Below are 103,588 nucleotides of genomic sequence, written 5' to 3'. Positions count from 1 at the left end.
CACCCCCGGCTGCCGGAGGCGCGCTCGGACGTCCTGCTCGGCCTGGCCGCCGACGCCGTCGGGCTCGGTCGCACGGCGGAGGCGCGGTCGCTCACCGCGGCCGAGGCCGACGGCCCGGACCCGGGCTGGCGCGGGCGCATCCGCCGGGGTTGGCTGGCCGCGGAGGTCGAACTGGGCGCCGGGCGGGCCGGGGAGGCGCTGGACCCGGCCGGGGCCGCGCACGCCGCGGCGGTCGACTCCGGCTCCACCCGGCACCGGGTCAAGTCGGCGATGGTGCTCGGCGCGGCCCTGACCGCGGTCGGGGCGGGCGCGGAGGCGCTGCCGCTCGTCACCGGGGCGCTCGGGGACGCCGGGGAGGCCGGGCTGCTGCCGCTGCGCTGGCCGTGCCTGCTGCTGCTCGCGGCGCTCGACCCGGCGGGGGCGGCCCGGCACACTGAAGGCGCGGAGCGGGTCCTGCACTGTGTGTTACGACACGCCGACCCGCGCGGTCGGGAACTCGCGGTCGCCTCGCCATGGCTTCCGACCTCGGATTTTGTCGTTGGTCCGAACAGGTGACCACGACCGATCGGCAATCCGGTGAACTCGTTGACAGATTTACCACCGCATCGTGTCAAGGTTCGGCGCCAAGCGTCCGATAGGGGATATGGAACGTCACTCGGCTGCAGGAAGGAGTCCCCGTGACAACGGTCTTGATCTGCGACGACCGGCGCAGCGTGCGGGAGGGCTTGACCCGTGTCATGTCTGCTGTACCAGGGGTCAGTCGCATCGACTGTGTAGCGCACGGTGACGAGTTGCTCGCCCGCTTCTCCCGGCAGCCGGTGGATGTCGTGCTCGTCGGTACGCAGCGCGCGGTGCCCACCGGTGTGGAGGCCACCCGGCGACTCGTCTCGGCGAACCCCCAGGCCAACGTCATCGTCTTCGGTGCGCCGGACGACGCGGGCAGCATCGCCGCCGCGATCGCGGGCGGTGCCCGCGGCTACCTGCGCTGGGACGCCTCGCGGCCCGAGCTGGTCGCGGCGCTGGCGCACACCCTGGCCAGCACCTCGGTGCCCGCGCCCCGGCAGCCGTCGGACCCCGGGGTCCAGCTGACCGACCGCGAGCTGCAGGTGCTGCGCGGGATGAGCCAGGGCAAGAGCAACGGTCAGATCGGCCGCGAGCTGTACCTCTCCGAGGACACGGTGAAGACGCACGCGCGTCGGCTCTTCCGCAAGCTCGGCGTGCGCGACCGCGCGCAGGCCGTCGCGCACGGGTTCCGGCGCGGCCTGGTCTCCTAGGGGACGGTCCGCTGTCGGCGGCGAGCCGTGTGTGCCCGGGTGGGGAGGGGCGCGCACGGCTCGCCGTGCGTCCACCGGCCTGGTCGCGGGGAGGTGTGACCGGGCGGGTAGTGTGCGCTCTGTCACGCCGTCGTTCGACCCTCCGGGTGACCCCTGTCGACGAATGCCCACAAAGCGCTTCCGACCAGGACGGTACGGTGGACCACGGGTGCGGCCCGGCCGCATCCGCTCCTTCCGCCGTTGACCGAACCAGTAACACCAGGGCTGCATTCTGCGATGACCACATTGGGGGACGGACTGGACGCGTCGGTGAGCGCCGCTGTCGAGGGTGACCCTCGGGCCATCGAGCGGGTGCTCGCGTCCGTGCGCCCCCTGGTGGTGCGGTACTGCCGTGCCCGTGTCGGAAGGCAGGAACGCTCGTACGCCTCGGCGGACGACGTGGCCCAGGAGGTGTGTCTCGCGGTGTTGACGGCGCTGCCCGGCTACCGCGACCAAGGCCGCCCGTTCCTGGCGTTCGTCTACGGGATCGCCGCCCACAAGGTCGCCGACGCCCACCGGGCCTCTTCGCGTAACCGATCGGAGCCCGTCGCCGATGTTCCCGACGGGCCGGAAACCGAAGCCGGTCCGGAGCAGCGGGCGATGCAGGGAGAGCTCAGCAGGCGGATGAACGACCTCTTGCGGGTCCTGCCGGACAAGCAGCGCGAGATCGTGGTGCTGCGGGTGGTGGTGGGGCTGTCGGCTGAGGAGACGGCCGAGGCGGTCGGCTCGACACCCGGAGCGGTCCGGGTGGCCCAGCACCGTGCACTTGCCAGGTTGCGGAAGACTTTGTCCGCGGAGGAGGTGGTCTGAGATGCCCGACCAGGGTGATCGGAACGAGTTCGGGACGGCGGACGAGACCGCGTCCCGCGCGCAGCAGCCGGGGTCGAACGTGACCCCGGTGGTGTTCGGCGGCCCCGACCGCCGCACCGAGCGCTTCGAGGGGCTGGAGATGGCCGACCCGGACGACTTCACCGACGACGATGGCGCGGTCGACATCTCCCTGGTGCACGCCGACGACGCCTTCCTCGACTCCCTCGGCGCCGCCCTGCGCGACGAGCACACCACCCCCGCCCAGGACTTCCGCGACGACGAGCTCGCCGCCCTGCTGACCTCCTGGCGCGACGAGGTCGACGCCGCCCCGATGGGCGAGCTCGTCGACACCCAGCTCGCCCAGGCCACGGTGCTGCAGGCCCGCACCCGCGGGCGCCACCGCAGGCCCCGCCTGCTGGTCCCGTTCGCCGCGGCGGCCGCGGTCCTCGCCATCGCCTTCACCGGCGCGGGCCTCGCCGCCCGCGACGCCCACCCCGGCGACACGCTGTGGAGCCTGACCAAGGTCCTCTACGCCGACCACGCCCGCTCCGTCGAGGCGGCGGCCTCGGTCCGCGCCGACCTGGAGATCGCCCAGGCCGCGCTGAACCAGGGCAACGTCGCCGAGGCCAAGGGCAAGCTCGAAGAGGCCAAGCAGGAACTCCCCTCGGTCAGCAACGAGGACGGCCGCACCGACCTCGCCGCCCAGCACGCCGACCTGCTCTCCCTGCTGCGCGGCAACCCGGCCGACCCGGCCACGCCCCCGCCGCTGCCCAACCCGTCCACCGCCGCCCCGGTGGTCACGACGCCCCCGGCCACCAGCCACCCGCCGAAGCCGACCACGGTGACGCAGCCGAGCAACCCCCCGTCGTCGACCACCCCGCCGCCCCCCTCCAGCACCCCGGAGGACCCCCCGGTCAGCACCACGGTGCCCTCCCCGACCGGCGAGGTCCCGCGCGAGGAACCGGACGACACCCCCTCCGACACCGACACCCAGGGCGAAGCGACCACAAACGACGCGGGCGCGGGCGCTTAGGAACGCGAGTCACACGTGTGAGAGGCCCCACCGGGAATCCGGTGGGGCCTCTCACACATTCACGGTGAATAGAGCCGGTGGGAGGTGCTCGACCGGGCACACCACCCGGTCGAGCACCTCCCACCGGCGAACCTCAGTGGGCGTTCTCGCTGGAGGTGACCCCGTCGGCGAACCCCCGGCAGTACTCCCAGCTCACGTAGCACTCCGGGTCCGGGTCGAACGCGGGCTCGTGCGGTCGCATCCGCCCGTCGTCGAGCAACTGCTGCAGGCTCGACGCCAGCAGCTCCCAGTCGTGGTAGTGCGGCTCGTCGCACTCCCCGCAGTCGACCACGATGCCGCGCAGCCCGCGCGGCTCCAGCAGCGCCTGGTAGACGGCCAGGTCGGCCAGGTCGCCGACCAGGTCCTCCCGCTCCTCGGCGGTCATCGGCCGGTCGTCGTGGTCGTGGTGTTCGTCCAGGGCGCGCGCCGGGTCCTCCGGGTCGCCGTGGAACGGGTCGGGTGGCAGCCCATCCCCGGAGAACGGGTTGGGCGGAACTGCGTCATGCGGCACGAGCACGCACGGTACCCGCCGACTGGCCCAGTGTCCCCCGGATACCATGGGGTGACCGTGCCGCGGGGCGTGTTCTCGCGGGTGCACGGCCCCGCGGGTGCACGGCGGGGTGCGCTCCCCGGCCGCCGCCTGCACCACCTGTTCCGCCAGCCATGCAGGAAGGTCCGCGACCACCATGACCAGCGAACTCAACGCTGACGGAGTCCCGCCCAAGTTCGCCACCCTCGGCCTGACCTTCGACGACGTGCTGCTGCAGCCCGCGCAGTCCGACGTGATCCCGAGCAGTGTCGACACCTCCACCAGGGTCTCCCGCAACGTCACCCTGCGGATCCCGATCCTGTCCGCAGCCATGGACACCGTCACCGAGGCGCGGATGGCGATCGCCATGGCCCGCCAGGGCGGCATCGGCATCCTGCAGCGCAACCTGTCCATCGAGGAGCAGGCCCGGCAGGCGGAGACGGTCAAGCGCTCGGAGGCGGGCATGGTGACCGACCCGGTCACCTGCTCGCCGGAGGACACCCTGGCCGAGGTCGACGCCATGTGCGCCAGGTACCGGATCTCCGGGCTGCCGGTGACCGACGCCCAGGGCATCCTGGTGGGCATCATCACCAACCGGGACATGCGCTTCGAGGTCGACCACAGCCGCCGGGTCTCCGAGGTGATGACCCAGGGTCCGCTGATCACCGCCCAGGTGGGCGTGTCCGCCGAGGCGGCGCTGGGGCTGCTGCGCAGGCACAAGGTGGAGAAGCTGCCGATCGTCGACGGCGACGGCAAGCTGCGCGGGCTGATCACGGTCAAGGACTTCGTCAAGACCGAGCAGTTCCCCAACGCCACCAAGGACCCGGACGGCAGGCTCGTCTGCGGCGCCGCGTGCGGTGTCGGTGACGACGGCTACAAGCGGGCCATGACGCTGTTCGAGGCGGGCGTGGACGTGCTGATGGTCGACACCGCGCACGGGCACTCCCGCGCGGTCCTCGACATCGTGTCCCGGTTGAAGAAGGAGCTGGGCGACGCGGTCGACGTCGTCGGCGGCAACGTGGCCACCCGCGCGGGCGCGCAGGCCATGGTGGACGCGGGCGCGGACGGCGTGAAGGTCGGTGTCGGCCCGGGTTCCATCTGCACCACCCGCGTGGTCGCCGGGGTCGGCGTCCCGCAGATCACCGCCATCTACGAGGCGTCGCTGGCCTGCGCCCCGGCGGGCATCCCGGTCATCGGCGACGGCGGCATCCAGTACTCCGGCGACATCGCCAAGGCCATCGCGGCCGGGGCGAACGCGGTCATGCTGGGCAGCCTGCTGGCGGGCACCGCGGAGGCCCCCGGCGACCTGGTCCTGGTCAGCGGCAAGCAGTTCAAGACCTACCGCGGCATGGGCTCGCTGGGCGCCATGCAGTCGCGCGGCGAGGCCAAGTCCTACTCCAAGGACCGCTACTCCCAGGACGACGTGCTCTCTGACGACAAGCTGGTGCCCGAGGGCATCGAGGGCCGGGTGCCGTTCCGCGGCCCGCTGTCGTCGGTCATCTACCAGCTCGTCGGCGGCCTGCGCGCGGGCATGGGCTTCACCGGGTCGCGGACGATCGCCGACCTCCAGCAGGCCCAGCTTGTCCGGATCACGGCGGCGGGGCTCAAGGAGAGCCACCCGCACGACATCACCATGACCGTCGAGGCACCGAACTACACCACCCGCTGATTCGATTCCCGTCGACCCTCGGCGGCCCCGGAAAGGAACACCCCAGTGCGGGATCTAGTCGACATCGGCATGGGGCGCACCGCTCGACGCGCCTTCGGCCTCGACGACGTGGAGATCGTGCCGTCGCGGCGCACCCGGTCGTCCTCGGACGTGGCGACCACCTGGCAGATCGATGCCTACCGGTTCGACATCCCGCTGATCACCCACCCCACCGACGCGGTGGTGTCCCCGGCGGGCGCGGTCGCCGTGGGGAAGCTGGGCGGCCTCGGGGTGCTCAACGCCGAGGGCCTGTGGGCCCGGCACGCCGACCCGGAGAAGGCGCTGGCCCGGCTGGTCGAGGCCGCCGACGCGGGTGAGGAGCCGGCCGCGCTGGTGCGCATCCTCCAGGAGCTGCACGCCGCGCCGCTCCAGCCGGACCTCGTCGCCGAGGCGATCCGGCAGGTGCGCGAGTCCGGGGTGACGGTCTCGGCGCGGGTCAGCCCGCAGAACGCCGCGCTGCTGGCCCCCGGGCTCATCGCCGCCGGGGTGGAGATCCTGGTCGTGCAGGGCACCATCGTCTCCGCCGAGCACGTGGCGCGCGGGGCGGGCGAGCCGCTGAACCTCAAGAGCTTCATCGGCGGCCTGGACATCCCGGTCATCGCGGGCGGCGCGCACGACTACCGCACCGCGATGCACCTGATGCGCACCGGCGCGGCGGGCGTCATCGTCGGCTACGGCCACTGCGACGGCGTCACCTCCACCGACAGCTCGCTGGGCATCGGCGTCCCGATGGCCACCGCCATCGTCGACGCCGCCGCCGCCCGCCGCGACTACCTCGACGAGACCGGCGGCCGCTACGTGCACGTCATCGCCGACGGCGAGGTCAACACCAGCGGCGACATCGCCAAGTCCATCGCCTGCGGCGCCGACGCGGTGATGCTCGGCGCCCCGCTGGCCGCCGCCGACACGGCACCGGGCAAGGGCCTGTACTGGACCTCCGCGGCGGCGCACCCGTCGCTGCCGCGCAGCCGGGTCCTCCCGGTCGCCGACGAGGTGGGCATCGACCTGAACACCCTGCTGTTCGGCCCGTCCGGCGAGGCCGAGGGCCTGGTCAACCTGTTCGGCGCCCTGCGCCGCGCGATGGCCAAGACCGGCTACTCCGACCTCAAGGAGTTCCAGCGGGTGGGCCTCACCGTCCGCTCGTGAAGGTCGACCGGTCGCGCGGCGCGCGGGTGCCCCCGCGCTACTGGCTGCGCCGCAGGCGGTTGGTCGCCGAGCGCGACGGCTTCGCGCTCGGCGAGTTCGTCCGCGGCGACCTGGCCCGCCTGGGCCGGGAGACCGACCGCGCCTGGGAGACCGACGCGGGGGACCCGGCGTTCCGCGTGCCCGGCCCCGCCGGGCACGCGGCGGTGGTCGAGGTGGCCACCGGTGACCTGCTCGGCTTCGTCGGCTGGAACCAGGTCCACTGGGGGCCGACCTCGACCTGCGCGGCGTGGAACGTCGGCGTCTTCCTGCTGCCCGCCGCGCGCGGCCGCGGCGCCGGGACGGCCGCGCTGCGCATGCTGGTCCGGTGGTTGTTCACCGTCAGCCCCGTCCACCGCCTGCAGGCGGTCACCGACGTGGAGAACACCCGCACCCGGCGCGCGCTGGCGGCGGCCTGGTTCACCGAGGAGGGCGTCGTGCGCGGTGCCGCGCTGCGCGGCGGGGTGCGCCGCGACATGGTGATGTTCAGCCTGCTGCGATCGGACCACGGGTGAGCCGCGCCGTGCTCGCCGAGGCGGGCGGGATCGCCTTGGCCGAGGCGTTCCCGGAGGACGAGGCCGCCTTGGCCGCGGGCTGGGACGGCGCCTTCGACGTCGACCCCGACGACCGGCCGCAGGCGCCGCCGGTGGGCCTGGTGCGCGCCGCCGTGCTCGACGCCGCCACCGGTGAGCTGCTCGGGCAGGTCAGCTGGTACCAGGTCGGCTGGGGGCGGACGCGGGCGTGCGCGGCGTGGAACGTCGGGATCGCGCTGCTGCCCGCCGCCCGGGGGCGCCGGGCCGGGGTGGCGGCGCTGCGGCTGACCGCGCGGCACCTGTTCGCCACCACCGACCTCGACCGGGTGGAGGCGGCCACCGACGTCGACAACCTGGCGGCGCGGCGGGCGCTGGAGGGGGCGGGCTTCCGCGCGGAGGGCACGGTGCGGGGCGCGCAGCTACGCGGCGGGGTGCGCCGGGACGTGGCGCTCTACGGTCTGTTGCGTTTCGACGGGTAACGACCTGGGTGTTACTGCCGGTCACACAAAAGTGGTCCCAGCCTCTAGCCTTCCGTGTGACCAAACGCCTAACCTCGGGGCATGGCTGCGCAACTCACCGGTAACAAGACGGACTACGACGTCGTGGTCGTGGGGTCGGGGTTCGGGGGCAGTGTCGCCGCCCTCCGGCTGACCGAGAAGGGCTACCGGGTCGCCGTGGTCGAGGCGGGGCGCCGGTTCGCCGACGACGAGTTCGCCGAGACCTCCTGGGACCTGCGCCGCTACCTGTGGGCGCCCCAGTTCGGGTGCTACGGCATCCAGCGCATCCACATGCTCAAGGACGTCATGATCCTGGCGGGCGCCGGGGTCGGCGGTGGGTCGCTGGTCTACGCGAACACCCTCTACCGGCCGCTCAAGCCGTTCTACAACGACAAGCAGTGGGCGCACATCACCGACTGGGAGTCGGAGCTGGCGCCGCACTACGACCAGGCATCCCGGATGCTCGGCGTGGTCACCAACCCGACGACCACCCCGGCCGACGAGGTCATGCAGAAGGTCGCCGCCGACATGGGCGTGTCCGACACCTTCCACCCGACCCCGGTCGGCGTGTACTTCGACAAGCCGGGTGAGAAGGTCGCCGACCCGTACTTCGGCGGCGCGGGCCCCGAGCGCACCGGCTGCACCGAGTGCGGCTCGTGCATGACCGGCTGCCGCGTCGGCGCCAAGAACACCCTGGTCAAGAACTACCTGTACCTGGCGGAGCAGGGCGGGGCCAAGGTCATCCCGCTGACCACCGTGACCGCGCTGCGCGAGCGCGCCGACGGCACCTACGAGGTGGACCTGCGCAAGACCGGCACCCGGTCGAAGGCGTTCCGCACCTCCATCACCGCCGACAAGGTCATCCTCGCCGCGGGCACCTGGGGCACCCAGAACCTGCTGCACAAGATGAAGGACTCCGGCACCCTGCCGAAGCTGTCGGCCAAGCTGGGCGAGCTGACCCGCACCAACTCCGAGGCGATCATCGGTTCCGGCCGCACCTCGGTCGACCCGGAGCGCAACTACAGCGAGGGCGTGGCCATCACCTCCTCGATCCACCCGAACGAGAACACCCACATCGAGCCGTGCCGCTACGGCAAGGGCAGCAACGCCATGGGCCTGCTGCAAACCCTGGCCTCCGACGGCGACTCGTCCACGCCCCGGTTCGTGCAGGTGCTCAAGGGCCTGATCACCAAGCCGAGTTCGGTCCGGCTGCTGATCGGCCGCCGCTGGTCGGAGCGGACGATGATCCTGCTGGTGATGCAGTCGCTGGACAACTCGATCACCACCTTCACCAAGAAGGGCCTGTTCGGCAGGCGCAAGTACACCTCCAAGCAGGGCCACGGCGAGCCCAACCCGACGTTCATCAAGGCCGGGTACGACGCCAACCAGCACACCGCCAGGCACATCGGCGGCGTCGCGGGCGGCACCTGGAACGAGATGATGAACATCCCGCTCACCGCCCACTTCCTCGGCGGCGCCACCATCGCCGAGACCCCCGAGGACGGCGTGATCGACCCGTACCACCGGGTGCACAACTACCCGGGCATCTCCGTGGTCGACGGCGCCGCGATCACCGCCAACCTGGGCGTGAACCCGTCGCTGACGATCACCGCCCAGGCCGAGCGCGCGTTCTCGTTTTGGCCCAACAAGGGCGAGGTCGACACCCGGCCCGCGCAGGGCACGGGCTACCGGCGCATCGCCCCGGTCGCCCCGGTCCACCCCGCCGTCCCCGCCGACGCCCCGGGCGCCCTGCGCCTGCCGATCGTCGACATCCGCACCAACGGCAAGTCCACGCTGAAGGCCGCCCAGTCCTGATCCACCGCCTGAGAGTCAGCCTGCTCGACGCCGACCCGCCCATCTGGCGCCTGCTGGAGGTCCGGTCGTCGACGACCCTCGCCGAGCTGAGCGCGGTCATCCAGACCGCGTTCGGCTGGTCGGGGGAGCACCAGCACGTCTTCACCACCCCGCACGGCCTGGTCGCCGACCCCGGAGCGGACCTCCCCGCCGCCGACGAGCGCACGGTCACCCTCGCCGAGGCCATGACCCACGGCCACCTCCAGTACCGCTACGACCTCGGCGACGCCTGGGACCACCTGGTGCGCCTGGAGAAGGTCACCCCCTCCGACCCGCGCCTGCGCTACCCCCGCTGCACCGACGGCGCCCGGGCGGCCCCGCCGGAACACGTCGCGGGCGGCATCCACGGCTACACGGCGCTGCTCTCGGTCCTCCCCCACCCCGACCACCCGGACCACCCCCACCTCACCGAGTACCTCGACGCCGACTTCGACCCCAACCACTTCTCCGCCACCGAAACCGACGCCGAACTCCGCGACTGACGCCACTCCCGGTTCACCGCCGGGGAAGCACTCCGGCGTTCACGAGTGGTAGGCCCGCTTGTGCTCCCAGACGGCAGCCGCCACGCGCCCACCCTCCTCGGTGGGGAAGAACCACTGCCGCCCCAACCGCTCCGAGACCTCGGTGGTGCTCCCGAAGTCCAGTCGCACCGCGGGCCCCGCGGGCACCCGCACCACCCGCTCCCGCGGGTACAGCGGCACCTCGCGACTCTCCACCACCTCCACCTCGATGACGTTCGACACCGCGGTCAACGGCATCTGCACCCCATCGAGCGCCACCTGGTCCCAGGACAGCGCGAGCACCACCCGCTCGTCGTGTCGGGCGGTGAACCGCTTCCCCGGCATCTTCACCGAGGGCCGCCGCGTCAGCGGGGGCTCCTTCGGCTTCCCCGGCCTGCGCAGCAACTCCACCAGGTGCGACACCATCACGGCGGCGTAGGCCATCCCCACCACCCTGACCATGGTCCGGTCCGCGGGCAGTGCCGGAACGTCGATCACCAGCAGCGACAACCCGATGCCGATCTGGAGGACGAACATCACCACGCCCACGCCCCGGCCGCCCCGGCCGATGGGTCTCGCGTCCGATCCCGGGCGCGGTCGCCACATCCGGTACAGACCCCCTGCCAACGCCCCGAACCCCACCACGACGTACGGCAGGCCGTACTCGTAGTCCTCCGGGTCGGCGATCAGCACCAGTTCGAGCAGTGCCACCCCCGCCAGCGCCGCGATCCCGGCCCGCACCCGTGCGAACAATCCCACAGCCCCCCGTGTATTCGGCTGAAACCCGATTCCCTCACCCCGAGCCTATGAGAGAGTCCCGCTTCGCTGAGGCGCTTTCGGCTTGGAGAGGTGATGTGGTGGACCCGGGGGAGTTGCTCGACGGCATGGAGACTGGACTGGCGCAGGTGGTGCGCACCGCGGAGGCCGTGCGCAACGAGATGGCGGCGGTCACCGTCCACCTCAGCGAGGCGGGGATCTCCCTGACCGTCAACCACATGGGCAACCTCATCGCGCTCGACCTGACCAACACCGCCCGCGAGGACCCCGCCCTGGGCAAGCGCATCCTCCGACTGGTCCAAGAGGCGCAGGCCAAGCTCCCCGACGCCATGCGCGCGGGGGTGCCGTCCGCGCGGGGCACGCAGACCCTGGACGCCATCGTCAGCCAGACCAGGGCGATGTTCCCCGAACCCGCTGCGGACGAGTACGTCCCCGGCGGCGCCCGCACCCGCACCGCCGACGAACCCGACGACGACTACTACTCCCGCGGTGGGCTTTTCCGCTGACCCGAGCTGAGGGGGACACGTGCCAAACGACGGCTTCGAGGCGAGCCCGGACCAGATCAGCGCCCACGCGGCCCAGATCGACAAGACCACCGCCCTGCTCGACGCCACGGTGTCGGCTGCCCGGGCCCGCATGGGCAGCGAGGACTTCGGTCTGATCGGGACGCTGCTGTCCGCCGCGTGCAACTCGAGCATGGAGGACGCCACCGCCGCGCTCACCGAGGCGCTCGCCGCCGGTCAGCGGCACGCCGCCGCCGTGCGCGGGTGGGCGGAGACCAGTCGGGTCACCGAGGAGTCGGTGACCGCGCTGTTCCAGGGGGAGCGGTGACCAACCCGATCCTGTCCGCCGCGGCGGCGGAGACCACCGCGGGCAAGACCCCGGTCAAGCACTTCCTCGAAGGCGCGGGCCTGCTCCAGGACAGCGTCGGCGGTTTGGAGGCCATCTTCAGCGGCGACTTCTGGGGCGGTGCCGCCGACCTCGGCGTGATGGCCATGGACGTGAAGGCCTTCGCGGCCGACCCGTTGCAGGGTGTGCTCAGCATCGGGTTCGGCTGGCTCATCGAGTACATCGGGCCGATCAAGGACTGCCTGGACTGGTTGACCGGCAACCAGGACGCCCTCGACCTCACCGTACAGACCTGGCTGAAGATCGGCGAAGAGGTGCAGAAGACGGCCGAGGAGATGGTCGGCAGCGTCAACACCAACTGCGCGTCCTGGTCCGGCCCCGCCGTCGAGGGGTACCGGGCCTGGGCGCAGGACCAGGCGGACATCCACGTCGCCGTCTCGAACGCCGCGACGGGCGTGGCGAAGCTGGTCGACCTGAGCAAGTCCCTGCTGAACACGGTGCGCGGGATCATCCGCGGGATCATCGCCGACGTCCTCGCCAAGCTCGTGTCGATCCTCTACCGGTACGTTCCGCCCGCCTATCCGGTGGCACTCGCCGCGGAGGGCATTCCGCTCGTCCTGGAGAACGCGACCAAAGCCACCAAGGTGCTCCGCAAGGCCATCGATGCGTTCCAGCAGGCCGTGAAGCAGTTGGGAAAGCTCGGCGAACTGCTCTCCCAGGCGGCCCAGCAGCTCAAACGGGGGGTGGGCGCCGTCGACATCGGCATGCGCGGTGCTGCCCGACACGCTCGTGGGTTCCTCCAGGAGGAGGGGCTGACCATCGGGAAGTACGTCAGCCGGGAACTGCGCGGTGCGGTGGTCGACGAGACCGTCCGGGAGATGGGGGTCAAGTACCTGGGGCCACGCGTGGGGAAGTCGGTGCAGGTCACGGTGACCGGCAGTACGGACCCCGGCGACCAGCCCGACCTCGGGGAGTCCCGGGAGAAGCAGCGGGAAGGTCACCGGAAGACGCGGATCGAGGGCACTGCTTCCGGTGGGGTGCGGATCACCGGCGAGCTGTGACAGGCCCTGCTCGGGAGTTGTCCACAGGTTCGTCAGCGCTCTGTACTCGGTCGGGCACGCGTGGCAATGTCGAAGTTGTGAGCGATGAACCTGTTCTGATCGTCGGTGCCGGGCCGGTGGGGTTGACCGGTGCGCTGTTGCTCGCCCGGCACGGGGTGCCGAGCGTGGTGCTGGAGGCGTTGCCGGGGCGGGTGGCGGTGGGCAGCCGGGCGATCTGCGTGCAGCGGGACGTGCTGGACGTGCTGGAGCGGGCCGGGGTCGGGCGGGCGGTGGTGGACGCGGGTGTCACCTGGTACTCGGGGCGGATGTTCTTCCGGGAGCGGGAGGTGTTCGCGCAGACCTTCCCCGAGCCGCCGCCGGGGCAGTTCCCGCCGTTCGTCAACACGCCGCAGAACGTGGTGGAGCGGTTGCTGGTGGAGCGGGTCGCCGCGGAGCCGTTGGTGGACCTGCGGTACGGCAGCCAGGTCGTGGGGGTGTCGCAGGACGAGTCGACTGTCTCGGTTGAACTGTCCACGGGGGACAGTGTGGTCGGTTCGCACTGCATCGCCGCTGACGGGAGTCGGTCGGGGGTGCGGAAGGCGCTGGGGTTGCCGTTCGAGGGGAACTCCTTCGACGACCGGTTCCTGATCACCGACGTCCGGGCCAAGCTGGAGCAGTCGGTGCCCGAGCGCCGGTTCTACTTCGACCCGCCGTTCAACCCCGGGCGGCAGGTGTTGCTGCACCCGCAGCCGGATTCGGTGTGGCGCATCGACTGGCAGGTGCCGCACGACTTCGACCTGGCCGCCGAGACCGCGGACGGGCGCCTGGACGAGCGCATCCGGGCCGTCGTCGGCGAGGTGGACCACGAGCTGGTCTGGGCCTCCGCCTACCGGTTCCACCAGCGGCGCGTCCCCACCATGGTCGTCGGGCGGGTCCTCCTCGCCGGGGACTGCGCCCACCTGATGAGCCCCTTCGGCGCCCGCGGCATGAACTCCGGGCTGGCCGACGTGGAGAACGCCGCCTGGAAGGTCGCCGCCACCCGCGCGGGCTGGGGCGGCCCCGGCCTCCTCGCCACCTACGACACCGAGCGCGGCGCCGCCACCGACGAGAACCTCCGCGTCACCGCCACCACCATGCGCTTCCTCGTCCCCGCCGACGACGCCCAGCGCGCCCACCGCCACGACGTCCTCACCCGCGCCACCACCGACCCCGCCGCCCGGGCCGAGATCGACTCCGGCAAGTTCTCCGAACCCTTCTGGTACCTCGACTCGCCCCTCACCACCCCGGCCGCCCCGGCGGACCTGGCGAGCTTCCCCCGCACCCCCGACACCGCCCGGCCGCCACTGCCCGGCGTCCTCTGCCCGGACGCCGAACTCCCCGCCGCCACCCGCCTCCGCGACACCTTCGGCCCCCGCTGCACCGTCCTCGCCGCCCCCGGCGCCGCTCCACCCGTCCTGCCGGACGTCACCGTGGTCCCGGTCTCGGCGGAGGTCGCCGCGACCCTCCGCCTTCCCGAGGCCGGGGTGGCCCTGGTGCGCCCGGACGGCTTCCTGGCCGCTGTCCTGTCCTCAGTGGACTTGGGTGCCACCCTCCCGGCCGCCGTCCGCCGAGCCACCGGGTGGGGTTGAGCGAGGAACAACACGATCGCCGCGAACGCGGCTGAATGGCCGCGAGCCTGCCCCAGGAACGTCGGTTCGGCCCTGCGGGAACGCCGATGCGACCCTCGGCCGCGCTCTCAAAGCCCGGTCTTTGTGCGGTGGCGCCCGGCTGGGTGGATGTGCTTGGCCGGGGCCCCTACGGCGATCATGTGGCCCGGCGTGACAGGGTGGGGCTGAAGGGATGCCCCACCGCCCAGGCAGGCTTGCACATGATCGCCACCCCCACCCAAACACATCCACCCACCCGGGCAGTTGGGTAGCCGGGCAGGCGGTTTTCGGGGCGGTCGCCGCCAAGCGCATCCACGCACCCGGGCAGTCGCGTAGCCAGGCTGGCGGTTGCGGGGGTGGTCGCCGCTGAGCGCATCCACCCACCTGGGCAGGGGCGTAGCCGGGCCGCCGGTTTGAGGGTGGTCGGCTGGCCGAGCACATCCACCTGCCCGGGCGTTTGCTCGCAGGCCCGGCGGTGTGGTGGATGGCCGGTTGGCGCTGCGCCGGTGGGTTCAGAGTGGTTGGCGGCCGGGCCGGGGGGCGTCGACTGGCTTCGAGGACAGGTCCCTGGGGACACCGATCCAGCGCGTCCGGAACCGGGCCGCCCGCCGCATCCGCTGCGCGTCGCCCCGAGCAGTGGTGGGATCAACCCGGGAGGCACACATGTCGGGGATCAGCAGGCGGTTGTTGCTCCGCGCGGCCGGAGCGGGCGCCGTGGCGTGGGGTGCGGCGGCCTGCACCGGTTCGCCGGAAACCCGGCCCACGGCGAACCCGGCCACCACCACGCCCCCGACCGCGCCGCCCACCCGCCCGGCGCCCGTCCCGCCGGACTGGAACGCCCTCCGCGCCCGGCTCGACGGGGCCCTCAGCCTGCCCGCCGACCGCGGTTTCGCCACCGCGCACCGCCTCTACAGCCCCGACTTCGACAGCCGCACCCCCGCGGCCGTCGCCCGGGTCGCCACCGCCGAGCACGTGCGGGCCTGCGTGGACACCGCCCGCGATTCCCGCCTCCCGATCGCGGCCCGCAGCGGCGGCCACAGCTACGCCGGTTACTCCGCCCCCGACAACGGCCTCGTCGTCGACCTGCGCGGGATGGCCGCGGTGCGGGTCGCCCCGGACGGCACCGCCACCGTCGAGGCCGGGGCCCGGCTCATCGAGGTCTACCGGGCGCTCGCCGCGGCCGGGCGGTGCCTGCCCGCGGGGACCTGCCCCAGCGTCGGCATCGCGGGGTTGACCCTCGGTGGCGGCATCGGTGTGCTGACCCGCAAGTACGGCCTGACCTGCGACCGGTTGACCGCCGTCCGGATCGTCACCGCCGACGGGGCGCTGCGCACGGCCGCGCCGGACAGCGAGCCCGACCTGTTCTGGGCGCTGCGCGGTGGTGGCGGCGGGAACTTCGGCATCGCCACCGAGTTCACCTTCCGCACCGAGCCCGCCCCGCGGGTCACCACGTTCGCCACCGCGTTCCCGGCGGGCGCCGCGCCGGAGGTCTTCGCCGCCTGGCAGGAGTGGCTGCCCGGTTCGCCCGCCGAGCTGTGGTCGAGCGTGTCGCTCAGCGCGGGCCGCAGGGCGCACCTCAGCGGCTGCTTCATCGGCACCCCGGCCGGGCTCAAACCGCTGCTGGACGCCGTGATCGCCCGCACCGGCGCCAAGCCAACCAGCCGCCAGGTCGTGGAGCGGTCCTACCTGGACGCCATGCTGTTCTACGCGGGCTGCACCGAGTGCTCCCCGGACTCCGTGCGCCGCCAGACCTTCACCGCGTCCTCGCGCGTCCTGAGCACCCCGGTGGCGGACCCGACCGCCCTCGCCGCCCTGCTCGACGGCACGTCCGAACTCGACCTGCTCGTCGACTCCCTCGGCGGCGCGGTTGCCGACGTCGCCCCCGCCGACAGCGCCTTCCCGCACCGCACCGCCCTGGCGACCGTGCAGGTCTTCCAGAGCGGCCACAACCCCGGGGCCGTGACCGCGGTCCGCGACGGCCTGGCCGACCTGGGCGTCAAGGACGGCTACGTCAACTACATCGACCCCACCATGCCCGACTGGGCAGGCGCCTACTACGGCGCCAACCTGCCCCGCCTCACGACCGTCGCCGCCCGGTACGACCCCGACTCCGTCTTCGCCTTCCCCCAGGCGATCCGGGCCTGACCGGTGTGCGGTCAGGCCCGGGTGCCGGTCACAGCAGCAGGTCCGATAGGACCATCGTCTGCTCCTCGGTGAAGTCGTCCATCGCCGAGCGGATGCCCTCGCGGCCGGTGCCGGAGCCCTTCACGCCGCCGTAGGGCATCTGGTCGGCCCGGTAGGACGGGACGTCGCCGATGACGACGCCGCCGACCTCCAGTTCGGCGGCGGCGCGGAAGGCCAGTTGCACGTCGCGGGTGAACACGCCCGCCTGGAGGCCGTAGTCGGTGCTGTTGGCCTGCTCGAACGCCTCCTCGACCGAGTCGACCGTCGACACGACCAGGACCGGGCCGAAGACCTCCTCGCGGCAGACCTTGGCGTCGGCGGGGACGTCGGAGAGCACCGTGGGGGCGACGGTGGCGCCGTCGCGGGTGCCGCCGGTGAGGACCTTCGCGCCCGCGGCCTCGGCCTCGGCGATCCAGCCCGCGACCCGCTCGGCGTTGTCCTCGTCGATCAGCGGGCCCACCTCGACCTCCGGGTCGTGCGGGTCGCCGGTGCGCAGGGCCTCGACCGCGGCCACCAGCTTCGGCACGAATTCCCCGGCGACCGACCGGTGCACGATGACCCGCTGCACCGCGATGCACGACTGCCCGGCCTGGTAGTTGCCGAAGGTGGCGATCCGCGTCGCCGCCAGGTCCAGGTCGGTCCAGTCCGGGCAGACGATGGCGGCGCTGTTGCTGCCCAGTTCCATCACCACGTGCTTGCGCGGCGCCGAGTCCATGATCCCCCAGCCGACGCCGGTGGAGCCGGTGAACGAGATGACCGGCAGCCGGGGGTCCTCGATGAGCGTGGACATTGCCGACCCGCGCACCGGCAGCACCGAGAACGCGCCTTCCGGCAGGTCGGTCTCGGCCAGGATCTCCCCGAGCAGCAGCGCCGAGAGCGGGGTGGCCGACGCGGGCTTGACGATCACCGGGGCGCCGACCGCCAGCGCGGGCGCCACCTTGTGCGCGACCAGGTTCAGCGGGAAGTTGAACGGCGCCACCGCCAGCACCGGCCCGCGCGGGCGCCGCCGGATGACCCCGAGCCGACCCTCCCCGCCCGGGTCGGTGTCGAGCCGCTGGAGTTCGCCGACGTGCCTGCGCGCCTCCTCCGCGGCGAAGCGGAACGTGGAGACCGCGCGGTGCACCTCCACCTCCGCCCACCGCAGCGGTTTGCCGTTCTCGGCGGTGATGGTCTCGGCGATCTCCTCGATCCGCTCGGCCAGCGCGGCCGACACGTGGTCGAGCGCGGCGGCGCGCACGTGCGCGGGGGTCGAGCGGAACTCCTTGGCCACCGCCGTCGCCGCGGCGACCGCCCGCTCCACCTGATCGGGTGAGGGCACCGACACCGCGGCGACCTCGGTCCCGTCGTACGGGTGGCGCACCTCGAAGGTGTCCTCGCTGCTCTCCGCCTTGCCCGCGACCCAGAACGGGCGCGGCTTGGCCACGACGGCGTGTTCTTCGACGCTCATACCGACAACCGTAGGCCCGACCCCGCCGGGAAGCTCGCCAAGTTACGATGGCGGTGGCTGACCGACGGTGGTGACTAGGGTTCCGCCGCTCCCGGAGCGGGTGCGGGTCTGGTTCGAGCGTCACGGAAAACCGGTGTGGACGTGGGCACCGGCAGGCATCTCCGGGAGAGAAACCCAGGGAGGGACCGGTCGGCACACAGTGCTGGGCTGCTGTGTGCCGAGTGGGGTCCTGCTCGTGCGCCTGCTCCCGGGGAAAGCGGAGTCATCACATGTCAGACGAGAACAAGCCCGTCCTGGTCGTGGACTACGGCGCGCAGTACGCGCAGCTCATCGCCCGCCGGGTGCGCGAGGCGCAGGTCTACTCCGAGGTCGTGCCGCACACCACGCCGGTCGCGGAGATGCTGGCGAAGGACCCGGCGGCGATCGTGCTGTCCGGTGGCCCCTCCAGCGTCTACGCCGAGGGCGCGCCGCGGGTCGACCCGGCGCTGTTCGAGGCGGGCGTGCCGGTGTTCGGCATCTGCTACGGCTTCCAGGCCATGGCGGGCGCGCTCGGCGGCACCGTCGAGCACACCGGCACCCGCGAGTACGGCCGCACCGACCTCGGCGCCGAGGGCGGGGTGCTGCACGACGCCCTGCCCGCCCGGCACCCGGTGTGGATGAGCCACGGCGACTGCGTGACCAAGGCCCCCGAGGGCTTCACCGTCACCGCGTCCTCCGCCGGTGCCCCGGTCGCGGCGTTCGAGGACACCGCGCGCCGCTTCGCCGGGGTGCAGTACCACCCGGAGGTGGGCCACTCCCCGCACGGGCAGGAGGTGCTGCGCCGCTTCCTGCACGACGTCGCGGGCCTGGCGCCGCGCTGGACCACCGCCTCCATCGTCGACGAGCAGGTGGAGCGGATCCGCGCCCAGGTCGGTGACGGCCGGGCCATCTGCGGCCTGTCCGGCGGCGTGGACTCCGCGGTGGCCGCGGCCCTGGTGCACCGCGCCATCGGCGACCGGCTCACCTGCGTGTTCGTCGACCACGGTCTGCTGCGCGCGGGCGAGCGCGCCCAGGTGGAGCGCGACTACGTCTCCGCGACCGGCGTGCGCCTGGTGACCGTGGACGCCCGCGAGCGGTTCCTCGCGGCGCTGGCCGGGGTGACCGACCCGGAGCGCAAGCGCAAGATCATCGGTCGGGAGTTCATCCGCGTCTTCGAGCAGGCGGAGCTGGACCTGCAGGCCGAGGCGGGTGGCGACAAGTACCGCTACCTGGTCCAGGGCACCCTCTACCCGGACGTGGTGGAGTCCGGCGGCGGCACCGGCGCGGCGAACATCAAGAGCCACCACAACGTCGGCGGCCTGCCGGAAGACCTCGACTTCGAGCTGGTCGAACCGCTGCGCGCGCTGTTCAAGGACGAGGTGCGCCGCGTGGGCACCGAGCTGGGGCTGCCGGAGACGATCGTGCAGCGCCAGCCGTTCCCCGGCCCCGGCCTGGGCATCCGCATCATCGGCGAGGTCACCGCGGAGCGCCTGGAGGTCCTGCGCGCCGCCGACGCCATCGCCCGCGAGGAGCTGACCGCCGCCGGTCTCGACCGCGACATCTGGCAGTGCCCGGTGGTGCTGCTGGCCGACGTGCGCAGCGTCGGCGTGCAGGGCGACGGCCGCACCTACGGTCACCCGGTCGTGCTGCGCCCGGTGTCCAGCGAGGACGCGATGACCGCCGACTGGACCCGCCTGCCGTACGAGACCCTGGAGCGCATCTCCACCCGGATCACCAACGAGGTCCCGGACGTGAACCGCGTGGTCCTCGACGTGACGAGCAAGCCCCCGGGCACCATCGAGTGGGAGTAGCGCCACCGCCCGGCCGGTAGTGCCGGGACAGTGCTGAGACGGGGAAGGACCCGGCCGAATCTCCGGCCGGGTCCTTCCCCGTCGTGTGAGCGGTTCCCCCGTGAGCAGGGGAGTGCGGCTGTCGGCGCCCCTACGCCGACAGCCGCATCCCGGTCAGCACCCCCCGCGCCCCCGGCCCCTTCCGGAGGCCAGCAGTGCCACCCCCACCAGCACCGCCACCCCCGCGACGAACCAGCGCCCGTCCACCGCCGGGAACCAGCTCGCCCCGTCGGTGAGCACGAAGGCCGAGGCCCCCAGGGTCAGCAGACCCGCGATCAGCACCAGCACGTCCGGCCCCCGCCGGACCCCGTCGCGCTCAGCCACGCCGCACCTCCACGTTCCCGGGGCCGTTCACGCCCGCCACCAGATCGATCTTGAGCCCGCCCTCGCCGTCGGCGCCGAAGTCGGTCTTGTCGACGTTCGGGGAGGTCCCGTCCATGGCCGCGCCCAGGCAGGTCACCGTGCCGACCCCGGCCGAGCAGCGCACCGCCACGTCCGCGTTCGCGGGCACCCGGACCACGACGCTGCCCACGTCCGCGTGCACCTCGGTGGTGACCGACCCGGTGGCGGGCAGGGCGGTGAGGTCGATGTCGAGCGAGCCGATGTTGCGCCGGTACTCGGCCTGGACCTCCTCCAGCGTCGTCGGCTTGGCGTTGATCTCCCCGATGCCGTCGGCGCGGATGCCCTGCGGGAAGAACACCGTCAGCGCGATGCCGATCCCGGCCAGCGGCACTGCCAGCGCGATCAGGCCGCGCCCGCTGCGGGTGAACGAGCTGAACACCATGCCCAGCCCCAGCACCGCCAGCAGCAGGCCCACCACGTGGCGCGGGCTGAACCAGCCCGCGTCGCTCGGGCCGATCGCCGCCGCCACCCCCGCGGCCAGCACGACGACCGCCAGGGTGATCACACCCGCCTTCGACCGCCGCTCCCGCTGCACCGGGGCGTGCGGCTCCGGTGCGGCCGGGCTGGGCTCGGGCAGGTCCCACGCGAAGGGCGCGGCACCCAGCGGGTCCCAGGCGGGCGGACCGGTCGGCTGGACCGGCTCGTCGGCGGTCTGCTGCGCCGGAGCGGCCCCGAAGACCTGGTGGGACTCGGAGGACTCCGTGGTCTGCTCCGGCCGCGCGGTCGGCACCGCGCCCAGGTGCGACCGGTTGCGGTGCAGCAGGAACAGCATCCCCGCCACGACCGCGATACCGATGTAGGTGGTGGCGTCGTTGTCGATGAACCAGCTGAACGCCGGGATCAGCGCGATGCACAGGCCGATGGTGACGTGCTGCGAGGTGGAGCTGCGCCCCTTGCCCAGCAGCGATTCCGCCGGTGAGGTCTCGTCCCCCTCCTCGGGGAAGAACAGCCACCCCAGCAGGTAGAGCACCACGCCCGCGCCGCCGAAGATGGCCGCCACCACGAAGCCCACCCGCGCGATGACGGGGTCGATGCGGTAGCGCTCCCCGATCGCCGCCGCGACGCCCGCGACCTTGCGCCCCCGGCGGGGCCTCCTCGGTCGGGTCGCCCAGAAGTCCTTCAGCGTGTCCTCCACGCTGCTGTCCTGCTCTGTCGTTTTCCCACTCACGGTGAATACTCTGGTCGGCGGGGCCGCCGGGCACATCCGGGACCGACCCTGAACCCGCATCAGGGTCCGACCCCGATGTGGCGCCGGGGGCGGTGTGTGAGCATCCTCGGTGTGAGTACGCGGCTCGAGGAGCAGACGACACCGGAGGCGGAGATCGAGCGCTCGGCACCCGACGCGGTGGCGGTGGCGGACGAGGTCCGCTTCTACCGCCGCCGGGACGGCCGCGCCATCGCCGGGGTCGCCGGGGGGATCGCCGACCACCTCGGCGTGGGCGTGCTGTGGGTGCGCATCACCTTCGCGCTGCTCGCGGCGCTGGGCGGGGCGGGCATCGCCGCGTACGGGCTGCTGTGGGTGGCGGGCGCGCAGGCGCCGTCGGACCTGGAGGGGCCGACCGTGTCCCCCCGGGAGCGGCAGCAGGCGTTCGGCCTGGTCGCCGTGGGGGCGGGGCTGGCGGTCGGGGCAGGCACGCTGTCCGGGATGGTCAGCGGCTGGATCGCGGGCGGCATCGGGGTGGCGCTGGCGGGGGCCGTGCTGGTCTGGCGGGAGGCCGACCAGGCGCAGCGGCGCCGGGTCACCGGCGCGGTGCTCGGCGGGGGCCGGGCGGGCGGCGTCCGGGTGGCCGCGGGGGCGCTGCTGGTGGTCGCCGGGATCGTGATCTTCCTGCTGCGCAGCATCGGCCTGGACCAGTTCCAGTTCGCCCTGCTCGCGGTGCTGGCCGCGCTGGCGGGCGTGGCTGTGCTGACCGTGCCGTGGTGGCTGCGGCTGGTCCGCGACCTGGGGGAGGAGCGGCGCGCCCGCATCCGCACCGAGGAGCGCGCCGAGATCGCCGCGCACCTGCACGACTCGGTGTTGCAGACCCTGGCCCTCATCCAGAAGCAGTCCGAGGCCCCGCGCGAGGTGCTGCGCCTGGCCCGCGGCCAGGAGCGGCAGCTACGTAGTTGGCTCTACGGCCCCTCCGGGTACGGGCGCTCCCTGCACGAGGGCATGGACCACGGCACGCTGGCCGCGGCCTTCGAGCGCGCCGCCGGGGAGGTCGAGGACAGCTTCGCCATCAAGGTGCAGCACGTGGTGGTCGGCGACTGCGAACTCGACGAGCGGCTGGTCTCGACGGTGCTCGCCGCCCGCGAGGCGATGGTCAACGCCGCCAAGCACGCCGGGGTGGGCGAGGTGTCGGTCTACGCCGAGGTCGAACCGGAGAAGGTCACCGTCTTCGTCCGCGACCGCGGCCGGGGCTTCGACCCGGACGCGGTGCCGGAGGACCGGCACGGTCTCGCCGACTCGATCCGGGGCAGGATGGAGCGCAACGGCGGCGAGATCCGGTTGCGCACCGCACCCGGGGACGGCACCGAGGTCCAGTTGGACATGCCCCGCGCGAAAGTGAGCCCATGACCGAGCCAGAGCAGGCCGCCCCGGCCAAGCCCCCCGTCCGCGTCTACCTGGTCGACGACCACAGCATGTTCCGCGCGGGGGTCCGCGCCGAGCTGGACACCGTCACCGACGCCGTCGAGGTCGTCGGCGAGGCGGGCAGCGTCGGCGAGGCGGTCGCGGGCATCGCCCACCACCGCCCCGACGTGGTGCTGCTCGACGTGCACATGCCCGACGGCGGCGGCGCCGAGGTCCTGCGCCGCGCCCGCAAGGCCAACCCCGAGGTCGTCTTCCTGGCCCTGTCGGTCTCCGACGCCGCCGAGGACGTCATCGCGGTCATCCGCGCGGGCGCCCGCGGCTACGTCACCAAGACCATCTCCAGCACCGAACTCGCCACCGCCGTGCAGCGCGTCCGCGACGGCGACGCGGTGTTCTCCCCGCGGCTGGCCGGTTTTGTCCTCGACGCCTTCGCCGACCGCCCCGGCGCCGCCCCGATCAACGACCCGGAACTCGACCTGCTCACCCCCCGGGAGCGCGACGTGCTCCGGCTGCTGGCCCGCGGCTACGCCTACAAGGAGATCGCCTCCGAGCTGTTCATCTCGGTGAAGACGGTGGAGACCCACGTGTCGAGCGTGCTGCGCAAGACCCAGCTCTCCAACCGCTACGAGCTGTCCCGCTGGGCCTCAGACCGCCGCCTGGTCTAGGACGGGGGCCGGGGCGGGCACCGGGCGGGGCCGGAACCGGGTCATGGCCACGCCCGCGAGCACCACGACCATCCCCGCCACGACCCTGGCGTTCAGCGGCTCGTGCAGGAACAGCGCGCCCAGCAGCACCGACACCACCGGCAGCAGGTAGCCGACCGTCGTCGCCTGGGTGGCGCCCTCGTCGGCGATCAGGCGGTAGTTGATGGCGAACGCCACGCCGGTGCCGAGGACGCCCAGGACGCCGATCGCGACCAGGACGGTGGGGGTCAGCGAGATCGAGTCGGTGTCGCTGAACGGGAGGGTGAGCAGGCCCATGGCCGCCGCGGCGGTGAGCTGGGCGCCGGAGAGGGCGATCGGGGACGTGCCGCGGTTGGAGAGCTTGCGGGCCACGTAGGCGTAGGCGACGGCGTAGCTGGCCGCCCCGGCCAGGATCGCCACCGCGCCCCAGCTCGCCAGGCCCGTGGCCTGCCACGGCGCGAAGATGAGGACCGTCCCGGCGAAGCCCACCAGCAGCCCGCCCAGCCGCACCGGGGACAGGCCGCGGTCGGTGCCGATCACGATCCCGATCAGCAGCGCCCACAGCGGGGTCGTGGAGTTGATGACCCCCGCGACCCCGGAGTCGACGGTCAGCTCGCCGACGGCGAAGAGCAGGAACGGCAGGGCGCTGCCGAAGAACGCCGCCACCGCCAGGTGGCCCCAGGTCCGCGGCGACCCCGGCAGCCGGTGCCGACCCCACGCGCACAGCCCCAGCACCACCAGCGCCCCGAGCACGCAGCGCACCGCGCTGATCCACGCGGGTGGCAGGCCGCCCAGCGCCAGCTTGATCCACAGGAAGCTCGACCCCCACAGCAGGGCCAGCACCCCCATCCGCACCAGGGTCGCGCGTCCGCCGGTCACCGCTGCCTCCTCCGTGGTCTGCTCACCACGCTCCCGCAGCTCTTCCGACAGGACAAGCGAATTGTCGTGCACGAACCGTTAAGCTCCGCTACATGCTCGACGTGCGGCGGATGCAGGTGTTGCGGGCGGTGGTGACCAGCGGGTCGGTGACGGCGGCGGCCGCGAACCTGGGCTGCACGCCCTCCGCGGTCAGCCAGCAGGTCGCGGTGCTGGAGCGGCAGGCGGGCACGGCGCTGCTGGAGCGGGTCGGCCGCGGCGTGCGCCCCACCGCCGCCGGGCGGCTGCTCACCGAGCACGCCGCGATCATCGGCAGGCACCTGGCCGAGGCCGAGACCGCCCTGGCCGACCTGCGCGCGGGCCGCACCGGGCACCTGGCCATCCGCTGCTTCGCCACCGCGGGCGCCGCCCTGGTCCCGCCCGCACTCGCCGCCCTGCGCGCCGAACACCCCGGCGTCCGCGTCGACCTCAAGCTGATCGACCCGGAGGACCCGCTGCCCGAGGTGGCCGAGGGCCGCGCCGACCTGGCGATCATCATCCACCCGCGACCGGAACCACCGCGCGGCGTCGTGCTCACCCACCTGCTCGACGACCCGTACCGGGTGGTGCTGCCGCGCGGGCACCGGCTGGCGGCCAAGCGGTGCCTGGACCTGGCCGACCTCGCCGAGGAACCCTGGGTGGGCAACGAGTTCCCGTCCGGGCCGTGCCACCGGATCGTCCTCGACGCCTGCGCCGCGGCCGGGTTCTCCCCGGACGTCGTGGTGGAGAGCGAGGACTACGCCACGGCGCAGGGGTTCGTGGCGGCCGGGCTGGGGGTGTGCCTCATCCCGCGGATGGGGTTGGGCAACCGGCACGCGGGGGTGGTGGTGCGACCGGTGCGGCGACCGGAGCCGATCCGGGCGATCTTCGCGGCGGTGCGGGAGTCCGCTGAGCCGCAGCCCGCGCTGCGCGGTCTGCTGGACGCCCTGCGGGCTGCTGCCGCGTAGGGCTGTCGGTGCCCGGGGTCAGCCGAGGTCGAGGAGGGCGCCGAGGAGTTCTTCCGGCGTCTCGACCTGGGGCAGGTGGCCGGAGCGGGGGAGCAGGGTGAACGTCGACGTCGGGATGGCCGCGGCGTAGGCCTTGCCGTACTCGGGGCTGACGATCCCGTCGCTCTCGCCCCAGATGACGTGGACGGGGAAGTGGCCGAGGGCGGTGAGCCGGTCCAGCAGGGTGGGGTCGGACATGGTCGGGCCGGTGTAGGAGACCAGCGCCCGGATGTCCGGGCTCGGTCCGGTCCCGCTCGCCGCCGGGGGCGCGGGTGCTGCGCGCGGGTCGTGGAAGGACAGATCCCGCAGGTCGGCGGGTGTGAGACCGGCGACGCTGGTCACGGGGTGCCCCTCGACCTCGACCCCGATGCCGTCGACGATCACCGCGCCGCTGACCCGGGGGCTGCCCAGCAGCGCGATCTCGGCCGCCAGCCAGCCGCCGAAGGAGTTGCCGAGCACGGTGACGTCGCTGAGCCCGAGGTCGTCGAGCACGTCGACGTAGGCCGCCGCGAGGGCGCGGGTGGAGTCCACGCCCGGCACCCGCGGCGTGCCCGCGAAGCCGGGGTGGGTCGGGGTCAGCACGCGGGAGCGCGTGCGCTGCGCGAGCAGTTCGGCGAACCCGGTCATCGTCGCCGGGCCACCCCCGCCGTGCAGGAGGAGGAAGGAGCGGGTGCGGTCGCGGTCCTCGACGGTGACCGCACCCAGGCCGTCGGCGAGCGCTGCGCTGATGACGCGGGGGCTGCCCGCTGGAATGGAGATGCTCATGTAAGTAAGCTTATATAAGTCTGCTTAGTTTGCAAGGGGAGGAGTCCGCCGGTGGTGGGATACGCTGGATCGGTGCCACCGTCGCTTCAGGAGATCGGGCTCGCGGTGAAGCGGCTGCAGTGGCGGCACCACCGGGAAGCCAATCGCCGGTTGTCCGCGCACGCGGGGCTTTCCCTGGTGCAGTGGGACGTCCTGCGGCACCTGCGCGACCGGCCGGACGCCACCCTGCACGCGCTGGCGGAGCTGACCTTCCAGACCGACCAGTCGATGGGCGCCCTCGCCAAGCGGATGGTCGACCGGGGCCTGCTCAGGAGAGCGGACGGCCCCGGCCGGGCCACCCGGCACGAACTGACCGACGAGGGCGAGCGCGCCCGCGAGGCGGGGGCGGCCGTCGTCGAGGCGGTCCTCGCCGACTCCGTCGGCGCGCTCACCGAAGCCGAGCGGGTCGTCCTGCACGAACTCCTGATCAAGGCCGCCCACGCCGAGCCGCGCTGACCGCGGGCGGGGGTTCCCGCATCCGGCGCGGCTATCGCGAACACGGGCTTTCGAAACGCGGCCTAGCCTCGGCGGGAGCCCTGGTCGTAGTCGTCGATCTTGAAGGTGCCGCCGTCCTCGGAGACCTTGTAGACGTAGGGCTCCCGGGACACCCTGCCGTCCTTGGGGGTGAACTCGATCACCGCCGACACCTCGTCGTCGTCGGTCTGGACGCTTTCCAGGCGGACCGCGGTCATGCGGTCGTAGAACCTCTTGAACTTCTCGAAGCCGCCGGACTTCTTCTGCGCCTTCTCGCTCAGCAGGGCCCAGGCGCCTTCGGGGTTGCCGGGGAGGAAGGCGTAGTAGTTGCGCACGGCCGCCTCGTAGTCCCCGGCCGAGGGGGCTGCCTGCGTCGTCGTGGTGGCGGTGGTGGTCGTGGGCGCCGCGGTGGTGGTGGTCGTCTTCTTGGCGGCGGTGGTGACCGGCTGGGCGGTCGGCTTGGTGGTGGCGGGCGCCGAGGTCTCCGGGGCCACCTGCGGGCCGGGGGCGCCGGAGTTGTTCTTGCCGCCGTTGACCAGGCTCGCGCCGAGGATGCCCACCAGGATCGCCGCGATGATCGCCAGCACCGTCAGCACGATCGTCCTGGTGTCGCGCTTGGCCGGGGCGGTCGCCGGGGCGGGTTTGCGCTTGGGGGGTTGCCCCGCGGGTCTGCGGTTGCCCACGGCCGGGTTGCCCGCGGGCGGGCGGCCGTTGGTGCGCGGGGGCATCGGCATCGGCTGCGCGCCGCGCATCGGCTGCTGGTCCTGGTGGCGCTGCTGGTCCTGGTGGCGCAGTGCCGCCATCGAGCCCGAGGGCTTGGGCTCGGTGAACGGGTGCACGTCCAGCCGGGTGCCGGGGTGGCCCTGCGGCGGGGTGCCCGCGGCCAGGCCGCCCGGTGGGGTGCCCATCGGGGGCATCGGCGCGGCCTGGGTGGGGCGCGGGGCGGGCTTGGCGTACGGCTCGGTGCGCTGGTGGGCCAGTGCCGCCTGCGGCAGCGGCCTGCCCTCGGCCACCGCCGTCAGCGCCTCCTTGGCCGCGGTCATCGTCGGCCGCTCGGTCGGGTCCGCGCGCAGTAGCTGCATCAGCAGCGCGGTCAGCGGGCCTGCCTGCCGCGGCGGCATGACCTTGCCCGCGGCCACCGCGTACAGCAGCGCCAGGGTGTTCTCGCTCAGCCCGAACGGGGAGTGCCCCTCGACCGCGGTGTAGAGCGTCGAACCGAGGGAGAACACGTCCGCCGCCGACGTCGGCTGCTCGCCCTTGGCCACCTCGGGCGCCAGGTAGGCAGGCGTGCCCGCGAGCATCCCGGTCGCGGTGACCGTGACGTCGCCGGTGGCGCGGGAGATGCCGAAGTCGGTGATCTTGACCGTGTTGCCGTCCTCGCCGAGCAGCACGTTGGCGGGCTTGACGTCGCGGTGCACGATCCCGGCGGCGTGCGCGGCGACCAGCGCCGCGGCCACCTGCGCGCCGATCCGGGCGGCCTCGGCGGGCGGCAGCGTCTCCCGCTCGTTGAGCACCCCGGCCAGGCTCTTCGACGGCAGGTACTCCATGACCAGCCACGGCTCGTTGTCGTGCTCGACCACGTCGTAGACGGTGATGGCGTTCGGGTGCGCCAGCCGGGCGGCGATGCGGCCCTCGCGCATCGCGCGCAGCCGGGCCTCCTCGTTCAGCTCCTCGCTGACACCGGGCTGCGGCAGGAGCTGCTTGACCGCCACGGTGCGGTGCAGCCGCTGGTCGTGCGCCTGCCAGACCACGCCCATGGCGCCTGCGCCGATGCGCGCGCCGAGCTGGTACCGCCCGGCGACCAAGGTCTGCTCGCTGGTCATTGGGGCTCCTGGCTCACGGTGCGTCTGCCTGCGTCGGGGTCGCGGCGGTCGTCGTGGTGGTCTCGGCCTGCGTGGTCGTGGTCGGTTCCACCGTGGTCGTCGGCCTGCTGGGGGTCGTCGTGGTCGTGGTGGGCTCGGCGGTCGTGGTGGTCTCTGCGGTCGTCGTGGGCGCCGCGGTCGTGGTCCGCTGGACCGGCCGCGTGGTGCGCTCCGGCGGGGTGGTCGTGGTGACCGGGGCGAACACCGACGTCGACGCGGGCGGGTTGTCGACCTTGGCCGGGGTGTCCGGCTGGTCCACGGGCGCCCCCCGGGTCAGCACCAGCCAGGTGCCCACGGCCAGGATCGCCGCCACCCCGGCGCTGGCGAACACCAGCGGCTTGTGCGACTTGACCGGCGGCGGTGCCGTGGCGACCGTACCCGGCCTGCGCACCACCGACGTCGGGCCGGTCGAGGTGACCACCCTGGTCGCCTCGTCGGGCACCGCCGCCGCGGCCACGGCGACCGTGGGCGGCGGCACGTCCGGGTCCTCCCCGCGCGCCACCGCGGCGAGCAGGTCCCTGGCCTCGGCCGCGGACGGCCGGTCCTCGGTCTCCAGGGCCAGCAGCGAGACCAGCACGGCGGTCAGCGGTCCGGACTGCACCGGCGGGTTGATCTTGCCGGAGGCCACCGCGTGCAGCAGGCCCAGGGTGTTCTCGCTGAGCCCGAACGGCGGCTCGCCCTCGGCCGCGGCGTAGAGCGTCGACCCCAGGGAGAACACGTCGGAGGCGGCCGAGGGCTCGCGGCCGACGGCCACCTCGGGTGCCAGGTAGGCCGGGGTGCCCGCGATCAGCCCGGTCTTGGTGACCGTGACGTCGTCGGTGGCCCGGGAGATGCCGAAGTCGGTGATCTTCACCGAGCCGTCGTCGCCGAGCAGGATGTTGCCCGGCTTGATGTCGCGGTGCACGATCCCGGCCGCGTGCGCGGCGGCCAGCGCGGCGGCCACCTGCGCGCCGATCCTGGCCACCTCGGCCACCGGCAGCGGCCCGCGCTCGTTCAGCGCGATCGCCAGGCTGTCCGAGGGCAGGTACTCCATGATCAGGCAGGGGGCGCCGTCCTCGTCCACCACGTCGAACACCGCGATGGCGTTCGGGTGGTGCAGCCGGGCGGCGATGCGGCCCTCGCGCTTGCAGCGGGCCACCGCCTCGTCGGCCTCGTCCGGCGGCAGGCCGGGGGGCAGCAGCAGCTTCTTCACCGCGACCGTGCGGTTCAGCCGCTCGTCGAGCGCCTGCCACACCACACCCATGGCACCGGCACCGATGCGTCGTTCCAGCCGGTAGCGCCCGGCTACCAGCCGGCCCTCATCGCTCATCCCGACCGGAACCTCCCTAGCCCGCTGGGGATGGCGGGCGCTACGTCTCAGTCTCACGGCACGCGGTCGCCCGGCACGCGGGTGCACCACCGGCGCCGGGTGTCCGACCGCTCCAGGCTAGGCGCTCACGCACCGCGCATGAACGCAGTCCCGCGCGGGCGAGCCTGCTGGCCAACGGCTACATATTGTCACAATCGGCCGGTGTCCGAGACCAATCGCCCGGCTACTGCGGCTGCACTGCGAGCAGCTCGGCGCCGGAAATGCGCTGCGGAGCCGTTCCACTCACCGTCAGTAGCTGGCGCACCCGCAGGGCGGAGCCGTCGTCGAGGGTGAGCACCACCACGGCCAGGACCTCGCCACTCCCGGCCGCACCCGCCTCGACCGACACGACGCTGACCTCGCGGACCGCCCGGTACGCGGCGGTGAACTCCGCCCGGCTGGTGCCCAGCGCGGCACCCGCCACCAGGTCGAACGCGGCCGACGGGTCGTCGGGCACCAGCCGGTAGAACTCCAGCACCACGTCGCGCGGGGACACCACCGGCCGCGCCGCGGGCATGCTGTTCGCCGGGCTGGTCGAGCCCTGCGCGTCGGTGGTGCGGGCGACGACCCGGCGGTCGGGCGCGGCCGCGGTGGTCGGCGGGGCGATCCGGGCCCTGCGCCCGGTGTCGGTGTAGGCGGCGACGAACCGGTCCGGCAGCAGCGCCCGCTCGCCGGTGATCTGCAGGCTGGGGCGGTTGTCGGCGCTGTCGGTCGTGCGCTGCCTGGTGACCACGGCGGCGACCGCCACGGCCCCGCAGAGCGCGGCCACGGCCAACCCGAGGACCGCGGCCTGGGCCACCCTGGCGGCCCGGGAGGACCTGACCGGGGGCGCGCTCACCTCCGGGGCGATCTCGAAGGTGTCGGTGTCGCCGACGCGGACGCGGTCGAACCGCACCGTGGCCTGGTCGTCGGCGGGACCGGCCCCCGGGCCGCGCAGCGCGTCCGGGCCGTCGATCACCGACGGCCGGGGGCGCGCGTTCTCGCCCGCGGGCGGTGCGGCGGGTTCGGGGATGCGGATCCGGCGCCCGCCGATCAGCTCCGTGACGCGGACCGAACCGGTGCGCAGGCGGCGCCTGCCGGGCGTGCCGGTCTTCGGACGGTCCACTGCCGCTTTCCTCCGCTCGGGTGGCTTTCGGGAACTCGTACCGGAACTGGACGGCTTCCCACCACCCTTTCTCGGCTCTTCACCCGATCGAGAAAATAGCTAGCGATCGGATTCACCCTAAAAGAGCAATAGTTACGCAGGGTGACGCATTGATGACGTCGTTATGGTGGCGTTCGGACCAATCGGACCGGTCTCCGGGCTGCTCACGACACCGGCCGTTCCGCGATGATCTTCGGGTTCGAGCCCGCGCTGAACGTCAGCTCCCGCTCCATCTCGGTGACGCTGCCGTCCTTGCCCACCACCCGCAGCGACGCCCGGGTGGTGGACCGCACCGGGTCGATCTCGATGCTGGTCACCTCGATCCGCTCGACCGAGGCGTAGCGCTGCTCGATCGCCTCCGGCCCGGCCTGCCGCAGCGACCCCGAGGTCAGCGCGTAGGCGGCGGCGGCGTCCTCGACCACCTGCCGGAAGTACTGCTCGGTGCGGTCGCCCATGACCCCGGGGTCGGTCTGCGCGGACAGCAGCGCCGCACTGCTCACCGTGGTGCGCGACGGCTCCACCGGCCCGCTCGTGGGCCTGCTCGCGGTGGCGCTGGGCCGCGCGGTCACCGTCGGGTCCGCCGGGCCGGGGGGGTCCGCCGGGTCCGCGGGGTCCGCTTGGTCCCCGGCCGGGGCGGACGCCGTGGGGACCGCCGACCGGCTCCGCCTGCCCGTGGACGGGGTCGGCGAGGTCGTCGGGTTCTCCCGGACCGTGTCGGGCCCCCGGTCGGCCGTCGTGGGCGCGTCGGGTTGCAGCGGCTCACCGCTGGGCAGGCCGGGCAGGGCGTCCACCTGGCCGGGGTCGCGGGGGGCGCTCATCAGCACCACGGCAGCGAACGACAGGCCGACCACCACCAGGATGGCCGCGCTCACCGAGAACCAGGCCGCCCGCCGCCAGCTGCGCGGCGGGGTGACCGACGCCGGGATGGTGCCCAGGTCGAACTTGGCCAACCCGGTCGCCGGGCCGTCGCGGCGCGAGGCGGGTTCGGGCAGCAGCACGACCGGCAGCGGCAGCACCACCGTGTCGGCGTCGGCGCCGGTCCGGTCGACCCGGTCACCCGCCCGGTCGGCCCTGCTGTCCGCGCCGGGGGTCCAGACGGCCACGCCGTCGTCCCAGTCGTCCGCCCGGTCGGGCCAGCCGCCCACCTCGTCGGGCCAGTCGCCCGTCGGTCCGGCCCAGTCGCCGGGCCAGCCGTCGACCTCGTCGGCCCGGTCGTCCTCGGGCCACGCGGGCTCCGCCTCGGTCAGCCGGTGCCTGCCCCGTTCCCCCGTGCTCGCCATGCGCGCGGACTCCTCGGTCGGTGTCCGGCCAGGGCGACCCCGGCCGGCAGGAGCGCCAGCCTAAGTCGTTGCCGAGGGTTTTCCTCCGCACCCCGTTCTCGCTGGTCAGCTCACGCTTCCGAGTGAATTTCCCAGTCTGATCGGGACGCGGCGTGTCAGGAGTTGCTGCGGTAGCGCTCCATCGTGGTGGACAGCGACTTGCCCGCCACCGCCGCCGACGCCGCACCCAGGACGACCGCCAGCACGTCGGCGAACCCGTCGCCGCCGGAGAGCAGCCAGGCGAGCGCGGCACCCGCCGTGGTCACCCCGGCCACCGGCCAGCGCGACCGCACGTACTGCGACACCGCGGCGCCGCTGGCGCCCCGCTTGCCCGCGGCGGAGTTGAGCAGCGCCAGGTACCCGACGTTGCCCAGGACGGCCACGATGGCGACGATGACCACGATCAGCGCGATGAGACCCATGCGACCAGTCTGCCCCAGTCGCGCGGCACCGGAATGGGGGAAGCCCCCCATTCATCCCTGAAGTCGCCCCGGCCTCAGCGGCCGAGCTTGCCCCGGCCCAGGTCGAGCAGCGCCATCGCCAGCGTGCGACCGGCCGGGCCCAGCTCGCGGTAGCGGGCCAGCACGTCCATCTCGCGGTTGACCACGATCCGCGGCCCACCGGCGGCCATCCGGGCGGCGCCGATCGTGCGCGACACCTCGGCGCGGCGCTTGACCAGCCGCAGGATCTCCCGGTCCAGGTCGTCGATCTCGTCGCGCAGCGCGGCGACCTCCTCCGGCTGGGGGAGTTCCACCCGGCTCGCGGTGTCGGGCAGGTCGGACGGGGCGGGGGTGTTGTCGGTCATGGGGCTCATCGCCGTGCCTCCGGCATTCTCGGTGGAGTTCCGCCGACCCCGGGCGCAACGAAGCCCCGGGTCCGTGGACTCCGGGGCTTCCTGGTGGTCTGGGTTCCTACACCACCGCGGGAGCCGGAGTCCGGTTCCCGTAAAAAAAGTCGGCGTAGGTCAGCACGCGAACATCGTGGCACAGATCCGCCATTCGGTCGAGCGGCCTCCCACGGAGTAGGAACGCCCACCCACGGCGGTTCGTCGGTGCCCCCGAGTACCGTGATCGGCACGATGGAAGCTCTCTTCGACCTCCCCGCCACCCCCCGTCCGCCCGCGCGCGCGGGCGTGGACCCCGTGCACCCCGGGGACCCCGCGACCCTGCTGGAGGGCCTCAACGACCAGCAGCGCCGCGCCGTCGAGCACACCGGCAGCCCGCTGCTGGTGGTCGCCGGCGCGGGCTCGGGCAAGACCCGGGTGCTGACCCGCCGGATCGCCTACCTGCTCGGTGCCCGGCAGGTGCACCCCGGCCAGGTCCTGGCGATCACGTTCACCAACAAGGCCGCCGCGGAGATGAAGGAGCGGGTGGCCGAGCTGGTGGGCCGCCGCGCGAACGCCATGTGGGTGTCGACCTTCCACTCCATGTGCGTGCGGGTGCTGCGCCGCGAGGCGAAGACCCTGGGCATGACGTCGAGCTTCTCCATCTACGACTCCGACGACTCCAAGCGGCTGATCACCCTGGTGGCCCGCGACCTGGACCTGGACCCGAAGCGGTACGCGGCCCGGTCGCTTGCGGTGCACATCTCCAACCTCAAGAACGAGCTGGTCGACGCCGAGACGGCCGCGGGCAACGCCACCAACGACCTGGAGCGCCGGGTCGCCGAGGTCTACGTCGAGTACCAGCGCAGGCTGCGCGAGGCCAACGCGATGGACTTCGACGACCTGATCATGCGCACGGTCGAGCTGCTGAAGACCTTCCCGGACGTGGCCGAGTACTACCACCGCCGCTTCCGCCACGTGCTGGTGGACGAGTACCAGGACACGAACCACGCGCAGTACACGTTGGTGCGCGAGCTGGTCGGGAGTCAGCAGAGCACAGGGTCAGGGGAAAACGCGGTTCCGCCTGCGGAGCTGTGCGTGGTCGGTGACGCGGACCAGTCCATCTACGCCTTCCGCGGCGCGACCATCCGCAACATCGTGGAGTTCGAGCGCGACTACCCGCAGGCCACCACCGTCCTGCTGGAGCAGAACTACCGCTCCACCCAGAACATCCTCACCGCCGCCAACGCGGTCATCTCCCGCAACCCGGACCGCCGCGACAAGCGCCTGTGGACCGCGATGGGCGACGGCGAGAAGATCGTCGCCTACGTCGGCGACAACGAGCACGACGAGGCCAACTTCGTCGCGGGCGAGATCGACCGCCTGGTCGACGCGGGCGTCGCCAACAACTCCGACGTGGCGGTCTTCTACCGCACCAACAACCAGTCCCGGGTGTTCGAGGAGATCTTCATCCGGCTGGGCCTGCCGTACAAGGTCGTCGGCGGCGTCCGCTTCTACGAGCGCCGCGAGATCCGCGACGCGGTCGCCTACCTGCGGGTGCTGGCCAACCCGGAGGACACGGTGAGCCTGCGCCGCATCCTCAACGTGCCCAAGCGCGGCATCGGCGAGCGCGCCGAGGCCTGCGTCGCCATGCACGCCGAGCGCGAGCGCGTCTCGTTCAACACCGCCCTGCGCGCCGCCACCGAGGGCCGCGTGGCCATGCTCAACCCCCGCTCCCAGCGGGCCATCGCCGGTTTTGTCGAACTCCTCGACGGCCTCCGCCGCTTCGTCGACGACGGCCAGGACGTCGCCGAGGTCCTCGACGCGGTCCTGGAGCAGACCGGCTACCGGGCCGAGCTGGAGGCCAGCGACGACCCGCAGGACGCCTCCCGCCTGGAGAACCTGACGGAGCTGATCACGGTCGCCCGCGAGTTCACCGAACTCCCGGACGCCCCGGAGGACGACGCCCCGGAGGGCTCGGCCCCGATCGAGACCACCGGCCCCGCCGCGGGCACCCTCGCCGCCTTCCTGGAGCGGGTCTCCCTGGTCGCCGACGCCGACCAGGTCCCGGACGAGGACGACACCGGCGGCGTGGTCACCCTGATGACCCTGCACACCGCCAAGGGCCTGGAGTACCCGGTCGTGTTCAGCACCGGCTGGGAGGACGGCATCTTCCCGCACATGCGCGCCCTGAGCGACCCGGTCGAGCTGGCCGAGGAGCGCAGGCTCGCCTACGTGGGCATCACCCGGGCCCGCGAACGCCTGTACCTCTCCCGGGCCATCGTCCGCTCGGCGTGGGGCCAGCCCATGACCAACCCGGCCTCCCGCTTCTTCGACGAGATCCCCGCCGACCTCCTCGACTGGCGCCGCCTGGGCCCCGAGCGCTCCAGCCCCGTCCGCGCCACCACCTTCGGCTCGGGCGGTGGCGGCGGTGGGGGCACCGCCCGCTCCGCCTTCGGCTCCCGGGGCACCCGCGGCCAGGCCACCCGGGGCTGGCAGGACACCGCCGCCCTGGCCCTCGAGGTCGGCGACCGGGTCAACCACGACAAGTACGGCCTCGGGCGGGTCGTGGCCACCGACGGCCAAGGCCCCCGCACCACCGCGACGATCGACTTCGGCACCGCGGGCACCATCCGCCTGATGCTCATCGGCTCGGTCCCGATGGTGAAGCTCTAGCCACCCGCGCCCCGCCGCGCCCTCCGGAGGCGCGGCGGGCACCGCTCACACGACCGCTTGGTAGGCCCACACGCCGGCGTCGTGCACCAGCGGCAGCCCGGTCGGTGAGGTCCACGGCTGCTGCGCCCGGCCCGCGCAGCACCCGGATCCCGGCAGGTGCGGGCGGGAGGTCGTCCACCGGGCCGTCGGAGCCGCAGGGCGCAGTCCTCGACCAGGGCCATCGCGGCCACCGCCGTCACCGGCTCGGTCATCGACGAGATGCGGAAGAGGGTGTCGCGGGTCAGACCACCGGCCATCGGCACGTGCGTCTCGCCGCCGCGGTCAACCAGGGCGACCAGACCGGGCGCGGAGCCGCGCTCGACGTGGTCGGCGAGCCCGGCGCGACAGCGGTCGAGGCGGGTGGGGGAGAAGCCGGCCACGCCCCGTAACCTGGCCCTCGAATATCCGTTCGAAAAGTGTCGTACCCCTGCGGTTGACTGTCCCCATGATCAGGACAGGGGCGCCGGGCACTGCTCCGCGGGCGCGGGGCGCGGTGTTGCGGGTGCCGAGTGCCGCGTCAGAGGCGCACGCCGCGGGCGGCCAGCCAGGGCACCGGGTTGAGCTTGCGGCCGCTCTCGTCCCAGATCTCCAGGTGCAGGTGCGGGCCGGTGGACTGGCCGCGGTTGCCGATGTGGGCGATGAGCTGACCGGCCTTGACCTTCTGGCCCTCGCGGATCACGTAGTCGTTCACGTGCCCGTAGACCGAGATGGTGCCGTCGTCGTGCTGGACGCGGACCCAGAGGCCGAAGCCGCTGGCCGGACCGGCCTCGAGCACGACGCCGTCGGCCAGGGAGACGATCGGGGTGCCGATGCGGTTGGCGATGTCGACACCGTAGTGGGTGACGCCCCAGCGGGCGCCGAAGCCGGAGGTGAAGGTGCCCTCGGCGGGGCTGACGACCTTGGGCCGGGCGGCCTCTTCCTCGGCGGCCTTCTGCTGGGCGATGCGCTGGTCGCGGGCCTGGACCACGCGCTCGGTGCTGGCCATCTTCTGGGCTTCGACGACCGCGTCGGCGGACTCGTCGACCTGCAGCAGCTCGGGGGTGGCGGTGGAGGCGCCGCGGGCGTCGCCGCCCAACCCCATCGTGGAAGTCGTGTTTCGAACGCCCGCCAGCGGGACAATCTCATCGGAGGCGGTGCCCGCCGCAGCGGATTGGAGGGTCTGTCCGGCGGCAGCCGCGGCGAAGGCGCCGACGGCGACGGCCGCGACCACGACCCGGCCGCGCAGGGCCGAGGACGGCGGGGCGATGCGGTGAGCGCCGCGAGCTCGGGACGAGGGACGTTCGAGAGCTTCGTCGAGCGCGGTGAACTGCTGCTCACCGTTGGTGCGATGTCGAGACAAGACCTAGCCTTCCGCCTTCGGGGAGGCCGATTCGAACACCCGGCTCGCGGGGGCGGGCCGTGCGGTGCGGACACCGGGCGGGGGATCCCGGGCGGGTCGGCGGACTGGATGCCTTCCCTGTCCCATTCGTGATCGGACTGTGACAACGGACCCGGGGACAGTAACGGTGGCGCGGCGAGCCGGGCAACAGCAAGCGGCCTGTCGAATCGGCGCGGCTTTCCGTGAAAAGCTGGCGAGCAGCCATTACTACGCAAAGTTAAGTCGAGGTCACAGGCTCAATGTGACCGGCGTCTCGTTTATCGGCCCCCTCGGGTGGCAACCATCAGTCCAGACGCGCGTCCGGCAGCGTCGTCGATCACTCCTGTCCGGACGCCGTTGATCACGAAGTGGTCCCACGCCTTACCAACCCCTGGACGTCCGGTGCCCCCGCCGTCGCGGAGCGTGCGCGGCGTTGCGCCGAGTAGGCGTTCTCCGGCACCCGCGGCGCGGGTCGACTGCCCCGGGTGGCCCCCATTGCTACGTTGGCGACGATGAACTCGCGGACCCCAGCGCCCGGCACCGCGGCGCCAGACCGGCCGGACGGCGCGGTCGACCCGTCCAGGCTCCCCACCCCGGGCGACCGGGTGGGGTGGGCGGAGGCCCCCGCCCGGATCCGGGTGGCGCTCGGACTGGCCGCGGGCGCCGCCGCGCTCCAGGTCGTGGGCTGGGTGCTCGGCCCGGTGGCCGACGCGCCGCCCCCCGGCTTCACCGCGCTGCCGCTGCTGGTCCTGCTCGCCCTGCTGCCCCCGGTCCTGGCGGCCGTCGCCTTCGCCAGGGGTCGGGCGCTGTTCGGCGCGAGCGTGCTGGTCGGCGCCGCCGCGCTGCTGCCCGGCAGGCTGCTGCTCGACGCCCAGTTCCTCGTCGACCCGCTCTACGCCTCCCGGCCCGAGGTCACCGTGGTGCACAGCCTGCAACCGCTGAGTGCGGGCGCGGGCCTGTGGCCGCTGCTGCTCGGGCACGTCCTCGGGCTGGTGGCCGGTGCGCTGGCGTTCGGCCACCGGTCGGCCGAGGTCGGCACCCCCTACGCCGCCGAGTTCGAGGACCCCGCCACCGAGCGCGCCGAGGACCCGGGCGCGGAGCGCGTCGAGGCGCCGCACAGCAGGCCGATGGCCGCGCTGGTGCTCGGGGGGCTCGCGGGGGTCGCGCTGCTGGCCCGGCCCTACACCTCCGACAACCCCTTCCAGCTGGCCGACGGCGCCATGGGCGGCCGGGTGCTCCCCGGGGTCGGCCTGTTCGCGCTGGCGGTGCTGCTGCCCCTCGCGGCCGTGTTCGCCGCGACCAGCGGCTACCGCTCCGTGGTGGCCGGGGTGCCCACGGGCCTGCTGGCCGGTGTCGCGGCCGTCGCCGCGCCGAACGTCGCGGCGGGCCTGTTCGCCGACGGGCTGCACGTGGCGCCCGGACCGGTCGTCGCACTGCTCTTCGCGACCGCCACGCTGGTGGTCGCGTGGGGGGTCGCGGCCGGGAGGCGGCTGCCCGACAGCTCCGCGAAGACCTTCGACGCCCCGGCGACCGGCGGCCTCGGGCTGCACCGCGCCGCGGGGGCCGTCGGGCTGGTGACGGTCGCCTTCGCGCTGATCGCCTACCTCGGCCGCCAGTTGGTGCTCCCCCCGGAGCTGCCCGAGCCGGTGGAGTACTCCAACAGGCTGTTCCTGCCCGGCGCGCTGGGCCTGGCGGTGCTGTCCGCGGCGCTCCTCGTGCCCGCCCTCGCCGCCGCCGCGCGGCCCGCGTTCACCGTCGCCCTCGCGGTGGTCCCGCTGGCGGGCGTCGCCGCGCTGGACTCCGCGGTCACCGCGACCGAGGCGAGCCCGCTGATCAGCGCGGGCACCGGCGCGCTGGCGGCGGGTTCGGCGATCGCCGCCGCACTGGTCGCCGCCGTGCTCGCCGCGGTGGCGGGCAGCGCCGAGCGCGACGACGCCCAGGACGGCGGCGGGGCCGTCGACCCGGCCGGGCGCCAGGTCAATCCCGTGCTCGCCGCCCCGGCCGCCGCCGCGGCCCTGTTCGCCGTCGGCGCCTTCGGCCTGCCCGCCCTGCGCGCCCCCGACTTCGTCTCCCCCGGCATCTGGGCCGACTTCCGGCTCACCTCCTGGGGGCTGCTCACCGCCTTGGCCGCGGTCCTCGCGGCCACCGCGCTGGCCCTGTTCTCCCGGCCCGCCCGGGGCGCCGCGCTGCTGCTGGGCGCCGCGCTGCTCGTCGGCGTGCGGGCGCTGGAGTACCCGCTCACCGCCGCGCGCGCCGAGGGCGCCACCCCCGGCCCGGGCACCTGGCTCGCGCTGGCCGCCGCCGCGGCGCTGCTGGTGGCCGCCGCGGTCGCCGCGGCGGCCAAGCCCCACCGGCGGCGCCGGTGAGCAGGCTGCGGGTCGTCCTCGCCGAGCTGGGCTCCCCCGGGTCGGGTCCGGCCGGGGTGCACGCGGTGGCGCGGGAACTGCGCGACGCGGGCGTCGAGGTGATCCACACCGGACCGGTGGCCGACCCCGGCCTGGTCGTGGCCGCCGTCCTGCAGGAGGACGCCGACGCGGTCGCCGTCGCCGAGCGGGCCGACGAGGTGGCCGCGCTGCTCGCCGCGGCGGACGCGGACGACATCGCCGTGGTGACCCTGGAGACCGCGCTGAGCTGGGCCGAAGCCGAACTCGGGTGACCGGCGACACGCCTGGTGATTGAACTCACGACTACTCGTGACCTACCTCACCGGGTGTGCCGTGTCAACGGAAAACCGACCTCGCTAGGGTTCCGTGACGTCCGACAGCAGCACGTCGACACCGGAGTCAGGAGACTGTCGAGTGGACCTGTACGAGTACCAGGCGAAGGATCTCTTCGCCGCCCACGGGGTCCCGGTCCTTCCGGGCGACGTGGCGAGCACGCCCGAGGAAGCCCGCGCGATCGCGGAGAAGCTCGGGCAGACCGTTGTGATCAAGTCGCAGGTCAAGACCGGCGGTCGGGGCAAGGCGGGCGGTGTCAAGCTCGCCGACGACCCCGCCGACGCGCAGACCAAGGCCGAGGCGATCCTCGGCCTGGACATCAAGGGCCACATCACCCGCAAGGTGCTGGTGACCGTGGCGTCCGACATCGCGCAGGAGTACTACTTCTCCTTCCTGCTCGACCGGACCAACCGGACCTTCCTCGCCATGGCCTCGGCCGAGGGCGGCATGGAGATCGAGCAGCTCGCGGTCGAGCGCCCCGAGGCCCTGGCCAAGGTGCCGGTGGACGCGATCAAGGGCGTCGACCTGGCCAAGGCCAAGGAGATCGTGACCGCGGGCAAGTTCCCCGAGGCCATCGCCGACCAGGCCGCCGAGGTCGTCGTCAAGCTCTGGGAAGCCTTCGTCGGCGAGGACGCCACGCTGGTCGAGGTCAACCCGCTGGTGCGCGACCCCCAGGACAAGATCATCGCCCTGGACGGCAAGGTCACCCTGGACGAGAACGCCGGTTTCCGGCACCCCGCCCACGCGGACCTGGTCGACCAGGACGCGGAGGACCCGCTGGAGGCCGCGGCCAAGGCCAAGGACCTCAACTACGTCAAGCTCGACGGCGAGGTCGGCATCATCGGCAACGGCGCCGGTCTGGTCATGTCCACCCTGGACGTGGTGGCCTACGCGGGCGAGAAGCACAAGGGCGTCAAGCCCGCGAACTTCCTCGACATCGGCGGCGGCGCCTCGGCCGAGGTCATGGCCAACGGCCTGAGCATCATCCTGGGCGACACCGACGTGAAGTCGGTCTTCGTCAACGTCTTCGGCGGCATCACCTCCTGCGACGCGGTCGCCAACGGCATCGTCTCCGCCCTGGGCATCCTGGGCGACAAGGCCACCAAGCCGCTGGTCGTGCGCCTGGACGGCAACAACGTCGACGAGGGCAGGCGGATCCTGGCCGAGGCCAACCACCCGCTGGTGACCGTCGTGGACACGATGGACAACGCGGCCGACAAGGCCGCCGAGCTCGCGGCTGGGGCGTGACGACATGGCAATCTTCCTGACCAGTGAGTCCAAGGTCATCGTGCAGGGCATGACCGGCTCCGAGGGCACCAAGCACACCGGCCGGATGCTCAAGTCCGGCACCAACATCGTCGGCGGGGTGAACCCGCGCAAGGCGGGCACCAAGGTCGAGATCGAGGGCGCGAGCCTGCCGGTCTTCGCGTCCGTCGCCGAGGCGATGGAGGCCACCGGCGCCGACGTCACGGTGATCTTCGTGCCGCCGAAGTTCGCCAAGGACGCCGTCCTCGAGGCGATCGACGCGGGCATCGGCCTCGCCGTCGTCATCACCGAGGGCATCCCGGTGCACGACTCGGCGTACTTCTGGGCGCACGCGGTGGCCACCGGCAACAAGACCCGGATCATCGGCCCGAACTGCCCCGGCCTGATCAGCCCCGGGCAGTCGAACGCGGGCATCATCCCGGCCGACATCACCGGCCCCGGCAAGATCGGTCTGGTGTCGAAGTCGGGCACCCTGACCTACCAGATGATGTACGAGCTCAACGACATCGGCTTCTCCTCGGCCGTGGGCATCGGCGGCGACCCGATCATCGGGACCACGCACATCGACGCGCTCGCCGCGTTCGAGGCCGACCCGGAGACCGAGCTGATCGTGATGATCGGCGAGATCGGCGGCGACGCCGAGGAGCGGGCCGCGGCCTACATCAAGGAGAACGTCACCAAGCCGGTCGTCGGCTACGTGGCGGGCTTCACCGCCCCCGAGGGCAAGACCATGGGCCACGCGGGCGCCATCGTCTCCGGCTCCGCGGGCACCGCGCAGGCGAAGAAGGAGGCCCTCGAGGCCGCGGGCGTCAAGGTCGGCAAGACGCCGTCGGAGACCGCCGCGCTGGCGCGGGAGCTGTTCGCCGCCAAGTAGTACGCGGGACCACCACCGGGAGGGCCGGGCGCCGAGCGCGCCCGGCCCTCCCGCGTCCGCGATCACCGCACCCCCGACTGGTGTACCGTCCGGGCTCGTATCCGTTTCGCGGTCGGTGGAACCGGGGTGCCCCCGAGATCGTCCGACCGCCGGGCGGACCCAGCGGCGACCACGGTGTCGGCGGTGGGCAGAGCACCCGGAATGTCCCTGTCGCGTCGAGCGAGTCGAGGAGAGCACGCGATGAGTTACCCAGGCGGAGCACCGGGTGGTTACCCGGGACCGGGCCAGCAGCAGCCCGCCCCGAACTACGGCCCCCCGCCGTCGTCGTCGGGCGTCAAGCTCACCTTGGCGCAGATCCTCAGCCTGGTGGGCGCGGGGCTCGGCCTGCTGAACCTGTTCCTCGGCTTCGCCCCGGCCGTCGACCTGGGCCCGTCGTTCTTCGAGGGCTACGTCGGCTGGGTGCCCGCCCTGCTGCTCACCGGCGGCCTGCTCGGGCTCGCCGCCATCCTGCCCGGCGACAAGAAGGCGGGCCTGCTCCCGTCGGCCGTTGTCGTGCCGGTCACCTTCGCCTTCCTGTTCAGCGTCTTCGTCGGCGGCAGCCTCGGCGCGGGCGGCATCCTGATCCTCATCTTCGGCCTGCTGGAGATGATCGTGGTCGTGGTGGCGTACCTGTTCGAGCTGGGCGTCCTCAAGCCGCCGCAGCCGCGGCAGCAGGTGCCGTTCCACCCGCAGCAGGGCCAGTTCCCGCCGCAGCAGCAGCCCGGGGGCTTCAACCCGCCGTCGGGTCAGTTCCAGAGCCCGTACGGGCAGCCCGCCACCGGGCAGCAGACCACGTTCGCCCCGCAGCAGGGCCAGTTCGGGCAGCCGCAGCAGCCGCCGCCCGGCACCCCGCCGGGTGGTCACCCCACCCAGGGCTGAGACGACCCAGGAGCGGGCACCGGGATTCCCGGTGCCCGCTTTTCCGTTCACCCGCAAGCGCACCCCCCGGCCCGGCGCGCCTGACCCGCCGCCCCCGACCCGGGTGCGACAGTGGGGCGCATGGCGTTGCTGCACCCCGGCCCCCGTTCCGACAGGCGGACCGAGCAGGGCAGGCCCGCGCCCGCCCCCGCTCCGGCGCCGGTCAGGGTGCTCGCCGTGGCCGCGATCGGTCCGCTGCTCCTCGGCTACACCGCGGTGGCCGCGCTCCTGGCGGTCACCACCGCGACGGCGGCCGGGGCGCAGTTCAGCACCGCCGGTGTGCTCGCCGCCGCCGTCCCCGGGTGGCTGGCCGCGCACCAGGTCCCGGTGTCCATCCAGGGCAGCGAACTCGGCGCCCTGCCGCTGCTGCCCACGATCGGCGTGGCGCTGCTGGCGTGGCGCACCGCCGCGCGAGCCGTCACCCGCCTCGGCGTCGGCACCCCCCGGGTGGCGGTGCGGGTCGTCGGCACGATCGCGGGCGCGCACGCCGTGCTCGGCCTCGCGCTGGCGCTGCTCTCCGCCGGTGGTCCCGCCACCGTCGACCCGCTCGCGGGCCTGTACTACCCGGCGCTGCTGTCCGGGACCGCCGCCGCGGTCGGCGTGCTGCCCCGATCCGGTCTGCTGCGGACGATCCGCGAACGCGTCGACCCGTTCGCCCTGCGCGGGCTGAAGGCCGGGCTGCTCGGGGTGGGTGTCCTGTTCGCCGTGGGCACCGCGGTCGTCGTGGCCGCGCTGCTCGCCTCCTTCGGCACCGCCCGCGACCTGTTCGCCGCCGACGGGGTGGGCAGCGCGACGGGGATGCTGTTGCTGTCAGCCGGTTACCTGCCCAACGCCGCCGTCGCCGCCACCGGGTTCATCGCCGGACCGGGCTTCGCGCTCGGCCAGGTCGGCGTCGGCGTGGTCGGCGCCACCGGCGGGGCGGTCCCCGCGCTGCCGCTGCTCGCCGCGCTGCCGGAGCAGCACGCGCCCTGGTGGCCCGCGCTGTGCGTGCTGCCCGCCGCGGTCGGCTGCCTGGTCGGCTGGGCGCTGCGCACCGCCGCCCCCACCCCGACCGGCAGGCTGCGCGCGGTCGCGGTGGCCGCGGTGGTGGTGGCCATGGCGTTCGCCGTGTTCGCGGGCAGCGCGGGCGGTGCCCTCGGCAGCGGCCCGTTCCACCCGCTCGACCTGCGCGCCGCCTGGCTGTCCCTGGCGCTGGTGCTGTGGATCGGGGTCCCCGGGGCGGTCGTGGCGTGGACCGCGGGCCCGCGCCCCGTCCCTGTCCGGGACGAGGAGCCCCACCCCACCGACTCCGATGAGCCCGGTGGCGCAGGCGGTGCGGACGATGAGACCGAAGAGGACAGCAGCGCGGAGAACGACGACCGCGTGACCGACAACACCGCCCCCGACACCGGGACCGAGGCCGACGACGCGACCCCGGACACCGGCGCGAGCGGTGCCGAGGACAGCGGGGACCGGCCCGCCGACCGCGACTCGGGCCGCTGACCAAGGTCAAGTCCGCACCGCTTACGCTGGGGCCACCCCCAACCGGTTCCCGCCGCTGCCCCAGGAGTCCGTGCTGAGCGCCCAGTACCAGCCCGCCGCCCCGGCCAGGATCGTCGTCCTGGTGTCCGGCGCGGGCACCCTGCTGCAGGCCCTGCTCGACGAGGCCGGGCAACCGCACTTCCCGGCGCGGATCGTGGCCGTCGGCGCCGACCGGGCGAACATCGAGGGCATCGCCCGCGCCGAGCGGGCGGGCGTCCCCGCCTTCGCCGTGCGCGTGGCCGACCACCCCGACCGGGCCGCCTGGGACGAGGCGCTCACCGCGGCCGTCGCCGCGCACGAGCCCGACCTGGTGGTGTCCGCGGGGTTCATGAAGATCCTCGGACCGGCGTTCCTGGACCGCTTCGGCGGCCGGGTCATCAACACCCACCCCGCCCTGCTGCCGTCGTTCCCCGGCGCGCACGCCGTCGCCGACGCGCTCGCGCACGGCGTCCGCTACACCGGCAGCACGGTGCACCTGGTCGACGGCGGCGTCGACACCGGCCCGATCATCGCCCAGGAGCCGGTGCCGGTGCACGCGGGCGACGACGAGGCGGGGCTGCACGAACGGATCAAGGCGGTGGAGCGGCGACTGCTGGTCGAGGTGGTCGCAGGCATGGCCCGGCAGGGCTACACCGTGGACGGACGAAAGGTGAGCATCCCGTGACGGATACCGCGCAGCGCAGGCCGGTTCGCCGAGCCCTGGTCGGCGTGTCGGACAAGGCGGGCCTGCTCGAGCTGGCGTCGGGCCTGCACGCGGCCGGGGTGGAGATCGTGTCCACCGGCGGCACCGCGAGGGCGATCGCCGACGCGGGCGTGCCGGTCACCCCGGTCGAGCAGGTCACCGGCTTCCCCGAATCGCTCGACGGGCGGGTCAAGACCCTGCACCCGGGGGTGCACGCGGGGCTGCTGGCCGACACGCGCAACCCGGAGCACGTGGCGCAGCTCGGCGAACTGGACATCGCGCCGTTCGACCTGCTGGTGGTCAACCTCTACCCGTTCGTGAAGACGGTCGCCTCCGGCGCGTCGCCGGACGAGTGCGTCGAGCAGATCGACATCGGCGGACCGGCGATGGTCCGCGCCGCGGCGAAGAACCACGCCTCGGTGGCCGTGGTGGTCGACCCGGCCCGCTACGACTGGGTGCTCGCCGAGGTCGCCGCGGGCGGCTTCACCCTGCCCGACCGGCAGCGCCTGGCCGCCGCCGCCTACCGGCACACCGCCTCCTACGACGTGGCGGTCGCCACCTGGATCGGCGGCGAGCTGGCCCCCGACGACGAGGGCTCCGGCTTCCCCGGCTGGACCGGCGCCACCTGGGACCGCCGCGCGGTCCTGCGCTACGGCGAGAACCCGCACCAGAAGGCCGCCCTGTACGCCCGCGGCGACGGCGCCACCGGCCTGGCCACCGCCGAGCAACTGCACGGCAAGGAGATGTCCTACAACAACTACGTCGACGCCGACGCGGCCTGGCGCTCGGCGCACGACCACGCCTCGGCCTGCGTGGCGATCATCAAGCACGCCAACCCGTGCGGCATCGCGGTGTCCGACGTGGACATCGCAGAGGCGCACCGCAACGCGCACGCCTGCGACCCGCTGAGCGCCTTCGGCGGGGTCATCGCGGTCAACCGCGAGGTCAGCGTGGCCATGGCCGAGCAGGTCGCGGAGATCTTCACCGAGGTCATCGTGGCCCCGGCCTACGCCGACGGCGCGGTCGAGGTGCTGACCCGCAAGAAGAACATCCGCATCCTCCTCGCCGAGCCCCCGCAGCGCGGCGGCGTCGAGCTGCGCCCGATCTCCGGCGGCCTCCTGGTGCAGCAGGCCGACGCGATCGACGCCGAGGGCGACGACCCCGCCAAGTGGACACTGGCCACCGGCGCCCCCGCCGACGAGGCCACCCTGGCCGACCTGGCCTTCGCCTGGCGCTCCTGCCGGGCGGTCAAGTCGAACGCCATCGTCATCGCCAAGGGCGGCGCCACGGTCGGCTGCGGCATGGGCCAGGTCAACCGGGTCGACGCGGCCAAGCTCGCGGTGACCAGGGCGGGCGACCGCGTCCCCGGCTCGGTGGCCGCCTCCGACGCCTACTTCCCGTTCCCGGACGGCCTGGAAACCCTGGTGCAGGCCGGGGTCAAGGCCATCGTCCAACCGGGGGGGTCGGTCCGCGACGGCGAGGTCATCGCCGCCGCCGAGGCCGCGGGCGTCACCGTCTACCTGACCGGCACCCGCCACTTCGCCCACTAGGCAACGCCGACAGCGCCCGGTCCCCGACGGGGGCCGGGCGCTGTTCGCCGTCAGTCCTCGACCACCCGGCGCGCCTGCCTGCCGGTGGCGATCAGCTCCCCGCCCCGCGACCACACCTCGCTGGCGTCCACGCACCAGCCGCCCGCCGCGTGCTCGGTCCGGATCCGCAGCAGCGACCACTCCCGCGCGTCGAACCCCGGGGCGCCCTCGGCGAAGTGCACCGCCAGGTCCACCGTCGGCACCGGCACCGCGGAGGTCCGCACCGCGTACAGCCCGGGCGCCAGCGCGTCGAGCAGCAGCGCCGCCGCCGACTCCGGGCGCGCGGGCGGGTCGAACATCCTGGCCCACCCCACCAGTTCCGCCACCTCACCGCCGCCCAGCGGGACCGCGCCCACCGGTCGGACCTCCAGGTGCTCGGCGAACGGCACCAGGTGCCCGGGGAAGTCGAACCCCGGCACGTCGTCCGGGCCCGGCGCGCTCGGCGGGGGCGGCCCTGGCAGCACCGGGCCGGTGGTGCTGCGCCCGAACGTCGCGGTGGCCAGGACCGCCACCCGGTCCTCGGCGGTCAGCTCGGCGGTGGCGGTGGACGAACTGCGGCCCGCCTTGACCAACCGCGTCGCGACCCGGACGGTGTCGGTGCGCACCGAGCTGAGGTAGCTCACGTGCAGCGACCGGGCCGCCAGCCCCGGCACCCGCCGCCCGGCGTGGTCGAGCACCAGCCCGGCCAGCAGCCCGCCGTGCGCCCCGGTCCACGAGCGCCAGCTCGGCGCGATGGCATCCGCCTCGATCGTCTCGGACATGGCGCTCCTCGGTGGTGCAAAGCAACTGACTGGCAAACTAGCGCACCCGACCGCCCGCCGGAGCGTGACGTGACCGACCCGCCGGGACCGCCCGCCCGCGATCTTCACCGGGTTGGGGATCTCCGGTTGACAGGGTCGCTGAGCTGGGTACTGTATGCCCAAGTCGAACTTGTGTTCGATGGACTGTCGGGAGTGGAGACCCGGCGGTCCACCGCCGCCTTCCCCGCGGCGTCGCGCGTATTGAGCGGTACGCGTGCCGACGGGAGAGGTGTGGCGTGTGGTCGTGGGTTGCTTCCGACAGGGGGAGACTGCCGGGAGCAACCCACACCCCCGCCTCCACCACCGCACCTGTTTCCCCCGCCGCGCACTGCGCCCTTGCACCCCGCGCCTCCGCGCCCTGTCCTCCCGCGCGGAGTACCTCGCCGTGCGCCGCACTCCGCACCGCATTCCGTGCCCCTGCACTCCGCGCCTTTGCGCCGCGCGCCTCCGCGCTCTGTGCCTTCATGTGCTGCGCGTCGCCGAGTTCCGCGCCCCGCACCCCTGTGCGCCCTGCACTCCGTGCTTCCGTGCCCCGCGCCTTCGCGTGCTGTGCCTCGCTGTGTGCCGAACTCCGTGCCCCTGCGTCCCGCGCCCCCGTGTACCGGATCTCCGTGCCCTGTGCCTCGCCGTGCTCCTCTGCATCTCATGCCCCTGCATCCCGCGCCTCTGTGCCCCGCGCCCTCGCGTGCTGTGCCTCGCCGTGCGTCGTGTCTCGGTGTGCCGTGCCTCGCCATGGGGTGAGGCACGCTGCGCCTCGCCGCTCGCCCTGGCGTGCCCCGTCCTGGTGCGGCGTGCCTCGCCGTGGAGCCCGGTCCGGGGGCGGTCGGCGCCCCCGGTCGCGTGTGGCCGATCGGTCGTGCCCCGGTGCCCTCCGGTCGGGCGCGGCGGTGGTCGGCGTGTCCTCGCCTGAGTTCGCGTCCCGTGCCGCCGACCGGGACGCCGACCGGTTGGCCGCCGCCCTCGCCGCCTCCGCGCCCACCGCCGAGACGCTGCCGCTCCGGGCCGACCTCGCCGCCCTGTTCCCCTGGGGCGGTCTCCGGCGCGGTGGCACGGTCGTCGTGCACCGGTCCACCGCCCTGCTGCTCGCCCTGCTCGCCGAGGCCACCGGGGCGGGGTCCTGGGGCGCGGTCGTCGGCCTGCCGCGGTTGGGGGTGGTCGCCGCCGCCGAACTCGGCGTGCAGGTGGAGCGGTTGGCGCTGGTGCCCGCGCCGGGGGCGGAACTGGGTGCCGTGGTCGCCGCGCTGCTCGACGGGTTCGACGTGGTGGCGGTCGCCGCGCCGCGGGTTGCCGACGCGCTGGCGCGCAGGCTCTCCGCCCGTGCCCGCGGTCGGAAAGCCGTCCTGCTGTCCCTCGGTGCCTGGCCCGGCGCCGAGGTGGAACTGCGGTCCGAGGGGGACCGGTGGTGGGGGCTGGGCTCGGGGCACGGCCACCTGCGCGGGCGGACGACGCTCGTGCGCGCCGGGGGTCGGGGCGCCGCAACCCGTCCGGTCCAGCGCTTCATCACACTGCAAGGTGAATCGATCCCACCTGCCTTGACGCATTCGATCATCGAACATATGTTCGACACGTCCGCAACCGCCGAACCGGGGGGAGACCGGTGATCCGCCTGTTCGTCGTCTGGTGCCCGGACTGGCCCGTGGTCGCCGCGGGCCGGGTCGCCGGGCTGCCGGTCGACGCGCCCGCGGCCGTGGTGGTGGCCAACCGGGTCGTCGCGGCGAACGCGGCCGCCCGGGGTGCGGGCGTGGGGCGGGGCGTGCGCCGCCGGGAGGCGCAGGGGCGCTGCCCGGACCTGGTGGTGCTCCCGGACGACCCGGACCGCGACGCCCGGCTGTTCGAACCGGTGGCGGCGGCGGTGGAGCGGCTGGCCGTGGGGGTCGAGGTGGTGCGCCCCGGGGTGGTGGCCGTGCCCGCCCGTGGCCCGGCCGCGTACTTCGACTCCGAGGCCGACGTCGCCGAGCGGCTGATCGACCAGGTGGCCGCCGCGGCCGACGCGGAGTGCGTGGTGGGGGCGGCAGACGGGCTGTTCGCCGCCACCCTCGCCGCGCACCGCGGCCTGATCGTCCCTAGTGGACGGAGCGCGGACTTCCTCGCCCCGCTGGGGGTCCACGAGTTCCTGCCCGGCCGCGCCGAGCTGGTCGACCTGCTGCGCAGGCTCGGCCTGCGCACCCTCGGCGCCTTCGCCGCGCTGCCCGAGCGCGACGTCGCCTCCCGCTTCGGCGCCGACGCCGTGCTCGCGCACCGGCTGGCCCGCGGCGCGCAGGAGCGCCCGCCCGCGCGCCGCCGCCCGCCGGACGACCTCGCCGTCACCCACACCCCCGACGCCCCGGTCGACCGGGTGCAGGCCGCCGCCTTCGCCGCCCGCGGCCTCGCCGAGCGGCTGCACACCCGCCTGGCCGGGCACGGGCTGGCCTGCACCCGGCTGGCCGTCGAGGCCACCACCGCGCACGGCGAACACCTGCGCCGGGTCTGGCGCTGCGCCGAGCCGCTCACCCCGGCGGGCATCGCCGACCGGGTCCGCTGGCAGCTCGACGGCTGGCTGCTCGGCCCCGACCGCCCCACGGTCGGGATCACCCGGCTGCGCCTGGTGCCGGAGGACACCGTCGACGGCCGCGCCCTGCAACTGGAGCTGTGGCAGGGCGGGCAGGACGAACGGGCCGCCCGCGCGGCCAGGGCCATGACCCACGTGCAGGGCCTGCTCGGCCGGCAGGCGGTGCTCACCCCGGTCCTCGGCGGCGGGCGCGGCCCGGCCGACCGGGTCCGGCTGGTGCCCTGGGGCGACGAGCGCACCCCGGCCGCCCCGGCCGAACCGCCCTGGCCGGGGCGGCTGCCCGCGCCGTCGCCGTCGGTGGTGCCGGACCGGCCGCTGCCCGCCGCGGTGCTCGGCCCGGCGGGCGAGCAGGTCGGGGTGAGCGGCCGGTTCACGCTGACGGCCGAACCGGTGTCGGTCGCCGTCGAGGGCGGGCCCGCGCGCCCGGTGCTCGGCTGGGCGGGCCCGTGGCCCGCCGACGAGACCTGGTGGGACCCGGCGACCGCGCGCCGCCGGGCCCGGCTCCAGGTGCTCGTGGAATCCACTGAGGACGGTCAGACCGCGCTCCTGCTGGTGCGCGAGGACAGGAAGTGGACCGTGGAAGGGATGTACGACTGATGGCACACGACGACGACCCCGCAACCGTGCTCGACTGGTGGGACCTGGTCGACCTGGCCGCGTTGATCCCGGAACAGCGCTGTTCCCCGGAGGACGGCCCCGAGTGGCGATGAGCCGGCCGCGAGTGCCGGGGAAGCGGTAAGCGGTGGGCTGGAGCAACCCGCCGGTGCGCTGGTCGGAGTTGGAGCGAATCCTCTCCGGCCGCCCACCGGGGGTCGGCGACGGCGGCGACAGCCCGGCCTGGTCGCGCAGGCGCGACCGCTACACCGCCCCCGCGGGCGCGGGCGCGCTGAGCGCCACCGACCAGCCGGACGGCGACTCCCGGGTCCCCTACGCCGAACTGCACTGCCACTCCACCTTCAGCTTCCTCGACGGTGCCAGTTCCCCCGAGGAACTGGTCGAGGCGGCGGCCCTGCTGGGCCTGGACGCCGTGGCGATCACCGACCACGACGGCGTGTACGGGGTGGTCCGGTTCGCCGAGGCGGCCAGGGAACTGGGGGTGCGCACGGTGTTCGGCGCCGAGCTGAACCTGGGCCTGACCGCCCCGCGCAGCGGTGCCCCCGACCCGGGGGGCGAGCACCTGCTGCTCCTCGCCGACGGCCCGGACGGCTACCACGACCTGTGCCGGGTGCTCACCACCGCGCACCTCGACGGCGCGGAGAAGGGCAAACCCGCCTACGACCTGCGTGACGTCGTCGAGCAGACCCGCGAGCACTGCGTCGCGCTCACCGGCTGCCGCAAGGGCGCGGTCCGCCGGGCGCTGGCCGCCGGGGGACCCGCCGCCGCGTTCGCCGAACTGCGCGCCCTCGCGGCCTGCTACGGCGCGGACCGGGTGTTCGTCGAGCTGGTCGACCACGGCCTGCCGGAGGACTCGGTCCGCAACGACCTGCTGGCGGGGATGGCCGCCGAGCTGCGGCTGCCCACCGTGGCCACCAACGCCGTGCACTTCGACCACCCCGCCCGCGGGCGCCTGGCCGCCGTGGTGGCCGCCGTGCGCGCCCGCCGCGGCCTCGACGACCTGGCGGGCTGGCTGCCGCCCGCCCCGACCGCGCACCTGCGGTCCGGGGCCGAGATGCTGGCCCGCTTCGCCCGCCACCCCGGTGCCGTGCAGCGCGCCGCCGTGCTGGGCGTGCAGATGTCCTTCGACCTGGAGCTGGTCGCCCCGGCGCTGCCGCCGTTCGACGTGCCGCCGGGGCACACCGAGACCAGCTACCTGCGCGAGCTGACCCACCTCGGCGCCGCGGCGAAGTACGGCTCCGCAGCCGAGGCGCCACGCGCCCACGCCCAGGTGCAGCACGAGCTGCGGGTCATCGAGGAACTGGGCTTCCCCGGCTACTTCCTCATCGTGTGGGACATCGTGGAGTTCTGCCGCCGCGCCGACATCCACTGCCAGGGCCGGGGGTCGGCGGCGAACTCGGCGGTCTGCTTCGCCCTCGGTGTCACCAGGGTCGACGCGGTGCGCTGGGAGCTGCTGTTCGAGCGCTTCCTGGCCCCGGCCCGCGACGGCCCGCCGGACATCGACCTCGACATCGAGTCCGACCGGCGCGAGGAGGTCATCCAGTTCGTCTACCGCAAGTACGGCCGCAGGCACGCCGCGCAGGTGGCGAACGTGATCACCTACCGGGCGAAGTCTGCCGTGCGCGACGTGGCCGGGGCCCTCGGCTTCTCCCCGGGTCAGCAGGACGCCTGGAGCAAGCAGATCGACCGCTGGGGCCCGCTGTCCGACACCGCCCACGACAACCACCTCGACGTGCCGCCCGCGGTGCTGGAACTGGCGGGCCAGTTGGAGGGCTTCCCCCGGCACCTGGGCATCCACTCCGGCGGCATGGTCATCTGCGACCGCCCGGTCAGCGAGGTCTGCCCGGTCGAGCCCGCCCGGATGCCCGGCCGCACGGTCCTGCAGTGGGACAAGGACGACTGCGCAGCCGTCGGCCTGGTCAAGTTCGACCTCCTCGGCCTGGGGATGCTCTCCGCCCTGCACCACGCCGTGGACCTCGTCCGCGACCACCACGGCCTCCAGGTCGACCTCGGCGGCCTCGACCTGGGCGACCGGGCGGTCTACGACATGCTCTGCGCGGCGGACTCGGTCGGGGTGTTCCAGGTGGAGAGCCGGGCCCAGATGGCCACCCTGCCCCGGCTCAAGCCGAGGGAGTTCTACGACCTGGTGGTCGAGGTCGCCCTGATCCGCCCCGGCCCCATCCAGGGCGGCTCGGTGCACCCCTACATCCGCCGCAAGAACGGCCAGGAACCGCCCACCGTCGACCACCCCCTCCTGGAGAAGGCCCTGGCGAAGACCCTGGGCGTCCCCCTCTTCCAGGAACAGCTGATGCAGGTCGCCGTCGACGTCGCGGGCTTCACCCCGGTCGAGGCGGACGAACTGCGCCGCGCCATGGGTGCCAAGCGCTCCACCCACCGGATGGAGCGCCTGCGCGAGCGCTTCCACACCGGCGCCACCGCCAACGGCCTGCCCCCGGAACTGGCCGGGCGCATCTACGAGAAGCTGCTGGCCTTCGCCAACTTCGGTTTCCCGGAGAGCCACGCGCTCAGCTTCGCCCTGCTCGTCTTCACCAGCGCCTGGTTCAAGCTCTACTACCCGGCGGCCTTCTGCGCCGCCCTGCTGCGCGCCCAGCCCATGGGCTTCTACTCCCCGCAATCCCTGGTCGCCGACGCCCGCAGGCACGGCGTCGAAGTCCGCGGCCCGGACATCAACGCCAGCGCCGTCCACGCCACCCTCGAACCCGCCGCCAGTGGTGAGCCCGCTGCGGGCGAAGCCGCCAAAGCGCACCCCACCGCGCGCCACCGCCGCGACCGGGACAAGGCGCTGCGCACCGGCCTGGCCCCGGTCCGGTCCATCGGCCCCGACCTGGCGGGGGAGATCGTCCGGGTCCGCACCGCCGACGGCCCGTACCGCGACCTGGTCGACCTGGCCCGCCGCGTCCGGCTGAGCACGCCCCAGCTGGAGGCCCTGGCCACCTCCGGTGCCTTCGCCTGCTTCGGCCTGGGCCGCCGCGAAGCCCTCTGGGCCGCGGGCGCCGCCGCCGCGGACCGCCCCGGGCACCTGCCCGGCACCGCGGTCGGCGTCGCGCCGCCGCCGCTGCCCGGCATGGACGAGGTCGAGGTGGCCGTGGCCGACGTCTGGTCCACCGGGCTGTCCCCGGACAGCTTCCCCACCCAGTTCATCCGCGACCGCCTCACCAGGGCGGGCGCCATCCCGATCGCCCGACTGTCCACAACGGAGTCCGGGACCCGGGTGCTGATCGGCGGCGCGGTCACCCACCGGCAGCGACCGCAGACCGCGGGCGGCGTCACCTTCCTCAACGTCGAGGACGAGTCCGGCATGGCCAACGTCGTCTGCTCGCCCGGCCTGTGGACCCGCCACCGCCGGGTGGCCCGCACCAGCTCGGCGCTGCTGGTCCGCGGCACCCTGCAGAACACCGACGGCGTGGTCACCCTCGTCGCCGACCGCCTGGAGCACCTGCCGCTGCGCATCCCCGCCAGGTCGCGGGACTTCCGCTGAGCAAAACTGAGCACCCCCGGCCGCGGCCCGCCCCTACCCTCGGTCCCATGCCTGCCAAGGAGAAGGACGGACTGGCCGTCATCGTGGTCGGTCTCGACGGGAGCACCCCGGCGAAGAACGCCTCCGCCTGGGCGGCGGGCATGGCCCGGCGGGAGAAGGCGCAGTTGGTCCTCGTCTACGTCGAACCGCTGCTGGCCCCCGGCAGCTGGGCCGGGGTGGGCGCGGAGACCGCGGGGGAGACCACCGTCTCGATCATGGTGGAGATGCGCCTGGACGCCGCCCGCTACCTCGACCCGGTGGGTGTCAAGTGGAGCGTGGTGCACCACCGCGGCGACCCGGCCCGCGGGCTGGAGGCCATCGCCGCCGAATTCGAGGCCGACTGCGTGGTGGTGGGCCGGTCGCGGGCCGGGGGCGGCAAGCTCGGGTCGGTGCCGAAGACGCTGATCGCCGACGCCAAGCGCCCGGTGGTCGTCGTCCCCTGAGGCCGGGCGTGGCAGGGTGGCCCCGTGGAAACCGGCGAGGACTACAGCGACACCGACCTGCACGGCCAGCACTGGGAGCAGCGGCACTTCACCGCCTGCGACTTCACCGAGGCCGACCTGCGCGGCCTCACCACCGCGGGCTGCACGTTCACCGACTGCGACTTCACCCGCGCCGACCTCGGCGAGTCCGCGCACCGCAGCACCGCGTTCCGCTCCTGCAAGTTCGACCGCGCCACCCTCACCGACACCGAGTTCGTCGGCTGCACCCTGATCGGCTCCACGTTCGTCGACTGCCGGTTCCTCCCCATCACCCTGCGCGACTCCGACCTGACCCTGGTCAGCCTCACCGGGGCCGCGCTGCGCAAGAGCACCCTGACCGGCCTGCGCTTCCGCGAGGCCAACCTGATGGACGCCGACCTGCGCGACACCGACCTGCGCGAGGCCGACCTCACCGGCGCCCGCCTCACCGGAACCAAGCTCACCGGCGCCGACCTGCGCGGCGCCCGCGTCGACGCCAACGGCCTGGTCCAGGCCACCCTCCGCGGCGCCAGGGTCGACCTCGACACCGCCATCGCCTTCGCCGTCGCCCACGGCCTCGACATCGGCTGAACCGCGCCGGGGAAAGCCGACGGGCGCCCCACCCCGGTGTGGGGAGGGACGCCCGTCGGCGGGTGGGTCTCAGGGGCGGGTGGGCGCCTCGCGGTCGTTGACCTCGACCAGGTGACCGTTGTCGATCAGCTCGGCGACCGAGCGGGACAGCAGGTACGCCGTGCCGCCACCGGGCTGGTCGAACCACGGGATCGCCACCCCGGTCAGGGCCTCGGTGGGCTTGAGGACCCGGTAAGCGCGGTACGGCCTGCCCACCCAGTCCGGCACCAGCGAGCGCCGCTCGAACGGCGTGCCCGCGGCGTAGGTCAGGTTGCCACCGGGCTCGCCGTAGCGGTCGATCTCCGTGCCCGGGGCCAGTTCCAGCATCTGCTTGCCGCGGAACAGCGTCAGCGGCGGCTCACCCTGGCGGGGCTGGATCGGCCAGTCCTGCGGCCTGCGGTTCGGGCCGGTCTGGGCCTGCGCGGGCACCGGCTCCGGCCTGCGCGGCGGAACCGGCCGCGGGTCGTGCGGCACGAACTCCTCTTCGGCCGCGAAGGGGGCGGCCTCCGGTGCGCGCCGCTGCTGCGGGGGCTCCGACCGCTCCGGCGCGAACGCCCCGTCGCGGTCGTCCTCGTCGTCGTCGACCAGGTCGGTGAGGGAGGCGCGCATGGTGGACTCGCCGACCTCCCGCGGCGGCTCCGGCTCGGCGGGCTGCTCGGTGTCGGGCTGCTCGGTGTCGAGCAGCAGCTTGCCCAGCAGGAACGCCGACGCGTCGGCCACGTCCTCGAAGACCGCGGGCGCCACGAAGCTGTGGTTGTCGAACCACCCGACCCGCCAGCCCTCGGTGGTCTGCTCCATCGTCCACGCGGCCGACTCCGGGGCACCCAACCGGTACCGCTCAGCCGGAACGCCCAACGCCTCCAACCGCGACCGCAGCACCGCCACGGCCTCCGCCGCGCTCCCCGACGACGGCAGCGCCGCCGCGGGCGGACCGCTCGGCTCGGCCACCGCCGGACTCGGCTGGTCCGGGTGGGTGAACAACTCCACCGGCTCCTCGGTGAACGGCTGCCCGCCGAAGTTCGCCCCGTTCCCCTGCTGCGCCTCGAAACCGGGCTCGCCCCCGGGCTGGAACTGCTCCGGCTGCTGCGTGAAGCCAGGCCCGCTCCCGGGCTGGAACTGCCCCGGCTGGTGCGCGAGGCCGGGTTCGTCCCCGGGCTGGAACTGGGTGGGCTGCACGAAGCCGGATTCGCCCCCGGGCTGGAACTGGGCGGGCTGCTGTGCGAAACCAGGCTCACCATCGGGCTGGAACTGCCCGGGCTGCGGCTCGAAGCCGGGCTGGAACTGCTCCGGCTGCTGCAAGCCCGAGGCGCCTCCCGGCTGGAACGCCTCCGGCTGCGACTCGAAGCCGGAGGCGGACCGCCCGGCCTGGAACGCGCCCGCGTGCGCCTGCTCGGGCTGGAACCCGTCCCGCCCACCCTGGAACGCGGCGGCGTGCTGGAACCGGTCGCCCTGCGCGGGGATCCGCTCGTCGGCGAACCCGCCCGGCGCACCGGACTGGAACGACGGCTCGAACCGCTGCGCCTCACCGTGTTCGGGCCCGTCGCCGTGGAACGCGGCGGGCTGGAAGCGGTTGTCCTGGGCCGGGTCCTGCTCGTCCCCGTGCTGGAAACGCCCGTCCGCGTTGTCGCCGGACTGGAACGCGGGCTCGAACCGGTTGTCCTGACCCGGGTTCTGGTCGCTCTCCGGCTGGAAGCGCCCCTCCGCGGCGAACGCGGGCTGGAAGCGGTCTTCCCGCGCGGCCTGGTCGGGGTCGCCCGCCTGGAACCGGTCGTCCCGGGCTCCGCCCGGCCGCTGGTCCTCACCGGGCTGGAAAGCGGCCGCGGGCTGGAAGCGGTTGTCCTGCGGCGGGGCCTGGTCCGCGTTGCCGGGGGCGCCCGCCGAGAACCGGCCGCCCTCGTCCTCGCCGGTGCGGAAGGCAGCGGGTTGGAAGCGGTCGTCCTGCGGCTGGCTCCGGTCCGCGTTGCCGGTCGTGCCTGCGGAGAACCGGCCACCGCCGTCGTCGGGCCGGAACCGGTCATCCTGCTGCGAGGTCTGGCCCGTGTTGCCGGGGACGCCCGTCGAGAAGTGGCCGTTCCGGTCATCACCGGGCTGGAACCGGTCGTCCTGCTGCGGGGCCCGGTCTGCGTTGCCGTGAGCGCCTGCCGAGAACCGGCCGTCTTCGTCGCCGGGCTGGAACCGGTCGTCCTGCGGCGAGGACTGGTCCGTGTCGCCGTGGGCGCCTGCCGAGAAGTGGCCGTTCCGGTCGTCGCCGGGTTGGAAGCGGTCGTCCTGCGGCAAGCTCTGGTCCGCGTTGCCGGGGGCGCCCGCCGAGAATCGGCCGGCTTCGTCGTCGGGCTGGAAGGCGGGCTGGAACCGGTCGTCCTGCGGCGAGGACTGGTCCGTGTCGCCGGGGGCGCCCGCCGGGAACCGGCCGTCCCCGTCGCCGCGCTGGAAGCGGCTGTCCTGCGATGGGGCCGCGTCGCCGGGGGGCGAGAAGTGCCCTTCGTCGCCCGGCTGGAAGTGGTCGTCCTGGGTGGGGGGCTGCTCGGCGCCGGGGCGGAACTCGCCCGCCTGGAAGCGGTCGTCGTCCCGGTCGTCGTCGGTGCTGAACGCCACGGCGTGGCGGGAGCGGTCGTCCTGGGCGGGGGTCTGCTCGATTCCCGCGTGGAACTCCTCCGACCGCCCGCGGCCCGGCTGGAACTCGGCGCCGGGCTCGAACCCGCGGTCGCCGTCCCGGTCGTCCGCCTGGAAGCGGTCGTCCCGGGGCTGGTCGGCGTCGGACCGGAACCCGGCCGGTCGGTCACGCTCGTCGCCCGGCTCGTCGGTGTGGAACGCCGCGTGGTCACCATCGGGATGGGAGTCACCCGACCGGTGGCGTTCGCCCCCCGGGCCCTCGGTGTGGAAAGCGGGCTGGAAGCGGTCGTCCCGGGACCGGTCGGCGTCCGGCTGGAAGCCGTTCGACTGGTCGCGGTCACCGCCGGGGTGGAACGCGGTGGCGCGCTCGGGCATCGGCTCGGCCGCCGTCTCGGACTGAAAATCACCCGATCGGGTGGCCCGGTCACCCGGCCGGAACGCCTCGGCGGACTCCGCCCGGCCGTGGTCGTCCTCGGTGGCGAAACGGTCGTCCCGCGCGCCGGTCCCGTCCTGCTCTGCGTCGAACCGGGACTCCTCGGACCGGTCGTCCGCCTGGGAGTGGTTCCCCCCGGGGGCGTCCGCGTACTGCTCGACCGGCTGGAACCGCTCCGGCTGCTCGCCGCCGTGCCTGCCGCCGGTCTCCTCCGCGGCCTCCTCGCGCCGCGCGCGCCTGCCCTCGGACGGGCGGCTCGGCTCGAACAGCCCGCCCCCCGGCTCCTCCCAGCGGCCCGCCGCACCCGGCAGCCCACCCGGGCTGTCCGACTCGACCCGCTCCGCGGCGTCCTGCGACCCCGGCAGCCCACCGCCCGACCAGGGCTGCGGCTCCTCGGTCGCGGGCGCCCGGTCCCACGGCGCGGGCCCGGCGCCCACGGAGGTGTTGGCGAACGCGTCGAACGGGGTGGGGTTGGCCGATCCGCCGAACGGCACCGGCTCATCGGACCGCGACCGCCCCGCGGGCGCCTCGTCCGCGCTGTCGAACCGCGCGCTCTCGGCGGGCTCCTCGAACCGGGAGCGCCCCGCGGGCGCCTCGCGCCGGTCGGCCTCGTCGGGCGCGTCGAAGCGGGAGCGCCCCGCCGACGTCTCGTGCCGGTCGGCCTCGGCGGGGTCGTCGAACCGCGCGCTCTCCGCGGGTTCGTCGAAGTGGGACTGCCTCGCGGGCGCCTCGTGCCGGTCGGCTTCGCCCGCGGCGTCGAACCGGTCGGCCTCGGCGGGGTCGTCGAACCGGGACTGCGCTGCCGGTGCCTCGTCCCGGTCGGCCTCGCCGGACGCGTCGAACCGCGTGCCCTCGGCCGGAGCGTCCGACCGCGGACCTTCGGCAGCCTCACCGGGCGCGTCGAACCGCGCGCCCTCGGGCCGCGGGTCCTCTACGGGCCGGGCGGGCGGTGCCTCGCCGACCGGCGTCTCCGCCTTGGTCCCGTTCACCGGCCCCGGCGCACCGCCTGCCCCGGGTCGCACCGGCGGCCGGGGCGGGCGGACCGGGCCCCGGGTCAGGAAACCGGCGACCGCGCCCAGCGCCTGCTCGGGCACCTCGGGCACGGTGAACTCCGCGCGCCTGGCCTGCTCGACCAACTCGGGCTCGGGCGGCACGCCGTGGTTGCGGAAGTAGTAGTTGACCGCGGCGGGCCAGATCCAGGCGCCGTCGGTGTGGAAGGCGACCGGGACGGTCTGGCGGCCCTCCTCGTCGAGCAGGTCGGTGTCGAAGCCGCGGGCGGGCAGCGGCAGCGGCGCGCTGTCGAGGTAGCGCAGCAGGGCCTCGTGGTCGGCCTCGTCGACCGGCGGCCGGTTCACCGAGGGGCGCCCGTCCGGGCCGGGGGCGTCGAAGATGCGGGCGACCCGGAACGGCGGCTTGAGCGCGGCCATGCGCCGGACCAGCCACTCCGGCACGTTCTCCTCGTCGCGGGGGAAGGTGCGCAGGTCGTCGGCGTAGGCGGGCGGTGGCGGCGGGGTGAGCCACTGCGGTTCGTCGCGGTCGTACTCGAGGTTGTAGGCCGAGGGCTGGTCGAGCTGGTAGCGGGCGTTGTACCAGGTGCCGCGACCCTCGCGGTACATCCCGGCGCGCAGCCTGCCGAAGAGCGCGGCCGTCTCCTGGGCGACCTGGAACGGCTCCACGGTCTCGTCCTGGAACGTCACCCGCGCGGCCGTCTCGGTGTACCGGCCCAGGGCGCGGTACTCGACCCCGATGGACTTCCAGTTCTCGGGCGCCGCCCGCAGCAACGCCAGCCCGATCTGCTTGACCAGGGCGTCCTGTTCGGTCGGGTTCAGCTGCGTCGGTTGTGCCACGGTGACATCTTCTCCTGCCGGTTCGCACTCGGCATACGGTGGGATCTGGCCTCGGGTGCGTGCCTGCGACGATGACGCAGGGTGAGGGGGCGCTCCGGGTAAGCGCGGATCACGGGTCGGTTACGGCCTCGACGGTATCCCGAAACCGGGCCGCACCGCTTCCCCCGGGCGCCCGGTCCACACTCCTGTGACAAGTGCCGCACGCAGCTCACCTGACCGGGTGACAAGGTCCCCGTTTGTGTCACCGTCTCATCTGTGCCAGCCTTTGCGCTCATGTCCGACGGCGACCTCGCCCCCCACCTGTCCCGGCTCGGCCTGCCCGAGGACGAGATCCGCGGCTACGCGTACCTGCTGCGCACCGGTCCGTCGACCGTCGAGCAGATCGCGGCGGGGATGACCGAGCCGGAGGACCGCGTGCGCGCCGCCGTCCGCACCCTGCTCGACGCGGGCCTGGTCGGCCCCGGCGGCGACGACGGCAGCGTGATCACCCCGGTCCCGCCCGCGTCCGGCCTGCAGATCCTCAGCCGCCGCCGGGAGTCGGAGCTGGAGCAGGCCAGGGTGGCCACGCTCAACGCCTACGACACCTTCCGCCGCGCCATCTCCCCGCAGCGCACCGACGACCTGATCGAGGTCGTCACCGGCACCGCCATCGCCCAGCGCATCCAGCAGATGGAGCTGAGCGCGCGCACCGAGATCCGCAGGCTCGACTCGCCGCCGTACTTCACCGAGGGCCACGTCAACAACGCCGAGCTGGAGCAGCTCGGCCGCGGCGAGGTCACCTACCGGGTCGTCTACGCCCGCGCCTCCATCGAGGACCCCGGCCGCTACGCGCAGAACATCCAGCCGTGCGTGGCCGCGGGCGAGCAGGCCAGGGTGCTGCCGGAGGTCCCGGTGAAGCTGACCATCGTCGACCAGCAGTTCGCCACGGTGTCGCTGCCGGTCGCCGAGGCCGACGTGAACCGGCAGCTACTGGTGGTGCGGCCGAGCAGCCTGCTCTCCGCGCTGGTCGGGCTGTTCGAGGCGTCCTGGCGGCTGGCGGTGCCGCTGCACGCCGGGGCCCGCGCGTCCTCGCCGGTGCAGCCGATCGAGCAGCGTCTGCTGGGACTGCTCGCCGCGGGCGCCAACGACGACTCCATCGCCCGCCAGCTCGGCGTCAGCCGCCGCACCGTGTTCCGGCACCTGCAACGCCTGATGGACCACGCGGGCGCCACCTCCCGCTTCCAGCTCGCCGTGCACGCCGTGCGCCACCGGTGGATCTGACCCGCCGCGCCACCGCGCTGGGCTGCGCCGCGGCGGCCGTCGGCGGGGTCGCGCTGGCCGTGCAGAGCCGGGTCAACGGGGAACTGGGGCGCGAACTCGGCGACGGGGTCGCCGCCGCGCTGGTCTCCTTCACCGGTGGCCTGCTGGTCCTCGCCGCGGCCGTCGTCGCCACCGCGTCCGGGCGGGCCGCCGCGGGCCGGTTCCGGGAGGCGCTCCGCGGCGGGCGGCTGCGGGTGTGGCAGTGCTTCGGCGGTGCCGCGGGCGCGTCGTTCGTGGCCGCGCAGGGGGTGACCGCGGCCGGGCTGGGGATCGCGGTGTTCACCGTGGCCGGGGTCGCCGGGCAGGTGGTGAGCAGCCTGTTCGTCGACCGGGCGGGCTTCGGCCCGGGGGAGCCCAGGCGGATCACCGCGCCCAGGGCGGTGGGCGCGGGGCTGACGGTGGTGGCCGTGCTGGTCTCGGTGTCGGACCGCTTCGGCGCCCCGGGACAGCTGTGGTTGGCCCTGCTGCCCGCCTTCGCCGGGGCCGCGCTGAGCTGGGCGCAGGCGGCGAACGGGCTGGTCAGGCGCGAGTCGGGCAGCGTGGTGCTGGCGACGCTGGTCAACTTCTCCGTCGGCACCTGCGCGCTGGTCCTGGTGGGCGTCGTCGACGTGGCGCTGCGCGGGCTGCCGAACCCACCGCCGGGGCAGTGGTACCTCTACACCGGCGGCGCGCTCGGCGTGGTCGCTCTGTCCACATCGGTCTACGCGGTGCGCGCGATCGGGGTGCTCATGCTCGGGTTGTGCGCGGTGGCCGGTCAGCTCGTCGGCGCGGTGCTGCTGGACGTGTCCGCGGGCGGCATCGCCGCGGGCACGGTCGCGGGCGTGGCGCTCACCCTGGTCGCCGCCGGGGTGGCCGCCGTGCCGGGCGGGCGCGCGCGGGTGAGAGGATGATCTCGTGAGCGGAGCCCCTCAGCGCGGCGGCAAACACCCCGCCCTGATCCACCTGCCGTTCGGGCTGGTGCTGGCGGTCGTGCTGGTCGGCCTGGTCCGGATCGTCATGTACGCGTGGCGCGAGGGGACCGTCTGGATCGGACTGGCCCTGCTGCTCGCCGCGGGCCTGCGGGTGCTGCTGCGCGACGAGCAGGCCGGGCTGATCGCGGTGCGCAGCCGGGTGATCGACGCCTTCCTCTACGGCGGGTTCGGGACGATGGTGATCGCGGTGGCGATGACCATCGAGGGCGGCCCGCTCACCCGCTGAGCGCCCCGGCCACCTTCTCGATCAGCGCCGCCGACTCCCGCTCGTCCAGCGCGGCGCTCAGCAGCTCCACCACCGCCCGGTCGTAGTGCTTGACCTCCGCCGGGTCCTCCAGGTACACCGCCGCCGTCCGGCTCTCCAGCAGCACCACCGCGCGGCCCCGGTCGAACTGCAACCGCTGGAACGGCCCGGCCAGCGCCGGGTGCCCGTGCTCCAGGGCGGGCACCACCCGCACCGACACGTTGCCCTTGGCCCCCGCCTCCAGCAGGTACCGAAGCTGCCCGCGCATCACCTCCGCGCCGCCGACCACCGTGCGCAGCGCCGACTCGGTGACGATGGCGAAGAACCGCGGCGGCTTGTCCTTGCGCAGCACGGCCTGCCGGTGGATGCGGCTCGCGGTGTACTCCTCCACCCGCTGGTCGTCGAGCATGTAGACCTCGCGCAGCACCGACTGCGTGTACGGCACGGTCTGCAGCAGCGCGGGCACCACCGTGGGCGCCACGTCGACCAGCATCGCCGCCTTGCCCTCCAGCACCCGCAGCGTGGCGAACCGGCCGGACACCTGCTCCGGGCGCACCGGCGGCTCGGCGGCCACCCTGGCCAGCGCCACCAGCTCCTCGCGGCGGTTGTGCGGCACCCGGTAGGCGGCCAGCAGCGCGGCGACGTCCTCCAGCCGCTGCGGCCTGCGCCCGTTCTCCATCCGGCTCAGCTTCGAGGTGCTGATCCCCACCTGCGCGGTCACGGCGGCGAGGCTGAGCCCGGCCCGCTCGCGGTGCGCGCGCAGCTCCTCGCCCAGCAGTTCCAGCCGGACCGTCGAGTCCGGTTCCCGCAACCCCATCGGCTCCCGCCCTGTCGCCCACCCCTCGACGACCATGATCAGGGCCGGGCTCCCCGGGTTAGCGCAGGCCAGGGGCCTGTCGGCGCAGAACCACCCGATAGAGATCGAATCCGCGTGTCGAGACCCTGCTCACCGCGCGGGTCTGCGACCAGGGCGGGCTTGGTAGCCTCGCCCCCGCCGGGCGACGCTGCTGACAGGGCAGAACTGCCGCGTGGTCGACCCGACGACTCATCCGTCTGTTGCCCATCGGGAGGACTTGCCAAGTGGCACCCGTCAACGTCACCGTCACCGGCGCGGCCGGTCAGATCGGCTACGCCCTGCTGTTCCGCATCGCCTCCGGCGCCCTGCTCGGCCCCGACACCAAGGTCAACCTGCGGCTGCTGGAGATCCCGGCCGCGGTCAAGGCCGCCGAGGGCACCGCGATGGAGCTCGACGACTGCGCCTTCCCGCTGCTCGCGGGCATCGAGGTGACCGACGACGCCAAGAAGGCCTTCGACGGCGCCAACGTGGCCCTGCTCGTCGGCGCCCGCCCGCGCACCAAGGGCATGGAGCGCGGCGACCTGCTCGAGGCCAACGGCGGCATCTTCAAGCCCCAGGGCGAGGCGATCAACGCCGGTGCCGCGTCCGACATCAAGGTCCTGGTGGTGGGCAACCCCGCCAACACCAACGCCCTGATCGCCCAGCAGCACGCCCCGGACGTCCCCGCGGGCCGCTTCACCGCGATGACCCGGCTGGACCACAACCGCGCCCTGTCGCAGCTCGCCACCAAGCTCGGCGTCACCGTCGAGGACATCAAGAAGCTGACCATCTGGGGCAACCACTCCGCCACCCAGTACCCCGACGTGTTCCACGCCGAGGTCAACGGCAAGAACGCCGCCGAGCTGGTGAACGACGAGGCGTGGCTGGCCGACTCGTTCATCCCGACCGTGGCCAAGCGCGGCGCGGCGATCATCGAGGCCCGGGGCGCGTCCTCGGCCGCCTCGGCCGCCAACGCCGCCATCGACCACGTCCACGACTGGGTGCTGGGCACCCCGGCGGGCGACTGGACCTCGATGGCCATCCCGTCCGACGGCTCCTACGGCGTCCCCGAGGGCATCATCTCGTCCTTCCCGGTCACCTGCGCCGACGGCGAGTACTCGATCGTCCAGGGCCTGGAGGTCAACGAGTTCTCCCGCGCCCGCATCGACGCCTCGGTCGCCGAGCTGGTCGAGGAGCGCGACGCGGTCAAGGGCCTCGGCCTGATCTGACCCGCCCCAGCCGCACCTCAGCGCGGACCCCATCCGTCACCCGGATGGGGTCCGCGCTGCATTACGGGGGGTGAGCAAGTGGGGCAGGTTACTCGAAGAATCGGTATGGATTGCAACTGTATGCCCCGATAGCGTGAACGTTCCGGAAACGGAATCACGAAACCCGCTGCGGAGCGTTCTCTTGATTGAAGGTTCGCACAACCGACGCGAACGAACGGACTGGAGGCCAGCGAGATGAACAGGGACGCACAGCACTCCGAGCAGCTCATCTCCCTCTACGGCGGCACCACCCCCGTGCGGTCGCGGTGGAGCTACCGCGCCGACGAGCCGTTCACCGTCGCGACGGCCTTCCAGACCGACGCCGAACGCTGGGTCGAGTGGGTGTTCGCCAGGGACCTGCTGGTCGAGGGGATGCACGGCCCGGTCGGCGAGGGCGACGTCCGCCTCGCCCCGGAGTTCTCCGGCCCCCGCGACGCGCTGGTCATGGAGATCGAGTCCCCCGACGGCCACGCGCTGCTGGTGATGGACCTCGAAGCCGTGCAGGACTTCCTCGACGCCACCGCCGACCTGGTCCCGCTGGGCGCCGAGGGCGACTTCTTCGACGTCGACGCGCTGATCGCGGAGATCACCAACGTCTGACCCGCCCCGGCAGCCGCCCGCCACCGGTGGGCGGCTGCCGCGCAGGTGGCTACAGGCAGGCCTGGGTCAGCGCGTTGAACGCCGACACCTTCTCCCTGGTCCAGTCGGCCACCGTCGCCGGGTCGAGGTTGCGCACGTCCAGCTCCGACACCTTGTCCGACATGCCGCTCAGCGCGTCGCGCAGGGTGGTGTCGGCGGCCTTGTCGGCCAGCACCTGGAGCTCGTCGGCCCGCCGCTTGGCGTCGCTCGCGGTCTGCTCCACGTCCTGCGAGCTGGGGGTGAAGTTGGCCAGTTGCAGCGCTTCGATGCAGATGCTCGTCTTGTCGGTGGCCGCACTGGCGGCGTCGGTCGCCTCCCGCACGGAGTCGCAGGCGGAGAGCCCGCCGACCAGTGCCGCCGCGCACAGGACGGTCGCCAGCCGAGATCGCATCGTTCCCCCAGGGGTGAGCAGTGTGAGCCGCCAGGCTACCGGCTCGTGAAAGCGCTCCCGTCCGGTTCGCCCGATTCCGGCGCGGCGAGGCACAGCACGGTCTCGTCGGTCGGCATGACCTCCCGCTTCCACCCGGCGGTGGAGCGCCCCGGCGCGGTCCGCGCGGCCATCACCTCGGCCGAGCACACCCGCGCCACCTCCGGCAGCGCGGCGATGGCGGTCGCGGTCATGTCCTCGCTGCCCGCGGGGCGGAAAGTGCCCGCGTAGGCCTGCCACGAGTGCTCCCCCGAGCAGTCGACGGACGCGGCCCGGACGTCCACGTCGGCGATGTTCACCAGCCCACCGAAGCACCTGTCCACCAGGCAGAACCCCTCCCCGGCGCACTCCACCATCCCCTTGGGCACCCGCGGCGCCTCACTGGTCCGCGCGGTCTGCCCGCCCACCTGCGCCCCCTGGCCAGGGACGAGCGACCCGCGCCAGAAGAACCCGGCCGCGACCAGCACCGGCACGGCCACGACCGCCGCCACCGACAACCAGCGCCTGCGCGCGGGCGCCACGACCGGCGGCAGCGGCCGGACCGCCCGCAACCCCTCCAGCTCGTCCCGCAACTGCTCGGCCCCCGGCGTCCGCCGGTCCGCGTCGGCGTCGAGCGCGTTGAGCAGGGCGGCGTTCAACGCGGGCGGCGCCCCCTCGATCGGCGGAACGGGCGCCCGCAGCGCCGACACCAACCCGTCGAGGCTGTCCGCGGGCCACGGGATCTGCCGGGGCCGCCGCCCGGTCGCCAGGGTGTAGAGCGTCGCCCCGAGCGAGTAGACGTCCCCGGCCCGGCTCGGCGCGGCGTGCGCGAACACCTCCGGGGCGGCGTAGTGCGGGCTCAGCGCCCCGACGGTCACGGTCACCGAGTCGGCGTGCGCGTCCAGGACGGAGGCCAGCCCGAAGTCGGCCAACTTCACCGCCCCGAACGAGTTGACCAGGATGTTCGCGGGCTTGATGTCCCGGTGCAGGATCCCCACCGCGTGCGCGTGCGCCAACGCGTCGGCCAACCGGGCGCCGATCTCCACCACCCGCGCGTACGAGAGGGCACCCTGCCGCTCCAGCACGTCGGCCAGCGACCCCCCGGTGCACAGCTCCATCACGATGTACGGCCGCCCGTCGGCGGTCACCCCCGCGTCGTACACGTTGACCACGTTGGGGTGCCCGGAGAGCCGCGCGGCGGCCCTGGCCTCCCGAAGGAAGCGTTCCCGGTCCCGCTCGGTCCCCAGCACCCGGTTGTCGACCTTGACGGCCACGTCGCGTTCGAGCCGGTCCTGCCGGGCGAGGAAGACGGTCCCGAACCCGCCCTGCCCCAACGGCCGACCGAGGGTGAGCCCGGGGATGACGGGCGGAACCGTGTGCACCCCGGGAATCTATAAGCTCACCCCCGATGAACGACAAGACCACCATCGCCCGAGCCCCCGGCCACTGCGGCGAACTGGTCCTCCGCCGCGACGGTGCCCACCACGAGATCATCGCCAACGGCATGTTCCTCATGGACACCCGGGCAGGGGAATCCGAACGCCTCCTCATCACCGCGGCGGCCGACCGCATGCCCGGCCCCCACCTCCTCATCGGCGGCCTGGGCGTCGGCTTCTCCCTCCGAGCGGCCCTCACCCACCCCCGCGTCCACGAGGTGACGGTGGTCGAACGCGAGGAACAGGTCATCGCCTGGAACCGAACCCACCTGGGCAACCAAGACCTCCTGGACGACCCCCGAACCCACTGCGTCCCCGCCGACCTCACAACCTGGCTCCCCCAGTCCCCGCACACCTTCGACGCCCTGTGCCTGGACATCGACAACGGCCCCGACTGGACACTGGGGGAGGACAACGCGAGCCTGTACTCGGCGGAGGGCGTGCAGATGCTCCGCTCCCGCTTGACGCCCGGTGGGGTTCTGGCGGTGTGGAGCGCTGCTGCGAGTACCGCTTTCGTCGCGCGGCTGAGGACGGCGTTCCCGGTGGTGGAGGTGCTGGAGGTCCCGGTCCCGCGCGGAGAGCCGGACGTGGTCTTCCTGGCCAGCTAGTTGGTTGTCGCCCTGGCTTTGGTCGCCTTCTTGAAGGCCCGCACCTCCTGCAACGTCCCGGCGTCAACCACGTCGGCGACCGACCGCCTGCTGTTGGCCGCGCCGTAGTCGCCCGCGGCCTTGCGCCAGCCGTAGGGAGTGACACCGAGCTGCTTGCCGAGGAGGGCGAGGAAGATCTTCGCCTTCTGCTCCCCGTAGCCGGGCAGCGCCTTGAGCCGCTTGAGCACCTCGGCGCCGGTGGGCTTGTCCCTGGTCCAGATGGCAGTGACATCACCGTCGTACTCGGCCACGACGTACTGGCAGAGTGCTTGGACCCGCTTGGCCATGCTGTCGCCGTACCGGTGGATGACGGGCGGCGTGGTGGCAAGGGCGGCGAACGCGTCGGGGTCGTAGTCGGCGATCTCGTGCACGTCGAGCTTGCCGCCCAGGCGGGTGTGCAGCTTGTACGGCCCGTTGAACCACCTCCATGGCGATCTGCTGAGTGCCACAGGATGACGGATATACGCATATTCGGGGCGTCTTCGACGCTGTTGGCCAGACGTTTCGCCTGCATCCGCAAGACTCTGACCTGCGACTTGTAACGCTAGGCCACCTCTAGGCGTTACTCCGCTTACCCGTCCTCAAGCCCAAGGAACGAGATGGCAGTCGACGTACAGCGTGTAGCACGATTTCTTCGGATGAGCGATGCTCGTCAAAAGGTGTCCAAGGCGTTCCGAGGCGCGGGTTTTGAAATTGTATGGGTGACAGAAGAAGGTGAAGGTCAGCGATGGGGAATCTATCTGAAACTTCCGCCTTTCCTGAAGGAAATTTTTCACACCACTCGTGAAGTCTTAGTCTGGGTAGTAGAATCCAAGGAATTCCAAGCCCGAAGCGTAACGCAGGTTGTAGCAATTCTGGATAAAGAAAGACCACGTTTGTGTGAAGACTTTGCCTTTGTGGTGACTGCCGATCCTCAGACGGAATCATATGTAAATGAGACTGCCTCTACCCTTGATACAATAATGCTGGGCTTCTCTCTTGAGCAGATTTCGAGTTTCGCCAAGCTTGATGGAGCTGGTCTTGTTTCGCTTGTTCAAAGCCGGCTTTACCGAAGGGACCTATACGACCTTCCTACGGCTGTAACCCGATCCGAAGATTTCTTTGGACGCAAATCGGCGATCGTGGAGATTGCCAAACGGTTAAGTCTCGGCGGGCGGCATGTAGGCTTGTTCGGTTTGCGTAAGATTGGTAAGACTTCTCTCCTGTACCGGCTACGATCGGTTCTTCAAAGTTCATCAAATTATGTGGTGAACCTTGACTTGGAGCGCGTGGATGCAGTGAATCCAAGCTTGGGATACTTACTCTGGAGTTTGGGTGAATCGATGTGCGACTCCTATCCTGCGCACATGCGTAAGTTGAAGAACCTCGAACTCTTCGGCAAGTATAGGCTTTTTTCTCAAGTTCCGGCTGAGTTTAACATGGTGGAACTTTTCGACCATGATTTGAGGCAAGTTCTTACATCCAACAGTCGCAAGGTAATCTTCATGTTGGATGAAGTCGAGCTACTCTCCCCGGAAGCTCCGGGGTCGATGTGGGGAACCTCGTTTATCAAACTTTGGAGGCTCCTAAGGGGGCTTGATCAGCAGTTCCCAAACAGGTTAAGCTATTTCGTTACCGGTACAAATCCTAGCGTGTTCGAGCGCAACTCGATCGGCGGGTTCGAGAACCCTGCATTCAACTATATCGCGGTTGAGTACCTCAAGCCTCTGAACTTTGAGGAAGTAAGCGATCTGATTCGCATGCTTGGTATGCGGATGGGACTCAATTGGTCGAACAATGCTATCCAAAAGGTTTATGACGCCACGGGGGGACATCCTGCGTTAACGCGGGGCCTAGCTTCGATCGTCAACAAGTCCATCCCGGATCGCGATGGGCTTCACCTAGTGGATCTTCCGCAAGTACAAGCAGCTGTCAAAGCCATCTATGTCACACGAGCCTCATTGTTGAGCCAGCTCGTTGCAGTGATTGCTGAACAGTACACAGATGAGTACTTTCTGCTGGAACTGCTGGCGGATGGTCGAATTGGAGAATTTCGGGAGTTCGCTAAGGCATTTTCTGCTGATACGGCTCATCTTATCGGGTACGGCCTATGCGAAGATCCGGAGCGCTGTACCAGTCTGACTATCGAACTCTTGCAAACCTTTATTCAGCGACGCAAAATAACGCGAGACAAGTCGAGCATTGCTGAGAAGAGTGACTTGGGCCGAGGCGACGAGGTTGGGGCATATAGAATCGAATCCTCGATCGGTGTTCCAAGTGGCTTTGCCTCAGTTTATAAGGCGCGCGATACGGCCGATGGTAGGGATGTAGCTCTTAAGGTCTTCAAGCATGGTTTGTTGAGTTCGCTACAGAGAGAGATAGCCCCACTTCAAGAGATAAATCACCCGAACGTAGTCAAAATTGTGGACTTCGGTACGAGTGAGGATGGGTATGTCTATCTCGCAATGGAATACCTGGCTGGTCCCACGCTTCGGGAATTTTGCGGTAGGTCGTCAAGGGCTAATGAAAAGCTCGGCCGACGCTGGCTCGTAGAACTCCTATCGGCCTTGGTCAGTTTTCATCCTGATGAGAGCAAGGTTCAAAGCATTAGAGCGATGTCGGAATTGTCTCCCGAGCAGCTCACTGAACTCGAAGAAGCGCGACACGGCTTCGTCCACAGGGATATAAAGCCAGAAAACATCATCTTGTCGGACGATCGTGTGGTGCTCATCGATTTCAACATTTCGAGTAGAGCTTCGTCCGTGGTTATCACAGAAAGCGTCACCCCCGGCTATTCGCCTCCGGATGGCGTGGGGCCTGAATGGACAGTTGATGTAGATATATATCAGCTCGGAATTACGATGCTTCAAGTATTGCTTGGCGTGGAAAGCTTGCGTGAAATCCAGTTTGAGGACCTGCACACTCTAGCTAGAGAGCAACTCTCAACGGATCTGGCCAGGATTTTAACTAAAATGACAGCTGCGGGGCGGGCGCAGCGATATCGAAGTGCGACAGAAGTTCTTAGGGCGTTAGGGCATCGATCATTCGGTTCGGGAATTGTGTAGATTTTATCGAGAGTTGGTATTCCCTGGTAGTTTCTAGATCGCGCTCGAAGGTGTGCGGACTTTTGTATTTCTTGAAGCGCGTACGGCGGTCAACGACTCTGGGCTGGTAACGTACGCCACAGATCTATTTGATCGCGCCTAGCCGTAGTTTTCCGCCGCCTTTCGCCGCCTGTACGACTCTAAGTCTGTTTCCGAGAAAGAACCTTGCCTTCTGCTCTCCATAACCAGGGAGGGTCTTGAGATGTCTGAGGACCTCAGCGCCGATGGGCTTGTCTTGTGCCAGGCGGCTACGGGGTTGCCATCCCACTCTGCCGTAGTCTATTGACGTAGGGCTTGCACGCGCTTGGCTATGCTGCCGCCACAGCGATAGATGGCAGATGATGTAGTGGCGACGGTGGCGAATTTGTCGTGGTCGTATCGGGCGATCTCATGGACATCAAGCCTGTTTTGAAGGCGGGTATACAGCTTGTGCAGACTGTTGAAAATCACTTTCATTTGTATTTGTTAATCTAAAAGCATTCCGATCGGTAGGGCGAGGGGGTCGAGCTCTAGGAGGGCATCCGCTTCTGAGCTTTGGCCTATATAGAGGGTCATTGGTAGAGAATTTCACAACCCGCCTGACTTAGTCCATGCCACTATTTTCAACTTGAGTGCTGTCGCCGCAGCTTGGTGTAGCCCGATCAGGGCGGGAGGAGCCACAAATTCGCGGGATGGTGGAGGGTGGCTACAGGGCTTGCGGCTTCTCCTCGCCCTGGTAGTTCTTGGGAGGACGTTGCGATGGCACGACTGATGTCACCTGACCTGCGTTTGCGACTCTTGACCGGCGAATTTTAGGTGGGTGGTTCGCGGCGGTGGGTGGTGCGGGCTGGTGGAGGCTTATCGCTCGGTGGGAGGGTCGCCTAGGCGGGCGAAGCGGAGCAGGAGCTTGGCCGCGCGTGCCCTCCCGCCTATGGGCGGCAAGCTGGTGCCAGGCCCGTAGTGAATGGCCCGCGCCGCGCTTACGACGTGAGCATGTTCGAGGGCTTGGTACCTCGGTGCTGTAGTCCGAGGCATCGAGTAATCCGATGGGGGACAGCGGTTGCCGGGGTCGGCTGGTGGGCGCAGGCTGCTTCTCGACTGAGAGGAGTGGCCCGTGGCTACCTGTGACACGTGTGGGAACGACTACTGGATGGCGTTCGAGGTGCGGACCGTGGGTGGGCAGGTGCACACCTTCGACAGCTTCGAGTGCGCCGCGACCAAGCTGGCGCCCGTCTGCGAGCACTGCCGCTGCCGGATCCTCGGCCACGGCGTCGAGGTGGCGGGGCAGTTCTTCTGCTGCGCGCACTGCGCCCGGGAAGGAGCCGCCGAGCTGGGGAGCCAGATCCGGGACGCCGTGGGGGCGCGGCCGAGTTAGGTCAGAGGGTGGTGAAGTCCGCCATCATGCCCATGTCCTCGTGTTCGAGGTTGTGGCAGTGGAACACGAAGCGGCCCGGGTAGTCGGTGAACCGGATGGCGACCTCCATGGCCTGCGCGGGGTGGAGGTCGACCGTGTCCTTCCAGCCCGCGTCGTACGGGCCGGGGCCGCCGTTGCTGCGGCGGGTGACCTGGAAGTGGTTGAGGTGGACGTGGACCGGGTGGTGGACGTCGGAGGTGAAGCGCCACAGTTCCAGGTCGCCGAGGCGGGAGTGGGCCAGGACGGTTCCGGGGGTGTACGGCTCGCCGTTGATGCTCCAGCCGGGGTCGCCGTTCTTGCTCTGGAAGAGGAATTCCCTGGTGCGGACCGCTTGGCGGGGGTCGAGGTACTCCACTGACGACAGTTCGTCCGGGATGGCCGTGGTGTCCTGCGGGGTCCGGTCCGACACGTCGAAGCACATGACCTCCCCGGTGCGGTCGGTGGCGAGGGTGTTGACCAGGCGGACTCGGGTTCCGGGGGCGTAGCGGGCGAAGTCGAGGACGACGTCGAAGCGTTCGGCGGGGGCCACGTCGATCGACTCGTGGGTCAGGGGGCGGGACAGGAGGCCGCCGTCTGAGCCGATCTGGGTGAAGGCGGGGGCGCCGTCGGGGGGTGGGGGGTCCAGGCCGAGGCCGTAGCGGCGGCAGTTGGAGGCGTTGAGGATCCGGAAGCGGTAGCGCTGGCGGTCGACCGGGAGGGCGGGCCAGGGCGCTCCATTGACCAGGACGACGTCGCCGAGGACGCCGTTGAGGTGGTCCTCGGTGACTCCGGGGACCGTGAGGTTGGGGGCCAGCGACGGGTAGGCGAACTGGCCGTCGGCGGCGAAGGAGCGGTCGGTGATCATCAGGGGGATGTCGCGGTCGCCTTCGGGCAGTGGCAGCGCGTCGTCCTCGTCGTCGCGGACCAGGTGGAAGCCCGCGAGGCCGCGGTAGACCGTCGCGCCGGTGAAGCCCATCGAGTGGTCGTGGTACCAGAGGGTGGCGGCGCGCTGCTTGCCCGGGTAGACGTAGTCGCGGCTGCCGACGACCGGGTTCCCCGGCACCGACATGTCGTGCGACACCGACGAGCCGTCCCTGGGCAGGATCGTGTCGCCGGGGTAGCCGTCGCTGTCGGCGGGCATGTGGCCGCCGTGCAGGTGCACGACGACCGGGCGGGGCAGCTCGTTGCGGTGGGTCACCACCGCCCGCCGACCCGACCGGGTGATCAGGGTGGGGCCGGGGAACGAGCCGTTGTAGGTCCACGACGGGGTGCGCAGACCCGGCAGGTACTCGACGTCCGCGGCCTTCTGGGTGATCTCGTAGTAGTCCGTCGTGGTGTCCGAGCGGGTGGGGCGGAGCACCGGGGGGATCGGCAGCGCGCTCCGGAACGCCTGCGGCAGGCGCGCGCCGCTGCGCACCAGCACCCCGGGTTCGCCGCTGCCGTTGAGGACCCGGCCGAAGGAGAAGCCGGTGCCGATGCCGATCGAGGCGACGCCGCCCACCACCGCGAGACCGGACAGGCCGAGGAACCGCCTGCGGTCGACGGGGCTCACGCCGCCGCCGGTTTGCGCCACACCCACACCAGTTGAAACACGACCGCGACGGTGACCGCCACCCCCAGCGGCACGTGCAGCGCCATCGACCGCCACACCCCCGCCGCCATCTGGCCGATGTCGACGAGGAACAGCAGCGCCGCCGCCGCCAGCGGCCACACCGGTGCCGCGTTGAACCGCCGGTCGAAGTACGCCGCGCCCACGGTGCCCGCGCAGACCACACCGATCACCATGGCGTTGACGCTGTGCTGTTCCAGGAAGCCGTAGTCACCCGCGAGGTACTGCCCCGCCATGACCGCCTGGGCGAAAACCAGTACTGCGTGCACACTGATGGTGATCTTGAGCCACCACTTGGGCCACGCGCGCTGCACCGGACGGCCGATGGCCCGTTGCACCTTCGCGCGCACCTCGCCGCTGGGCGGTCCGACGCCGACCCGCACGGTGGTGTGCGGAATGCCCTGTGGGACACCGACTTCACCGGTGCCGAAAGAATCCGTCTGCCGCACCCGAAACCTCCCGAACGGACAAGACCTCGAGTAGACGGCCGCGCGCGCAGCCTAAAGATCACGCGCGTGATCGGTCAAGCGCCGCCGGTGCCGGGATCCGGCCTCAGCGAACGGGTTTCGTCACGCCGCGGACGAGTCGTAGTGCCAGGTCGGGGTGTTCGATGTGCCAGGCGTAGGAGTCCTGCGGGGGGTCGGCGTAGCAGGGCACCTCGTTCACGACGAATTCAGTTACACCCGGTTGGTCGAGGGTCGTTGCGGCGAAGGCGTACAGGTCGGTCAGGCGCGGGCAGATCACCCCGTGGTCGAGGAGTCGGGGCAGCACGCGTTCGGCCGCGATCAGCTCCGGCAGCGACATGTCCCGAACCGGGTAACGCTGGGGGAACACCCGGCAAAGGTTGAGGAAAAGCCCGACCGTGCCGAAGCGCGGGTCGCCGAGGAACCGCGTCACCGCGCCGATCCGGCCCATCGCCAGCCCGGGCGCGGCCACCAGCGCGTGCGCGTACAGCGCGCGCAGCAGCGACACGTTGATCATCAGCCGTTCGAGCGGCACCTCCCGGCGGGCGAGGTCCTGGTGGGCCAGGTAGCCCGCGACGATGCTCGCGTTGTGCGCCCGGTACCACGTCTCGGGTGATGGCTGCCGGGTGAACGCCACCCACAACTCCACCGCCCGCGACGACGCCTGCTCGCCGGGGCGCAGCACGTCGGCCTCCACCTTGTCGCGCAGCAGGCGCTCGTTCACCGCCCGCCACCACGGGCTGCCCGCCCCCGGCGGCTCCAGCACCCCGCGTTGCAGCTCCCACCTGAGGAAGCTCAGCTCCCCCCTGGCGAAGCGCCGCCGCCCCGGCGACCGGTAGAACTCGCCCGCCAGCCGAAACCGGGCTCCGACGTCATCCCGCACCGCCCCGACCCGCTCGGCGGCCAAGTCCTCCGCGCTCACCCACGCAGGCTAGCCGCGTTCGCACCATCCGGTCGGCGCGTGTGACGCAGCCAGGGGTGCTCAGGCCCAGGGGGTCAGCGGGATGTGCTCCAGGAACGGGACCACGCCGGTGCGCTGGAGGGCGATCGCGGACATCCACACCGCGACGATGGTCAGGACGGGACCGACGACGGCCATCTCGACCTTGCCGCCGGTGCGCATCCGCATGATCTTGGGCGGGGCGACCGGGTACCAGGTCTTCCAGGCGATCGGGACCGGCCACAGCATCGGGCAGCCCTGCTCGGTGATCGCGTCGCCGAAGTAGTGGGCGATGCAGCCGATCCCCACGGCGACGCCGCAGGCCGCCGCGTCGGCATCGGTCTGGTCTGTCCACTTCAGACAGGCGTAGGTGAGCAGCAGGGAGGTGCCGGTGATCCACAGGGCGTCGTGGCGGGGGGACCACTTGTGCAGGATGCCGCGCACCGCCAGGCCGCAGAAGAAGAACATCAGCAGCGGCAGCGCCCAGGAGCGGCTGGTCTGGACGGTGGCCGTGGTGACCACCGCGGCGAGCACGGCGAAGACCAGGGTGTGGGTCAGGCCGCGGTGCCCGCCGTCGCGGTTGGAGTCGCGCTTGGTGCGGGTGAGCCGGTAGACGCCGTGGCTGACGGCGTTGATCAGCTTGGAGGCCGCCGCGGTGACCGGGCCGAAGGTGCTCGACACCGTCGACTCCGGGTGGTCGAGGTCGGGCAGCAGCGCCGCGCCCGTGGCCAGCACCGCCCCCACCAGCCAGCCCTTGGCGGACAGGTTGCCCACCGCGCTGCCGGTGGCCAGGGCGGTGACCCCGGCCCACGCGGCCAGCCCGCTCATCGCGTGCGTCGGTCCGGTTGACACCTGCTGCATCCCCCTCGAAATGTCGGCACTCCATCCTAGGATCACCGACGTGCTCCGACCCGAGTTTCCGATCAAGACCCGCCGACTCGTCCTCCGCCCCTTCCTGGAATCCGACCTCGACGCGTTCGCCGACATCCAGGGCCGCGAGGACGTCGCCCGCCACCTCTACACGGGCCCGAGGACCCGCGACGAGGCCGAGGTCCTGCTGCGCGAGCGGATCGCGCAGACCGCCATCGACAAGCCCGGTGACTCCCTGCAACTCGCCGTCACCCTCGCCGACTCCGGCGCCCTGATCGGTGACGTGGTGCTGATCTGGCGCAGCGCCGAGCACTCCAGCGGTGAGATCGGCTACGTCTTCCACCCCGACCACCACGGCCACGGCTACGCGGGGGAGGCCGCGATCCAGGTGCTGCGCCTCGGCTTCGAGGGCCTGGGCCTGCACCGCGTCTACGCCCGGCTCGACGCGGACAACCGCCCCTCCGGCAGGCTGCTCGAACGCCTCGGCATGCGCTTCGAGGGCCGCTTCCGGGAGAGCGAGTTCGTCAAGGGCCGCTGGGTCGACGCGGCCGTGTACGCCATGCTCCGCGACGAGTGGCTGGACCTCACCGCCGACTAGGGGCTACTCCACCTCGCGGAAGCGCTCGTGCGCGGCCTGCCTGCTCACCCCCAGCGCGGTGCCCACCTCGGCCCAAGTGGCGCCGCGCCCGCGGGCGGCGGCCACGGCCCGCTCGGTGAGCGGCCGGGTCCACCGGTCGACCTCGGCGAGCAGCTTCAGCGCCACCTCCGGCCTGGTCGAGATCATGTCCACCACCTGGTCGCGCAGCACGTCGGACTTGACCAGCAGCCACGACGGCGGTTCGGATTCGGCGGCGCCGATGGCGTGGCGCCACCAGCGCTCGGTGGCCTCCGGGCCCTGCTCGCCGAGCCAGCCGCAGTCGCAGGCGGGCCGGTCCGCGGTGACCGAGCCGCGGTGGCCGGGGATCTCCAAGGTGTCCATGCTGTCAAGGTACCTTGACGGCCTACGATCCGTGTCCAGGTGACCGTGCACACATGCACGTGCCGCGCGCCGGGGTAGCAGTACGCTTGTACCGCTTAGTGCGCGAAGTCAGCAGGGCGAGAGGAGCACCGCGGCTCATGGCCAAGATCAAGGTCCAGGGGAAGGTCGTCGAACTCGACGGCGACGAGATGACCCGCATCATCTGGCAGTTCATCAAGGACAAGCTGATCCACCCCTACCTGGACGTCGACCTCGAGTACTACGACCTGGGCATCGAGCACCGCGACGCCACCGACGACCAGGTCACCATCGACTCCGCCAACGCCATCAAGAAGCACGGCGTCGGCGTCAAGTGCGCCACCATCACCCCGGACGAGGCGCGGGTCGAGGAGTTCGGCCTCAAGAAGATGTGGGTCTCGCCCAACGGCACGATCCGCAACATCCTCGGCGGCGTGGTGTTCCGCGAGCCGATCATCATCTCCAACATCCCGCGGCTGGTGCCGGGCTGGACCAAGCCGATCATCATCGGCCGCCACGCCCACGGCGACCAGTACAAGGCCACCAACTTCAAGGTCCCCGGCGCCGGTGAGCTGACCATCACCTTCACCCCGGAGGACGGCTCCGAGCCGATCCAGCACGTCGTGGCCAACTACGGCGCCGACGGCGGCGTGGCGATGGGCATGTACAACTTCACCAAGTCCATCGAGGACTTCGCCCGCGCCTCGCTGTCCTACGGCCTGCAGCGCGAGTACCCGGTCTACATGTCGACCAAGAACACCATCCTCAAGGCGTACGACGGTGCCTTCAAGGACATCTTCCAGCGCATCTACGAGGAGGAGTTCAAGGCCGACTTCGACGCCAAGGGCCTCACCTACGAGCACCGCCTGATCGACGACATGGTCGCCGCGGCGATGAAGTGGGAGGGCGGCTACGTCTGGGCCTGCAAGAACTACGACGGCGACGTGCAGTCCGACACCGTGGCGCAGGGCTTCGGCTCGCTGGGCCTGATGACCTCGGTGCTGTCCACCCCGGACGGCCGCACCGTCGAGGCCGAGGCCGCGCACGGCACGGTCACCCGGCACTACCGCCAGCACCAGGCGGGCAAGCCGACCTCGACCAACCCGATCGCGTCCATCTACGCCTGGACCCGGGGCCTGGCCCACCGCGGCAAGCTCGACAGCACCCCCGAGGTGATCGGCTTCGCCGAGTCGCTGGAGCAGGTCGTCGTCGAGACCGTCGAGAGCGGCAAGATGACCAAGGACCTGGCCCTGCTGATCGGCAAGGACCAGGCGTTCCAGACCACCGAGGAGTTCCTCGGCACCCTGGACGAGAACCTGCAGAAGAAGATGGCCTGACCGACCGGCCCGCTCGCTCGTGAGGCCCCCGCCGCACCGCGGCGGGGGCCTTCACGCTTCGTGACGCCGGGTTGGCCCCTGCGGGTGGTTCGGCGGACGGGGACTGGCGCGCGGCGGGGTCGGTGCGCGACCGTGGGCACGGACTTGCAGACCTGGTGTGGGGAGTGTGCGACGTGGTCCTGCCGAAGCGGACTTTGCTCATCGGCGGCGGAATCCTGGCCGTCATCGTCGTGTACTCGTCGAGCCAGGCACCGCCGGGCAGCACGGAGACGGGGCAGACCGACACGACCTGCCGGGTGGAGGTGACCGCCGACGTGCTCAACGTGCGGGTCGCCCCGGACGGCGGCGCCGAGGTGGTGGGCAAGTTCAAGCTGGGCGCCGAGTCCGACGCGGGCAAGACCGTGCAGAACGGCTTCCGGCAGCTCGGTGACAACCGGTGGGCCTCGTCGGAGTTCCTCAAGCCGATGGCGGGCCGCGACTGCGGCTGAGGGGCGCCATTAGGCTGTCGGCGTGACGACGGTCTCCACGGTCAATGTGAACGGGCTGCGCGCGGCGGCGAAGAAGGGCTTCACCGAGTGGCTCGACGCCACCGAAGCCGACGTCGTGTGCCTGCAGGAGGTGCGCGCGGACCCGGCCGACCTGCCGGAGGAGCTGGCCTCCCCACCGGGCTGGCACGCGGTGCACGCCGAGTCCCGGCTGCTGCGCGGGCGCAGCGGGGTGGCGATCTACTCCCGGGCGGAGCCCACGGCCACCAGGGTCGGCTTCGGGGTGCCGGAGTTCGAGGCGAGCGGCCGCTACGTCGAGGCGTGGTTCCCCGGCCTGGTGGTCGGCAGCCTGTACCTGCCCAGCGGCGAGGTCGGCACGCTGCGACAAGAGCAGAAGGAGCGCTTCATGGCGACCTTCCTGCCGTACTTGGTCGAGCTGCGCGACAAGGCCGCGGCAAGCGCTTGCGACGTGCTGATCTGCGGCGACTGGAACATCGCCCACCAGGAGATCGACCTCAAGGCCTGGAAGTCCAACCGCAAGAACTCCGGCTTCACCCCGGGCGAGCGGGCGTGGATGGGCCGGGTGTTCGACGAGGCGGGCTACCGCGACGTGCAGCGGCTGCTGCACCCGGACGGCCCCGGGCCGTACACGTGGTGGTCCTACCGGGGCAAGGCGTACGACAACGACTCCGGCTGGCGCATCGACTACCAGGTGGCCACCCCGGGCCTCGCCGTCCGCGCCAGGTCCGCCGAGGTGGAGCGCGCCGCCACCTACGACGAGCGCTGGTCCGACCACGCCCCGCTGACGGTGGTCTACAGCCGCTGAACCGTGACGCTGAGCGGTCGGCCGCACGCTGTGGGTGTGGTGACGGCCACCCCGGACCCACTACGCCATTAGGCGAGCGCTAGGGTCCGGAGACATCCGATAGTGATACCCACACCGCGCGGGGTTGACACACTCGGTAGTTTCTTCCTGGTCCGCAAGTGGGTTTAACCCAATCGAGGGACGGTTCGGCTTTGTCAGCATCACGGAAGACCCTGGGTGGCCGGGTGGCCTGCACCGCGGGCGTGACGTCGGCACTGATGGTGCTCGGCGCGAACGCCGCGGTCGCCGAGTCCGTGCCGGTGCAGAGTGCGGTCGGGATGCCGATCGGCACCGTGGGCATCGGCGCCGTGGTGGTAGGGGTCGGCGGGATCGTCGTCGGGCTGCTGCGCCGCAAGAAGGCCCCGGTGATCGCCGCCAACGCGCGCGTCGAGCAGGTCGTCGTGCCGCTGACCGTGCCCGTCCCGCGCGTCGCGGTCGAGCCCGCCGACCGCTAGACCGCGTTCGGTCCCGCGAGCGGGTACTGGGAGGATCCACGCGTGTCGACCGAGCAGAGCACCCCCGCGCAGAGCACCCCCGAGCGCAAGCCGCGCGTCCTGTCGGGCATCCAGCCGACAGCGGACTCGTTCCACCTCGGCAACTACCTCGGCGCGGTCCGGCAGTGGGTTTCCCTGCAGGACGAGCACGACGCCTTCTACTTCATCGCCGACCTGCACGCGATCACCGTGGAGCAGAACCCGAAGCAGCTGCGCAAGCGCACCCGGGTCTCCGCCGCGCAGGTCCTCGCGCTGGGGCTCGACCCCGAGCGCACCACGATGTTCGTGCAGAGCCAGGTCCCCGAGCACGCGGAGCTGGGCTGGGTGCTCCAGTGCCTCACCGGGTTCGGCGAGGCCGGGCGGATGACGCAGTTCAAGGACAAGTCGGCGAAGCAGGAGGCGGTCAGCGTCGGGCTGCTGACCTACCCGATCCTGCAGGCCGCCGACATCCTGCTCTACCGGCCGCAGTACGTGCCCGTCGGCGAGGACCAGCGCCAGCACCTGGAGCTGACCCGGGACCTGGCGCAGCGGTTCAACAGCCGCTTCGGCAAGACGTTCCTCCCGCCGGAGCCCTACATCCTCAAGGGCACGGCCAAGATCTACGACCTGCAGGAACCCGGCGCGAAGATGAGCAAGTCGGCGTCGGCGCCGTCGGGGATCATCGAGCTGCTCGACGACCCGAAGGTCTCGGCGAAGAAGATCCGGTCCGCGGTCACCGACACCGGGCGCGAGGTCGTCTACGACCCGGAGAACAAGCCGGGTGTGTCGAACCTGCTGTCGATCTTCTCCGCGCTGACCGGTCGCACGGTCGAGGACCTGCAGAACTCCTTCGAGGGCCGGGGTTACGGCGACCTGAAGAAGGAGTTGGGCGAGGTCGTCGCCGACTTCACCACGCCGGTCCGCGACCAGGTCCAGTCCTACCTGGACGATCCGGCCGAGCTGGACCGCATCCTGGCCAGGGGTGCCGACCGGGCCCGCGAGGTGGCCGCGGCGACGCTGAGCCGGGTGTACGACCGGGTGGGATTCCTCGCCCGACCGTGAAGCGGGCTCGTGTGAATTCATTTCGCGTTGCGGGTGGGCCATTCCGGCAATAGATTTCCGGTGGTGACCGAAAGCGCGGGGAAGACCGCCGACAAGCCGGAAACCAAGCTCGCCCGGCTGCGGGCCCGCCCCGGGATCGACCACCTGGTCCGGGCCTACAACGCCTTCACCGAGCGGTACGGCAACCACTTCGCCGCGTCGATCACCTACTTCAGCGTGCTGTCGCTGTTCCCGCTGCTGCTGGTCGGCTTCGCGGTGCTCGGCTTCGTGCTCGCCGGGGAGCCCTCCACGCTGGCGAGCTTCCAGGAGAGCATCTCCGAGGCGGCCCCGCCCAACCTCAAGGACCTGATCGACACCCTGGTCGACACCGCCATCGAGGAGCGCGGCAAGGTCGGCGTCATCGGCCTGGTCACCGCCGCGTACACCGGCCTCGGCTGGATGAGCAACCTCCGCGACGCGCTCACCGCCCAGTGGGGCCACAAGCTGGAGTCGCCGCCGTTCCTGCGCGGCCTCCTGGTCGACCTGCTGTCGCTGCTCGGCCTCGGCGCCGCGCTGGCCGTCTCGTTCGGCCTCAGCGCCGTCGGCAGCGGCCTGGCGGACACGCTGCTCGACCTGGTGGGGCTGAGCGGGTCGACCGTGGCGCGGGTGCTGCTGTTCGTCGTCACCACCGCGCTCTCGCTCGGCGCGAACTGGCTGGTGTTCCTCTGGGTGATCGCCCGGCTGCCGCGCAGGCAGGTGAGCGTGAAGAGCGCGGTGCGCGGCGCCGCCGCGGCGGCGGTCGGGTTCGAGGTCCTCAAGCTCGTCGGGACCCTCTACCTGAGCACCGTGCTCGGCGGCCCGCTCGGCGCGCTGGTCGGGCCGATCGTGGGTCTGCTGGTGTTCGCCAACCTGGTGTCGCGGTTCCTGCTGTTCATCACCGCGTGGACGGCCACGGCCAAGGAGAACGTCGTCCCCGAGCCGATCCAGCCGCCCGCGCCCGCGGTGATCCGCCCGGTGGTCGAGGTCGCGGGCCGCCCGAAGACCGGCCAGGCGCTCGGGCTGGTCGGTGTGGGGGCGGGTCTGGCCCTGCTCTGGCGCCGCCGGAAGTAGCCGCCCGCCCGGGTTCGCGCCGCCGCCCCCGGTCGGCGCGACCGGATTCCACTGTGGACGTCCTCAGTCGACTGTCACGTCGACGACCACCTGGTTGCGGCACAGCCGGGCGGCGGTGTCGAGGATGTCCGCCAGTTCCAGCCACGGGCAGCCCGACGGCCCCTCGGTGGTCGCCCGCACGACCAGTTCGCCGGTCTTGTCCCGCAGCCGCACCAGCGCGGTCACCAGGTCGGTCTGCTCCAGGGAGAGGTGGTCAGGCACGGCCGCACCGCCGCGCCCAGTTCTCGGCCATGCTGCGCAGCAGGTCGGTGTCCGACCAGTCCCCGTGGGTGGCCGGGATCGCGTCGACCAGCGGCTGCGGTCCCTCCAGCACCGGCGGCCGCAGCCGGTCCTCGATGATCAGGAACCGCCGCTGCTCCACGCAGGTCCCGCGCATGACCGCGACGTACCGGTCTCCCTTGGCCCAGCGGAACGTGTGGCCGAAGAGGTAGATCCGGGAGCACGCCCGGCTGCCGTCGTAAGGGTGTGTGAGGCCCTTGAAGCTCATGGCGCAACTGTGCCAACGGTGCACGCATTTCAGTTACGGATACGGGTGGAACCATTGTGGACTCATGGGCGACTGTTTCGGTACCCAGCCCATCCGACCGGAAGAACCGAGCGCGCTTTCCCGGCGAACCCGGCGTTCGGCGCCTCATTCTGTGAAACCGGCCCGAATCGCACCGCGCTCCGCACCTCCCGTGGGCAGTCGGAACCCGCCGGAGTATGCGCAATCCACGTCGGTTTGCGACCGGCGGGATCACTTTCTGCCGCGAAGGGGTGGAAAAGCCGGTCGCACACGCGGTCGACGAGAACGCGCCCGACCGGCGAATCCCCTCCGGAAGCAGACAAAGGCCGGATGCTGAGACGGTGTTGCCGGGTGTGGCCCGGTGTGGCCGGACCGATCAGCCCTCGACGACGGCGAACTTGATCCCCGCGGCGATCAGCCGGTCGGTGAGGGCGTCGCCCATGGCGACGGCCGTGGTCACCTGCCCCGAGGACGCGGGCAGTTCGTCGAAGGCCAGGCACAGGGCCGACTCGCCGAGCATCTTGGCCGTCTCGCCGTAGCCGGGGTCACCACCGGAGACCTCGGTGACCACGCGCTTGCCACCGCCGGTGCCGACGAAGCGGGCGCGGAACCACGACTTCTCCCGCTGCTCGGCGCTCGGCCCGTCACCCGCCGACATCCGGCCCAGGAGCCAGTTGCGCGCGGGCGGGACCTGGGCGAGGGCGAACAGCGCCCCCACCCCGACCGCCAGGCCGACCATCGCGGGCAGCCGCTTGAAACCCAGGTAGTGGGCGTAGGTGAAGTCCGGGCCGTAGCGCTCCAGCGCCCGGGCCGAGCGCAGGACGACCACCGGGTCCACCGTGGGCGCGGGCATCCCCCACAGCGCCAGGGAGCCCTCCCGGGTGGGGCGCATGGGCACGCCGCGCACCTTCCGCCCCTCGGGCCTGCCCTCGCGCCTGCGCCGCTCGCCCGCCGCCCGCGCCGCCGACCGCATCCGGCCGAAGGCGGTGATGGCGGTCTGGAACGTGCCACCGGAGACCGTGCCGCCAGCCTGGACGAAGCCCTCGACGCGCAGCGGCACGCCCTCGGGCAACTGCTTGACCGTGTAGTGCACCCCCAGGTCGTACGGGATCGAGTCGAAGCCGCAGCAGTGCACGATGCGGGCCCCGGTCTGCACCGCCCGCTCGTGGTGCAGCAGGTAGCTCTGGTCGACGAACTCCGGCTCGCCGGTCAGGTCGACGTAGTCGGTGCCCGCCTCCGCGCACGCCCCGACCAGCGGGTCGCCGTAGTGGATGTAGGGCCCGACGGTCGTGATGACCACGCGCGCCGACTCCGCAACCGCCCGCAGCGAGGCCGAGTCGGTGACGTCGGCCGGGAGCAGGTCCATCTCGGCCAGCACCGGGTCGATGGCGGCCAGCCGCAGCCGCACCTCGGCCAGCTTGGCCTGGTTGCGGCCCGCCAGCGCCCAGCGCAGCTTCGCGGGCGCGTGGCGCGCCAGGTACTCGGCGGTCAGGCCTCCGGTGAAGCCGGTGGCACCGAACAGGACGACGTCGTACTTGCGACCCTCGGGCATGGGCTGACATTACCCATGGGTAACCGACCTCGGCCACACCACCTCGCTGACCAGCACCAGCACCGCCGCCGCGCCCAGCACCACCGCGCCGACAGCCCACTCGGACGCGGCCAAGCCGACCACGGCACCCGCGAAGACCAGCGCCCGCAGGCCGAGCCGGGCGGACCGCGGTAATCGGTGGCGCGGCCGGGGCGCCAGGAACAACGCCCACACCGAGGCCCCGACCACCAGGACAACCGCCCCCAGCACCCACGACACCCGCGACCCCCACCAGGCGAGGGCCAGGAAAGCCAGCACCTCCACGAAGAAGGCCACGAGCAGTTGCAGCCCACGCACCGCGATCACCCCCCCTGAACCCCTGCGAATCCTTGTGCGATCCAGGGTAGGGAGGTCCGGCGATCGGCGCGAAAAGTTGTCCACAGGCCCGCTGACCTGGGCGGAAAGCGGACCGACTGGAGGATTCAGGCGGCCTTGCGCCGGGTGGCGGCGAAGCCGCGCCAGCCGAGAACGCCGATCGTCGTGCCGAACAGCAGGGACGCGGCGGTGAGCACGACGTGCACCACCAGGAACCCGGTCGGAGCGCCGGACGGGTCGAAGGACCGCTCGTCGGCCCAGATGTTGCCGAGGAAGGTGGGCCAGATGATCCAGGACCACACGCCGAAGGCCAGCAGGAACAGCGAGACACGGCGGCTCATCGTCACCGCGCCATCTTCACACCCCCGGTACCCAGCGCGGACGGCACCACCTGGCGGGCGGGGAGCGGGCCGGATCGTGCCCGGATCGTGACAGGCCTTAATCTGCTCGTGTGCGCTCCGCAGCCCGCAGGTCCGTGCCCGCTCTCCTCGTGACGCTCTGCACCCTGGTGCTGGCGGCGCTGATGGCGACGCCGGGGGCCTCCGCGTCCACCCGCGGCCCCCGGAAGGTCCAGCAGACCACCGAGGGCCAGGCCACCCCGACGGCGCAGACCAGCAGCGCCCAGTGCTCCAACCACGACCGGCCACCCGCGCCGATCGACACCTCCGAGGAACCCAAGCCCGGCCAGACCACCCCGCCGCCGCTGCCGGTGCCCGCCGAACCGGTGGGCGGCACGCGGATGGGCGAGTGCGGCCTGGTGTTCCCGACGGGTGCCAAGACGGCCATGCCGGGCAACGTCACCGCCGCGTCCTGGGTCCTCGCCGACCTCACCACCGGCGACGTCATCGCCGCCAAGGACCCGCACGCCCGCGAGCGGCCCGCATCGCTGATCAAGGCGCTGCTGGGGGTCGTGGTCATCCGCAACCTGCGGCTCGACGAGGTCGTCGTCGGCACCCAGGCCGACGCCGACCAGGAGGGCACCAAGGTCGGCATCGGCCCCGGCGGCCAGTACACGGTCCGCCAACTGCTGTTCGCCCTCCTCATGCGCTCCGGCAACGACGCGGCGCACGCCCTCGCGGTCAAGCTCGGCGGCGTCGACGAGGCGCTGGAGAAGATGAACTCCCTCGCCGAGGAGCTGGGCGCCCTCGACACCCGCGCGGCCACCCCCTCCGGCCTCGACGGCCCCGGGATGAGCACCTCCGCCTACGACCTGAGCCTGGTCTTCCGCGCGGCCATGAAGCACCGGGAGTTCGCCGAGGCGGTCGCCACCAGGACGATCGACTTCCCCGGCTACGGCAACAAGCCGGCCTTCAAGGTCAACAACGACAACCGCCTCCTGGGCAAGTACCAGGGCTTCCTCGGCGGCAAGACCGGCTTCACCGACGACGCCCGCCACACCTACCTCGGCGCCGCCGAGCGCGACGGCCACCGCCTCGCGGTCGTGCTGCTGCGCGGCGAGCTGAACCCGGACCCGCTCCCCAACCAGGCGAGCCAGCTCCTGGACTACGGCTTCGCCCTCTTGAAGGAGAAGTCCGAGCCGGTGGGCAAGCTCGTAGACAAGGCCCCGGAGGCCCAGCCGAAGCCGGAAGGCGGTCTGGAGACCGACAACCCGGCCGAATCCGACCCGGCGAACACCAACGCCTCCTCGGTGACCGCTGACGCCGACCGGTCGGCGTTCGGCAACTACGGCGTGCCGCTGGTGGCGCTGGCGGGCGTGGCCATCCTGGGCGCGGCGGTCATGTGGTTGCGCAACCAGCGCGCCAAGGCCGCCCGCAAGGCCCGCATGGCGGCCAACAACAGCTAGGCCGGGCTCGCCAGGCGGCGCGGCCGGGCTGCGGCGGCTACGCGGGCAGTCGGGACGCCGCCTCGACGGACGCGGTGCAGAGCGCCGGGTCCGGGTTCCCCGAGACCACGGCGCCCTCGGCGACGACGAGGTGGTCGCCGGTGGGGCGGGAGCGGAACGGGGTGCCGGTGAAGCGGACGCCCTGGGACCTGAGCAGGGGCCAGCCGAGCGGGTGGACGCTGCCGGTGCCGTCGGTGTCGATGAGGTCCTTCAGCGGGTGCACGTCGTTCTTCGCGCGCATCCGCACCCAGGAGACCGAGACGACGAAGGTGCCGCCGGACGGGTCGGCGAGGGTGATCAGCATGCGGTCGAGGGACTTGCAGGGGTTGCGCAGGAAGAAGTCCCGGACCCGGCCGTAGGAGTTGGCGGCGCAGTCCAGGGCGTTCTCGACGTCTTCCCCGACCTTGCGCAGGCGTAGGCGCTTCCACTCGCTGTCGGACTTGCTCCTGCGGTTGGTGTTGCGGGCCTGCACGGACACGCTGTCGGCCGTTCCGGCGACTTCGGTGCCCATCCCCCCGACACCCGCCCCCGGGCCGCCGCCGAGGACCAGGGCGCCCACCGCGCCGATGGCGAGGACTCCCGCTCCGCCCCTGGGAATCCAGCGGCCGTCTGCGCCGCGTGGCTGGTCGGGTCTGCCCATCGAGTCCCCCTCGGTCGAGTTCCGGTGAAGCCTGGTCGGCTGCGCCCGACTCGATGGGGTGTATGGCGAGGCTTCACTCGATAGAGTGGCGTCAACCCAGGGTTGACAGTGCGCGAGTGTCAACCTAGGGTTGACGGCATGACGGAACCAGTGAAGGCATCGATCCGGCTCGACGAATTGATCGAAACGATCAAGAAAGTGCACCCCGAGGTGCTGGAACAGCTATCCACCGCCGTGATGACGGCGGACCACCTCGGCGAGGTGGCCGACCACCTGATCGGCCACTTCGTGGACCAAGCGCGGCGCTCGGGGGCGTCGTGGACGGAGATCGGCAGGAGCATGGGGGTGACCCGGCAGGCGGCGCAGAAGCGGTTCGTGCCCAAGGGGGACGAGGAGGGGATGGACCCGAACGAGGGGTTCAAGCGGTTCACCCCCCGGGCGCGCAACGTGGTGGTGGGCTCGCAGAACGCCGCCAAGGAGCACGGGAACGACCAGATCGCGCCCGCCCACCTGGTGCTGGGGCTGCTGACCGAACCAGAGGGACTCGGCGCGGCGGCGATCGTGGCGCAGGGGATCACGCCGGAGCAGGTGCGGGAGGCGGCCGTGGCGGTGCTGCCCGGCCCGGCCGAGAGCGTGGGGGCCCTGATCCCGTTCGACGGCGGGGCGAAGAAGGCCCTGGAGCTGACCTTCCGCGAGGCCCTGCGGCTCGGGCACAACTACGTGGGCACCGAGCACATCCTGCTGGCCCTGCTGGAGTTCGAGGCGGGCGACGGGGTGCTCAGCGGACTCGGGGTCGACAAGGCCGCAGCGGAGGAGCTGATCCAGGAGAAGCTGGCGGCGATCGTCGCCGCGCAGGAGAAGCAGGCGTGACAGCGGAGAAGGCCGTGGGAACCCCCACGGCCTTCTCCGCTGTCACGGGTGGAACTCGCCGGGGTCAGCGGCGGAAGAGCAGGGCCCGCTTGACCTCTTGGATCGCCTTGGTGACCTGGATGCCGCGCGGGCAGGCGTCCGTGCAGTTGAACGTGGTGCGGCAGCGCCAGACGCCTTCGGCGTCGTTCAGGATGTCCAGCCGCTCTTCGGCGCCCTCGTCGCGGGAGTCGAAGATGAAGCGGTGGGCGTTGACGATGGCCGCGGGGCCGAAGTAGCTGCCCTCGTTCCAGAAGACCGGGCACGAGGTGGTGCAGCAGGCGCACAGGATGCACTTGGTGGTGTCGTCGAAGCGCTCGCGGTCGTGGGCCGACTGGATGCGCTCGCGGGTGGGCTCGTTCCCGTAGGTGATCAGGAACGGCTTCACCGCCTTGAACGCCTCCATGAACGGTTCCATGTCGACCAGGAGGTCCTTGTGCACCGGCAGGCCCTTGATCGGGGCCACGGTGATGGTCGTCTGCTTGCCCTTGCCGGACATCAGGTCCTTGACCAGGACCTTGCAGCCGAGGCGGTTGACGCCGTTGATCTGCATGGCGTCCGAGCCGCAGATGCCGTGCGCGCACGAGCGGCGGAACGTCAGCGTGCCGTCGACGTACCACTTGACGTAGTGCAGCAGGTTCAGCACGCGGTCGGTGGGCAGGGCCGGGACGTTGAACGACTCCCAGCGCGGCTCGGAGTCGACCTCGGCGTTGAAGCGCAGGATCTTGAGGGTGACGGTCACGGCGCCGTCGGGCACCGGGGGCAGGTCGCCGCGGGAGCCCGCCTTCTCCTCGGAAACGGTGGCAGTCATCAGTACTTGCGCTCCATCGGCTTGTACCGGGTGAAGGTCACGGGCTTGTAGTCGAGCCGGATGTCGCCCTTGAGCCCGTCGCCCTGCTTGTAGAACATGCTGTGGCGCATGTAGTTCGTGTCGTCGCGGTTGGGGTAGTCCTCGCGGGCGTGGCCGCCGCGGGACTCCTTGCGCTCCAGGGCGCCGACGACCAGGCACTCGGCCAGCTCCAGCAGGAAGCCCAGCTCGACGGCCTCCAGCAGGTCGGTGTTGAACCGCTTGCCCTTGTCCTGCACGGTGATGTGCGCGTACCGGTCCTTGAGGGCCTGCACGTCGTGCAGGGCCTGCTTGAGGGTCTCCTCGGTCCGGTACACCGACGCGTTGGCGTCCATCGTGGCCTGCAGCTCGGTGCGGATGTCGGCCACCCGCTCCTTGCCGTGCTCCGACAGCAGCAGCGCGAGCTGCTCCTCGACCACCGTGGTGGGGTTCTCCGGCAGTTCCACGTGCTCGCGGCCCACCGCGTACTCGGCGGCGGCGATGCCCGCGCGGCGGCCGAACACGTTGATGTCCAGCAGCGAGTTGGTGCCCAGCCGGTTCGCGCCGTGCACCGACACGCACGCGCACTCGCCCGCCGCGTACAGGCCGGGGACGACGTTGTCGTTGTCGCGCAGCGCCTCGCCGTGGACGTTGGTCGGGATGCCGCCCATGGCGTAGTGCGCCGTCGGGTACACCGGGACCGGCTCGGTCACCGGGTCGACCGCCAGGTAGGTGCGGGCGAACTCGGTGATGTCGGGCAGCTTGGTCTCCAGGACCTCCGCGCCCAGGTGGGTGCAGTCGAGCAGCACGTAGTCCTTGTTCGGACCGGCGCCGCGGCCCTCCAGCACCTCCAGGGCCATCGACCGGGCGACGATGTCGCGCGGGGCGAGGTCCTTGATGGTGGGGGCGTAGCGCTCCATGAACCGCTCGCCGGAGGCGTTGCGCAGGATCGCGCCCTCGCCGCGGGCACCCTCGGTGAGCAGGATGCCCAGGCCCGCCAGGCCGGTCGGGTGGAACTGGTAGAACTCCATGTCCTCCAGCGGCAGGCCCTTGCGGAAGATGATGCCCATGCCGTCGCCGGTCAGGGTGTGCGCGTTCGAGGTGGTCTTGAAGACCTTGCCGAAGCCGCCGGTGGCGAACACGACGGCCTTGGCCTGGAACACGTGGATCTCGCCGGTGGCCAGCTCGTAGGCGACCGCGCCGGTGCAGACCGGGCCGTTCTCCGTCTCGGTCATGCAGATGTCGAGGACGTAGAACTCGTTGAAGAACTCGATGCCCTGCTTGACGCAGTTCTGGTACAGCGTCTGCAGGATCATGTGGCCGGTGCGGTCCGCGGCGTAGCAGGCCCGGCGCACGGCGGCCTCGCCGTGGTTGCGGGTGTGCCCGCCGAAGCGGCGCTGGTCGATGCGGCCCTCGGGCGTCCGGTTGAACGGCAGGCCCATCTTCTCCAGGTCGAGGACGGCGTCGATGGCCTCCTTCGCCATGATCTCGGCGGCGTCCTGGTCGACCAGGTAGTCACCGCCCTTGATCGTGTCGAAGGTGTGCCACTCCCAGTTGTCCTCCTCGACGTTGGCCAGCGCGGCGCACATGCCGCCCTGGGCCGCGCCGGTGTGCGACCGGGTCGGGTAGAGCTTGGTGAGCACCGCCGTGCGGGCCCGCGAGCCCGACTCGATGGCCGCGCGCATACCCGCGCCACCGGCCCCGACGATCACCACGTCGTATTTGTGGAACTGCATGTCGTAACCGCTTCTTCCCGCAGGGATCCAGGACAGGGGGTGGTGGTGGCGATCAGTCGGCGGGGATGGTGGCGTCGAAGGTGAAGATGACGTAGGTGCCCAGGGCCAGGATCAGCACCATGGAGACGTACAGCATGACCTTGAGCCAGAACCGGGTGGTGTCCTTGCGCGCGTAGTCGTTGATGACCGTGCGCAGGCCGTTGCCGCCGTGGATCTCGGCCAGCCAGAGCATCGACAGGTCCCAGAGCTGCCAGAACGGGCTCGACCAGCGGCCTGCGACGAAGGCGAAGTTGATCCGGTGCACGCCGCCGTCGAGGATGTTCATGATGAACAGGTGCCCGAGCACCAGCACGATCAGCGCGATGCCCGAGATGCGCATGAACAGCCAGCTGGCCAGTTCGAAGTTGCTGCGCCGGGCCGCGGGGCGGCGCGGGGAGCGGGGCTTGTCCAGTGCGAGCGTCATGGTCAGCTTCCCCCGAACATCTCGGACACCGTGCGCACCATCATGAAGTAGGCGCCGGGGACCATCACCAGGACCCAGACGACCAGGAGCGTCCAGAGCATCGGCTTCTGGTACTTCGGGCCCTTGGCCCAGAAGTCCACGAGCATGACCCGGATGCCGTTGAGGGCGTGGTAGAGCACCGCGCCCACCAGGCCGACCTCCAGCAGGTTCACGATCGGGCTCTTGTAGGTCTCGATGACCTGGTCGTACGCGTTCGGCGACACCCGCACCAGGGCGGTGTCGAGCACGTGCGCGAACAGGAAGAAGAAGGTCAGGACCCCGGTGATGCGGTGGGCAACCCATGACCACATGCCCGGGTCTCCCCGGTAGAGCGTCCCGTTGCTGCGGGACCCGCGCGCCACTACCTGCTCGGTAGCCATGGCCGAGTCGGTCATCGGTGGAGGGCCTCCAACGTCGCTGGTGGACTACGGGCCCGAGCGGAAGACAACACGTAAACGGGCCTTGACCCACAGGATGCTAGACCCGTCCGGCGGAACCCACCCAACCCGCCGCCGGGGTCTGTGACGGACAAGACACGCAGGCCCAGGGCGTGTGCGACCCCTCGGTGTGACGACGGTCATGGTGACCCGGCGGGTCCGAAACCCCTTCGTGACCGAACCGCTTTACTCGCACGAGTAATCACTTCGGGTGAATCGTCTTACCTACTCGCGAGTAGGGGGAAACCCCTTGTGGTCCACAGCCGACTGATAGGGGTTCCACCAGGTCCACCCCGGACTTCCACTCGATCGAGTGAGCGGATGGGCACATTCGGCCACGGTCCGCTCCGACGAATCAACGATTGGGTTACGCCCTCGCGTTCGCATGGGCCCGGCCGGTACCGGGGAGTACGTTCCTGCGGAACCATCGCGCTCGGCCACCGCCAAGCGCATGTATTCCGGAAGGAGAAAGCCTTGCGTCGAATGCGAGGACTTCGTCTCGCCGCGGGCGCGCTCGCGCTGGGGCTCGGCCTGACCGCGTGCGGGGGCTCCGACACGGGGTCCGGCTCCGGCGGCACCCAGGCGAGCACGCCCGCGTCCGAGCTGAAGATCGGCCTGGCCTACGACATCGGCGGCCGGGGCGACCAGTCCTTCAACGACTCCGCGGCGCGCGGCCTCGACAAGGCCAAGTCCGAGTTCGGCGTCGACATCAAGGAGCTCGAGGCCGCGGCGGGTGAGACCGGCGCGCAGAAGGAAGACCGGCTGCGCCAGCTCGCCGAGGGCGGCTACACCACCGTCATCGCCGTGGGCTACGCCTACGCCGAAGCCCTGGCCAAGGTCGCCCCCGACTACGCCGAGGTGAAGTTCGCGCTGATCGACAGCACCGACGCCAAGGGCGACAACATCGAGAACCTGGTGTTCGCCGAGCAGGAGGGCTCCTTCCTGGTCGGCGTGGCCGCCGCGCTCAAGAGCACGACGGGCAAGCTCGGCTTCGTCGGTGGCGTGAACACCCCGCTGATCCAGAAGTTCGAGGTCGGCTTCACCGCGGGCGCCAAGGCCGCCAAGCCGGACGCCACCGTCGAGGTCAAGTACCTGACCCAGCCGCCGGACTTCACCGGCTTCAACGACCCGGCCAAGGGCGAGACCGCGGCGAACGGCATGTTCGACGCGGGCGTGGACGTCGTCTACGCCGCCGCGGGCGGTTCCGGCAACGGCGTCTTCAAGGCCGCCAAGGCCAAGGGCAAGCTGGGCATCGGCGTCGACTCCGACCAGTACAACCTCCCGGCGCTGGCCGACGTCAAGGACGTGATCATGACCTCCATGATCAAGAAGGTGGACACCGCGGTCTACGACTTCATCGTCTCGGTGAAGGACGGCAAGTTCACCGCGGGCGAGAAGGTCTACGACCTCAAGGCCGGTGGCATCGACTACTCCACCTCCGGCGGCAAGATCGACGACATCAAGGCCCAGATCGACGAGTACAAGACCAAGATCTCGTCCGGCGAGATCAAGGTCCCGTCCACCAAGTAGCGGGCGACCTCGACAGGGTTCGTGCGGACGGACCCGGGCATCGCGCCCGGGTCCGTCCCCGCGTTTTCGGCTCCCCACCGACCACCGACAAAGGATTCCCCCGTGCCCACCGAACCAGCAGCGGGCGGCGAACCCGCCCCGGCGGTCGAGCTGTCCGGGATCACCAAGCGCTTCCCGGGCGTGATAGCGAACTCCGACGTCAACGTCACCGTCAGACCGGGCACCGTGCACGCCCTGGTCGGTGAGAACGGCGCGGGCAAGTCCACCCTGATGAAGATCCTCTACGGGATGCAGCAGCCGGACGAGGGGCGGATCCTCATCGACGGCGTCCCCACCGCGTTCGGCTCGCCCGCCGACGCGATCAGGGCGGGCATCGGCATGGTGCACCAGCACTTCATGCTGGCCGACAACCTGACCGTGCTGGAGAACGTGGTCCTGGGCAGCGAGCCCAGGGCCGGGCTCCGGCTGGACTTCGGGGCCGCGCGCGAGCGGATCAGGGAGATCTCCGCCGCCTACAGCCTCAACGTGGACCCGGACCGGGTCGTCGACGACCTCGGTGTCGGCGAGCGGCAGCGGGTGGAGATCCTCAAGGTCCTCTACCGCGGGGCGCGCACGCTGATCCTGGACGAGCCGACCGCCGTCCTGGTGCCGCAGGAGGTCGACGAGCTGTTCGGCAACCTGCGCGAGCTCAAGGCCGAGGGCCTGACGATCGTGTTCATCTCGCACAAGCTCGACGAGGTGCTCTCGGTCGCCGACGACATCACCGTCATGCGCCGGGGCACCACCGTCGCGAGCGTCTCCCCGCGCGAGGTCACCTCCCGGCAACTGGCCGAGCTGATGGTCGGCAGCGCGCTGCCGGTCCCCGAGCTGCGCGACTCCACCGTCACCGACCGCCCCGTGCTGACCGTGACCGGCCTGACCGTCTCCGGCGCCGACGGCCGCACCGTGCTCGACGACCTGTCCTTCACCATCCACGCGGGCGAGGTCCTGGGCATCGCGGGCGTCGAGGGCAACGGGCAGGCCGAGCTGGTCGAGGCGCTGATGGGCATCCGCACCCCCACCGCGGGCACCGTGCGCCTCGGCGAGGAGGACATCACCAGGGCCTCCACCAGGCACCGGCGCGAGGTGGGCATCGGCTACGTGCCCGAGGACCGCCACCGCCAGGGCGTGCTGCTGGAGGCCACGCTGTGGGAGAACCGGGTGCTGGGCCACCAGACCCGCAAGCCCAGCTCCCGCGGCGCGCTGATCGACATCAAGGGCGCCAAGGCCGACACCGAGCGGATCGTGCGCGACTACGACGTGCGCACCCCCGGCATCGGCGTGCACGCCTCCGCGCTGTCCGGCGGCAACCAGCAGAAGCTGATCGTCGGCCGGGAGATGAGCGCCGACCCGGTGCTGCTGATCGCCTCGCACCCCACCCGGGGCGTCGACGTCGGCGCGCAGGCGGCCATCTGGGAGCACATCCGCCGCGCCCGCGCCGAGCACCTGGCGGTGCTGCTGATCTCCGCCGACCTCGACGAGCTGATCGGCATGTCCGACACCCTCGCGGTGATCTTGCGCGGCAGGCTCGTCGCCGACTACGACCCGTCCACCGTGACCCCGGAGCAGCTCGGCTCCGCGATGACCGGCGCCGGGAGGGAAGACTGATGGGCAGGTTCTCACCCCGTTCGCTGCTGCTGGGGCTCGCCGCCCCGCTCGGCGCGCTCGCGTTCGCCGTGCTGGTCTGCGCGGTGATCCTCGGCGTCACCGGGCACTCGCCGCTGGACACCGTGGACGCCATGGTGTCGGCCGCGCAGCGCCCGCGCACCTTCGTCAACTCGCTCAACAGCGCCACCACCTACTACCTGGCGGCGGTGGCGGTGGCGATCGGCTTCAAGATGAAGCTGTTCAACATCGGCGTCGACGGGCAGTACCGGCTCGCCGCGATGCTGTCGGCCGCGCTGGCGGGCGCCACCTTCATGGAGGGGCTGCCGTCGTTCCTGCGGGTGGCCCTGACCGTCGTGGCGGCCATGCTGGTCGGCGCGGGCTGGGCGGGGGTGGCCGCGCTGCTCAAGGTCACCCGCGGCGTCAGCGAGGTCATCTCCACGATCATGCTCAACGCCATCGCCACCTACCTGGTGTCCTACCTGCTCAACCCGGCCCGGCTCGCCGAGGACCGACCGGGCTCCAACAACATCGGCACCCGGCCGATCGACGAGGGTGGGCAGGTCGCGGGCCTGGACATCCCCGGGTCCTCGTCGCAACTGTTCGGGCTGGTGTTCCTGGCCGCGCTGGTCGGGTTCGGCTACTGGTTCGTGCTCGCGCGGACCCGCTTCGGCTTCGAGCTGAAGGCCACCGGCCTGTCGGAGTCGGCGGCGGTGGCCAGCGGGGTCAGCGTGAAGAAGATGGTCCTGGTGTCGATGCTGCTCTCCGGCGCGGTCGCGGGCCTGGTCGGGATGCCGCAGTTGCTCGGGTCGTCGTACTCGTACTCGCTGGACTTCCCGCCGGGCATCGGCTTCATCGGCATCGCGGTCGCCCTGCTCGGCCGCAACCACCCCGTCGGCATGGCGCTCGCCGCGCTGCTGTGGGGCTTCCTGGACAACTCGTCCAACTCCCTCGACGTCGCCGGGGTGCCGCGCGAGATCGTCGGCATCATGCAGGGTGTCATCGTGCTGTCGGTCGTCGTCGCCTACGAGCTGGTGCGCCGCTACCGGGTCCGCGCCGAGCAGCGCGACGTCGGCACGGCCCTGGGCCGGACCAAGACCGCCGAGGAGGCGTCCGCATGACCGCCGGATCGAGCACGGGCGCGCGGCACGCGTCGCCCGTCAGGGGTGCCAGGAAGATCAGGCCGTGGGTGTACTTCCTGATCGCCGTGGCCGCCGTGCTGGTGCTCTCGGCGGTGCGCGTGCTCGCGGGCGCCACCGACCTGACCTCCAGCGGCACCGTGCAGGCCGCGCTCACCGCGGCGGTCCCGCTGGCCATGGCCGCGCTGGCGGGCATGTGGGCCGAGCGCGGCGGCGTGGTCAACATCGGCCTTGAGGGCATGATGGTGCTGGGCACCTTCGGCGCCGGGTACGCCGGGTACCAGTGGGGCCCGTGGGCCGCGGTGGCGTTCGGCCTGTTCCTCGGCGTCGTCGGCGGCCTGCTGCACGCGGTCGCCACGGTCAGCTTCGGCGTCGACCACATCATCTCCGGTGTGGCGATCAACCTGCTGGCCCCGGGTGCGGCGCTGTTCCTGTCCAAGCTGTACTTCGCCGACGCCCCCGGCGGCGGCCAGAAGCAGTCCCCGCGGATCGCCGACGCGCCCAAGATCACCGTCCCCGGCCTGTCGGACGTGCTGGGCACCGTCGAGGGCAAGCACTGGTTCTTCGTCTCCGACGTCGCGGGCCTGCTGCGCGGCCTGGTGACGGAGGTGTCGCTGCTGACGGTCCTGGCGGCGCTGCTCATCGTCTGGTCCGGCTGGGTCCTCTGGCGCACCCCGTTCGGCCTGCGCCTGCGCTCCTGCGGCGAGGCGCCCACCGCGGCGGAGTCGCTGGGCGTCGACGTCTACCGGTACAAGTACCTCGCGGTCATCGCCTCCGGCGGCTTCGCCGGGCTCGGCGGCGCCTTCCTGGCGGTCAGCTCGGGGCAGTTCCGCGACGGGCAGACCGGTGGCCGCGGCTTCATCGGCCTCGCCGCGATGATCTTCGGCAACTGGCGGCCCGGCGGTCTGGCCACCGGCGCGTCGCTGTTCGGCTACACCGACGCGCTGGCGCTGCGCGGGTCCACGGCGGTGCACGCGTTGCTGTTGCTGCTGGGCATCGCGCTGGTCGTGGTGGCGGTCGTGCAGTACCGCTCCGGGCACCACGTGCTCTCGGCCGTGGCCGCGGCGCTGGGCGTGCTGTTCGGCTACTGGTACTTCGCCAGCGACGAGGTCCCGGCCGAGCTCGTCGGCGCGGCGCCGTACGTGGTTACCCTGTTGGTCCTCGGACTGGCGTCGCAGCGGCTCCGGCCGCCGCGGATGGCCGGTGAGCCGTACCGGAAGGGCCAAGGCAAGTGACTGTCGACTGGGAAGCGCTCCGCGCCGCCGCCGTCTCCGCCGCCGCGCTGGCGTACTGCCCGTACTCGGGTTTGCAGGTGGGGGCCGCGGCGATCGTCTCCGACGGGCGGCTGATCACCGGCTGCAACGTGGAGAACGCGGCGTACGGGGTGGGCCTGTGCGCCGAGTGCGCGCTGGCGGGTCAGCTCGCGCTGACCGGCGGCGGCCGGTTCGTGGCCATCGCCTGCCGCAGCGGCGCCGGTGAGCTGCTGATGCCGTGCGGCCGGTGTCGGCAGATCATCCACGAGCTGGGCGGCGCCGAGTGCCTGGTGGACACCCCGCGCGGGCCGCTGCCCATGTCGGAGGTCCTGCCGGACGCGTTCGGGCCCGCGCAGCTTCCCGCCTAGAGGCGTGTGCGGTCCCGGAAGACGGTGTAGTTGGTCTCCAGGTCCCGCGCGGCGTCGGTCAGGGTTGTGATGAGCCGGTGCTTGGGGAGGGCGGTCGCCAGGATGCGGCCGCCCTCCCTGCGCGCGCAGAGCAGGCGGGGCCCGGGGACCAGGTAGGCCAAGAGGTGGTCGGTGGGGCTGCCCCAGTCGAGGAAGCGGGCGCAGGCCGAGGCCCGGCAGTGGTCGAGTCCGGTGAGTGCGGGGGAACCGCTCAGGAGGGTCCGGAACACCGATTCCGGGGTGCCGGTGAGGCGGGCGTCCGGGGTTTCGGGGGTGGCCCTGGCGCGGAGGGTGTCCGCGTGCAGCGACCGGAGCAGCTGGGGGACGTAGGACTGGGTGCTCTGGTCGGTCACCAGGGTGCCGCAGACGAACACGCGGACGGTGCGCAGGCCGGTGTCGCCCTCGTCCGGGGGCGACAGCTCCAGCGCCAGGGTGGTGGGGTCGCCGATGAGCCGCATCGTTGCAGGGTCGCGCACGGCGGGGCGCGGGGATGCGCGCTTTTGAGCGCTACCGTGACCCCGACGGAAGGGGACGCCGATGGAGCCGTTCAGTGCGGTGGAGGTCATCCGGGCCAAGCGGGACGGGCTGCGGCTCACCGACGCCCAGGTGGACTGGGTGGTGGACGCCTACACCCGCGGGGTGGTGGCCGAGGAGCAGATGTCCGCGCTGGCCATGGCCGTCTACCTCAACGGCATGGACACCGACGAGACCGCCAGGTGGACCGCCGCGATGGTCGATTCCGGCGAGGTGCTGGACCTGCGCACCGACCGGCCGACCGTCGACAAGCACTCCACCGGCGGGGTCGGGGACAAGATCACGCTGCCGCTGGCGCCGCTGGTCGCCGCCTGCGGGGCGGCCGTGCCGCAGCTGTCCGGGCGCGGGCTCGGGCACACCGGCGGGACCCTGGACAAGCTGGAGGCTGTGCCCGGCTGGCGCGCGCGGCTCAGCACCGACGAGATCGTGGCGCAGCTCGCGGACGTCGGCGCCGTGGTGTGCGCGGCGACCGAGGGCCTGGCGCCCGCCGACCGCAAGCTCTACGCGCTGCGCGACGTCACCGGCACCGTCGAGTCGATCCCGCTGATCGCCAGTTCCATCATGAGCAAGAAGATCGCCGAGGGCGCGGACGCGCTGGTGCTCGACGTGAAGTTCGGGTCCGGGGCGTTCATGAAGACCGTGGACGACGCCAGGGCCCTGGCCAGGGCCCTGGTGGGGATCGGGGTGTCGCGGGGGTTGCGGATCTCCGCGCTGCTGACCGACATGTCCGTGCCGCTGGGGCGCGCGGTGGGCAACGCCGTCGAGGTCGCCGAGTCGGTGGAGGTGCTGCGCGGCGGCGGGCCCGAGGACGTCGTCGAGCTGACGGTGGCGCTGGCCCGGGAGATGCTGGCACTGGCCGGTCTGCCCGAAGTGGACCCGGCGCGGGTGCTGGCCTCCGGGCGGGCCTACGAGGTGTGGGCGCGGATGATCCGGGCCCAGGGCGGCGACCCGGACGCGCCGCTGCCCGCACCGGGTCACGTCCACGTGGTGCCCGCGCCCGCCACCGGTGTGCTCACCGGGCTCGACGCCTACGCCGTGGGCGTCGCGGCGTGGCGGCTCGGGGCCGGGCGGGCGCGCAAGGAGGACCCGGTGCAGGCCGCCGCGGGAATCCTGTGCCTGGCCAAGCCCGGCGACCCGGTCGTGGCGGGGGAACCGTTGCTGGAACTGCACACCGACACCCCCGAGGCGGTCCCGGCCGCGCTCGCCGCGCTGGAGGGCGCGGTGTCCGTGGCGGACTCCGCGCCCACCCGCGGCCCGCTGGTCCTGGAGGTCGTGCGGGGTTAGCGTGGTCGGATGCCGCCCGTCGAGCTGACCAGCTTCCTCGGCCGCGCCGCGGAGACCGCCGCCGTCCGGCGGCTGCTCGACGACGCCCGCCTGGTGACGCTGACCGGACCGGGCGGGGTCGGCAAGACCCGGCTCGCCCTCGCGGTGGCCGGGGCGGACGACCCCGTCTTCGTCGCGCTTGCCGACGTGCGCGACCCCGACCTGCTGCCCGCCGCGGTCGCGGGCGCGTTCGGGCTGCACGACCGGCCCGGGCAGGACGCCACCCGCACCGTGCTGCACCACCTGGCGGGCAGCGACGTGCTGCTGCTGCTCGACAACTGCGAACACCTCGTCGAGGCCGCGGCCCGGTTCGCCCACGCCGTGCTGGCCGCCTGCCGCGGCGTGGTCGTGCTCGCCACCAGCAGGCAGTCGCTCGGCGTGCCGGGGGAGCGGGTGTTCCCGGTGCCGCCGCTGCCGGTGCCCGCCGAACCCGGCACCGCCGACCCGCTGGCCTACGACCCGTTGGCCTATGACGGCGTGCGGCTGTTCGTCGAGCGCGCCGACCGGGGCTTCGCGCTCACCGCAGGCAACGCCGCCGACGTCGCCCGGCTGTGCACCCGGCTCGACGGGCTGCCGCTGGCGATCGAGCTGGCCGCCGCCCGGGCCCGCTCGCTGGCACCCCGGCAGATCCTCGACCGGCTCGACCACCGGCTGCTCACCTCCACCACCCGCGGCGTACCCGACCGCCAGCAGACCCTGCGCGCCACCATCGCCTGGAGCCACGACCTGTGCACCGGCGCCGAACGGGCGCTGTGGGCGCGGGTGTCGGTGTTCGCGGGCTCGTTCGACCTGCCCGCCGCGACGGCGGTCTGTGCCGACCTGGGCACCGAGGCGACCGTGCTGGGGCTGGTCGACGGCCTGCTGGACAAGTCGGTGCTGCTGCGCGAGGAGACCGCGGGCGACGTCCGCTACCGGATGCTGGAAACCCTCCGCGAGTTCGGCCGGGAGGAACTGGAGGCCGCCGGTGAGCTGACGGCGGTCTCGCGCAGGCACCGCGACGTCTACGACCGGCTGACCGCCGCGGCCGAGGCGGACTGGGCGGGCCCCCGGCAGGCGCGGTGGGTGGCCGCGCTGCGCGCCGAGCACGCCAACCTGCGAGCCGCCCTGGAGTGGTCGCTGACCGAGCCGGGGGAGGCCCCGGTGGCGCTGCGGATGGCCGCCAGGGTCGAGGAGTACTGGACCCTGCGCGGTTCGGTGTCCGAGCTGCGCCGCTGGCTCGACCGGGCCCTCGCCGCCGTCCCCGGGCCGGGACCCGAGCGGGCGCACGCCGCGGGCGTGGCCGCGCTGGCGGCGCTGTGGCACTACGACACCGCCACCACCGCGGCCCGGCTCGCCGAAGCGGGCGACACCGACTTCGCCGCGTTCGTCCGGGCGCTGGCGGCCATGCTCGGCGGCGACTCCGCCGAGGGCGCGCGGCGGGCGGCGGCCGTGGTCGAGCGGGTCGGCGACGACGTCCGCCGCGCCCTGCACCCGATGTTCATCCTGGGCGTGTGCTCCGCGATCGAGGGCGACCTCGACGGCGGCAGGCGCGTGCTGCACCGGGCGGTCGACCTGGCCGACGACGCCTTCTACCTGAGCATGGCCCACTACGGCACGGCCGTCGTCGAGGTGCTCTGCGGCGACGTCGGAGCCGCCGAGCGCGCCTGCCGCGCCGGGCTGCGCGCCGACGCGGGCATCCACAACCTGTTCGGCAGCGCGCACCACGTGGAGGCACTGGCCTGGGTCGCGGTCCGCTCCGGCGCCCCCGAGCGCGCGGCGGAGCTGTTCGGCGCGGCGGCCACCCTGTGGGAACTGGTCGGCGTCTCCCCGCGCCGGGCCGCGTCGCTGGCGGGCCCGCACACCGCGCACGTGGCCGAGGCGACCGCGGCCCTCGGCGAGCAGCGGTTCGCCGAGGCCCACGCCCACGGGCACGCGCTGCCGGTCGACGCGGTCCGGCCGTTCGCACTGGGGGAGAGCGGCCCGCCGCGGCTCGCGGGCACCCTCACCCGGCGCGAGGCGCAGGTGGCGGGACTGGTCGCCGAGGGGCTGACCAACCGGGAGATCGCGGCCAAGCTGGTGATCTCCACCCGCACGGCCGACACGCACGTGCAGCGCATCCTGGCCAAGCTCGGGTTGCGCAACCGCACCCAGGTGACCACCTGGGCGCACGCGCAGTTCATTTCCCCGGCACGCTGATTTCCTGTGCCGGGAGGTGTGAATTCACATGACCGGACGTAGCGTCCCACAGCTATGAGAATCAGTCAGAAAATTGCCCTCGCCATTCCCGCCGTTTTGATCATCGTGGGCGCGGGAACCGCTTCCGCAAATCCGACCGCGAGCGCCGCGCCGACTGCCCAGGTCGCCGTCGCCGACTCCTACCAGCGCGGACCCGACCCGACGGCGTTCAGCGTGCGGGCGCCCCGAGGGACGTTCGCCTTTTCGACGTATTAGGTGTCCGCAGCCGTGTCCGGTTTCGGCGGGGGCACCATCTACTACCCGAACGACACCACGAAGGGCACCTTCGCCGGGGTCGCGGTGTCCCCCGGCTACACCGGCCCGGAATCGTCGGTGGCCTGGCTGGGATCGCGACTGGCGTCACAGGGTTTCGTGGTCATCACCATCACCACCAATTCGCTGTACGACCAGCCCGCCGGCCGCGGCAGGCAACTCCTGGCCGCGCTGGACTACTTGACCGAGCGATCACCCACCCAGGTCCGCCAACGCCTGGACACCACCCGGCTCGGCGTCGTCGGCCACTCGATGGGCGGCGGCGGGGCGCTCCAGGCAGCCTCGTCGCGGACCACGCTCAAGGCCGCGGTGCCGCTCGCGCCGTGGAACGCGGTGAAGAACTGGTCGGGCATCCGGACGCCGACGCTGATCGTGGGCGGGACGACCGACGCCATCGCGCCGGTGGGCACGCACTCGCTGCCGTTCTACAACAGCATGACGGGTGCGCGTGAGCGGGCCTTCGCCGATGTCACGGGGGCGGGGCACTTCGCGTTCATCCGGGAGGACCCGGTGATCGGGGCGTTGGTGGTGTCTTGGCTGAAGCGGTTCCTGGACGGGGACAGCCGGTACGCGCCGTTCGTCACTGATCCTGCTGGGGTGTCTCGGTTCCTGTGCTCTTGCCCTTACGCCGACTGAGGTCTTGCCCGCCCTGTGGATCCCGCCTGCCGTTCAAGAGCCCGGGAGTTTTCGGGGCGTGCCCGGGTGGGTGGATCTGCTTGGGCGGGGCCCCTACGCCGATCATGTGCCCAGTGTGACCGAGTGGGGCTGAAGGGATGCCCCACAGCCCAAGCAGGCTTGCACATGATCGGCTCCCCCACCCAAGCAGATCCACCCACCCGGGCCTTTTCGTAGCCGGGCCGGCGGTTGGTGGGGTGGTCGGCTTTTGCTGCGCCTGGCGGGGTTGCGGGTGGCTGGCCGCCAGGCCGGCGGTTGATGGGGAGTTGGCGGCTGCGCACCGTGAGGTTCGCGTGGCTGGCCGCTTGGCCGCCGGTTTGAGGGGTGGTCGGCGGCTGCGCCCGGTGGGGTTTGGGGTGGCTGGCCGTCAGGCCGATGGTTCGGGGTGGTTGGCGGCTGCGCTTGGTGGGGTCGGCGTGGCGGGCCGCTGGGGCGCCGGTTGGTGGTTGGCGAGCGGGCACGCGGTTGGTGGGGTGGTTGGTGGCTGTGCCCGCGGTGCTCGGGGCGGCGCCGAAGCCGTGGTGGTCCTTTGTGGACTTG

Annotated in this window: 95 protein-coding genes and 1 pseudogene; 59 read left to right on the top strand and 37 right to left on the bottom strand. The window is 72.2% G+C overall.

Annotated features, from left to right (window positions below):
- The 4 genes and pseudogenes from L6E12_RS24945 to L6E12_RS24930 form a co-directional block, all read left to right on the top strand.
- Positions 1 to 555 (top strand): annotated as a pseudogene (locus tag L6E12_RS24945) (hypothetical protein); the annotation flags it as partial.
- A 122-nt stretch (positions 556 to 677) separates the two neighbouring features.
- Complete coding sequence (locus L6E12_RS24940; RefSeq protein ID WP_018682728.1) at positions 678 to 1,274, top strand: response regulator transcription factor; 597 nt, start codon at positions 678 to 680, stop codon at positions 1,272 to 1,274.
- A 276-nt stretch (positions 1,275 to 1,550) separates the two neighbouring features.
- Entirely contained in the window at positions 1,551 to 2,123 is a 573-nt protein-coding gene (locus L6E12_RS24935) for a sigma-70 family RNA polymerase sigma factor (RefSeq protein WP_236230353.1), read from the top strand.
- Between the two features lies 1 nt (position 2,124).
- Positions 2,125 to 3,156, top strand: a complete 1,032-nt coding sequence (locus L6E12_RS24930) for an anti-sigma-D factor RsdA (RefSeq protein WP_236230352.1) — start codon at positions 2,125 to 2,127, stop codon at positions 3,154 to 3,156.
- A 133-nt stretch (positions 3,157 to 3,289) separates the two neighbouring features.
- Here the strand turns inward: L6E12_RS24930 and L6E12_RS24925 are convergent, their stop codons facing one another.
- On the bottom strand, positions 3,290 to 3,712 hold the full coding sequence (locus tag L6E12_RS24925; RefSeq protein WP_374201943.1) for a DUF5319 family protein: 423 nt from the start codon (positions 3,710 to 3,712) through the stop codon (positions 3,290 to 3,292).
- 169 nt (positions 3,713 to 3,881) lie between these two features.
- Between L6E12_RS24925 and guaB the strand changes: the two genes are divergently transcribed.
- The 6 genes from guaB (at position 3,882) to L6E12_RS24895 (ending at position 9,980) form a co-directional block, all read left to right on the top strand.
- Complete coding sequence (gene guaB / locus L6E12_RS24920) at positions 3,882 to 5,393, top strand: IMP dehydrogenase (RefSeq protein WP_236230351.1); 1,512 nt, start codon at positions 3,882 to 3,884, stop codon at positions 5,391 to 5,393.
- Positions 5,394 to 5,438: 45 nt separating this feature from the next.
- Positions 5,439 to 6,578: a GuaB3 family IMP dehydrogenase-related protein gene (locus L6E12_RS24915; protein ID WP_236230350.1), complete on the top strand. Its 1,140-nt coding sequence runs from the start codon at positions 5,439 to 5,441 to the stop codon at positions 6,576 to 6,578.
- On the top strand, positions 6,575 to 7,129 hold the full coding sequence (locus tag L6E12_RS24910) for a GNAT family N-acetyltransferase (RefSeq protein WP_236230349.1): 555 nt from the start codon (positions 6,575 to 6,577) through the stop codon (positions 7,127 to 7,129). The genes L6E12_RS24915 and L6E12_RS24910 overlap by 4 nt, the downstream gene beginning before the upstream one ends.
- The gene (locus L6E12_RS24905; RefSeq protein WP_236230348.1) at positions 7,126 to 7,626 is read left to right on the top strand and encodes a GNAT family N-acetyltransferase; all 501 of its coding nucleotides are present in this window, start codon (positions 7,126 to 7,128) and stop codon (positions 7,624 to 7,626) included. The genes L6E12_RS24910 and L6E12_RS24905 overlap by 4 nt, the downstream gene beginning before the upstream one ends.
- Positions 7,627 to 7,707: 81 nt before the next feature.
- Positions 7,708 to 9,459 (top strand): GMC family oxidoreductase, encoded by a 1,752-nt coding sequence (locus L6E12_RS24900; RefSeq protein WP_236230347.1) that lies wholly within the window; start codon positions 7,708 to 7,710, stop codon positions 9,457 to 9,459.
- On the top strand, positions 9,456 to 9,980 hold the full coding sequence (locus L6E12_RS24895; RefSeq protein WP_236230361.1) for a plasmid pRiA4b ORF-3 family protein: 525 nt from the start codon (positions 9,456 to 9,458) through the stop codon (positions 9,978 to 9,980). The genes L6E12_RS24900 and L6E12_RS24895 overlap by 4 nt, the downstream gene beginning before the upstream one ends.
- 39 nt (positions 9,981 to 10,019) lie before the next feature.
- Here L6E12_RS24895 and L6E12_RS24890 read toward each other — a convergent pair whose 3' ends face one another.
- Positions 10,020 to 10,757, bottom strand: a complete 738-nt coding sequence (locus L6E12_RS24890) for a hypothetical protein (RefSeq protein WP_236230346.1) — start codon at positions 10,755 to 10,757, stop codon at positions 10,020 to 10,022.
- A gap of 98 nt (positions 10,758 to 10,855) precedes the next feature.
- Between L6E12_RS24890 and L6E12_RS24885 the strand changes: the two genes are divergently transcribed.
- The 5 genes from L6E12_RS24885 to L6E12_RS24865 all read left to right on the top strand — a co-directional run bounded on the left by L6E12_RS24885 (position 10,856) and on the right by L6E12_RS24865 (position 16,455).
- The gene (locus L6E12_RS24885) at positions 10,856 to 11,281 is read left to right on the top strand and encodes a hypothetical protein (RefSeq protein WP_236230345.1); all 426 of its coding nucleotides are present in this window, start codon (positions 10,856 to 10,858) and stop codon (positions 11,279 to 11,281) included.
- A 19-nt stretch (positions 11,282 to 11,300) separates the two neighbouring features.
- Entirely contained in the window at positions 11,301 to 11,606 is a 306-nt protein-coding gene (locus tag L6E12_RS24880) for a hypothetical protein (RefSeq protein ID WP_236230344.1), read from the top strand.
- Positions 11,603 to 12,685 (top strand): hypothetical protein, encoded by a 1,083-nt coding sequence (locus tag L6E12_RS24875; protein WP_236230343.1) that lies wholly within the window; start codon positions 11,603 to 11,605, stop codon positions 12,683 to 12,685. Before L6E12_RS24880 ends, L6E12_RS24875 begins: the two co-directional genes overlap by 4 nt.
- Positions 12,686 to 12,762: 77 nt before the next feature.
- The gene (locus tag L6E12_RS24870; RefSeq protein WP_236230342.1) at positions 12,763 to 14,292 is read left to right on the top strand and encodes an FAD-dependent monooxygenase; all 1,530 of its coding nucleotides are present in this window, start codon (positions 12,763 to 12,765) and stop codon (positions 14,290 to 14,292) included.
- Positions 14,293 to 14,973: 681 nt separating this feature from the next.
- Positions 14,974 to 16,455, top strand: a complete 1,482-nt coding sequence (locus L6E12_RS24865) for an FAD-binding oxidoreductase (protein WP_236230341.1) — start codon at positions 14,974 to 14,976, stop codon at positions 16,453 to 16,455.
- Positions 16,456 to 16,483: 28 nt separating this feature from the next.
- On the opposite strand, the gene L6E12_RS24860 is transcribed toward L6E12_RS24865, so the two are convergent.
- On the bottom strand, positions 16,484 to 17,941 hold the full coding sequence (locus L6E12_RS24860) for an aldehyde dehydrogenase family protein (protein ID WP_236230340.1): 1,458 nt from the start codon (positions 17,939 to 17,941) through the stop codon (positions 16,484 to 16,486).
- Positions 17,942 to 18,210: 269 nt separating this feature from the next.
- Here L6E12_RS24860 and guaA point away from each other — a divergent pair, with 269 nt between their 5' ends.
- On the top strand, positions 18,211 to 19,770 hold the full coding sequence (guaA, locus tag L6E12_RS24855) for a glutamine-hydrolyzing GMP synthase (RefSeq protein WP_236230339.1): 1,560 nt from the start codon (positions 18,211 to 18,213) through the stop codon (positions 19,768 to 19,770).
- A gap of 153 nt (positions 19,771 to 19,923) precedes the next feature.
- Here the strand turns inward: guaA and L6E12_RS24850 are convergent, their stop codons facing one another.
- Positions 19,924 to 20,133 (bottom strand): hypothetical protein, encoded by a 210-nt coding sequence (locus tag L6E12_RS24850; protein WP_035278005.1) that lies wholly within the window; start codon positions 20,131 to 20,133, stop codon positions 19,924 to 19,926.
- The gene (locus L6E12_RS24845) at positions 20,126 to 21,346 is read right to left on the bottom strand and encodes a PspC domain-containing protein (protein ID WP_236230338.1); all 1,221 of its coding nucleotides are present in this window, start codon (positions 21,344 to 21,346) and stop codon (positions 20,126 to 20,128) included. Before L6E12_RS24845 ends, L6E12_RS24850 begins: the two co-directional genes overlap by 8 nt.
- A gap of 108 nt (positions 21,347 to 21,454) precedes the next feature.
- Between L6E12_RS24845 and L6E12_RS24840 the strand changes: the two genes are divergently transcribed.
- Positions 21,455 to 22,768 carry a PspC domain-containing protein gene (locus L6E12_RS24840; RefSeq protein WP_374201942.1) on the top strand — a complete coding sequence of 438 codons (1,314 nt, stop codon included), beginning with the start codon at positions 21,455 to 21,457 and terminating at the stop codon, positions 22,766 to 22,768.
- Positions 22,765 to 23,448: a response regulator transcription factor gene (locus L6E12_RS24835; protein WP_035278011.1), complete on the top strand. Its 684-nt coding sequence runs from the start codon at positions 22,765 to 22,767 to the stop codon at positions 23,446 to 23,448. Before L6E12_RS24840 ends, L6E12_RS24835 begins: the two co-directional genes overlap by 4 nt.
- Here L6E12_RS24835 and L6E12_RS24830 read toward each other — a convergent pair.
- On the bottom strand, positions 23,428 to 24,315 hold the full coding sequence (locus tag L6E12_RS24830) for a DMT family transporter (protein WP_236230359.1): 888 nt from the start codon (positions 24,313 to 24,315) through the stop codon (positions 23,428 to 23,430). The two genes, L6E12_RS24835 and L6E12_RS24830, sit on opposite strands and share 21 nt — an antisense overlap.
- Positions 24,316 to 24,437: 122 nt before the next feature.
- On the opposite strand from L6E12_RS24830, the gene L6E12_RS24825 reads away from it, so the two are divergent.
- Entirely contained in the window at positions 24,438 to 25,328 is an 891-nt protein-coding gene (locus L6E12_RS24825; protein WP_236230337.1) for a LysR family transcriptional regulator, read from the top strand.
- A gap of 18 nt (positions 25,329 to 25,346) precedes the next feature.
- Here L6E12_RS24825 and L6E12_RS24820 read toward each other — a convergent pair whose 3' ends face one another.
- Positions 25,347 to 26,132, bottom strand: a complete 786-nt coding sequence (locus L6E12_RS24820) for an alpha/beta fold hydrolase (protein ID WP_236230336.1) — start codon at positions 26,130 to 26,132, stop codon at positions 25,347 to 25,349.
- A 72-nt stretch (positions 26,133 to 26,204) separates the two neighbouring features.
- On the opposite strand from L6E12_RS24820, the gene L6E12_RS24815 reads away from it, so the two are divergent.
- Positions 26,205 to 26,627, top strand: a complete 423-nt coding sequence (locus L6E12_RS24815; RefSeq protein ID WP_236230335.1) for a MarR family winged helix-turn-helix transcriptional regulator — start codon at positions 26,205 to 26,207, stop codon at positions 26,625 to 26,627.
- A 62-nt stretch (positions 26,628 to 26,689) separates the two neighbouring features.
- Here the strand turns inward: L6E12_RS24815 and L6E12_RS24810 are convergent, their stop codons facing one another.
- From L6E12_RS24810 to L6E12_RS24785, 6 genes are all read right to left on the bottom strand, one after another.
- Positions 26,690 to 28,468 (bottom strand): serine/threonine-protein kinase, encoded by a 1,779-nt coding sequence (locus L6E12_RS24810; RefSeq protein ID WP_236230334.1) that lies wholly within the window; start codon positions 28,466 to 28,468, stop codon positions 26,690 to 26,692.
- Between the two features lie 13 nt (positions 28,469 to 28,481).
- Positions 28,482 to 29,816 carry a serine/threonine-protein kinase gene (locus tag L6E12_RS24805; RefSeq protein WP_236230333.1) on the bottom strand — a complete coding sequence of 445 codons (1,335 nt, stop codon included), beginning with the start codon at positions 29,814 to 29,816 and terminating at the stop codon, positions 28,482 to 28,484.
- Between the two features lie 223 nt (positions 29,817 to 30,039).
- Positions 30,040 to 30,960 (bottom strand): hypothetical protein, encoded by a 921-nt coding sequence (locus L6E12_RS24800; RefSeq protein ID WP_236230332.1) that lies wholly within the window; start codon positions 30,958 to 30,960, stop codon positions 30,040 to 30,042.
- Positions 30,961 to 31,163: 203 nt separating this feature from the next.
- A complete protein-coding gene (locus L6E12_RS24795) occupies positions 31,164 to 32,279 on the bottom strand; it encodes a hypothetical protein (RefSeq protein ID WP_236230331.1) in 1,116 nt (371 codons plus the stop codon).
- A 155-nt stretch (positions 32,280 to 32,434) separates the two neighbouring features.
- The gene (locus L6E12_RS24790; RefSeq protein ID WP_236230330.1) at positions 32,435 to 32,740 is read right to left on the bottom strand and encodes a hypothetical protein; all 306 of its coding nucleotides are present in this window, start codon (positions 32,738 to 32,740) and stop codon (positions 32,435 to 32,437) included.
- 74 nt (positions 32,741 to 32,814) lie between these two features.
- On the bottom strand, positions 32,815 to 33,132 hold the full coding sequence (locus tag L6E12_RS24785; protein WP_374201941.1) for a chorismate mutase: 318 nt from the start codon (positions 33,130 to 33,132) through the stop codon (positions 32,815 to 32,817).
- A 264-nt stretch (positions 33,133 to 33,396) separates the two neighbouring features.
- Here L6E12_RS24785 and pcrA point away from each other — a divergent pair, with 264 nt between their 5' ends.
- On the top strand, positions 33,397 to 35,817 hold the full coding sequence (gene pcrA / locus L6E12_RS24780; RefSeq protein WP_236230328.1) for a DNA helicase PcrA: 2,421 nt from the start codon (positions 33,397 to 33,399) through the stop codon (positions 35,815 to 35,817).
- Here the strand turns inward: pcrA and L6E12_RS24775 are convergent.
- Positions 35,814 to 36,236, bottom strand: coding sequence for a serine hydrolase (locus L6E12_RS24775; protein WP_236230327.1), 423 nt, complete (start codon positions 36,234 to 36,236; stop codon positions 35,814 to 35,816). The two genes, pcrA and L6E12_RS24775, sit on opposite strands and share 4 nt — an antisense overlap.
- 137 nt (positions 36,237 to 36,373) lie before the next feature.
- Positions 36,374 to 37,195 carry a M23 family metallopeptidase gene (locus L6E12_RS24770; protein WP_236230326.1) on the bottom strand — a complete coding sequence of 274 codons (822 nt, stop codon included), beginning with the start codon at positions 37,193 to 37,195 and terminating at the stop codon, positions 36,374 to 36,376.
- Between the two features lie 530 nt (positions 37,196 to 37,725).
- Between L6E12_RS24770 and L6E12_RS24765 the strand changes: the two genes are divergently transcribed.
- From L6E12_RS24765 to purH, 8 genes are all read left to right on the top strand, one after another.
- On the top strand, positions 37,726 to 39,579 hold the full coding sequence (locus tag L6E12_RS24765; protein ID WP_236230325.1) for a hypothetical protein: 1,854 nt from the start codon (positions 37,726 to 37,728) through the stop codon (positions 39,577 to 39,579).
- The gene (locus tag L6E12_RS24760; protein ID WP_236230324.1) at positions 39,576 to 39,869 is read left to right on the top strand and encodes a hypothetical protein; all 294 of its coding nucleotides are present in this window, start codon (positions 39,576 to 39,578) and stop codon (positions 39,867 to 39,869) included. Before L6E12_RS24765 ends, L6E12_RS24760 begins: the two co-directional genes overlap by 4 nt.
- Before the next feature lie 142 nt (positions 39,870 to 40,011).
- Positions 40,012 to 41,178 carry an ADP-forming succinate--CoA ligase subunit beta gene (sucC, locus tag L6E12_RS24755; protein WP_236230323.1) on the top strand — a complete coding sequence of 389 codons (1,167 nt, stop codon included), beginning with the start codon at positions 40,012 to 40,014 and terminating at the stop codon, positions 41,176 to 41,178.
- Between the two features lie 4 nt (positions 41,179 to 41,182).
- Complete coding sequence (gene sucD / locus L6E12_RS24750; RefSeq protein WP_236230322.1) at positions 41,183 to 42,070, top strand: succinate--CoA ligase subunit alpha; 888 nt, start codon at positions 41,183 to 41,185, stop codon at positions 42,068 to 42,070.
- A gap of 240 nt (positions 42,071 to 42,310) precedes the next feature.
- Positions 42,311 to 42,988 (top strand): DUF5336 domain-containing protein, encoded by a 678-nt coding sequence (locus L6E12_RS24745; protein ID WP_236230321.1) that lies wholly within the window; start codon positions 42,311 to 42,313, stop codon positions 42,986 to 42,988.
- A 120-nt stretch (positions 42,989 to 43,108) separates the two neighbouring features.
- Complete coding sequence (locus L6E12_RS24740; protein ID WP_236230320.1) at positions 43,109 to 44,509, top strand: DUF6350 family protein; 1,401 nt, start codon at positions 43,109 to 43,111, stop codon at positions 44,507 to 44,509.
- 70 nt (positions 44,510 to 44,579) lie between these two features.
- Complete coding sequence (gene purN, locus L6E12_RS24735; RefSeq protein ID WP_236230319.1) at positions 44,580 to 45,212, top strand: phosphoribosylglycinamide formyltransferase; 633 nt, start codon at positions 44,580 to 44,582, stop codon at positions 45,210 to 45,212.
- Positions 45,209 to 46,780, top strand: coding sequence for a bifunctional phosphoribosylaminoimidazolecarboxamide formyltransferase/IMP cyclohydrolase (gene purH / locus L6E12_RS24730; protein WP_236230318.1), 1,572 nt, complete (start codon positions 45,209 to 45,211; stop codon positions 46,778 to 46,780). Before purN ends, purH begins: the two co-directional genes overlap by 4 nt.
- A gap of 50 nt (positions 46,781 to 46,830) precedes the next feature.
- On the opposite strand, the gene L6E12_RS24725 is transcribed toward purH, so the two are convergent.
- On the bottom strand, positions 46,831 to 47,580 hold the full coding sequence (locus L6E12_RS24725) for a thioesterase family protein (RefSeq protein ID WP_236230317.1): 750 nt from the start codon (positions 47,578 to 47,580) through the stop codon (positions 46,831 to 46,833).
- Between the two features lie 935 nt (positions 47,581 to 48,515).
- Between L6E12_RS24725 and L6E12_RS24720 the strand changes: the two genes are divergently transcribed.
- From L6E12_RS24720 to L6E12_RS24700, 5 genes are all read left to right on the top strand, one after another.
- Positions 48,516 to 49,220 (top strand): hypothetical protein, encoded by a 705-nt coding sequence (locus L6E12_RS24720; RefSeq protein ID WP_374201940.1) that lies wholly within the window; start codon positions 48,516 to 48,518, stop codon positions 49,218 to 49,220.
- Positions 49,221 to 49,225: 5 nt separating this feature from the next.
- The gene (locus tag L6E12_RS24715; protein WP_236230357.1) at positions 49,226 to 50,764 is read left to right on the top strand and encodes a DNA polymerase Y family protein; all 1,539 of its coding nucleotides are present in this window, start codon (positions 49,226 to 49,228) and stop codon (positions 50,762 to 50,764) included.
- Positions 50,765 to 50,909: 145 nt separating this feature from the next.
- Positions 50,910 to 54,281 (top strand): error-prone DNA polymerase, encoded by a 3,372-nt coding sequence (locus tag L6E12_RS24710; protein WP_236230316.1) that lies wholly within the window; start codon positions 50,910 to 50,912, stop codon positions 54,279 to 54,281.
- A 47-nt stretch (positions 54,282 to 54,328) separates the two neighbouring features.
- On the top strand, positions 54,329 to 54,763 hold the full coding sequence (locus tag L6E12_RS24705; RefSeq protein ID WP_236230315.1) for a universal stress protein: 435 nt from the start codon (positions 54,329 to 54,331) through the stop codon (positions 54,761 to 54,763).
- A 24-nt stretch (positions 54,764 to 54,787) separates the two neighbouring features.
- Positions 54,788 to 55,372 carry a pentapeptide repeat-containing protein gene (locus tag L6E12_RS24700; RefSeq protein WP_236230314.1) on the top strand — a complete coding sequence of 195 codons (585 nt, stop codon included), beginning with the start codon at positions 54,788 to 54,790 and terminating at the stop codon, positions 55,370 to 55,372.
- 69 nt (positions 55,373 to 55,441) lie between these two features.
- Here the strand turns inward: L6E12_RS24700 and L6E12_RS35520 are convergent, their stop codons facing one another.
- On the bottom strand, positions 55,442 to 60,304 hold the full coding sequence (locus tag L6E12_RS35520; RefSeq protein WP_236230313.1) for a glycohydrolase toxin TNT-related protein: 4,863 nt from the start codon (positions 60,302 to 60,304) through the stop codon (positions 55,442 to 55,444).
- A 273-nt stretch (positions 60,305 to 60,577) separates the two neighbouring features.
- Here L6E12_RS35520 and L6E12_RS24690 point away from each other — a divergent pair, with 273 nt between their 5' ends.
- The 3 genes from L6E12_RS24690 to L6E12_RS24680 are packed head-to-tail and all read left to right on the top strand — an operon-like array spanning position 60,578 to position 62,800.
- Entirely contained in the window at positions 60,578 to 61,564 is a 987-nt protein-coding gene (locus L6E12_RS24690; RefSeq protein ID WP_236230312.1) for a TrmB family transcriptional regulator, read from the top strand.
- Positions 61,555 to 62,493: a DMT family transporter gene (locus L6E12_RS24685; RefSeq protein WP_236230311.1), complete on the top strand. Its 939-nt coding sequence runs from the start codon at positions 61,555 to 61,557 to the stop codon at positions 62,491 to 62,493. Before L6E12_RS24690 ends, L6E12_RS24685 begins: the two co-directional genes overlap by 10 nt.
- 4 nt (positions 62,494 to 62,497) lie before the next feature.
- Positions 62,498 to 62,800 carry a DUF3017 domain-containing protein gene (locus tag L6E12_RS24680; RefSeq protein WP_035282185.1) on the top strand — a complete coding sequence of 101 codons (303 nt, stop codon included), beginning with the start codon at positions 62,498 to 62,500 and terminating at the stop codon, positions 62,798 to 62,800.
- Here L6E12_RS24680 and L6E12_RS24675 read toward each other — a convergent pair.
- Positions 62,790 to 63,671 (bottom strand): helix-turn-helix transcriptional regulator, encoded by an 882-nt coding sequence (locus L6E12_RS24675; RefSeq protein WP_236230310.1) that lies wholly within the window; start codon positions 63,669 to 63,671, stop codon positions 62,790 to 62,792. The two genes, L6E12_RS24680 and L6E12_RS24675, sit on opposite strands and share 11 nt — an antisense overlap.
- A gap of 227 nt (positions 63,672 to 63,898) precedes the next feature.
- Between L6E12_RS24675 and L6E12_RS24670 the strand changes: the two genes are divergently transcribed.
- Together L6E12_RS24670 and L6E12_RS24665 are read left to right on the top strand one after the other, a co-directional pair.
- Positions 63,899 to 64,882 (top strand): malate dehydrogenase, encoded by a 984-nt coding sequence (locus L6E12_RS24670; protein ID WP_035282188.1) that lies wholly within the window; start codon positions 63,899 to 63,901, stop codon positions 64,880 to 64,882.
- Between the two features lie 234 nt (positions 64,883 to 65,116).
- Complete coding sequence (locus tag L6E12_RS24665) at positions 65,117 to 65,521, top strand: SsgA family sporulation/cell division regulator (RefSeq protein ID WP_236230309.1); 405 nt, start codon at positions 65,117 to 65,119, stop codon at positions 65,519 to 65,521.
- Between the two features lie 49 nt (positions 65,522 to 65,570).
- Here the strand turns inward: L6E12_RS24665 and L6E12_RS24660 are convergent, their stop codons facing one another.
- Positions 65,571 to 65,951 (bottom strand): bacteriophage spanin2 family protein, encoded by a 381-nt coding sequence (locus L6E12_RS24660; protein WP_236230308.1) that lies wholly within the window; start codon positions 65,949 to 65,951, stop codon positions 65,571 to 65,573.
- A gap of 35 nt (positions 65,952 to 65,986) precedes the next feature.
- Positions 65,987 to 67,348 (bottom strand): serine/threonine-protein kinase, encoded by a 1,362-nt coding sequence (locus L6E12_RS24655; RefSeq protein WP_236230307.1) that lies wholly within the window; start codon positions 67,346 to 67,348, stop codon positions 65,987 to 65,989.
- Positions 67,349 to 67,374: 26 nt separating this feature from the next.
- Between L6E12_RS24655 and L6E12_RS24650 the strand changes: the two genes are divergently transcribed.
- Entirely contained in the window at positions 67,375 to 68,010 is a 636-nt protein-coding gene (locus L6E12_RS24650; RefSeq protein WP_236230306.1) for a spermidine synthase, read from the top strand.
- Here the strand turns inward: L6E12_RS24650 and L6E12_RS24645 are convergent.
- The gene (locus L6E12_RS24645; protein WP_236230305.1) at positions 68,007 to 68,498 is read right to left on the bottom strand and encodes an HhH-GPD-type base excision DNA repair protein; all 492 of its coding nucleotides are present in this window, start codon (positions 68,496 to 68,498) and stop codon (positions 68,007 to 68,009) included. The genes L6E12_RS24650 and L6E12_RS24645 overlap by 4 nt on opposite strands.
- A 189-nt stretch (positions 68,499 to 68,687) precedes the next feature.
- Here L6E12_RS24645 and L6E12_RS24640 point away from each other — a divergent pair, with 189 nt between their 5' ends.
- Together L6E12_RS24640 and L6E12_RS24635 are read left to right on the top strand one after the other, a co-directional pair.
- Positions 68,688 to 71,093, top strand: coding sequence for a serine/threonine-protein kinase (locus tag L6E12_RS24640; RefSeq protein WP_236230304.1), 2,406 nt, complete (start codon positions 68,688 to 68,690; stop codon positions 71,091 to 71,093).
- Positions 71,094 to 72,225: 1,132 nt separating this feature from the next.
- On the top strand, positions 72,226 to 72,486 hold the full coding sequence (locus L6E12_RS24635; RefSeq protein ID WP_236230303.1) for a Prokaryotic metallothionein: 261 nt from the start codon (positions 72,226 to 72,228) through the stop codon (positions 72,484 to 72,486).
- A gap of 1 nt (position 72,487) precedes the next feature.
- On the opposite strand, the gene L6E12_RS24630 is transcribed toward L6E12_RS24635, so the two are convergent.
- The 4 genes from L6E12_RS24630 to L6E12_RS24615 all read right to left on the bottom strand — a co-directional run bounded on the left by L6E12_RS24630 (position 72,488) and on the right by L6E12_RS24615 (position 76,369).
- Positions 72,488 to 74,056 (bottom strand): multicopper oxidase family protein, encoded by a 1,569-nt coding sequence (locus L6E12_RS24630; RefSeq protein ID WP_236230302.1) that lies wholly within the window; start codon positions 74,054 to 74,056, stop codon positions 72,488 to 72,490.
- Positions 74,053 to 74,451, bottom strand: a complete 399-nt coding sequence (locus L6E12_RS24625) for a hypothetical protein (protein ID WP_236230301.1) — start codon at positions 74,449 to 74,451, stop codon at positions 74,053 to 74,055. The genes L6E12_RS24630 and L6E12_RS24625 overlap by 4 nt, the downstream gene beginning before the upstream one ends.
- Positions 74,452 to 74,665: 214 nt before the next feature.
- Positions 74,666 to 75,499, bottom strand: a complete 834-nt coding sequence (locus tag L6E12_RS24620) for a hypothetical protein (protein ID WP_236230300.1) — start codon at positions 75,497 to 75,499, stop codon at positions 74,666 to 74,668.
- A gap of 60 nt (positions 75,500 to 75,559) precedes the next feature.
- Complete coding sequence (locus tag L6E12_RS24615) at positions 75,560 to 76,369, bottom strand: metal-dependent hydrolase (RefSeq protein WP_236230299.1); 810 nt, start codon at positions 76,367 to 76,369, stop codon at positions 75,560 to 75,562.
- A gap of 49 nt (positions 76,370 to 76,418) precedes the next feature.
- Between L6E12_RS24615 and L6E12_RS24610 the strand changes: the two genes are divergently transcribed.
- Complete coding sequence (locus L6E12_RS24610; protein WP_236230298.1) at positions 76,419 to 76,985, top strand: GNAT family N-acetyltransferase; 567 nt, start codon at positions 76,419 to 76,421, stop codon at positions 76,983 to 76,985.
- 3 nt (positions 76,986 to 76,988) lie between these two features.
- Here L6E12_RS24610 and L6E12_RS24605 read toward each other — a convergent pair whose 3' ends face one another.
- Positions 76,989 to 77,366, bottom strand: a complete 378-nt coding sequence (locus L6E12_RS24605; protein WP_236230297.1) for a hypothetical protein — start codon at positions 77,364 to 77,366, stop codon at positions 76,989 to 76,991.
- A 137-nt stretch (positions 77,367 to 77,503) separates the two neighbouring features.
- Here L6E12_RS24605 and L6E12_RS24600 point away from each other — a divergent pair, with 137 nt between their 5' ends.
- The 6 genes from L6E12_RS24600 to L6E12_RS24575 all read left to right on the top strand — a co-directional run bounded on the left by L6E12_RS24600 (position 77,504) and on the right by L6E12_RS24575 (position 82,695).
- A complete protein-coding gene (locus L6E12_RS24600; RefSeq protein WP_236230296.1) occupies positions 77,504 to 78,721 on the top strand; it encodes an NADP-dependent isocitrate dehydrogenase in 1,218 nt (405 codons plus the stop codon).
- Between the two features lie 173 nt (positions 78,722 to 78,894).
- Positions 78,895 to 79,209, top strand: a complete 315-nt coding sequence (locus tag L6E12_RS24595; protein ID WP_236230295.1) for an SH3 domain-containing protein — start codon at positions 78,895 to 78,897, stop codon at positions 79,207 to 79,209.
- 22 nt (positions 79,210 to 79,231) lie between these two features.
- Positions 79,232 to 80,032 carry an exodeoxyribonuclease III gene (locus L6E12_RS24590; protein ID WP_236230294.1) on the top strand — a complete coding sequence of 267 codons (801 nt, stop codon included), beginning with the start codon at positions 79,232 to 79,234 and terminating at the stop codon, positions 80,030 to 80,032.
- A gap of 191 nt (positions 80,033 to 80,223) precedes the next feature.
- Positions 80,224 to 80,526 carry a hypothetical protein gene (locus L6E12_RS24585; protein WP_236230293.1) on the top strand — a complete coding sequence of 101 codons (303 nt, stop codon included), beginning with the start codon at positions 80,224 to 80,226 and terminating at the stop codon, positions 80,524 to 80,526.
- Between the two features lie 42 nt (positions 80,527 to 80,568).
- Positions 80,569 to 81,606, top strand: coding sequence for a tryptophan--tRNA ligase (gene trpS / locus L6E12_RS24580; RefSeq protein ID WP_236230292.1), 1,038 nt, complete (start codon positions 80,569 to 80,571; stop codon positions 81,604 to 81,606).
- Positions 81,607 to 81,669: 63 nt separating this feature from the next.
- The gene (locus L6E12_RS24575; RefSeq protein ID WP_236230291.1) at positions 81,670 to 82,695 is read left to right on the top strand and encodes a YhjD/YihY/BrkB family envelope integrity protein; all 1,026 of its coding nucleotides are present in this window, start codon (positions 81,670 to 81,672) and stop codon (positions 82,693 to 82,695) included.
- A gap of 63 nt (positions 82,696 to 82,758) precedes the next feature.
- On the opposite strand, the gene L6E12_RS24570 is transcribed toward L6E12_RS24575, so the two are convergent.
- The 5 genes from L6E12_RS24570 to L6E12_RS24550 all read right to left on the bottom strand — a co-directional run bounded on the left by L6E12_RS24570 (position 82,759) and on the right by L6E12_RS24550 (position 85,513).
- Positions 82,759 to 82,956: a hypothetical protein gene (locus L6E12_RS24570; protein ID WP_236230290.1), complete on the bottom strand. Its 198-nt coding sequence runs from the start codon at positions 82,954 to 82,956 to the stop codon at positions 82,759 to 82,761.
- On the bottom strand, positions 82,949 to 83,242 hold the full coding sequence (locus tag L6E12_RS24565; RefSeq protein WP_236230289.1) for a hypothetical protein: 294 nt from the start codon (positions 83,240 to 83,242) through the stop codon (positions 82,949 to 82,951). Before L6E12_RS24565 ends, L6E12_RS24570 begins: the two co-directional genes overlap by 8 nt.
- A gap of 394 nt (positions 83,243 to 83,636) precedes the next feature.
- On the bottom strand, positions 83,637 to 84,812 hold the full coding sequence (locus L6E12_RS24560) for a trans-acting enoyl reductase family protein (protein ID WP_236230288.1): 1,176 nt from the start codon (positions 84,810 to 84,812) through the stop codon (positions 83,637 to 83,639).
- A 9-nt stretch (positions 84,813 to 84,821) separates the two neighbouring features.
- Entirely contained in the window at positions 84,822 to 85,157 is a 336-nt protein-coding gene (locus tag L6E12_RS24555) for a DUF2568 domain-containing protein (protein WP_236230287.1), read from the bottom strand.
- 116 nt (positions 85,158 to 85,273) lie between these two features.
- The gene (locus tag L6E12_RS24550; protein ID WP_035284660.1) at positions 85,274 to 85,513 is read right to left on the bottom strand and encodes an SCO4848 family membrane protein; all 240 of its coding nucleotides are present in this window, start codon (positions 85,511 to 85,513) and stop codon (positions 85,274 to 85,276) included.
- Positions 85,514 to 85,641: 128 nt separating this feature from the next.
- Here L6E12_RS24550 and L6E12_RS24545 point away from each other — a divergent pair, with 128 nt between their 5' ends.
- Complete coding sequence (locus L6E12_RS24545; protein ID WP_236230286.1) at positions 85,642 to 86,970, top strand: D-alanyl-D-alanine carboxypeptidase family protein; 1,329 nt, start codon at positions 85,642 to 85,644, stop codon at positions 86,968 to 86,970.
- A 37-nt stretch (positions 86,971 to 87,007) separates the two neighbouring features.
- Here L6E12_RS24545 and L6E12_RS24540 read toward each other — a convergent pair whose 3' ends face one another.
- Positions 87,008 to 87,649: a hypothetical protein gene (locus L6E12_RS24540; RefSeq protein WP_236230285.1), complete on the bottom strand. Its 642-nt coding sequence runs from the start codon at positions 87,647 to 87,649 to the stop codon at positions 87,008 to 87,010.
- Positions 87,650 to 87,787: 138 nt separating this feature from the next.
- Here L6E12_RS24540 and L6E12_RS24535 point away from each other — a divergent pair, with 138 nt between their 5' ends.
- Positions 87,788 to 88,519: a Clp protease N-terminal domain-containing protein gene (locus L6E12_RS24535; protein ID WP_236230284.1), complete on the top strand. Its 732-nt coding sequence runs from the start codon at positions 87,788 to 87,790 to the stop codon at positions 88,517 to 88,519.
- 64 nt (positions 88,520 to 88,583) lie between these two features.
- Here the strand turns inward: L6E12_RS24535 and L6E12_RS24530 are convergent, their stop codons facing one another.
- Genes L6E12_RS24530 through sdhC form a run of 4 tightly spaced genes read right to left on the bottom strand, consistent with a single transcriptional unit; the run spans position 88,584 to position 92,014 of the window.
- Complete coding sequence (locus L6E12_RS24530) at positions 88,584 to 89,366, bottom strand: succinate dehydrogenase iron-sulfur subunit (protein WP_236230283.1); 783 nt, start codon at positions 89,364 to 89,366, stop codon at positions 88,584 to 88,586.
- Positions 89,366 to 91,117: a succinate dehydrogenase flavoprotein subunit gene (sdhA, locus tag L6E12_RS24525; RefSeq protein ID WP_236230282.1), complete on the bottom strand. Its 1,752-nt coding sequence runs from the start codon at positions 91,115 to 91,117 to the stop codon at positions 89,366 to 89,368. The genes L6E12_RS24530 and sdhA overlap by 1 nt, the downstream gene beginning before the upstream one ends.
- Positions 91,118 to 91,169: 52 nt before the next feature.
- Entirely contained in the window at positions 91,170 to 91,580 is a 411-nt protein-coding gene (locus L6E12_RS24520; protein WP_035284676.1) for a succinate dehydrogenase hydrophobic membrane anchor subunit, read from the bottom strand.
- 2 nt (positions 91,581 to 91,582) lie between these two features.
- The gene (sdhC, locus tag L6E12_RS24515) at positions 91,583 to 92,014 is read right to left on the bottom strand and encodes a succinate dehydrogenase, cytochrome b556 subunit (RefSeq protein WP_063935971.1); all 432 of its coding nucleotides are present in this window, start codon (positions 92,012 to 92,014) and stop codon (positions 91,583 to 91,585) included.
- A 525-nt stretch (positions 92,015 to 92,539) separates the two neighbouring features.
- Between sdhC and L6E12_RS24510 the strand changes: the two genes are divergently transcribed.
- From L6E12_RS24510 to L6E12_RS24490, 5 genes are all read left to right on the top strand, one after another.
- Positions 92,540 to 93,586 (top strand): BMP family protein, encoded by a 1,047-nt coding sequence (locus L6E12_RS24510; protein ID WP_236230281.1) that lies wholly within the window; start codon positions 92,540 to 92,542, stop codon positions 93,584 to 93,586.
- A 102-nt stretch (positions 93,587 to 93,688) separates the two neighbouring features.
- The gene (locus tag L6E12_RS24505; RefSeq protein ID WP_236230280.1) at positions 93,689 to 95,233 is read left to right on the top strand and encodes an ABC transporter ATP-binding protein; all 1,545 of its coding nucleotides are present in this window, start codon (positions 93,689 to 93,691) and stop codon (positions 95,231 to 95,233) included.
- Complete coding sequence (locus L6E12_RS24500; protein ID WP_236230279.1) at positions 95,233 to 96,351, top strand: ABC transporter permease; 1,119 nt, start codon at positions 95,233 to 95,235, stop codon at positions 96,349 to 96,351. The genes L6E12_RS24505 and L6E12_RS24500 overlap by 1 nt, the downstream gene beginning before the upstream one ends.
- Positions 96,348 to 97,604 carry an ABC transporter permease gene (locus L6E12_RS24495; protein WP_236230278.1) on the top strand — a complete coding sequence of 419 codons (1,257 nt, stop codon included), beginning with the start codon at positions 96,348 to 96,350 and terminating at the stop codon, positions 97,602 to 97,604. The genes L6E12_RS24500 and L6E12_RS24495 overlap by 4 nt, the downstream gene beginning before the upstream one ends.
- Positions 97,601 to 97,990: a cytidine deaminase gene (locus L6E12_RS24490; protein ID WP_236230277.1), complete on the top strand. Its 390-nt coding sequence runs from the start codon at positions 97,601 to 97,603 to the stop codon at positions 97,988 to 97,990. Before L6E12_RS24495 ends, L6E12_RS24490 begins: the two co-directional genes overlap by 4 nt.
- On the opposite strand, the gene L6E12_RS24485 is transcribed toward L6E12_RS24490, so the two are convergent.
- Positions 97,987 to 98,487 (bottom strand): hypothetical protein, encoded by a 501-nt coding sequence (locus L6E12_RS24485; RefSeq protein WP_236230276.1) that lies wholly within the window; start codon positions 98,485 to 98,487, stop codon positions 97,987 to 97,989. The genes L6E12_RS24490 and L6E12_RS24485 overlap by 4 nt on opposite strands.
- Positions 98,488 to 98,566: 79 nt before the next feature.
- Between L6E12_RS24485 and L6E12_RS24480 the strand changes: the two genes are divergently transcribed.
- From L6E12_RS24480 to L6E12_RS24470, 3 genes are all read left to right on the top strand, one after another.
- Positions 98,567 to 99,847 (top strand): thymidine phosphorylase, encoded by a 1,281-nt coding sequence (locus L6E12_RS24480; RefSeq protein ID WP_236230275.1) that lies wholly within the window; start codon positions 98,567 to 98,569, stop codon positions 99,845 to 99,847.
- A 9-nt stretch (positions 99,848 to 99,856) separates the two neighbouring features.
- On the top strand, positions 99,857 to 102,061 hold the full coding sequence (locus L6E12_RS24475) for a LuxR C-terminal-related transcriptional regulator (RefSeq protein WP_236230274.1): 2,205 nt from the start codon (positions 99,857 to 99,859) through the stop codon (positions 102,059 to 102,061).
- 255 nt (positions 102,062 to 102,316) lie between these two features.
- Positions 102,317 to 103,009 carry a dienelactone hydrolase family protein gene (locus L6E12_RS24470; RefSeq protein WP_236230273.1) on the top strand — a complete coding sequence of 231 codons (693 nt, stop codon included), beginning with the start codon at positions 102,317 to 102,319 and terminating at the stop codon, positions 103,007 to 103,009.
- The last annotated feature ends 579 nt before the right edge of the window (positions 103,010 to 103,588 follow it).

This window comes from Actinokineospora sp. PR83 (assembly GCF_021056305.1).
Lineage (GTDB): Bacteria > Actinomycetota > Actinomycetes > Mycobacteriales > Pseudonocardiaceae > Actinokineospora > Actinokineospora spheciospongiae.
This window is presented reverse-complemented; position numbering and strand designations above follow the sequence as displayed.

Bases quoted from the DNA above. Each gene is read 5' to 3' on its own strand.
- L6E12_RS24935 (WP_236230353.1), top strand. From the start codon at position 1,551: ATGACCACATTGGGGGACGGACTGGACGCGTCGGTGAGCGCCGCTGTC.
- L6E12_RS24930 (WP_236230352.1), top strand. From the start codon at position 2,125: ATGCCCGACCAGGGTGATCGGAACGAGTTCGGGACGGCGGACGAGACC.
- guaB (WP_236230351.1), top strand. From the start codon at position 3,882: ATGACCAGCGAACTCAACGCTGACGGAGTCCCGCCCAAGTTCGCCACC.
- L6E12_RS24900 (WP_236230347.1), top strand. From the start codon at position 7,708: ATGGCTGCGCAACTCACCGGTAACAAGACGGACTACGACGTCGTGGTC.
- L6E12_RS24865 (WP_236230341.1), top strand. From the start codon at position 14,974: ATGTCGGGGATCAGCAGGCGGTTGTTGCTCCGCGCGGCCGGAGCGGGC.
- L6E12_RS24860 (WP_236230340.1), bottom strand. From the start codon at position 17,941: ATGAGCGTCGAAGAACACGCCGTCGTGGCCAAGCCGCGCCCGTTCTGG.
- guaA (WP_236230339.1), top strand. From the start codon at position 18,211: ATGTCAGACGAGAACAAGCCCGTCCTGGTCGTGGACTACGGCGCGCAG.
- L6E12_RS24840 (WP_374201942.1), top strand. From the start codon at position 21,455: ATGTGGCGCCGGGGGCGGTGTGTGAGCATCCTCGGTGTGAGTACGCGG.
- L6E12_RS24835 (WP_035278011.1), top strand. From the start codon at position 22,765: ATGACCGAGCCAGAGCAGGCCGCCCCGGCCAAGCCCCCCGTCCGCGTC.
- L6E12_RS24830 (WP_236230359.1), bottom strand. From the start codon at position 24,315: ATGGGGGTGCTGGCCCTGCTGTGGGGGTCGAGCTTCCTGTGGATCAAG.
- L6E12_RS24825 (WP_236230337.1), top strand. From the start codon at position 24,438: ATGCTCGACGTGCGGCGGATGCAGGTGTTGCGGGCGGTGGTGACCAGC.
- L6E12_RS24820 (WP_236230336.1), bottom strand. From the start codon at position 26,132: ATGAGCATCTCCATTCCAGCGGGCAGCCCCCGCGTCATCAGCGCAGCG.
- L6E12_RS24810 (WP_236230334.1), bottom strand. From the start codon at position 28,468: ATGACCAGCGAGCAGACCTTGGTCGCCGGGCGGTACCAGCTCGGCGCG.
- L6E12_RS24805 (WP_236230333.1), bottom strand. From the start codon at position 29,816: ATGAGCGATGAGGGCCGGCTGGTAGCCGGGCGCTACCGGCTGGAACGA.
- L6E12_RS24795 (WP_236230331.1), bottom strand. From the start codon at position 32,279: ATGGCGAGCACGGGGGAACGGGGCAGGCACCGGCTGACCGAGGCGGAG.
- L6E12_RS24790 (WP_236230330.1), bottom strand. From the start codon at position 32,740: ATGGGTCTCATCGCGCTGATCGTGGTCATCGTCGCCATCGTGGCCGTC.
- L6E12_RS24785 (WP_374201941.1), bottom strand. From the start codon at position 33,132: ATGAGCCCCATGACCGACAACACCCCCGCCCCGTCCGACCTGCCCGAC.
- pcrA (WP_236230328.1), top strand. From the start codon at position 33,397: ATGGAAGCTCTCTTCGACCTCCCCGCCACCCCCCGTCCGCCCGCGCGC.
- L6E12_RS24765 (WP_236230325.1), top strand. From the start codon at position 37,726: ATGAACTCGCGGACCCCAGCGCCCGGCACCGCGGCGCCAGACCGGCCG.
- sucD (WP_236230322.1), top strand. From the start codon at position 41,183: ATGGCAATCTTCCTGACCAGTGAGTCCAAGGTCATCGTGCAGGGCATG.
- L6E12_RS24745 (WP_236230321.1), top strand. From the start codon at position 42,311: ATGAGTTACCCAGGCGGAGCACCGGGTGGTTACCCGGGACCGGGCCAG.
- L6E12_RS24740 (WP_236230320.1), top strand. From the start codon at position 43,109: ATGGCGTTGCTGCACCCCGGCCCCCGTTCCGACAGGCGGACCGAGCAG.
- L6E12_RS24725 (WP_236230317.1), bottom strand. From the start codon at position 47,580: ATGTCCGAGACGATCGAGGCGGATGCCATCGCGCCGAGCTGGCGCTCG.
- L6E12_RS24705 (WP_236230315.1), top strand. From the start codon at position 54,329: ATGCCTGCCAAGGAGAAGGACGGACTGGCCGTCATCGTGGTCGGTCTC.
- L6E12_RS24690 (WP_236230312.1), top strand. From the start codon at position 60,578: ATGTCCGACGGCGACCTCGCCCCCCACCTGTCCCGGCTCGGCCTGCCC.
- L6E12_RS24675 (WP_236230310.1), bottom strand. From the start codon at position 63,671: ATGGTCGTCGAGGGGTGGGCGACAGGGCGGGAGCCGATGGGGTTGCGG.
- L6E12_RS24665 (WP_236230309.1), top strand. From the start codon at position 65,117: ATGAACAGGGACGCACAGCACTCCGAGCAGCTCATCTCCCTCTACGGC.
- L6E12_RS24660 (WP_236230308.1), bottom strand. From the start codon at position 65,951: ATGCGATCTCGGCTGGCGACCGTCCTGTGCGCGGCGGCACTGGTCGGC.
- L6E12_RS24650 (WP_236230306.1), top strand. From the start codon at position 67,375: ATGAACGACAAGACCACCATCGCCCGAGCCCCCGGCCACTGCGGCGAA.
- L6E12_RS24640 (WP_236230304.1), top strand. From the start codon at position 68,688: ATGAGCGATGCTCGTCAAAAGGTGTCCAAGGCGTTCCGAGGCGCGGGT.
- L6E12_RS24605 (WP_236230297.1), bottom strand. From the start codon at position 77,366: ATGGACACCTTGGAGATCCCCGGCCACCGCGGCTCGGTCACCGCGGAC.
- L6E12_RS24600 (WP_236230296.1), top strand. From the start codon at position 77,504: ATGGCCAAGATCAAGGTCCAGGGGAAGGTCGTCGAACTCGACGGCGAC.
- L6E12_RS24565 (WP_236230289.1), bottom strand. From the start codon at position 83,242: ATGAGCTTCAAGGGCCTCACACACCCTTACGACGGCAGCCGGGCGTGC.
- L6E12_RS24560 (WP_236230288.1), bottom strand. From the start codon at position 84,812: ATGCCCGAGGGTCGCAAGTACGACGTCGTCCTGTTCGGTGCCACCGGC.
- L6E12_RS24540 (WP_236230285.1), bottom strand. From the start codon at position 87,649: ATGGGCAGACCCGACCAGCCACGCGGCGCAGACGGCCGCTGGATTCCC.
- L6E12_RS24535 (WP_236230284.1), top strand. From the start codon at position 87,788: ATGACGGAACCAGTGAAGGCATCGATCCGGCTCGACGAATTGATCGAA.
- L6E12_RS24530 (WP_236230283.1), bottom strand. From the start codon at position 89,366: ATGACTGCCACCGTTTCCGAGGAGAAGGCGGGCTCCCGCGGCGACCTG.
- sdhA (WP_236230282.1), bottom strand. From the start codon at position 91,117: ATGCAGTTCCACAAATACGACGTGGTGATCGTCGGGGCCGGTGGCGCG.
- L6E12_RS24520 (WP_035284676.1), bottom strand. From the start codon at position 91,580: ATGACGCTCGCACTGGACAAGCCCCGCTCCCCGCGCCGCCCCGCGGCC.
- sdhC (WP_063935971.1), bottom strand. From the start codon at position 92,014: ATGACCGACTCGGCCATGGCTACCGAGCAGGTAGTGGCGCGCGGGTCC.
- L6E12_RS24510 (WP_236230281.1), top strand. From the start codon at position 92,540: ATGCGAGGACTTCGTCTCGCCGCGGGCGCGCTCGCGCTGGGGCTCGGC.
- L6E12_RS24500 (WP_236230279.1), top strand. From the start codon at position 95,233: ATGGGCAGGTTCTCACCCCGTTCGCTGCTGCTGGGGCTCGCCGCCCCG.
- L6E12_RS24495 (WP_236230278.1), top strand. From the start codon at position 96,348: ATGACCGCCGGATCGAGCACGGGCGCGCGGCACGCGTCGCCCGTCAGG.
- L6E12_RS24485 (WP_236230276.1), bottom strand. From the start codon at position 98,487: ATGCGGCTCATCGGCGACCCCACCACCCTGGCGCTGGAGCTGTCGCCC.
- L6E12_RS24480 (WP_236230275.1), top strand. From the start codon at position 98,567: ATGGAGCCGTTCAGTGCGGTGGAGGTCATCCGGGCCAAGCGGGACGGG.
- L6E12_RS24475 (WP_236230274.1), top strand. From the start codon at position 99,857: ATGCCGCCCGTCGAGCTGACCAGCTTCCTCGGCCGCGCCGCGGAGACC.